Annotated in this window: 93 protein-coding genes, 2 tRNA genes, 1 pseudogene and 1 riboswitch (2 of these 97 running past the window's edge); of the genes and pseudogenes, 58 read left to right on the forward strand and 38 right to left on the reverse strand. The window is 62.6% G+C overall.

Annotation, left to right across the window (positions count from 1 at the left end; all coding sequences use genetic code 11):
- The 3 genes in view from ACIPHN_RS07950 to ACIPHN_RS07960 are tightly spaced (at most 28 nt apart) and all read right to left on the reverse strand, a layout consistent with a single transcriptional unit that may run on beyond the window.
- Window positions 1-31, reverse strand: partial view of a TIGR02285 family protein gene (locus ACIPHN_RS07950; protein WP_400434976.1) — the start only. The gene continues 806 nt to the left of window position 1, outside the view; the window shows 31 of its 837 coding nt (coding positions 1-31); the start codon lies at window positions 29-31; its stop codon lies beyond the left edge, outside the window.
- A gap of 28 nt (window positions 32-59) precedes the next feature.
- Window positions 60-1,451: a diguanylate cyclase gene (locus ACIPHN_RS07955; RefSeq protein ID WP_400434978.1), complete on the reverse strand. Its 1,392-nt coding sequence runs from the start codon at window positions 1,449-1,451 to the stop codon at window positions 60-62.
- A gap of 13 nt (window positions 1,452-1,464) precedes the next feature.
- Window positions 1,465-2,781: an FAD-binding oxidoreductase gene (locus ACIPHN_RS07960; RefSeq protein WP_400434980.1), complete on the reverse strand. Its 1,317-nt coding sequence runs from the start codon at window positions 2,779-2,781 to the stop codon at window positions 1,465-1,467.
- A 46-nt stretch (window positions 2,782-2,827) separates the two neighbouring features.
- Here ACIPHN_RS07960 and ACIPHN_RS07965 point away from each other — a divergent pair, with 46 nt between their 5' ends.
- A complete protein-coding gene (locus ACIPHN_RS07965) occupies window positions 2,828-3,136 on the forward strand; it encodes a hypothetical protein (protein ID WP_400434982.1) in 309 nt (102 codons plus the stop codon).
- Here ACIPHN_RS07965 and gcvA (ACIPHN_RS07970) read toward each other — a convergent pair whose 3' ends face one another.
- On the reverse strand, window positions 3,137-4,081 hold the full coding sequence (gcvA, locus tag ACIPHN_RS07970; RefSeq protein WP_400434984.1) for a transcriptional regulator GcvA: 945 nt from the start codon (window positions 4,079-4,081) through the stop codon (window positions 3,137-3,139).
- 10 nt (window positions 4,082-4,091) lie between these two features.
- Between gcvA (ACIPHN_RS07970) and ACIPHN_RS07975 the strand changes: the two genes are divergently transcribed.
- The 9 genes and pseudogenes from ACIPHN_RS07975 (at window position 4,092) to ACIPHN_RS08015 (ending at window position 12,429) form a co-directional block, all read left to right on the forward strand.
- Window positions 4,092-4,226, forward strand: a complete 135-nt coding sequence (locus ACIPHN_RS07975) for a hypothetical protein (RefSeq protein ID WP_400434986.1) — start codon at window positions 4,092-4,094, stop codon at window positions 4,224-4,226.
- Between the two features lie 26 nt (window positions 4,227-4,252).
- The gene (locus tag ACIPHN_RS07980) at window positions 4,253-4,717 is read left to right on the forward strand and encodes a RidA family protein (protein ID WP_400434988.1); all 465 of its coding nucleotides are present in this window, start codon (window positions 4,253-4,255) and stop codon (window positions 4,715-4,717) included.
- Between the two features lie 215 nt (window positions 4,718-4,932).
- Entirely contained in the window at window positions 4,933-5,154 is a 222-nt protein-coding gene (locus ACIPHN_RS07985) for a hypothetical protein (RefSeq protein WP_400434990.1), read from the forward strand.
- Between the two features lie 109 nt (window positions 5,155-5,263).
- Window positions 5,264-5,602 (forward strand): annotated as a pseudogene (locus ACIPHN_RS07990) (XdhC family protein); the annotation flags it as partial.
- Between the two features lie 109 nt (window positions 5,603-5,711).
- Window positions 5,712-6,833 carry an AAA family ATPase gene (locus ACIPHN_RS07995; RefSeq protein WP_400434992.1) on the forward strand — a complete coding sequence of 374 codons (1,122 nt, stop codon included), beginning with the start codon at window positions 5,712-5,714 and terminating at the stop codon, window positions 6,831-6,833.
- Window positions 6,833-7,249, forward strand: coding sequence for a hypothetical protein (locus ACIPHN_RS08000; protein ID WP_400434994.1), 417 nt, complete (start codon window positions 6,833-6,835; stop codon window positions 7,247-7,249). The genes ACIPHN_RS07995 and ACIPHN_RS08000 overlap by 1 nt, the downstream gene beginning before the upstream one ends.
- Window positions 7,246-9,054: a hypothetical protein gene (locus ACIPHN_RS08005; RefSeq protein ID WP_400434996.1), complete on the forward strand. Its 1,809-nt coding sequence runs from the start codon at window positions 7,246-7,248 to the stop codon at window positions 9,052-9,054. Before ACIPHN_RS08000 ends, ACIPHN_RS08005 begins: the two co-directional genes overlap by 4 nt.
- Window positions 9,044-11,752 (forward strand): bpX6 domain-containing protein, encoded by a 2,709-nt coding sequence (locus ACIPHN_RS08010; RefSeq protein ID WP_400434997.1) that lies wholly within the window; start codon window positions 9,044-9,046, stop codon window positions 11,750-11,752. Before ACIPHN_RS08005 ends, ACIPHN_RS08010 begins: the two co-directional genes overlap by 11 nt.
- Before the next feature lie 98 nt (window positions 11,753-11,850).
- On the forward strand, window positions 11,851-12,429 hold the full coding sequence (locus ACIPHN_RS08015; protein WP_400434999.1) for an RNA 2'-phosphotransferase: 579 nt from the start codon (window positions 11,851-11,853) through the stop codon (window positions 12,427-12,429).
- Window positions 12,430-12,665: 236 nt separating this feature from the next.
- Here the strand turns inward: ACIPHN_RS08015 and ACIPHN_RS08020 are convergent.
- From ACIPHN_RS08020 to ACIPHN_RS08045, 6 genes are all read right to left on the reverse strand, one after another.
- Window positions 12,666-12,742: transfer RNA gene (locus ACIPHN_RS08020), tRNA-Met, on the reverse strand.
- A gap of 67 nt (window positions 12,743-12,809) precedes the next feature.
- Window positions 12,810-13,769, reverse strand: coding sequence for a tRNA (adenosine(37)-N6)-dimethylallyltransferase MiaA (gene miaA / locus ACIPHN_RS08025; protein WP_400435001.1), 960 nt, complete (start codon window positions 13,767-13,769; stop codon window positions 12,810-12,812).
- Between the two features lie 4 nt (window positions 13,770-13,773).
- Window positions 13,774-15,732, reverse strand: a complete 1,959-nt coding sequence (mutL, locus tag ACIPHN_RS08030) for a DNA mismatch repair endonuclease MutL (protein ID WP_400435003.1) — start codon at window positions 15,730-15,732, stop codon at window positions 13,774-13,776.
- 99 nt (window positions 15,733-15,831) lie between these two features.
- Complete coding sequence (locus ACIPHN_RS08035) at window positions 15,832-17,814, reverse strand: Cache 3/Cache 2 fusion domain-containing protein (RefSeq protein ID WP_400435005.1); 1,983 nt, start codon at window positions 17,812-17,814, stop codon at window positions 15,832-15,834.
- A gap of 352 nt (window positions 17,815-18,166) precedes the next feature.
- Window positions 18,167-21,163: an EAL domain-containing protein gene (locus tag ACIPHN_RS08040; protein WP_400435007.1), complete on the reverse strand. Its 2,997-nt coding sequence runs from the start codon at window positions 21,161-21,163 to the stop codon at window positions 18,167-18,169.
- A 143-nt stretch (window positions 21,164-21,306) separates the two neighbouring features.
- Window positions 21,307-22,914 (reverse strand): methyl-accepting chemotaxis protein, encoded by a 1,608-nt coding sequence (locus ACIPHN_RS08045; RefSeq protein WP_400435009.1) that lies wholly within the window; start codon window positions 22,912-22,914, stop codon window positions 21,307-21,309.
- Window positions 22,915-23,191: 277 nt separating this feature from the next.
- Between ACIPHN_RS08045 and ACIPHN_RS08050 the strand changes: the two genes are divergently transcribed.
- Window positions 23,192-23,854, forward strand: a complete 663-nt coding sequence (locus ACIPHN_RS08050; RefSeq protein ID WP_400435011.1) for a VTT domain-containing protein — start codon at window positions 23,192-23,194, stop codon at window positions 23,852-23,854.
- A 78-nt stretch (window positions 23,855-23,932) separates the two neighbouring features.
- Here ACIPHN_RS08050 and ACIPHN_RS08055 read toward each other — a convergent pair whose 3' ends face one another.
- Window positions 23,933-25,306 (reverse strand): N-acetylmuramoyl-L-alanine amidase, encoded by a 1,374-nt coding sequence (locus ACIPHN_RS08055; protein WP_400435013.1) that lies wholly within the window; start codon window positions 25,304-25,306, stop codon window positions 23,933-23,935.
- Entirely contained in the window at window positions 25,270-25,755 is a 486-nt protein-coding gene (gene tsaE / locus ACIPHN_RS08060; RefSeq protein WP_400435213.1) for a tRNA (adenosine(37)-N6)-threonylcarbamoyltransferase complex ATPase subunit type 1 TsaE, read from the reverse strand. The genes ACIPHN_RS08055 and tsaE overlap by 37 nt, the downstream gene beginning before the upstream one ends.
- Window positions 25,756-25,795: 40 nt before the next feature.
- Here tsaE and queG point away from each other — a divergent pair, with 40 nt between their 5' ends.
- The gene (gene queG / locus ACIPHN_RS08065; RefSeq protein ID WP_400435015.1) at window positions 25,796-26,929 is read left to right on the forward strand and encodes a tRNA epoxyqueuosine(34) reductase QueG; all 1,134 of its coding nucleotides are present in this window, start codon (window positions 25,796-25,798) and stop codon (window positions 26,927-26,929) included.
- Window positions 26,930-26,959: 30 nt separating this feature from the next.
- Complete coding sequence (locus tag ACIPHN_RS08070; RefSeq protein WP_400435017.1) at window positions 26,960-29,395, forward strand: penicillin acylase family protein; 2,436 nt, start codon at window positions 26,960-26,962, stop codon at window positions 29,393-29,395.
- 28 nt (window positions 29,396-29,423) lie between these two features.
- On the opposite strand, the gene ACIPHN_RS08075 is transcribed toward ACIPHN_RS08070, so the two are convergent.
- The 3 genes from ACIPHN_RS08075 to ACIPHN_RS08085 form a co-directional block, all read right to left on the reverse strand.
- Complete coding sequence (locus ACIPHN_RS08075) at window positions 29,424-30,314, reverse strand: AEC family transporter (RefSeq protein ID WP_400435019.1); 891 nt, start codon at window positions 30,312-30,314, stop codon at window positions 29,424-29,426.
- Between the two features lie 6 nt (window positions 30,315-30,320).
- Window positions 30,321-30,911: a response regulator transcription factor gene (locus ACIPHN_RS08080; protein WP_400435021.1), complete on the reverse strand. Its 591-nt coding sequence runs from the start codon at window positions 30,909-30,911 to the stop codon at window positions 30,321-30,323.
- Window positions 30,912-30,998: 87 nt separating this feature from the next.
- Window positions 30,999-33,023, reverse strand: a complete 2,025-nt coding sequence (locus tag ACIPHN_RS08085; protein ID WP_400435023.1) for a nitrogen regulation protein NR(II) — start codon at window positions 33,021-33,023, stop codon at window positions 30,999-31,001.
- A gap of 201 nt (window positions 33,024-33,224) precedes the next feature.
- Between ACIPHN_RS08085 and ACIPHN_RS08090 the strand changes: the two genes are divergently transcribed.
- The 3 genes from ACIPHN_RS08090 (at window position 33,225) to ACIPHN_RS08100 (ending at window position 36,233) form a co-directional block, all read left to right on the forward strand.
- On the forward strand, window positions 33,225-34,238 hold the full coding sequence (locus ACIPHN_RS08090) for a TRAP transporter substrate-binding protein (RefSeq protein WP_400435025.1): 1,014 nt from the start codon (window positions 33,225-33,227) through the stop codon (window positions 34,236-34,238).
- Window positions 34,239-34,395: 157 nt separating this feature from the next.
- Entirely contained in the window at window positions 34,396-34,956 is a 561-nt protein-coding gene (locus ACIPHN_RS08095) for a TRAP transporter small permease (protein ID WP_400435027.1), read from the forward strand.
- The gene (locus tag ACIPHN_RS08100) at window positions 34,953-36,233 is read left to right on the forward strand and encodes a TRAP transporter large permease (protein WP_400435029.1); all 1,281 of its coding nucleotides are present in this window, start codon (window positions 34,953-34,955) and stop codon (window positions 36,231-36,233) included. Before ACIPHN_RS08095 ends, ACIPHN_RS08100 begins: the two co-directional genes overlap by 4 nt.
- 484 nt (window positions 36,234-36,717) lie before the next feature.
- Here ACIPHN_RS08100 and ACIPHN_RS08105 read toward each other — a convergent pair whose 3' ends face one another.
- On the reverse strand, window positions 36,718-37,368 hold the full coding sequence (locus ACIPHN_RS08105) for a VOC family protein (RefSeq protein ID WP_400435031.1): 651 nt from the start codon (window positions 37,366-37,368) through the stop codon (window positions 36,718-36,720).
- Between the two features lie 98 nt (window positions 37,369-37,466).
- Between ACIPHN_RS08105 and ACIPHN_RS08110 the strand changes: the two genes are divergently transcribed.
- The 4 genes from ACIPHN_RS08110 to plsY all read left to right on the forward strand — a co-directional run bounded on the left by ACIPHN_RS08110 (window position 37,467) and on the right by plsY (window position 40,152).
- Window positions 37,467-37,991, forward strand: a complete 525-nt coding sequence (locus tag ACIPHN_RS08110; RefSeq protein ID WP_400435033.1) for a methylated-DNA--[protein]-cysteine S-methyltransferase — start codon at window positions 37,467-37,469, stop codon at window positions 37,989-37,991.
- Between the two features lie 5 nt (window positions 37,992-37,996).
- Window positions 37,997-38,920: a site-specific tyrosine recombinase XerD gene (xerD, locus tag ACIPHN_RS08115; protein WP_400435034.1), complete on the forward strand. Its 924-nt coding sequence runs from the start codon at window positions 37,997-37,999 to the stop codon at window positions 38,918-38,920.
- Between the two features lie 81 nt (window positions 38,921-39,001).
- On the forward strand, window positions 39,002-39,502 hold the full coding sequence (locus tag ACIPHN_RS08120) for an aminoacyl-tRNA deacylase (protein WP_400435036.1): 501 nt from the start codon (window positions 39,002-39,004) through the stop codon (window positions 39,500-39,502).
- Window positions 39,503-39,534: 32 nt separating this feature from the next.
- Complete coding sequence (plsY, locus tag ACIPHN_RS08125) at window positions 39,535-40,152, forward strand: glycerol-3-phosphate 1-O-acyltransferase PlsY (RefSeq protein WP_400435038.1); 618 nt, start codon at window positions 39,535-39,537, stop codon at window positions 40,150-40,152.
- A gap of 79 nt (window positions 40,153-40,231) precedes the next feature.
- Here the strand turns inward: plsY and tsaD are convergent, their stop codons facing one another.
- On the reverse strand, window positions 40,232-41,290 hold the full coding sequence (gene tsaD / locus ACIPHN_RS08130) for a tRNA (adenosine(37)-N6)-threonylcarbamoyltransferase complex transferase subunit TsaD (protein WP_400435040.1): 1,059 nt from the start codon (window positions 41,288-41,290) through the stop codon (window positions 40,232-40,234).
- Between the two features lie 132 nt (window positions 41,291-41,422).
- On the opposite strand from tsaD, the gene ybiB reads away from it, so the two are divergent.
- Window positions 41,423-42,436 (forward strand): DNA-binding protein YbiB, encoded by a 1,014-nt coding sequence (gene ybiB / locus ACIPHN_RS08135; RefSeq protein ID WP_400435042.1) that lies wholly within the window; start codon window positions 41,423-41,425, stop codon window positions 42,434-42,436.
- A 210-nt stretch (window positions 42,437-42,646) separates the two neighbouring features.
- Here the strand turns inward: ybiB and ACIPHN_RS08140 are convergent, their stop codons facing one another.
- The gene (locus ACIPHN_RS08140; RefSeq protein WP_400435044.1) at window positions 42,647-43,099 is read right to left on the reverse strand and encodes an XRE family transcriptional regulator; all 453 of its coding nucleotides are present in this window, start codon (window positions 43,097-43,099) and stop codon (window positions 42,647-42,649) included.
- A 1,047-nt stretch (window positions 43,100-44,146) separates the two neighbouring features.
- Here ACIPHN_RS08140 and ACIPHN_RS08145 point away from each other — a divergent pair.
- Window positions 44,147-46,246 carry a putative bifunctional diguanylate cyclase/phosphodiesterase gene (locus ACIPHN_RS08145; RefSeq protein ID WP_400435046.1) on the forward strand — a complete coding sequence of 700 codons (2,100 nt, stop codon included), beginning with the start codon at window positions 44,147-44,149 and terminating at the stop codon, window positions 46,244-46,246.
- Here the strand turns inward: ACIPHN_RS08145 and ACIPHN_RS08150 are convergent.
- The 5 genes from ACIPHN_RS08150 to trxA form a co-directional block, all read right to left on the reverse strand.
- Window positions 46,236-47,624, reverse strand: a complete 1,389-nt coding sequence (locus tag ACIPHN_RS08150) for an MATE family efflux transporter (RefSeq protein ID WP_400435048.1) — start codon at window positions 47,622-47,624, stop codon at window positions 46,236-46,238. The two genes, ACIPHN_RS08145 and ACIPHN_RS08150, sit on opposite strands and share 11 nt — an antisense overlap.
- 32 nt (window positions 47,625-47,656) lie before the next feature.
- Window positions 47,657-49,381: an ArnT family glycosyltransferase gene (locus tag ACIPHN_RS08155; RefSeq protein ID WP_400435050.1), complete on the reverse strand. Its 1,725-nt coding sequence runs from the start codon at window positions 49,379-49,381 to the stop codon at window positions 47,657-47,659.
- A 261-nt stretch (window positions 49,382-49,642) separates the two neighbouring features.
- Window positions 49,643-49,912, reverse strand: coding sequence for a type B 50S ribosomal protein L31 (locus tag ACIPHN_RS08160; RefSeq protein WP_008325780.1), 270 nt, complete (start codon window positions 49,910-49,912; stop codon window positions 49,643-49,645).
- 264 nt (window positions 49,913-50,176) lie between these two features.
- Entirely contained in the window at window positions 50,177-51,439 is a 1,263-nt protein-coding gene (gene rho, locus ACIPHN_RS08165) for a transcription termination factor Rho (protein WP_400435053.1), read from the reverse strand.
- A 128-nt stretch (window positions 51,440-51,567) separates the two neighbouring features.
- Window positions 51,568-51,894 (reverse strand): thioredoxin TrxA, encoded by a 327-nt coding sequence (gene trxA, locus ACIPHN_RS08170; RefSeq protein ID WP_198983021.1) that lies wholly within the window; start codon window positions 51,892-51,894, stop codon window positions 51,568-51,570.
- Window positions 51,895-52,377: 483 nt separating this feature from the next.
- Here trxA and ACIPHN_RS08175 point away from each other — a divergent pair, with 483 nt between their 5' ends.
- The 7 genes from ACIPHN_RS08175 (at window position 52,378) to dnaG (ending at window position 65,789) form a co-directional block, all read left to right on the forward strand.
- The gene (locus ACIPHN_RS08175) at window positions 52,378-55,146 is read left to right on the forward strand and encodes a PD-(D/E)XK nuclease family protein (protein WP_400435055.1); all 2,769 of its coding nucleotides are present in this window, start codon (window positions 52,378-52,380) and stop codon (window positions 55,144-55,146) included.
- The gene (locus ACIPHN_RS08180) at window positions 55,095-58,628 is read left to right on the forward strand and encodes a UvrD-helicase domain-containing protein (protein WP_400435057.1); all 3,534 of its coding nucleotides are present in this window, start codon (window positions 55,095-55,097) and stop codon (window positions 58,626-58,628) included. Before ACIPHN_RS08175 ends, ACIPHN_RS08180 begins: the two co-directional genes overlap by 52 nt.
- A 300-nt stretch (window positions 58,629-58,928) precedes the next feature.
- On the forward strand, window positions 58,929-60,137 hold the full coding sequence (locus tag ACIPHN_RS08185) for a cation:proton antiporter (protein ID WP_400435059.1): 1,209 nt from the start codon (window positions 58,929-58,931) through the stop codon (window positions 60,135-60,137).
- The gene (locus ACIPHN_RS08190; RefSeq protein ID WP_400435061.1) at window positions 60,134-61,372 is read left to right on the forward strand and encodes a YbdK family carboxylate-amine ligase; all 1,239 of its coding nucleotides are present in this window, start codon (window positions 60,134-60,136) and stop codon (window positions 61,370-61,372) included. Before ACIPHN_RS08185 ends, ACIPHN_RS08190 begins: the two co-directional genes overlap by 4 nt.
- Before the next feature lie 231 nt (window positions 61,373-61,603).
- On the forward strand, window positions 61,604-62,809 hold the full coding sequence (locus tag ACIPHN_RS08195; RefSeq protein ID WP_400435063.1) for an NAD(P)/FAD-dependent oxidoreductase: 1,206 nt from the start codon (window positions 61,604-61,606) through the stop codon (window positions 62,807-62,809).
- A 699-nt stretch (window positions 62,810-63,508) separates the two neighbouring features.
- On the forward strand, window positions 63,509-63,955 hold the full coding sequence (locus tag ACIPHN_RS08200; RefSeq protein WP_400435065.1) for a GatB/YqeY domain-containing protein: 447 nt from the start codon (window positions 63,509-63,511) through the stop codon (window positions 63,953-63,955).
- A gap of 40 nt (window positions 63,956-63,995) precedes the next feature.
- Window positions 63,996-65,789 (forward strand): DNA primase, encoded by a 1,794-nt coding sequence (dnaG, locus tag ACIPHN_RS08205; protein WP_400435067.1) that lies wholly within the window; start codon window positions 63,996-63,998, stop codon window positions 65,787-65,789.
- Between the two features lie 487 nt (window positions 65,790-66,276).
- Here the strand turns inward: dnaG and ACIPHN_RS08210 are convergent, their stop codons facing one another.
- Window positions 66,277-66,606: a hypothetical protein gene (locus tag ACIPHN_RS08210; protein ID WP_400435069.1), complete on the reverse strand. Its 330-nt coding sequence runs from the start codon at window positions 66,604-66,606 to the stop codon at window positions 66,277-66,279.
- Here ACIPHN_RS08210 and rpoD point away from each other — a divergent pair.
- The 3 genes from rpoD (at window position 66,596) to ACIPHN_RS08225 (ending at window position 70,973) form a co-directional block, all read left to right on the forward strand.
- The gene (rpoD, locus tag ACIPHN_RS08215) at window positions 66,596-68,821 is read left to right on the forward strand and encodes an RNA polymerase sigma factor RpoD (RefSeq protein ID WP_400435071.1); all 2,226 of its coding nucleotides are present in this window, start codon (window positions 66,596-66,598) and stop codon (window positions 68,819-68,821) included. The two genes, ACIPHN_RS08210 and rpoD, sit on opposite strands and share 11 nt — an antisense overlap.
- Window positions 68,822-68,875: 54 nt before the next feature.
- Window positions 68,876-68,954, forward strand: a tRNA-Ile gene (locus ACIPHN_RS08220).
- A 501-nt stretch (window positions 68,955-69,455) separates the two neighbouring features.
- Window positions 69,456-70,973, forward strand: a complete 1,518-nt coding sequence (locus tag ACIPHN_RS08225) for a sensor domain-containing diguanylate cyclase (RefSeq protein WP_400435073.1) — start codon at window positions 69,456-69,458, stop codon at window positions 70,971-70,973.
- Window positions 70,974-71,070: 97 nt separating this feature from the next.
- Here the strand turns inward: ACIPHN_RS08225 and ACIPHN_RS08230 are convergent, their stop codons facing one another.
- Both ACIPHN_RS08230 and ACIPHN_RS08235 read right to left on the reverse strand, forming a co-directional pair.
- Window positions 71,071-71,409 (reverse strand): hypothetical protein, encoded by a 339-nt coding sequence (locus ACIPHN_RS08230; RefSeq protein WP_400435075.1) that lies wholly within the window; start codon window positions 71,407-71,409, stop codon window positions 71,071-71,073.
- Between the two features lie 106 nt (window positions 71,410-71,515).
- On the reverse strand, window positions 71,516-72,133 hold the full coding sequence (locus tag ACIPHN_RS08235; protein WP_400435077.1) for a LysE family translocator: 618 nt from the start codon (window positions 72,131-72,133) through the stop codon (window positions 71,516-71,518).
- A 66-nt stretch (window positions 72,134-72,199) separates the two neighbouring features.
- Between ACIPHN_RS08235 and ACIPHN_RS08240 the strand changes: the two genes are divergently transcribed.
- Entirely contained in the window at window positions 72,200-73,120 is a 921-nt protein-coding gene (locus ACIPHN_RS08240; protein WP_400435079.1) for a LysR family transcriptional regulator, read from the forward strand.
- 106 nt (window positions 73,121-73,226) lie between these two features.
- Here ACIPHN_RS08240 and ACIPHN_RS08245 read toward each other — a convergent pair whose 3' ends face one another.
- The 4 genes from ACIPHN_RS08245 to ACIPHN_RS08260 all read right to left on the reverse strand — a co-directional run bounded on the left by ACIPHN_RS08245 (window position 73,227) and on the right by ACIPHN_RS08260 (window position 76,250).
- Entirely contained in the window at window positions 73,227-73,847 is a 621-nt protein-coding gene (locus ACIPHN_RS08245; protein WP_400435081.1) for a hypothetical protein, read from the reverse strand.
- Window positions 73,848-73,969: 122 nt separating this feature from the next.
- Window positions 73,970-74,512, reverse strand: a complete 543-nt coding sequence (locus ACIPHN_RS08250; RefSeq protein ID WP_400435083.1) for an AAA family ATPase — start codon at window positions 74,510-74,512, stop codon at window positions 73,970-73,972.
- Between the two features lie 104 nt (window positions 74,513-74,616).
- A complete protein-coding gene (locus tag ACIPHN_RS08255; RefSeq protein WP_400435085.1) occupies window positions 74,617-74,964 on the reverse strand; it encodes an antibiotic biosynthesis monooxygenase family protein in 348 nt (115 codons plus the stop codon).
- A gap of 167 nt (window positions 74,965-75,131) precedes the next feature.
- Window positions 75,132-76,250, reverse strand: coding sequence for an acyltransferase family protein (locus tag ACIPHN_RS08260; RefSeq protein WP_400435087.1), 1,119 nt, complete (start codon window positions 76,248-76,250; stop codon window positions 75,132-75,134).
- 139 nt (window positions 76,251-76,389) lie between these two features.
- Here ACIPHN_RS08260 and ACIPHN_RS08265 point away from each other — a divergent pair, with 139 nt between their 5' ends.
- From ACIPHN_RS08265 to ACIPHN_RS08285, 5 genes are all read left to right on the forward strand, one after another.
- On the forward strand, window positions 76,390-76,773 hold the full coding sequence (locus tag ACIPHN_RS08265) for a BlaI/MecI/CopY family transcriptional regulator (RefSeq protein ID WP_400435089.1): 384 nt from the start codon (window positions 76,390-76,392) through the stop codon (window positions 76,771-76,773).
- Complete coding sequence (locus tag ACIPHN_RS08270; protein WP_400435091.1) at window positions 76,770-78,608, forward strand: M56 family metallopeptidase; 1,839 nt, start codon at window positions 76,770-76,772, stop codon at window positions 78,606-78,608. Before ACIPHN_RS08265 ends, ACIPHN_RS08270 begins: the two co-directional genes overlap by 4 nt.
- A gap of 102 nt (window positions 78,609-78,710) precedes the next feature.
- On the forward strand, window positions 78,711-79,586 hold the full coding sequence (bla, locus tag ACIPHN_RS08275) for a class A beta-lactamase (protein ID WP_400435093.1): 876 nt from the start codon (window positions 78,711-78,713) through the stop codon (window positions 79,584-79,586).
- Window positions 79,587-79,662: 76 nt separating this feature from the next.
- Complete coding sequence (locus ACIPHN_RS08280; protein WP_400435215.1) at window positions 79,663-80,112, forward strand: acetyltransferase; 450 nt, start codon at window positions 79,663-79,665, stop codon at window positions 80,110-80,112.
- Window positions 80,113-80,142: 30 nt separating this feature from the next.
- Window positions 80,143-80,715 carry a GNAT family N-acetyltransferase gene (locus ACIPHN_RS08285; protein ID WP_400435095.1) on the forward strand — a complete coding sequence of 191 codons (573 nt, stop codon included), beginning with the start codon at window positions 80,143-80,145 and terminating at the stop codon, window positions 80,713-80,715.
- Window positions 80,716-80,798: 83 nt separating this feature from the next.
- Here ACIPHN_RS08285 and ACIPHN_RS08290 read toward each other — a convergent pair whose 3' ends face one another.
- Window positions 80,799-81,089, reverse strand: a complete 291-nt coding sequence (locus ACIPHN_RS08290; RefSeq protein ID WP_400435097.1) for a hypothetical protein — start codon at window positions 81,087-81,089, stop codon at window positions 80,799-80,801.
- A gap of 314 nt (window positions 81,090-81,403) precedes the next feature.
- On the reverse strand, window positions 81,404-82,171 hold the full coding sequence (locus ACIPHN_RS08295) for a hypothetical protein (RefSeq protein WP_400435099.1): 768 nt from the start codon (window positions 82,169-82,171) through the stop codon (window positions 81,404-81,406).
- Between the two features lie 293 nt (window positions 82,172-82,464).
- On the opposite strand from ACIPHN_RS08295, the gene ACIPHN_RS08300 reads away from it, so the two are divergent.
- Complete coding sequence (locus ACIPHN_RS08300; RefSeq protein ID WP_400435217.1) at window positions 82,465-83,397, forward strand: LysR family transcriptional regulator; 933 nt, start codon at window positions 82,465-82,467, stop codon at window positions 83,395-83,397.
- A gap of 12 nt (window positions 83,398-83,409) precedes the next feature.
- Here the strand turns inward: ACIPHN_RS08300 and ACIPHN_RS08305 are convergent, their stop codons facing one another.
- Window positions 83,410-84,627, reverse strand: a complete 1,218-nt coding sequence (locus ACIPHN_RS08305; RefSeq protein ID WP_400435101.1) for an HD-GYP domain-containing protein — start codon at window positions 84,625-84,627, stop codon at window positions 83,410-83,412.
- Window positions 84,628-85,274: 647 nt separating this feature from the next.
- Between ACIPHN_RS08305 and ACIPHN_RS08310 the strand changes: the two genes are divergently transcribed.
- From ACIPHN_RS08310 to ACIPHN_RS08330, 5 genes are all read left to right on the forward strand, one after another.
- Window positions 85,275-86,339 (forward strand): DUF1338 domain-containing protein, encoded by a 1,065-nt coding sequence (locus ACIPHN_RS08310; RefSeq protein ID WP_400435103.1) that lies wholly within the window; start codon window positions 85,275-85,277, stop codon window positions 86,337-86,339.
- A 161-nt stretch (window positions 86,340-86,500) separates the two neighbouring features.
- Window positions 86,501-87,385: a transcriptional regulator GcvA gene (gene gcvA, locus ACIPHN_RS08315; protein ID WP_400435105.1), complete on the forward strand. Its 885-nt coding sequence runs from the start codon at window positions 86,501-86,503 to the stop codon at window positions 87,383-87,385.
- A 336-nt stretch (window positions 87,386-87,721) separates the two neighbouring features.
- A complete protein-coding gene (locus tag ACIPHN_RS08320) occupies window positions 87,722-89,233 on the forward strand; it encodes an aldehyde dehydrogenase family protein (RefSeq protein ID WP_400435107.1) in 1,512 nt (503 codons plus the stop codon).
- Window positions 89,234-89,363: 130 nt separating this feature from the next.
- On the forward strand, window positions 89,364-90,410 hold the full coding sequence (locus ACIPHN_RS08325) for an ABC transporter substrate-binding protein (protein ID WP_400435109.1): 1,047 nt from the start codon (window positions 89,364-89,366) through the stop codon (window positions 90,408-90,410).
- Window positions 90,411-90,544: 134 nt separating this feature from the next.
- Window positions 90,545-91,762, forward strand: a complete 1,218-nt coding sequence (locus ACIPHN_RS08330; RefSeq protein ID WP_400435111.1) for a PLP-dependent aminotransferase family protein — start codon at window positions 90,545-90,547, stop codon at window positions 91,760-91,762.
- A 78-nt stretch (window positions 91,763-91,840) separates the two neighbouring features.
- Here the strand turns inward: ACIPHN_RS08330 and ACIPHN_RS08335 are convergent, their stop codons facing one another.
- On the reverse strand, window positions 91,841-93,961 hold the full coding sequence (locus tag ACIPHN_RS08335; protein ID WP_400435113.1) for a TonB-dependent siderophore receptor: 2,121 nt from the start codon (window positions 93,959-93,961) through the stop codon (window positions 91,841-91,843).
- A gap of 315 nt (window positions 93,962-94,276) precedes the next feature.
- Here ACIPHN_RS08335 and ACIPHN_RS08340 point away from each other — a divergent pair, with 315 nt between their 5' ends.
- The 3 genes from ACIPHN_RS08340 to ACIPHN_RS08350 all read left to right on the forward strand — a co-directional run bounded on the left by ACIPHN_RS08340 (window position 94,277) and on the right by ACIPHN_RS08350 (window position 96,469).
- Window positions 94,277-95,782: a DASS family sodium-coupled anion symporter gene (locus tag ACIPHN_RS08340; RefSeq protein ID WP_400435114.1), complete on the forward strand. Its 1,506-nt coding sequence runs from the start codon at window positions 94,277-94,279 to the stop codon at window positions 95,780-95,782.
- Window positions 95,783-95,862: 80 nt separating this feature from the next.
- Window positions 95,863-96,144 carry a type II toxin-antitoxin system RelE/ParE family toxin gene (locus ACIPHN_RS08345; RefSeq protein ID WP_400435116.1) on the forward strand — a complete coding sequence of 94 codons (282 nt, stop codon included), beginning with the start codon at window positions 95,863-95,865 and terminating at the stop codon, window positions 96,142-96,144.
- 13 nt (window positions 96,145-96,157) lie between these two features.
- Window positions 96,158-96,469 carry a HigA family addiction module antitoxin gene (locus ACIPHN_RS08350; protein ID WP_400435118.1) on the forward strand — a complete coding sequence of 104 codons (312 nt, stop codon included), beginning with the start codon at window positions 96,158-96,160 and terminating at the stop codon, window positions 96,467-96,469.
- Window positions 96,470-96,540: 71 nt separating this feature from the next.
- Here the strand turns inward: ACIPHN_RS08350 and adhP are convergent, their stop codons facing one another.
- Together adhP and ACIPHN_RS08360 are read right to left on the reverse strand one after the other, a co-directional pair.
- Window positions 96,541-97,566, reverse strand: coding sequence for an alcohol dehydrogenase AdhP (adhP, locus tag ACIPHN_RS08355; protein ID WP_400435120.1), 1,026 nt, complete (start codon window positions 97,564-97,566; stop codon window positions 96,541-96,543).
- Window positions 97,567-97,815: 249 nt separating this feature from the next.
- Window positions 97,816-98,574 (reverse strand): DeoR/GlpR family DNA-binding transcription regulator, encoded by a 759-nt coding sequence (locus ACIPHN_RS08360; RefSeq protein ID WP_400435122.1) that lies wholly within the window; start codon window positions 98,572-98,574, stop codon window positions 97,816-97,818.
- 181 nt (window positions 98,575-98,755) lie between these two features.
- Here ACIPHN_RS08360 and glpD point away from each other — a divergent pair, with 181 nt between their 5' ends.
- The 8 genes from glpD to glpK all read left to right on the forward strand — a co-directional run bounded on the left by glpD (window position 98,756) and on the right by glpK (window position 108,149).
- A complete protein-coding gene (gene glpD, locus ACIPHN_RS08365; RefSeq protein WP_400435124.1) occupies window positions 98,756-100,294 on the forward strand; it encodes a glycerol-3-phosphate dehydrogenase in 1,539 nt (512 codons plus the stop codon).
- A 49-nt stretch (window positions 100,295-100,343) separates the two neighbouring features.
- Window positions 100,344-101,444: an ABC transporter ATP-binding protein gene (locus ACIPHN_RS08370; protein ID WP_400435126.1), complete on the forward strand. Its 1,101-nt coding sequence runs from the start codon at window positions 100,344-100,346 to the stop codon at window positions 101,442-101,444.
- Window position 101,445: 1 nt separating this feature from the next.
- Window positions 101,446-102,534, forward strand: a complete 1,089-nt coding sequence (locus ACIPHN_RS08375) for an ABC transporter ATP-binding protein (RefSeq protein WP_400435128.1) — start codon at window positions 101,446-101,448, stop codon at window positions 102,532-102,534.
- 4 nt (window positions 102,535-102,538) lie between these two features.
- Window positions 102,539-103,432 carry a carbohydrate ABC transporter permease gene (locus ACIPHN_RS08380; protein ID WP_400435130.1) on the forward strand — a complete coding sequence of 298 codons (894 nt, stop codon included), beginning with the start codon at window positions 102,539-102,541 and terminating at the stop codon, window positions 103,430-103,432.
- Window positions 103,425-104,243 (forward strand): carbohydrate ABC transporter permease, encoded by an 819-nt coding sequence (locus ACIPHN_RS08385; protein ID WP_400435132.1) that lies wholly within the window; start codon window positions 103,425-103,427, stop codon window positions 104,241-104,243. Before ACIPHN_RS08380 ends, ACIPHN_RS08385 begins: the two co-directional genes overlap by 8 nt.
- A 2-nt stretch (window positions 104,244-104,245) precedes the next feature.
- On the forward strand, window positions 104,246-104,530 hold the full coding sequence (locus ACIPHN_RS08390) for a DUF2160 domain-containing protein (RefSeq protein ID WP_400435134.1): 285 nt from the start codon (window positions 104,246-104,248) through the stop codon (window positions 104,528-104,530).
- Window positions 104,531-104,782: 252 nt separating this feature from the next.
- A complete protein-coding gene (locus ACIPHN_RS08395; protein ID WP_400435136.1) occupies window positions 104,783-106,519 on the forward strand; it encodes an ABC transporter substrate-binding protein in 1,737 nt (578 codons plus the stop codon).
- Window positions 106,520-106,661: 142 nt separating this feature from the next.
- Window positions 106,662-108,149, forward strand: coding sequence for a glycerol kinase GlpK (gene glpK / locus ACIPHN_RS08400; protein ID WP_400435138.1), 1,488 nt, complete (start codon window positions 106,662-106,664; stop codon window positions 108,147-108,149).
- On the opposite strand, the gene ACIPHN_RS08405 is transcribed toward glpK, so the two are convergent.
- Window positions 108,146-109,384 (reverse strand): HD-GYP domain-containing protein, encoded by a 1,239-nt coding sequence (locus tag ACIPHN_RS08405; protein ID WP_400435140.1) that lies wholly within the window; start codon window positions 109,382-109,384, stop codon window positions 108,146-108,148. The genes glpK and ACIPHN_RS08405 overlap by 4 nt on opposite strands.
- Window positions 109,385-109,545: 161 nt before the next feature.
- A riboswitch (Fluoride riboswitch) is annotated at window positions 109,546-109,618 on the forward strand.
- A gap of 98 nt (window positions 109,619-109,716) precedes the next feature.
- Here ACIPHN_RS08405 and ACIPHN_RS08410 point away from each other — a divergent pair.
- From ACIPHN_RS08410 to ACIPHN_RS08420, 3 genes are all read left to right on the forward strand, one after another.
- Complete coding sequence (locus ACIPHN_RS08410) at window positions 109,717-110,967, forward strand: voltage-gated chloride channel family protein (protein ID WP_400435142.1); 1,251 nt, start codon at window positions 109,717-109,719, stop codon at window positions 110,965-110,967.
- 499 nt (window positions 110,968-111,466) lie between these two features.
- On the forward strand, window positions 111,467-113,287 hold the full coding sequence (locus ACIPHN_RS08415; RefSeq protein WP_400435144.1) for a methyl-accepting chemotaxis protein: 1,821 nt from the start codon (window positions 111,467-111,469) through the stop codon (window positions 113,285-113,287).
- Between the two features lie 127 nt (window positions 113,288-113,414).
- Window positions 113,415-114,062, forward strand: coding sequence for a PEP-CTERM sorting domain-containing protein (locus ACIPHN_RS08420; RefSeq protein ID WP_400435146.1), 648 nt, complete (start codon window positions 113,415-113,417; stop codon window positions 114,060-114,062).
- A gap of 69 nt (window positions 114,063-114,131) precedes the next feature.
- Here ACIPHN_RS08420 and ACIPHN_RS08425 read toward each other — a convergent pair whose 3' ends face one another.
- Window positions 114,132-115,343: the 3' portion of an MFS transporter gene (locus tag ACIPHN_RS08425; RefSeq protein ID WP_400435148.1), read on the reverse strand. 63 nt of this gene lie beyond the right edge of the window; only the last 1,212 of its 1,275 coding nucleotides appear in the window; its start codon lies off the right edge, out of view; its stop codon occupies window positions 114,132-114,134.

A 115,343-nucleotide genomic window follows, 5' to 3' on the forward strand; every position in this document is an offset into this window, starting at 1 on the left:
CCAGGAACTGACGTAATGCACGATGCAACATGGCCGGCTTTCTTCGATAGACAGTCAGACTAGGCGCGCAGGTCGGCCACCAGGGTCTGGTTGCGCCCCAATACCTTGGCGCGATAGAGCGCGGCATCGGCCGTCTGCAGCAAGCTGCGGAATTCGCCTTCCTGATGCTGGGGCACGCAGCTGGCCACGCCGACGCTGATGGTGATGCGACCGAATTCGGACATCCCGTGCGGGATGGCCAGGGCATAGATGGCTTCGCACATCTTGTGGGCGATGCCGTTGCCGGAGTCGGCATCGGTATCGGCGGCGATCAGGGCGAACTCTTCGCCGCCATAGCGCGCCACCGTGTCGCCCGGGCGGCCCACGGTCTGCTGCAGCGCCTGGGCAACCTGGCGCAGCACGGCGTCGCCGGCGACGTGGCCGTAATGATCGTTGTAGTGCTTGAACCAGTCCACATCGATGATGGCCACCGTCAGGGGGCTGCCGGCGCGGGCGCAGCGGCGCCATTCCTGCACCAGCGTCTCGTCGAAGCAGCGCCGGTTGGCGATGCCGGTGAGGCCATCGGTGAGGCTGAGCATCTTCAGCTGGTCGTTGGCTTGCGCCAGGTCGCGGGTACGCTCGGCGATGCGCAACTCCAGCGAGCGGTTCAGGGCGCGCAGGGATTGCTTCTCCTGTTCCAGCTGGTCGTAGAGCCGCTGGTTCTGCACCGTATGCTTGCGCAAGCTGGCCAGCATGGCATTGATGGCATCGGCCAGGAAATGCAGCTCATGCTGCTTCCGGCCAGGCAAGACGATGCTGTTCTGGTCGTTGGGCTGGTTCAGGTCCTGTTCCCGCACGAAGCTGCTGAGCTTGGTGATGGGCTTGCCCAGCCAGCGCTGGAACACATAGAGGAAGATGAACCACAGCACCAGGGTCTTGATGATGGAATTGATGAGGATCAGCGTAAAGCCGTAGGCCACCTTCTTGATGACCACATGGCGGCTGGAATACACCGTCCAGGAACCGATGTCATGACTGACATTGTGTTCGTCGCGATACAGGATGGGGAAGCGATGGCTGGTGGAGGCATTGAGGAAATCGGCCGCCACCATGCTGCGCACGCCATCGGCATCGACGTGGAGTTGGCGGCCCTCGCCATCGAAGACATTGCCGCGCGCCATCACCAGCCGCCCCTGGGGATCCTCGATCTTCACGCCCGTCACCACCGGCAGGTTGCTGATACCCGCCAGGGTGGCGCGTTGCACGTCACCCTGGAAGCGCCAGGTGGAGCTGGCCAGGCTGGCACCGAAGGTCCTGTCCATGGCCACCAGCTCGCTGTCGATGCCGGCCTTGGTGTGCTGGTAATCTGCGGTGAGCTGTACGCAGGTCACGATGAGCGTGACCACGAAATAACTACCGAAGATGATGCGCAACAGATGGACGGCCAGGGAATTCTTGGAGAGCAAATTCATATTCGTACGCACGCTAGGCTATCGGTATGCTTTGCTCGAAGTTGAACAGGTTATGGGGATCGTACTTCCTTTTCACCCGCATGAGCTGTGTCAGGTTGTCGCCATAGTAGGCCTTGGCCCAGTGCGGCAGCTCCCGGCTGGGGAAGTTGACGTAGGACTGGGGCAGCATGAAGCGCTGCATGGCGGCGAAGTATTCTGTCAGCCAGGCCTGCTGCCGGCGTACCACATCGGGTTTGTCGATGGGCGCCCAGGCGCTTTCCATTTCAAAGATGTAGTTGGCATTGCGATGCACGTAGGCCGTGGCGTCGGTGGCGACTTCCCGGACCTTGCCACCGATGGCGAAGAGGATGCCCATGTTCTCGGGCAGCAGCGAGCCGCCTGGCCATTTCATCATCCAGCGCAGCATGGTCTCCAGCGCCTCCGGCGGCAGCGACTCGGCCACGTAGGAAGAGCGCAGGTCGTACATGCCGTTGGGATCGTCGGTGATGAGGTAGTCGCGCGCCTGCCAGTAACTCATCTGGCGGATATCCTGCTTCAGCGGCTTGACCAGCTTGAGCGCCGGCGCCAGCGCTTCCAGCGCTTTCTCGCGCGGTCCGAAGAACTGGCCCAGGGTCGTCACCAGCAACTGCTCGCGACGCGGGAAGGCGCCGGGCGCATCGGGATAGGCCTTGGTGCGGGTGGAGATCTGCTGGGCGTGGTTGTTCTGGATCTCCTGGAGCGCGGTGAGCAGTTCGATCTGCTTTTCGCCGGGCCAGACGATGTTGAAGATGGTCACGTCATCCTTGACCTCGTGCAGCTCGAAGCTGAAGGCGGTATTGATACCGAAGTTGCCGCCGCCACCGCCACGCAGTGCCCAGAACAGGTCGCGATGCTCGCCCTGGGCATCGGCGCTGACGTGCTCCCCGTTGGCCAGGGCCACGTAGGTCTGCGCCAGGCTGTCGCAGGTCAGGCCGGCGTGGGTGGCGGAAAAGCCCCAGCCGCCGCCCAGCACCAGGCCGCTGGCACCCACCGTGGGGCAGCGGCCGGAGGGAATGGCGAAGGTCGAGCCACTGAAGGCATCGGCCATGTTCTGGTTGCTGGCTCCGGCCAGGATATAGCCGCGGTTCTTGTCGATATCGAACCAGACCTTGTTCATGGCCTTGACGTCGATGAGCAGGCCGCGTGTGGTCGAGAAGCCGGCGTAGTTGTGGCCGCCGGAACGCACCGCGAACTTCTCGCGGTGATCGGCCGCCCAGCGCAGGCAGAGCTGGACGTCGTGGGCATCGGCGCACATCGCCACGGCACGCGGCAGGATGTCGGCATAGCGGGCATTGTTGGGGGCCGCTGCCATTGCATATCCCATTTCACCCGGCAGGATCAGCCGGCCATGCAGGCTGGTGCGCAAGGCCCGCAGGTTCTTCGGCGTATGCAATGCCGCAGAGGTGGTTTTGGCGGGCGCGGCTTGCAAGGCCGCCGGAATACTGCTTGCGTACAACAACGCGGCGCCGGCTTGCAGGAAGTTGCGCCGTGGCATGGCCCTGGAATCACCCATATTTTCCCCTGATGAAGTTGTTCTCGCCGCGCCGATGGATTCGGTGCTGTTGGTCAGAACATTCTATCGCTTGGTTTTGCTGTCTTGCGCAGGGAAATTGATTCTTTCACTCATCTTTTTTTGTAATTACGTGATTCTTGGTGATTATCTGTGACTATCTGGAGTGTAACCAAGCAACACGGCCAGGCCAGGCCTCAGCATGCCACTGGCGGTCAGCCGCAAAGCACTGGAGCAGCCAGGCACGGAAAGCGGCAAGCGGGGCGGGCAGGCTGCCAGGTTGCCCTTCCGGATGGACCAGCCAATACGCAGCGTCTTGCGGATCGCCCGGCAGCCAGGGCGCAACCAGCATGCCCTGGCGCAATGCCAGCGACACCAGCGACCAGCGCGCCAGCGTCATCCCCTGGCCTGCGATGGCGGCATCGATGGCCGCACTCTCGTGATTGAAGACGATGCCGGGCGAGGTCGCCATATCGGGACCGGCGACGCCGTGCCGGGAGCACCAGCCGGACCAGGCCTGGCGATCATGGACATGCAGCAGGGTGAGCGCGGCCAGCTTGCGCGGGTCGGTGCTGTCGGCCAGGGTCTGCGCACAGACCGGCAGCAGGTATTCCTCGCTCAGACGCGTGCAGGACAGGCCGGGCCAGGGGCCGACGCCATAGCGGATGGCGGCATCGATATCTTCACGCAGGAAGTTGACGTGTTGCTCGCTCTGCGTCAGGCGCAATTCGAGTTGCGGATGCTGGCGGGCGAAGTCGCCAAGGCGCGGCACCAGCCACTTCGATGAGAAATTGGGCGAGCAGGACAGGGACAGGCGCGCCGGGAGGTCGCGCAACGCCAGCGCGGCGGTGGCCCGTTCGATGTGGTCCAGCGCCAGGCCGATGGCCTGCAGGTAATCCGTGCCGGCCGCCGTGAGGCGCAACTGGTTGGGCAGGCGCTCGAAGAGCGGACGGCCGAGTTCTTCTTCCAGTGCCTTGATCTGGTGGCTGACCGCACCCTGGGTCACGCACAGCTCCTGCGCCGCCAGCGTGAAGCTGCAATGACGTGCGGCAGCCTCGAAGGCGCGCAGGGCATGCAGGGAGGGAAGTTTGCGAGCGGCCATGGACATAGGCATGAAATGGATTGGGGCTAGCCTGAAAAAAGATGCTTTGCGGCACACCGACGCTGAAAAATATCATGGATGCCATGTCATTGCAGCCCTGCTCGCCACGGCATCGATGGCCGTTTTTCCTGTCCAAGCTCATTAACCTCATCAACCTCATCGGGAGTCTTCATGAATCTGCAGCAACGTCTTGACCAGCTTTCTCTTGCCTTGCCCGCCTCGTCCGCCCCGGGCGCACGCTATGCCAGCGGCGTCCTGCACCAGGGTCTGGCATGGATCAGCGGCCAGTTGCCGCGCGAGGGCGACCGTGTGCTGGTGGCTGGCAAGCTGGGCCGTGAGGTCTCGATCGCCTCCGGCCAGGAAGGCGCACGTGCGGCGCTGCTGCGCGCGCTGGCCGCCTTGCGCGATACCGTGGGAGATCTGGAGCGCATCGAGCGCATCCTGAGGCTCAATGTCTATGTCAACAGCACCGACGATTTCAGTCAGCAAAGCGCGGTGGCCGATGGCGCTTCGGCGCTGATCTACGAGCTCTTCGGCCCGGAGCTGGGTGCGCATGCGCGTACCAGCGTGGGCGTGGTGCAATTGCCGCGCAATGCCTGCGTGGAACTGGATATCGTGGTGGCGCTGGAGGCCTGAGCGCGACTTGCGGCCGGCGTTGAGGGGCATCCTTGATTCCCGACAAATCTCGTGGTGGATGAGCGCGCATAATGGGGGTGTTGGGTGCGTGGAGACGGGATCACCCGCTCCGGGATCGTTCACAGGATGAGGTTGCAATGGATACGCGGGATTATTTTGGAGTTCCTCTGGCCAACGTGGAGGCAGCACAGGCGCATCATCATTACGCGAAGCACATGCGCCTCAATACGCGCGTGCCGACCCGCAAGGAAGTGGCCTCACTTCCCGCGGACGAGTTGCATCCGCTGCTGCTGGACTGGATGACGCGCAGCGCCACCGAGATCATCCCCAGTCGGGTACAGATCAATGAGGTCCTTGGGGTATTGCGCACGCGCGGGGACTGGGCGTCGCTGGATGCGGTGGTGGAGATGTGTGTCAATTATCTCCAGCAGGATTAGGTGCAAGCCGAGGCGCAAACCTGGAAGAAAGCGCAGCCAAAAAAAAAGCCCGTTGTCTCTTGCGAGAAAGAAATGATGGCAAGTTTGCACAGAAATTCGTACACGTCCTCTCGTCATCGAGATGCGCCCTGATGCTTGCACTGCCGTGGTAGCGCTCACACATGATCCTAAGCTCGATGACCTGGCCCTGATGGAAGCTTTGCGTTCGCCGGCCTTCTATGTCGGCGCTATCGGTTCGCGCGACAACAATGCGCGCCGCCGCGAACGGCTGGCTTTATTCGACCTCACTGCGGAGGATATCGCGCGTTTGCACGGCCCGGCCGGCTTGCATATAGGCAGCAAGACGCCGGCCGAAATTGCCGTTTCGGTGATTGCCGAAATGACTGCCGTGCGTCATTGGGTTGTTATTCCGTCTGCATTGAAAATAGGGGCGCATCCATCACAGTAATGCTGCGTATCTTGATTTTGTCGACGTGTCAGCGACAGTTTCCGTGGCGCACTATTGTTATTTTTTTGTTAAGATGCCGGACCATGTCCTGACATTGATCCGAGTACCTATGACCTTGACTGTGAACCAAGCCGCCGGAAGTCTGCGCGTCGCCATTCGCGAAGCTACAGCCGGGCTGGTTGATCGCGAACAGCTGGCTGAACTGATGATTCTCGCTGCAGTCGCGCAAGAACATCTTCTGGTGGTGGGGCCTCCAGGCACAGCGAAAAGCGCTGTGGTGCGGCGGGTGGCGCAAAGTCTGGGTGGACAGTATTTTGAGTATTTGCTGGGTCGCTTTACCGAACCGTCAGAGCTGTTCGGCCCAGTCAATCTTGGCAAGTTGCGCGAAGGCCTGGTTGAAACGGATGTTGCCGGCATGTTGCCGGAGGCGGAGATCGCGTTTCTCGATGAGGTGTTCCTCGGTTCGACCGCTATTCTCAATACCTTGCTGGGCTTGTTGAACGAACGTCAATTCCGCCGTGGCCACACACGCATTTCTTGCCCGTTGCGAGTTTGCGTCGGCGCCGCCAACAGCCTGCCGGAAGACGAAGGTCTGGCCGCGTTTGCCGATCGTTTTTTGCTGCACGTCTTTGTCGAACCGGTAGCCGACCATCGTTTGGAGGATCTGCTGGCTGGCGGCTGGGCGGCAGGCCAAAGCAAGGTGATGGCCGCTGCTGAATTGTCCAGTCTCGACGTACTTAATCGCGCGGTGCCAAAAGTCGATTTGGAGGGCGTGCGTATGCCGTTGGCACAGGCGATCCGGCTATTGCGTCAGGCCCATATCCCCTTATCGGACCGGCGCATTGTCAAAGCGCAGCAACTGATCGCAGCAGCGACCGTGTTGGCAGGGCGTGAGACTGCCGGCCGTGCCGACCTGTGGCCGCTGTTATATGTGATCCCAACGGCTGCCGGCCAACATAGCGCACGAGAAGTTTTGCGTGAACTGCTTGCCGAAGCCAGTCATTCCTTGCTGCATGCGGTGGTAGAACAAGTGGCCCAACAACCATTGGCGCGGCTGTCACGTCTGACGGAAAGCGCGGATCTGCTGCTGGCCGATGACATCTCTGCAGATACACGTCTCAAGCTCGAAGCCTTGTTGCGCGAGATCGATGCCAACTTTGACCCGGAACAAATACCAGTAGAACTGGGCGAACGCCGCAAGCGCCTGGTTGCCGCCGTGAGTGGCGTCTGATGCAAGTGGTGGCATGGCAAGCGCGTACAAATGCACTGACGCCGGCCGGACTGGTGGCGGACGTTGCGTTGCTGCCGGCGCTATTGGCGCAGTTGCGACGACGCAGCGACGAGCAACTGCAAGTATTGTCGGTGGTTGCTACACGCGATTTGCTTGTCGTACTGGGCGTCAATGACGCGTTGCCTTGGGTTGATGGGGCGCGCTACTGCGCGCCTTCACCGCAGGCGCCGAACTTGTGGATGCCAACTCATCTTGAACCTCTGTTGCCGGTCGATCTGCTGCAATCGAATTTGATCGAGCGTGCCGGCAGCAGCCCGGTGCTGTTATGGCATGCGCCAGAACAAATACTCTCGCTTGCGGTCGCGCAAACACTGACGGCCCAGTTGCTTGACTGGCTGGCAGGGCAGCTGGCATGACCCGGCTACCGGCACCACTGGAGCCATGGGCAGCCTGGCTGACCCTGTTTGCGCCAGACTTGATCCCTGCTGTCGGCGAGCTCTTGCTGCGGCTGCAGCCTTTGATCGGCAAGCTCAGCACCGCCACTCCGGTACGCGGCATTGAACCGGCCGGCATCGGCAATATTGTCCGGCGCGGCAATTATGAGCGTCTGTTGATGACCGAGTGGGTCTATGCGGATGCCGAACCGGATGAATTTATTCGTCGCGCCGGTAGTGGCGAACTATTGTTCAACGGTCCGGAACCGGCGCTGAATCAGCGCTCCTTGCGCAGCGTCGCGTTATTCGACGCCGGGCTGGCACAGCTGGGTGAGCCGCGCCTGGCACAGATGGCCTTGTTTATCCTGCTGGCGCGCCGTGCAGAACAAGCTGGTGCGCAATTCAGTTGGGGCATTCTGCAGCAACCGGGAATACTGCATGACGATGCCGGTTTGGCAGGCATCCGTAAATTGCTGAAGTCACGTAGCTTGCTGGCGCCGCCGGCCGATGCGCGCGAACAATGGCAAGCAGTGTTCGATGCGGAACAGACTGATTGCTGGTTTGTCGGTGGTGGTGAGGCGTCGCTGCCAATCGTCAACCGGGTCATTATCCGCCGCGCCTTGAGCGGCAACTTTCTGCAAGTCAACTTGCAGCAGCGACGCGATCACCGCACGCTGCAGCTGGAGCTGCCCGACACGCCAACGGCGGTGCGTCTGCTGCGGGCGCCGTTCACACCGGCCGCGCCACTGGGTGTTTTTCATCATCGCGGCAGCCGGCCTTCGCGGGCCCAGGCGCCGCGGTTTTCCAGTGGCGGCAACTGGCTCTGCGTGGCGCAAGTCGGCGGCGGTGCGATCGTCTACAACGTACCGCAATCGGCACACTCCAAACCGGGCAAGCATCGCATCCAGGCCGCGCCGACCAGTGGCGCTATCCTTGCCGCAGGCGTCTTCAAACCGAATTTGTCTTTCATCACGGCGGTGGACGGCAAGCTGGAATTTCACGGCTTTCCAGGGCCGCTGTTCTCAGGTCAGCGGACCATGTGCGAGCGGCCGCCGCTGGATGATTTTCATGCGCCGCCGGGCATGGCGCGCTGGCTGCCGACGTTTTATCTGCTCTCACGCGACCACGCTCATCCGAGCGAAGATGTAGTCGTACTCGATACCAAAAAACGGCTGGTGTGCTGGCGTGCAGATAAACGTATGAGAAATCAGGCCAATTCTGAGCCGCAATTTCTCCACATCGCCAACGATGTGATCGGTATACAGCAGCTCAACAACAATTTATTTTTTGCCTCGGCCGACGGCGATGGCATCCATCTATATGCCTGGAGCAGTCAACATGTCGTACCGCTTAAGCAAGGGCGACTTGAGCAAGCCGGACGGCAATTGCTATATGGCGGAAGTAGAGAGCGGCATCGAAATTACAACGTCGGCCTGATGGCAATACAACGAAGCGCCACCAGTTGGTCACTGGGTAAGTCCGGTGCTGGTGAAACGATAGAAATCGAAGAGGGCGCGACCGTGCTCGGCGTTGTTTTGAGCAAGAAACATGCACAAGCCGGGTTGGTGGTTCTGCATTCCGGAAAGCGGCGGATAGAGTTGCGCGTCGGCCAAGCGCGCCATGACCTGGCTGTTACGGCCGAGCCCATCCAGCATGCCTGCATGGACGTTGCCAGCAGCCGGATTGCGTGGCTTACAGCAAAAACCAGCACTGTCGTCGTGCGTGCCATTGACGACGATCAGCCGCTGCTGCAAATTTCCCACGATGGAGGTCCGGATGAGTCATAAAATTCGGCGCCCACTGTATGAGGGCATGCAGATGGTGCATGCGCTGTGGTTTGACCTGGCCCTTATCGGTGAGGCCGAGGCACAGCATCGTGTGTTGAAACATTGGGCACCGGGCGCGCGGCTGCATCTGGTGCAAGACGGTTATTTGCTGATGCTGGCGGCACCCCGCTACGGCCATTGTGCGATGTTGGACGGCCTGCCTTTGTGTGAGCAGTCAGGTATTCTCAGCAGCGCGCCACTTGCGCCGGATGAACGCGCCGCGACGCCCATCGCCAGTATTTGGCTGGTACGTGCGGCACAAGTACAACTGATCAGTCTGGTTGCAGCACCACGTATCAATCCCGCAGCCTGGTTGGATCTCAGCGCGATTGCCTTGCATGTGCCGCTGCTGCCGCCACGAGGCGAGGCGGTTGGTGTGGAGCCGCTGACGGCGACGCCGGTGCGCAGTATCTTCGCTGGCGCGATCCCTCCGCCCAGTGCTCAGCGCGAGGATTTTTTTAAACACGTGGAGCAGGTGCAACGCAAGGGACTCAACAGAATGCCAGGGACCGCCGTGGCGCAAGCTACGATTGGGCTGGCGGCCATGCTGCTGGGAGGTATCCCGTTGATCCTGCGCAAGCTAGTCGGTGGCGGCGCCAAACAGGCTGTGCGACAGGCGCAAACATCACCGCGCTCCATGAACGCGCCAGGGACTTCGACACTGGCGCAGCATCTGCGCGCTATGGCGGAAAAACTGGCGATCATCACGCGTGCCTCAAAAGTTATTGGCTGGCGTCAGACAGCCTATCTGCGCAAGATGATGGAATTGCTGGAAAAGGGCGATATGCAGGAAGCTCTGCGCTATGCCATTCCGCTCGATACGCTGTCGAAAGTCAGTCGGCCCGCCTTCGGTACGCCGCGTCCGCGTGCAGGCCTGGATATCACCGGCCCGCAGTCTGTGAGTAACGCCATCGGTCTGGGCGCCGAGCTGGAAGATTATTTGCGCAGTAAATACCGCAGCACATTCGAGCGCCTGGACCGGGAAGGCAATATCGACGAAGCCACCTTCGTGTTAGCTGAATTGCTTAAATGTGGTGTCGAAGCGGTCGATTATCTTGAGCGCAAAGGTCGCATCAAACAAGCGGCACAGCTGGCCGAAACGATGGAGCTGGCGCCTGAGATTGCGGTACGACTGTGGTGCCTGGAAGGCAGCATCGAGCGGGCGCTGCAACTGGCTCAACTCGGGCAGGCATTTGCTGCCGCAGTGCAGTTGCTGGAGCGCCGCCAGAGTCCGCAGGCAGCGACGCTGCGGCTGCTATGGGCGCAGGATCTTGCCTTGCGCGCTCACCTGAGCGAAGCCGCTGAAGTTATCTGGCCGCTTGCCGACCATCGTGACCAGGCATTGGCTTGGTTGCTGGAGGCGGAGCGCGCTGGCGGCACGCTGGGCTTGCGAGCACTGGTTAAAAAACTCACATTGTTGCCGGACAGCTTGGCCAGCAGTGAGGGCAGCATCCTGCAGTTGCTCGACGATGAGAGTGAGCAGGGCGCACAGCAGCGCGCCCGCTTGGGAAGGGAATTGAAGACCATGGCGCAGCATTCGTTTGCTACCAAACGTCTGACCGCAGAACTGCTGCGGCCCTTGCTGGCGGACCGGATGATGGGGCGTAATAGCTTCGACCAAAAGGTGTTCGCGCAACTGTTGAAACTATCCGAAGACCATTTGTTGAAGGCGGATTTGCCGCCGCTCAGCATCTCCAATACCGAGCCGCCACAAATGCTGAGGGCGCGCAGACAGACATTGCTGGTGCATGTGGCCGAACAAGGTTTGCTACCGATACACGATGCCCGTTGCTTGCCAGATAGCCACTACCTGCTTGCACTGGGCGAGGCAGGCGTTGTTCGCATCGACAGGTATGGTCGCCAACTGATGCAATTTCCCGTCCCGGCAACACGCCTGGTCATGGCCACAGGAGGGCAACGCGCGCTGGCCCTGGCGCCCCGTGACCGCATGTGGCGAGTCAGTCGGATTGATCTGCTGGCAGGCAAGGTAGCGGATTGGATCGTGCAGCCACTGCGTTTCTGGGCAGATGACTATGATGGCTTGATCTGGAATGCGGTGATCGACAACCGGCTCGTCGCCGTTGACACCAGCAAGGAGCAATTGGCGGTGAGTTGGCAAGTCGCCGACCTGCCGGGACAGATTATTGCCTTTCAAGAAGAGTCGGGCATGCAAACACTGCTGCTATCCGGCGCTGACGAAATACAGCAATGGCGTTATCAATTGCCTTCACGCCGACTCCTGCAACGTGACAGCTTCCCTCGTCCGGGCGAGCAGGTTTGGCAATTGCTACCGAACGGCACCCGCGACACGCCGACTGTGCTTAGACTTTCGTCGAATGCGCCTTTTTCGTCGTTGTTGGTGCACAGCCGTGATATCTCCGCTTCGGTAGAGATAGCACTGGAAAGTGCGCGAGACAAACCAGAAGTCAGCCTAGCTCAAGGATTGCTCCTGGTACGCAGCCATTCCGATGACGCTAGCTTGCGATGCGTGGTGGCGGACGTATGGACGGGAATGGCCTTTGCAGAGTTGTCGTTGGCGGCTGGCGAATCAGCCCACGTTCGTCTCGACAACAATCATATCCTGCTGTTCGACCAGGCCGGTCGGCTGATCGATATAGGCTGTGACGACAGCCAGGTGCATACATTGATACTGGTGTAGGTGATCGATGGGAGGGCAGTCCATTGTTGACTGTGCCTGATCACTTAGCTGGCAATTGCAGTGGCAATCTATTCATTGATACCCGTGCGGAACTCGGCGTGATCAATACTATTTACGAACCTGTTTTTAACAACGATATGAATACTACGTTAGTAGAACTGAGCAAATTTCTCAGCTTGGTGCTCCGTCATAAACCGGATGTTTTAGGTTTGGTTTTGGATCCTCAAGGATGGATACCTGTTGCTGATCTGCTGGCATCGGCCAACAAGCACGGAAAAAACATTGACCAGGCTCTATTGGAAGAGCTTGTTTTTACGAGTGATAAAAAGCGATTTTCTTTCAGTCCGGACGGCCAGAAGATAAGAGCAAATCAAGGGCACTCTGTGGATGTGGATTTGCAATTCGTTGCGCAGGAACCTCCCGATATTCTCTATCACGGCACCGCAACACGTTTTTTGACAGCAATCCGAAGCGAGGGGCTAAATAAAATGCAGCGCTTGCATGTTCACCTTTCCGCGAATGTCGATACAGCAACAAGAGTTGGCGCAAGACATGGAGCCCCCGTCGTGCTCAGAGTCGATGCCAAACAAATGTCGCAAGATGGAATGCATTTCTTTCTATCTGCGAACGGAGTTTGGTTGACCGAGAATGTGCCTTCGTCTTATATCAAGGAATAGGGGATGCGGTCGCTGCTGTCTTCCGGATACGGATGAATAGCACGTCGTGGAGCAGCGAGAAATTGGCATTAATGGTGCAGGCCTAACTTGGGTTGAGTAAGGTGTGGAGGGATATCTCCGCCGGGATGTGCCAAAAATGTAGCGCCAAAACAAAAAGCCCGTTGTCTCTTGCGAGAACAACGGGCTTTTCGGACGACGCCGCATACACATGAGATGTCCATGCAGCGACGGGTATCTGGTGGTGATAGGTGGACTTGAACCACCGACCCCAGCATTATGAGTGCTGTGCTCTAACCAACTGAGCTATATCACCAGAGGAAAGCTCGCTACTATAGTGTCCGAGGAAGGCTCTGTCAACACTTTTTTGATCTTCCCCGCTTTTATTTATCCACAGCCTCATCCCGCAAGGCCTGCTCCACCCGGGAGTACACCTCCGCCGTCGCGTCTGTCCGGTTGCAATCGATGCTGATGCGATCCGGCATGGAGCGCAGCCAGGTCAATTGCCGCTTGGCCAACTGGCGGGTGGCGGCGATGCCTTTCTCGCGCATGGTGGCGGCATCGATGCTGCCATCCAGGTATTCCCACATCTGCCGGTAGCCCACGCAACGCATCGAGGGCAGGCCCAGATGCAGGTCGCCCCGCGCACGCAGGGCCTGCACCTCGCGCTCCAGTGCGCCGTCCCGCAGCATCAGGTCGAAGCGCAGGGCGATGCGTTCGTGCAGCACCGCGCGATCGGAGGGCTCCAGCGCCAGCGGCAGCAGTGTGAACGGCAGCGGCTCGGCCGGTTTTTGCGACAGCAACGAGGACATCGGCTGCCCGGTCAGCAGCGTGATCTCCAGCGCCCGCTGGATGCGCTGGCTGTCATTGGGCTTGAGGCGGGCGGCGGTGACCGGGTCCAGTGTCGCCAGCTTCGCATGCATGGCGGGCATGCCTACTTGCGCGGCTTCTTCGTCGAGTTGCGCACGCAGCGCCGGATCGGCTTGCGGCAGTTCGTCCAGGCCGTCGCGCAATACCTTGAAGTACAGCATGGTGCCGCCCACCAGCAGCGGCAGCTTGCCGCGCGCGGCGATTTCCATGGACAGGCGCAGCGCATCCTGGCGGAACTGCATGGCCGAGTAGGCCTCGGTGGGGTCGATGATGTCGATCAGGTGGTGCGGGACCTCGGCCAGCTCAGCGGGCGTGGGTTTGGCGGTGCCGATGTCCATCTCGCGATAGACCAGGGCGGAATCGACGGAAATGATTTCGCTGGGAATGCGGCGGGCGATTTCCAGCGCGGCGGCGGTCTTGCCGGAGGCCGTCGGGCCCATGATGGCCACGGCCAGGGGAGTGCGTGCGCTCATGGTCTTACTGGCCGCGCAGGAACAGCTTGTCCAGGTCGGAGAGGGCCATCTGGGTCCAGGTGGGACGGCCGTGGTTGCACTGGTCGGAACGTTCGGTGGCTTCCATCTGGCGCAACAGTGCGTTCATCTCGGGCAGGGTCAGGCTGCGATTGGCGCGCACGGCGGTGTGGCAGGCCAGCGTGCCCAGCAGTTCATTGCGACGCTCCAGCAGTACCCGCGAGCCGCCGTATTCGCGCACATCGCGCAGCACGTCGCGCGCCAGGGTCTGGGCGTCGGCATTCTTGAGCAGCGCCGGCACGGCGCGTACGGCTAGCGTGGTGGGCGACATCACGGCGATATCGAAACCCAGTGCCGAGAGCGTGTCCTGGTGTTCCTCGACCGTACCCACTTCGACCGGATCGGCGTAGAAGGTGACCGGGATCAGCAGCGGTTGCACGAACATCTCGTTGCCATCCAGCGCCGTCTTCAATTGCTCGTAGAGGATGCGCTCGTGGGCGGCATGCATGTCCACCACGACCAGGCCGGCGCTGTTCTGGGCCAGCACGTAGATGCCGTGCAGTTGCGCCAGCGCGAAGCCCAGCGGGAAATCGCCAGCCGGCAATTCCGCCATGGCCTGGGACGGTGCTGCGCCGAAGGAGGGCATACCGGCAGAGGCGGGGGGCATGCCGCTGCCCGCCTCGCTGCGCGCATTGCCACGCTCGTCGCGGAACATGGCGCCATAGGCCTGGGGATTCTGGCGCACGCCAAAACCGCTGTTGCCGCCGAAGGAGAACGGGCGCGGCTGCTCGGCGAATTGCGCCGAGAAGGTTTGCTGTTGCTGTTCGCGCATCCACGGTAGCGGCGCGTTGGCGCCACCCGCAGCCGGCTGGGCCGATGGTGCGGCCGCAGCCATTTCACCGCCGGGTTGCTGCGGCAGATTGCCGAAGGAGGCCGCCGAGGTCTGCGCCAGTGCACGCGAGACGGCATGGAAGACGAACTGGTGCACGGCGCGGCCGTCGCGGAAGCGCACCTCGATCTTGGAGGGGTGCACGTTCACATCCACCAGCGCCGGGTCCAGGTCCAGCGAGAGCGCGTAGGAGGGATAGCGGTCGCCATGCAGCACGTCCTGGTAGGCGGCGCGCACGGCGTGGGTGAGCAGCTTGTCACGCACGAAGCGACCGTTGACGTAGAAGTACTGGCCGTCGGCGCGGGCCTTGGAGGCGGTGGGCAAGCCGACGAAGCCATGCAGGCGCAAGGGGCCGGCGTTCTCGTCCAGCGGCAGGCGGGCATTGGCGAATTCGTCGCCGAGGATGTGGGCGCTGCGGCGGGCGAATTCGCCCACGTTCCAGTGATCCACGGTCTTGCCGTTGTGCGACAACGAGAAGCTCACGTCCGGACGCGCCAGTGCAATGCGGCGCACGATCTCGGCGCAGTGGCCGTATTCGGTCTGCTCAGACTTGAGGAACTTGCGTCGCGCCGGGGTGTTGAAGTACAGGTCCTGCACGTCGATGGTAGTGCCTTGCGCGCCCGAGGCCGGAGCCACGGTACCAAACTGGGAGCCGGTGATTTCCCAGGCATGGGCGGCATCGGCGGTGCGGCTGGTGACGGTCAGTTGCGCCACCGAGGCGATGGAGGCCAGCGCTTCGCCGCGAAAGCCCAGCGTGGAGACATTCTCCAGGTCGGTCAGAGAGGCGATCTTGGAGGTGGCATGGCGCGCCAGTGCCAGCGGCAATTGCTCGGGAGGAATGCCGCGACCGTTGTCGGTGATGGCGATGCGCTTGACGCCGCCCTGTTCGAGACGCACGGTGATCTGGGTGGAGCCGGCGTCGAGCGCGTTCTCCAGCAATTCCTTGACCACTGCCGAAGGACGTTCGATGACCTCGCCAGCGGCGATCTGCGAGATCAGCTGATCGGGCAGGGCCTGGATGGGGCGATGGGCGGCTTGGGACGCGGTAGCGGACGGGGAGGAGTGCGGTGCATTCATGCTGCGATTATAACGTCACCGCGCCGCCGCCAGGCCCGGACCTGGCGCGACAAAGCCGCCCGCAGGCGGCTTTGTCAGGGGGCACTGCGCGACGATGGCTCAGATGCGGAAGCGGCTCACCGCGGCGGCCAGGTGCTCGGCCTGTTGCTGCAGCGATTGCGCAGCGGCGGCAGCCTGTTCCACCAGGGCGGCGTTTTGCTGGGTGCTCTCATCCATCTGGGCGATGGCACGGTTGATCTGGTCGATGCCTTCGCTCTGCTCGCGGCTGGCGGTGGTGATCTCGCTGATGACGGTGGAGACGCGGCGCACGCTGTCGACCACGTCGCTCATGGTGCTGCCGGCCTTGTTGACCAGATGGCCACCGGCTGCCACGGTCTGTACCGAGGCATCGATCAAGCTCTTGATCTCGCGCGCGGCACTGGCGCTGCGCTGGGCCAGGGTGCGCACTTCGGTGGCGACCACGGCGAAGCCGCGTCCCTGTTCACCGGCACGCGCTGCCTCCACGGCGGCGTTCAGGGCCAGGATATTGGTCTGGAAGGCGATGCCATCGATGACGCTGATGATGTCCACGATGCGTTGCGAGGAGCTGTTGATGGCTTCCATGGTCTGCACCACCTGGCCGACCACTTCACCGCCGTGGCTGGCCACGTCCGAGGCCGAATCCGACAGCGTATCGGCCTGCACCGCGTTGGCGGCGTTCTGCTTGACGGTCGAGGTCAGCTCTTCCATGGCCGAGGCGGTTTCTTCCAGGGCGCCGGCCTGCTGCTCGGTGCGCGACGAGAGATTGAGGTTGCCGGCGGCGATCTCGCTGGCGGCGGTGTTGATTTCATCGGTACCGGCGCGCACGCTGGAGACCACTTCCGAGAGGCCCATGCTGATGCCGTTGAAGGCGCCCATGAGACGACCGATCTCGTCGCTGCTGTGGACATGCAGGCGCGTGGTCAGGTCGCCGCCGGCGATGCGGTCGGCCGCCTGGCAGACCGCGTCCAGCGGACGGGTGACCATGCGATTGACCATCACCGTCAGGATCGCCGCCAGCACCACCAGGAACAGCAGGCCCAGGCCGATGTAGAGCTTGCGCATGGCACGCACTTCCTGGGTGATCTCGTCGACCGAGGCTTCGCCGGCGATGACCCAGTTCCAGGCCGGATAGTGGGTGAAGGCGATGATCTTGCGGCGGCCATCGGTGGCGGTGTATTGCAGCGTGCCTTGCTTTTGCTGCAGCACGGTTTTGATGTAGGTGTCGCCGGACGCATCCTTGAGCTCGAGCAGGCTGGCGCCTTCTTCCTTGCCTTCGCGCGCGGCGCCGGCGATCAGCACGCCCAGTTCCTTGCCTTCACGGGCATTGAGGGCGTAGAAGTTGCCGGTCTCGCCGATGCGCAGGGCCTTGATCTGGTCCTTGAGCGCCTTGACGTCGGGCGAGATGTCGATGCCGACGTAGAGTGCGGCGATGATCTGGCCGGCGCCGTTCTTCACCGGCACGTATTTGGTGATGTATTGCTTGCCGAACAGCGTGGCCAGGCCGCTGTAGGACTTGTCGGACTTCAGTGCCGCATAGCCGGGATGGGCGCGGTCGAGCAGGGTGCCGATGGCGCGTTCGCCGTTTTCCTTCTTCAGCGAGGTGGAGATGCGCACGAAGTCGTCGCCGGTCTTGGCGAAGATGGTCGCGGTCACGCCGGTCTCGGCGGTGAAGCGGTCGGGGATGCTGAAGTCCAGGTTCAGGTCGTGGCCGTCGTTTTGCAGCACCGGCGTGGCGCGATCGCCGATCTGCACCGTGCGGCCTTCATCGAGGCTGAATTTGCCCGAGAACTCATTGCCGAACATGGTGGAGAAGCGGTCGACCTGGCTGTTGACCGAATGATCGAACATCCCGACCATGTTGGCCACGCTGCGCGCGTCGTTGCTCATCTGCTCGACCGAGCGCTGCTCGATCATCTGCGAGGCCGAGGTGGTGATCAGCCACAGGGCGATCACGAAGACGATGCCGACCAGGGCCACCATCATGGCGGTCAGCTTGGCACCGACCGATCGGTGCAACAGGGATGGGGATGCGCGGCGCGCACCAGACATAACGATAGCCATGGCTGTTCTTGTTCTTGAGTAAAAGCGTCACTTGGAAAGGCAGATACCGAACGAAACGGTTGTGGCCACCTGTGGTGGCCATGCCGGCAACCCGCGCTACGGGATGCCGCAACAACATTGCCCGCTTGTTGCCGTCATTGCTGAATCGGCATGGTTGCGGGGCGTACAAGACCCTGGCATCCAGATTCGTTGACCTGGTACCTGGGAATGAAAATCAGTACCTGCTAGGGAAGAGGTCAGTATATCGTCAGGATTTGCGCTGGATCAAAATACTTCGAATGTTTGCGCCCACATCTACCTAAGCTGTTGTTTTTCCATGCGGAAAGTGCCTTTTTTGCATGACACATGAGTATCAAGTCCCGGAGGCTGGTTCCCGCCCCCACACGCAGGCCTGGCCGACGCGGTAGTCGCGCACCCAGTGTTCCAGGTCGTCGGCCGACATCGGCCGGGAAAAGTAATAGCCCTGTGCGACATCGCAACCTTGTTCGATCAGCAATTCGTATTGCTCGGCATCTTCCACGCCTTCCGCCACCACGATCAGCTTGAGGCTTTCGCCGATACGGATGACCGCATTGGTCAGGGCGCGCACGGCCTCATCCCGGGCCATGTCGCGCACGAAGCTCTGGTCCAGTTTCAGCTCCGACACCGGCAGCTTGCGCAGATAGCCCAGGCTGGAATAGCCGGTGCCGAAATCGTCCATGGCCAGCGGGATGCCCAGCGCATGCACGGCGGCGATGGTCTGGTTGGTGCTGGGATTGGTATCCATGAGCACGGTTTCGGTGATTTCCAGGGTCAGGTCGGTGGGGGCCAGGCTATAGCGGCGCAGCAGGCCCGTCACGAACTGCGGCAATTCCAGGTCGTGGAAGTTGGTGGCCGACAGGTTCACCGAGATCGACGGCACCCGGATGCCACGCCGGCGCCAGTCGGAGAGCTGGAAGCAGGCTTCCTCCAGCGCCCATTTGCCCAGTTCGCCGACCAGGCCGCACTCCTCGGCGATCGGGATGAAGCGTCCCGGCGAGATGTTGCCCAGTTGCGGATGGAACCAGCGGGCTAGCGCTTCCACGCCATGCAGGCTGTGGTCATGCAGGTTGACCTGGGGCTGGTAGTGCAGCTCGAAGTCGCCACCGCGCAAGGCATCGCGCAGGGCGCTTTCCAGGGCCAGGCGCTCCTGCGCCATGCTGTTCATTTCTTCACTGAAGAAGCTAAAGCGCCCGCGATTGATCGACTTGGCCTGGTACATGGCGATGTCGGCCCGGTGCAGCAGGGTTTCGATGTCATTGCCGTTGTCGGGGAAGATCGCCACGCCGATGCTGGCCGACGGGTTCAGCAGCGTGCCGTTGATATGGCAGGGCATGGCCAGGCGTTCCTGGATGCGCTTGACCACCTCGGTGAGGTGCTGGGTATCGTACTGGGTCAGCACCACCACGAATTCGTCACCGGAGAGGCGGCCGACGATATCGGAGCGTCGCGCCTGCGATTGCAGCCGCGTGGCTACCGTGCGCAGCAATTCGTCGCCGGCTTGGTGGCCCAGCGAATCGTTGACCTGCTTGAAGCGATCCAGGTCGATGAACATCACGGCCACTGTGCTGTGATTGCGTTGCGCGCTGGCGATGGCCTGGCCGGCCTGTACCAGCAACAGGCTGCGGTTGGGCAGGCCGGTGAGCGAGTCGTAGAAGGCCAACTGGTGGATGCGCGCGCGCGAGGCTTCGCGTTCGATGGCCAGCGCGCACAGGTGCAGGCCGGCATCGACCAGCAGGTGGTGGAAGGCACTGGGCTGGCGCGGCTGGCGATAATAGAAGGCGAAGGTGCCGATCACCTTGCCGTCGGACGATTTGATCGGCGTGGACCAGCAGGCGTGCAGGCCGTGGCTCAGGGCCAGCACCTTGTAGTCGGTCCAGTGCGGGTCGTGTTCGATATCCTCGACGATGACGGTCTGGCCGGTGAAGGCCGCGGTGCCGCAGGAGCCCACCAGCGGCCCCATCTGCACGCCATCGATGGCGCGGGAGTAGGCCTCCGGCAGGCTGGGCCCGGCCAGGGTGTGCAGGCGGCCCTGCTCATCCACCCGCAGGATAGAGGCGATCACCTCGGGCGCCACCCGTTCCACCTCTTCGCACAGCAGGTTCATCTGCTCGGCCAGCGAGCTGTCGCGCGCCATGGCGTTGAGCACCCGGTACTGCAGCACCTCATGCACCTTGGTATTGGTGATGTCGGTCATGACGCAGACCGTATTGATGAGCCGGCCGGTGGCGTCCAGGATGGGGTTGACCACGGCCGACATCCACAGCGGTTGCTCGTGCAGGTCGTGGATCAGGTCCTCGGTGTGGAAGCTGCGCCCCTCCAGCATTTCCCCGTGGCAGCGCTCGATGGACTTGATCACCGCCGGGTGGCCGGCAAACAGTTCCGAGGGAAGCTTGCCCAGCACCTGCTGGCTCTCGAAGCCGAGCATGCGGGTGAAGCCGGTGTTGTGGAAGACGATGCGATTCTGGTCGTCGGTGATGATGACCGCGTTGTCGGTCTCGTTGATCCCCAGCGAGAGCAGGTGCAGGTACTCGCGGTCGCTCTGTTCGCGGGTGACCCGGTAGGTGACATCGTTGCCGATGCAGATCACCCGCTCGGTCTGGCCTTGGGCATCGAGCAGGGGCGAGTAGGTGGCTTCCCACCAGATCGTGCGGCCATTGCGGGTGCGGCGCGGGAAGCGGCCGGAGAAGAAGCGCCCACGGGAGACGTCATGCCAGAAGGCGGCATATTGTTCGCTGGCCGCATAGTCGGATGTGCACAGGATGCTGTGCGGCTGGCCGATGAGGTCATCGGCCAGGTATTCCATGGTCTTGAGATAGTTGTGGTTGGCCGCCAGGATGCGACCTTCGCTGGAGAGTTCGACCACGCCCAGCGAACGGTTCAGGGCGCTCAGGACGCTATTGCTGTGACGCGAATCGTCGATGTGCGAGCTGATATCGGCGGCCACCGAGATCACCTTGGCGAGCTGGCCCTGTGCATCGAGGATGGGACTGCAGAGCGATTCCAGCCAGACGGTGGTGCCGTCGACATGACGTCGCTGCAGCGTGCCGGCGATGATCTCGCCCTGGCGCAGGCGTTGCCAGAACTGCTGGTAGTCGGCCGTGCCGGCATAGGTCGGATCGCACAGCATGCGGTGGTGTTGTCCCACCACGTCGTCGCGGCGATAGCCCAGCATGGCGAGGAAGTTGTCATTGGCATCCAGGATGGTGCCATCGGCGCTGAATTCGAGAATGGCCATGGAGCGCCACAATGCCGCCAGCAGCGCATCCCGTTCTTCGCCGGGCAGGCGCTGGTGCTCGTGTTCGCCGATGAGCGGCTCCTGGCTCCCCATATAAACCCCCTCTGTCAACCGGTAACGGCGCCTCCCCGGCGCCCTGCCATCACGCAGTCTGGAGATTCAGATTCCTTCTTGTCCAGATGAAGGAAATCCGACTTGATCATATGCCAAAACGCCAGGTCTGTGCGTGGCGTCCCTCATGGCACGGGACTAGAACTGCTCCCAGTCGCCTTCCGGTTCCTGTCCTGCATGCCGTCGACGCGGAATACACCGACCACGCTGCTGAGCGTGCGGGCCTGTTCCTGCAGGGCTTGCGCGGCGGCGGCGGCCTGTTCCACCAGGGCGGCATTCTGCTGGGTGTTCTGGTCCATCTGGGTCACGGCGTGGTTGACCTGGGCGATGCCGTCGCTCTGCTCGCTGCTGGCGGCGGTGATCTCGGCCATCACATCGGTGACGCGCTGCACGCTGGCCACCACTTCGGACATGGTGGCGCCGGCCTGCTGCACCAGGCGGCTGCCGTTGCCGACCTTGTCCACCGAGTCGGCGATGAGGGACTTGATCTCCTTGGCCGCGCTGGCCGAACGCTGGGCCAGCGAACGCACCTCCGACGCCACCACCGCGAAACCGCGCCCCTGTTCGCCGGCGCGGGCCGCTTCCACGGCGGCGTTCAGGGCCAGGATATTGGTCTGGAAGGCAATGCCGTCGATGACACCGATGATGTCGACGATTTTCTGTGAGGATTGATTGATCGATTCCATGGTCTGGACCACATCGCCCACCACGGTACCGCCGCGTTGCGCCACGTCGCTGGCCGAACTGGCCAGCTGGTTGGCCTGGCGGGCGTTGTCGGCATTCTGCTTGACGGTGGAGGTCAGCTCTTCCATGGCCGAGGCGGTTTCCTCCAGCGCACTGGCCTGCTCCTCGGTGCGCGAGGACAGGTCCAGGTTGCCGGTGGCGATCTCGCCGGAGGCGGTGTTGATGGTCTCGGTCGCCTGGTGGACCTGGGTCACGATGTCCTTGAGCTTGTCGTTCATGGTCCGCAAGGCCGCCAGCAGCTGGCCGGTCTCATCGCGGCTGTCGACCTCGATACGGCTGGTCAGGTCGCCATTGGCCACCGTATGGGCCACCTGCACGGCGCGCCGCAGCGGGCGGGTGATCCCCACGCTCAGATAGCTGGCCAGTGCGACGGCCAGCAATACCGCTGCCACGATGGCGCCCAGCGTCAGGTTGCGTGCCTGCTGGTATTGCGCATGTACGCTGGCGGCCGCGTCGCGCATGACCTGGTCCTGGAAGCTGACCAGCTCGCCGACCTTGTCCAGGTAGCGTTGCCGCAGGGTCTGTTCGGCCGGGGAATACATGGCCGCGATGGCTTCGTCGCGCCGGCCTTGGCGGATCAGCCCCAGCACCATTTCACTGCTGGCGATGTACTGGGTACGGTTCTTCTGGATCTGCTCGAACAGCTCGCGCCCGCGCGGCCGGTTGATGGAATGGTCCAGCGCCTGGATGGCCGTGCCGATCTTCTTGATGGCGCCATCGATGATCTCGTCCTGTTGCTTGATGCGCTGGGCATCGGTAATGAGCAGCAGGTTGCGGATGGAGCGCAGGATCAGGTTTTCCTGCAGGATGATGTCGTTGGCCAGCACCGTCTTGGGATAGGCATCCTCGGTCACGCTCGTCATCTGGTCATCCAGCTCGGCCATGCGCGAGACCCCCAGCAGGCCGATCCCGACCAGCAACAGGACCATGATGGCGAAGCCGATGGACAGGCGGATGCCGATGCGTGCGTTCTTTAGTGTGATGCTCAAATGTCCCCCGGGGCGGTTGCTGGAAAGAAAATATTCCTCTGGTATCGGCTTAGACTCATTTTTTCTTTATAGTTGTCATACTGCTTGGTCTGCATTGATACGGGAGGCTTTCCTGGTCAAGGCATGTCCGATTGCCCGGCGGGGGAGGGAAGCGGATGGTGTATGATGCCCCGGCGGGTTGGAGAGATCGCTATCCCGACATGTTTCCGTGGTGAAACATGCGGCCGGATGGCGATGGGGCGCCCCCGGCATCAATGATTCACAGACGATTGGGCTTATGGATTATCTGCAGTTGCTGGACGTGCTGGTGCACGTGGACAAATACCTGGGTGTCCTCATCGAGCAGTACGGCACCCTTATCTATGCGGTGCTGTTCCTGATCGTCTTCTGCGAGACCGGCCTGGTGGTGTTGCCCTTCCTGCCGGGCGATTCGCTGCTGTTCATCGCCGGCACCTTCTGCGCCACCGGCGCCATGGATATCTGGGTCCTGATGGCCCTGCTGATCGTGGCCGCGGTGGCTGGCAATACCCTCAATTACTGGATCGGCGGCTGGGTCGGACACCGGATCTACACCCACAACTACCGCTGGCTGAACCCCGAAGCCCTGCAAAAGACCCATGCCTTCTATGAAAAGCATGGCGGCAAGACCATCGTCATCGCCCGCTTCACCCCCATCGTGCGCAGCTTCGCCCCCTTCATCGCCGGCGCCTCGGCCATGAGTTTCGGCCGCTTCCAGCTCTTCAATGTGCTGGGCGCCTTCCTGTGGGTGGTGGGCCTGGTGGTGCTGGGTTGTCTATTTGGCAATATCCCGGTGGTGCAGCAAAACCTGAATTGCCTGGTGATCGTCGGCCTGATCGGTGCTGTCATTCCCATCTTTGCCGGGGCGCTGTGGCAGGTCTGGCGCAAGCTGCGCGGCAAGCGCAAGGTCAGCAACGCCTGAGGGCGATCCGTTTTCCCATGAAAAAACCGGCGCTGGTGACAGCGCCGGTTTTTTTTCGCCCGTTCCCGAGAAGAGGCCTCAGGTCAGCCGGTTCTTGGCCAGCGGCGGATTCTTGGCGAAGTAGTTGCGGATACCGGTGAGGATGGCATCGGCCATCTGTTCCTGGTAGCGCTCGTCGGTGAGCTTGGCTTCTTCTTCGGGATTGGAGATGAAGGCCGTCTCGATCAGGATGCTGGGGATGTCGGGGGCCTTGAGCACGGCGAAGCCGGCCTGTTCCACCGCACCCTTGTGTAGCTTGTTGATGCCGCCGATTTCCTTCAGAACCGCATTGCCCACGCGCAGGCTGTCATTGATCTGGGCGGTGGTGGACAGGTCCAGCAGGACGCTGGCCAGCTGGCGGTCATGGGTCTTGATGTTGACGCCGCCGATCAGGTCGGCCGAGTTTTCCTTGTTGGCCAGCCAGCGGGCGGCCGTCGAGCTGGCCCCCTTTTCGGACAGCGCGAACACCGAGGAGCCGCGTGCGGTGGGCTGCACGAAGGCATCGGCATGGATCGACACGAACAGGTCGGCCTGCACCTTGCGCGCCTTGACCACGCGCTGGCCCAGCGGCACGAAGAAGTCGGCGTCACGGGTGAGCATGACGCGCATGTTGGGGTATTGCTCGATCTTGCGCTTCAAGCGCTTGGCGATGGACAGCACCACGTCCTTCTCGCGGTTGCCGCGCGCACCGGTGGCGCCGGGGTCCTCGCCGCCGTGGCCGGGGTCCAGCGCGATGGTGATCATGCGGTTCATCTGCATGCGCGGCTCGTCGGCGGCCACCTTGGGATTGCGCTCGGTCTTGTCCTCCGGCTGCGGCTTGGCCTCGGCCAGCGGGGCCGGATCCGGCTGCTTGGCCGGGGCCTGTGCAGGCGCCTGAGCCAGCGGCGGGTTGGGGCTGGCCGGTGCTTCCTTGAGCCAGTCGCCCTTCTGGATGAGGGCGGCGATCGGGTCCTGCGGATTGGACGGGTACAGGTCGATGACGAAGCGGTACTTGTATTCGCCCACCGGCGCCAGGGTGAAGACCTGCGGCTTGATTTCTTCCTTCAGGTCGAACACCAGGCGCACCACGTTGGGCTGGTTCTGCCCCACGCGCACCTGCTTGACATAGGGGTCGTTGGGCTGGATCTTGGCTACCAGGTCCTTCAGGGTGTTATTGAGGGCGATGCCCTCGATATCCACCACCAGGCGGTCCGGGTTCTTGACCACGAAATGGGTGACCTTGAGGTCGCTGTCATTTTCCAGCGTGACGCGGGTGTAGTCGTCAGACGGCCAGACGCGCACGGCCAGGATCTGCGAGGCCATGGCGGGCAACGGAGTGACGACGGAGACGAACAGCACGCCACCGGCTTTGAGGATGGTGCGGCGGCTTTTGGACTTCACAGATTGGGAGCGAATTTCAGTCGAGCGAGGCATTGATGACCCTTGTCGGACAACGCACGCAATTCTACATCACGACCGTGCTCTGCAAGTGTCAGGCTGACGTGAATGTCCGGTGGCGGCAACACCGGTTCGCCCTTTTCGGGCCATTCGACGATACAGACGGAATTTTCGTTGAAATGTTCACGGAAACCGGCATCGAGGAACTCCTCCGGGCTGGCCATCCGGTACAGGTCGAAGTGGATGACTGTTACCATGCGCTCTGCGAGCTTCACCTCGTAGGGTTCGGCCAGGGTGTAGGTCGGGCTCTTGACCCGCCCCTGATGGCCGGCCGCATGCAGCAGCGCGCGCGTGAGCGCGGTCTTGCCGGCGCCCAGGTCGCCGTGCAGATAGAGCGCCAGGCCCGGGGTGAGCACGTGCGCCAGGTCGGCGCCCAGGCGGGCGGTCGCGGCTTCATCGGGCAGGTGGAGGTGGAGTCGCTGCATACTGATCTTGGTAATCTTCGTTTTTTCGTCACACTGGTTCATGACCGCTCTAGACCCTTCTGCCGGCCTTGCCGCCGCCACTGATCTCGCCGACCTCGCTGCCGCCATCAAGACCTGGGGCCGCGAGCTGGGGTTTGCCGAGGTGCGCATCGCCGATGTCGACCTGTCGCACCGCGAGGCGGGCTTCCAGGCCTGGCTGGACAAGGGCTATCACGGTGAAATGGATTATATGGCAAGCCACGGCCTGAAACGCGCCCGTCCGGCCGAACTGGTGCCGGGCACGGTGCGCGTGGTCAGCGTGCGCATGCCCTACCTGCCGCCCCCGTCGGACCCGGAGCAGGCCGACTGGCGCGCGCGCGAAGAGGCCCGCAGCGCCGATCCCGGTGCCGCCCAGGTGTCGATCTATGCGCGCGGCCGCGACTACCACAAGGTCCTGCGTGCCCGCCTGCAGCAGCTGGCCACCCGCATCGAGGGGCGCATCGGCGCCTTCGGCTACCGCGTCTTCACCGATTCAGCCCCGGTCATGGAGGTGGCCCTGGCCGAGAAGGCCGGACTGGGCTGGCGCGGCAAGCACACCCTGCTGCTGCACCGGGAGGCCGGCTCGATGTTCTTCCTGGGCGAGATGCTGACCGACCTGCCGCTGCCGGTGGACGACCCCGTCACGCCTCATTGCGGCCAGTGCAGCGCCTGCATCACGGCCTGCCCGACCGGCGCTATCGTCGCCCCCTATGAGCTCGATGCCCGGCGCTGCATCTCCTATCTCACCATCGAATTGAAGGGCAGCATCCCGGAAGAGCTGCGGCCGTTGATCGGCAACCGCATCTACGGCTGCGACGACTGCCAGCTCTACTGCCCCTGGAACAAGTTCGCCCAGCGCGCCAGCCTGCCCGACTTCAACCCGCGCCACGGGCTGGAGAGCGCCAGCCTGGTGGAACTGTTCGGCTGGAGCGAGGAGCAGTTCCTCAAGAACACCGAGGGCAGTGCGATCCGTCGCATCGGCCACGAGCGCTGGCTGCGCAACCTGGCCGTGGGCCTGGGCAATGCCGCGGCCACGCCCTCGCATCGCGGCGATGCGGCCATCGTGGCAGCCTTGCAGGCGCGTCTGGGACATGAGGCGCCGCTGGTGCTCGAGCATGTCCGCTGGGCGCTGGAGCAGCACGGGTACATGGAGTAAAGTGAGCCTCCCACAAGAGGAGGAGAACCCATGACACGAATGAAACCCCTGGCCGCGCTGCTGGGCGCTAGCCTGGCGCTGATGGCGGCCGCTCAGGCTGCCCATGCTGCCAGCCCACAGGAAACCCTCACCGTCCCCGGTCTGAACAAGCGCGCCGAGATCCTGGTGGATCGCTGGGGCGTGCCCCACATCTACGCCGCCAGCGAGCGCGATGCCTTCTTCATGCAGGGCTTCAATGCCGCCCGCGACCGCCTGTTCCAGATCGACCTGTGGCGTCGGCGCGGGCTGGGCCAGCTCTCCGAGGTCTTCGGCCCGGCCTATCTGGCCCAGGATCGCGCCACCCGGCTGTTCCTCTATCGCGGCGACATGAAGCGCGAATGGGCTTCCTACGGCCCGGGTTCTGAAGATGTGGCGCAGGCCTTCGTGGAAGGCATCAATGCCTATATCGATTACGTTTCGCTGCATCAGGACAAGCTGCCCTACGAATTCCGCCAGCTCGGCTACCTGCCGGCGCGCTGGCAGGCCGAGGACGTGGTGCGCATCCGCAGCCACGGCCTCACGCGCAACCTGCAAAGCGAGGTCGCGCGCGCCCGCGTGGCGTGTGCGGCCGATCTCAAGTCCGACGAGGTACGCTCCGGCCTGACCCCGCCCTGGACCGCCCAGATGCCCGAGGGCCTCGATCCCTGCCTGCCCAAGGACTTGCTGCAGGTCTTTACGCTGGCCACGCAGGGCGTGCGCATCACCCGCGAGAGCCTGTCGGCCGCCGCCACCGCGCGCGACAGCCAGCTGGTGCGGCTGGAGCCGGATCCGCTGGCCAATCCCGAAGAAACCATGGAAGGCAGCAACAACTGGGTGGTGGCGCCGGCCAAGTCGGCCACCGGTCGCGCCATCATGGCCAACGATCCGCACCGCGCCTATTCGGCCCCTTCGCTGCGTTACATCGCCCATATCAGCGCACCCGGGCTGGATGTGATCGGGGCCGGCGAACCGGCGCTGCCGGGCATTTCCATCGGCCACAACGGCACCATCGCCTTCGGCCTGACCATCTTCAACATCGACCAGGAAGACCTCTACGTCTACCAGTTGAACCCGGATCATCCCGACCAGTACCTCTACCAGGGCAAATGGGAGTCCATGCGCGTGCTGCACGAACCGGTGCGCATCAAGAATGGCGCGCCGGCCGTGGCCGACCTGATGTTCACCCGCCATGGCCCGGTGATCTACGTGGACCGGGCCAAGCACCGCGCCTATGCCGTGCGCTCGGGCTGGCTGGAGCCGGGCATGTCGCCTTACTTCGGCAGCATCGCCTACATGCGCGCCCGCGACTTCAAGCACTTCAAGGCCTCGATGCTGAACTGGGGCGCGCCTACCGAGAACCAGGTCTATGCCGACGTGAAGGGCAATATCGGCTGGGTGCCGGGTGGCCTGGCCCCCAAGCGGCCCAACTGGGATGGCCTGATGCCGGTGCCCGGGGATGGTCGCTATGAATGGGCCGGCTTCTGGCGCGGCGACCAACTGCCCTCGACCTACAACCCGAAGAAGGGCTGGTTCGCCTCGGCCAACCAGATGAACCTGCCGCCGGATTACCCCTACCGCGAGCGCAAGCTGGGCTTCGAATGGACCAATAATTCGCGCTTCACCCGTATCAGCGAAGTGCTGGCCAGCCTGCCCAAGGTGTCGCTGCAGGATTCGATGCGCCTGCAGAATGACGACCTGGCCATTCCCGCGCGGCGCCTGGCGGCCTTGCTGAAACCCCTGTCCTCGGAGGATGCCAATACCCGCGCCGCCCTGGCCATCCTGGGCCATTGGGATTACGTGGAGCGTGCCGATGCCGCGCAGCCGGCGCTCTATGAAGTCTGGCTGTCGCGCCACCTGGGCCGGGCCTTCAAGAATGCCGTGCTGTCCAAGGCCGCCGCCGACGCCATGGGCGCGCCCGATACCGCCGTGCTGCTCGATACGCTGGAGCAGCCCAACCCGGCCTTCGGCGCCGATCCTGCCCAGGCCCGCGCCAGGCGCGACCAGGTGCTGCTGGAGAGCCTGGGCGAAGCCTATGCGGAAATGGTCAAGCTGCAGGGTGCCGATGCCAGCCAATGGCAATGGGGCAAGCTGCACCACAACCTGATGGCGCACCCGCTGGCCGACGTGGTCGACGAGGCCACGCGCAAGAAGTTGAATGTGGGCCCCCTGCCCAAGCATGGCGGCGCCTATTCGCCCAACCAGTCCACCTATCGGGTCAATGACTTCCGCCAGACCAATGGGCCGTCCTTCCGGGTGGTGGTCGATGTGGGCCGCTGGGATAATTCCTGGGCGGTCAACTCACCGGGCCAGTCGGGGGACCCCGACAGCCCGCATTACCGCGACCTGGCTGACAAGTGGTTGAACGGCGAGTACTTCCCGCTGCTGTATTCGCGTGCGGCCATCGAGAAGGTCACCGAGCGGCGCATCGTGCTGCAACCCGCGAAGTAAGGCAGGGCCTGCCCCGGCTGGCGCCGGCTCACTGCACCAGCGCCAGCCAGAAGGGAATGGTCACGGCCGACACCAGCGTGCCGAAGGAAATCAGGAAGGCCGTGAACGGCCCGTTGCCACCCATGCGCGCCGCCAGGATGTAACAGCTGGAGGCCGTGGGCAGGCAGCAGAACAGCACCACGATCTTCAACTGCAGCGGCGGCAGTTGCAGATGACGTCCGATCAGATAGGCCGCTGCCGGCACCGCCACCAGCTTGATGGCGGTGAGCCAGGCCACCACCGCGCGACTCTCCCTGAGACCCGACAGGCGCAGGCCGGCGCCCACCATCAGCAAGCCCAGCGCAATCGAGGCCCCGCCCAGACGTGAGAGCACCACCCCGGCCACTTCCGGCAAGTGCAGGCCCAGTGCCGAAAACGTCAGGCCGCTTGCGGTCGCCAGCACGAGCGGATTTTTGGCCAGCTCGCGCAGCAGGCTGCCATTCTTCGCCGCCAGCGCGTGCACGGCGGCGATATTGCACAGCGGGACGCCGAAGCCCAGCAGGATCGCCATCAGCCCCGCACCTTCCTCCCCGGCCATGCGGGTGGCCAGTGCCAGCGCGATATAGGAATTGAAACGATAGGCGGTCTGCATGCCGGACTCGTAGGTCATGGGCGTAGCGCGCAGGAAGGCCTTGCCCAGCCAGGTCAGTGCGATCCCGCACAACAGCGCCAGCATGCCGGTCTGCACCAGGCCGCCGGTGACGGCGAGATTGACCTGCAGCCGTGCCGTGGAATGGAACAGCAGGGCCGGGAAGAGCAGGAAGTAGACCAGTTTTTCCAGACCGGCCCAGAATTCATCGCCCCAGTGGGTGATGCGATAGACCAGCACGCCCAGCGCGATGAGGCTGAAATCGGGTAGCAGGAGCTGGAGGATTTCCACGCCGGCTTACTTGAGCAGGCGCGCCAGTTCGACGGCGGTCTTGACGTTCATCTTGTCGAAGATATGGGCGCGGTGGACCTCGACGGTACGCATGCTGATGCCCAGTTCATCGGCGATGACCTTGTTCATCTTGCCGGCCAGGATCAGGTCCAGCACCTCGCGCTCGCGCACCGACAGGGCCGCCAGCCGGCCTTGCACGGCATCCTCGGCGCCGCCGGCGCGGGAGCTGGCCAGGGCTTCCAGCACGCGATCCATCAACTGGTTGTCGTTGAAGGGTTTTTCGAAGAAATCGAAGGCGCCATTCTTGAGCATGTCCACCGCCATGGGGACATCGCCATGGCCGGTGAGGAAGATCACCGGGCGGCGATGCAGCAGGCCCTTGGTCTTGAGCTCGTTGAACAGCGCCACGCCGCTGCTGCCGGGCATGCGCACATCGAGCAGCAGGCATTCGCCCTCGGCATCGATGCCGGTGGCGCCGGTGAGCGCCGCCAGCAGGGCCTGGCCACCATCGTAGGCACTGGCCGCGATATTGCGCGAGCGTGCCAGCCAGGCCAGGGAATCGCGGATGATCTCTTCGTCGTCAACTATGTGCAGCATCGGTGTGCGGGTCAGCAGGTCAGCAGGTCAGCGGGTCAGCGGGTCTCGGGGACGGGCCGCAGGCAGGCCTCGGCGGTCTCTGTTGTTTTAGGAGGTCCCGCTTTGCGCGGGTAGTGAAAACCGGAAGATTGTACCGCCAGCCGGGTGATTGGTGTAGGTGAGCGTGCCGCCGTGGAATTCGATGGTGGTGCGGCAGATGTTCAGGCCCATGCCCATGCCCTCGGCCTTGGTCGAGAAGAAGGGCGAGAACAGGCGCGCGGCCACGTCCTCGCTGATGCCGTGGCCCTGGTCGATGACCGAGACGGTGACCGATTCGGCACCATCGTCGTTGCGGGTGAGTTCGGCGGTCACGCGCAGGATGCGGCGCGCCGAGGGCACGGCCGTCATGGCCTGGATGCCGTTGCGGGTCAGGTTCAGGATCACCTGCTCCAGCAGCACCTGGTCACCCAGCACCGGCGGCAGGGAGGTCGGCACCTGCAGTTGCAGCACCACGAAGAATTGCTGGGCCTGCAGTTCGATCAGCGGGGCGATGTTGTCGATCAGCTGGCGCATCAGCAGGCGCTGGCGCGCCGGCTCGCGCTTCTTGACGAACTGGTGCACGGAGCGGATGACGTGGCCGGCGCGCTGCGCCTGGGCGTGGATCTTTTCCAGCGCCGGCTGCAGGGCCTGCGGATCGGCATGGCCCTGCTGCATCAGGTTCAGGGCCCCGGTGGTGTAGCTGGAAATGGCCGCCAGCGGCTGGTTCAGCTCATGCGCCAGGGTGGAGGCGATCTCGCCCATGCTGGCCAGGCGGGCGCCGGCCTGCAGCTTTTCTTCCTGGGTCCGGTTGAGGTCTTCGGCACGCTTGCGTTCGGAGACGTCCAGGATGGAGCCCATCCAGCCGGTCTGGTTGCCATGCTGGTCCACCAGCGGCGACTCGAAGATCAGCACCGGGAAGCGTTCGCCGTCGTGGCGCTGGAAGATGGTCTCGAACTGCGGTGTCACCCGTCCGGCCAGGACATTGGAGAAGCGCTCCTGGTACTCATCCATGGCTTCGGGCGCCCAGTAGGGCATGGGCGGGACCTTGCCCACCAGTTCTTCGGCGGGGATGCCGACCATCTTGCAGAAGGCCGGATTGACGTAGGTGATGCGCCCCTCCAGGTCACGCGCGCGCATGCCGGTGACCAGCGAATTTTCCATCGCCGCACGGAAGCTGGCTTCGCTCAGCAGGGCTTCCTCGGCCTTGGTGCGGCGGTTGATGTCGCGCCACAGCGCCCACAGGCTCCACAGCAGGCCCAGCGAGAGCACGATCACCGAACCCACCAGCAGGTTGGGCAAGAGCTTGGGCGCACTCTTGGTGCTATTGGTATAGAGCACCAGCGTCAGGCCCGGCAGCTCCAGTTCGCGCCGGTGGGTGTAGACGTTCAGGCCGGGGCCGCCCGAGGCGCGGCGCGCCACCACGTTGTCGTCGGTGTCGGAGAGCGAAATCTCATTGTCCTGGGCAAACCACCAGGGCACCATCTCGTTGAGGATGCGGGCCACCGCATAGCTGGCCACCAGGCTGCCGATATAGTGATTGTCGCGGAACAGCGGTACGTGATAGTCCATCAGCATCGGCTCGGCGATGCCCGGCGGCACCGCCGGTGGACTGTAGAGCGGCCGGTGCATCTGGTGGGCACGCTCGCTGGTCATCACGGAGGATTGCGAGAGATCGGCGCGGGTGATGGGGTAGTCATCGGTGGAGGCCAGCGGCTTGCCCTCGGCATTGAACCAGGTCACCCGGTAGAACTCGCGGTTGTTGCGCAGCAGGGCATTGAGGCGGCTGCGGAAATGGTCCTGGTGCAGGCGTCCGGTGCTGATCTCGCGACCGATGATGCGCATGCTCTCGTCATCGCGGCTCAACTGGAAGCGGATCGCCTGTTCCACCCACAGCGAATCGGCGATCAGTTGTTCCAGCCGTTCGCTGGCTTCCATCTGTTGCGCCTGGCGTGGCAGCCAGATCAGCGTGGCCAGGAACAGGCAGAGCAGCAGGAAGGGGATCAGCCAGCGCATGCGGGTCTTGCGGCCGGAAGCCTGCAGCAGCGAGGCGGCCGTGACTTTGGGGGCGGTGGGCTGGGGTGGGGTGGCTTTCATGACGCCGCCAGTGTAGCTGCGGCCGTGGGCTTGCGCCAGCGTCGCGCCGGGGCCGAGGGGAGAGCGACAGGATTGTGGTTATCCACAGTTGCCCCAATTTGGTGAAGCTATGCAGAATGCCGGGGCAACGTGCGACCCGCGCCAAGGTTCATAACAAAAATCAATAAATCATTTATATATTTATACCCTCGGGGAGACACCATGAAACTGAAGTCCTTGCTGCTGGCCTGTTGCGCATTTCCGGTTGTGGCCATCGTCAGCACCAGCGCCCTGGCGCAGCAACCCATCGTCATCAAGTTCAGCCACGTGGTGGCCAACGACACGCCCAAGGGCAAGGCCGCCGAGCGTTTCAAGGAACTGGCCGAGAAGGCCACCCACGGTCGCGTGAAGATCGAGGTCTATCCCAACAGCACCCTGTACAAGGACAAGGAAGAACTTGAAGCCCTGCAGCTGGGCGCGGTGCAGATGCTGGCGCCGTCGCTGGCCAAGTTCGGCCCGCTGGGCGTGAAGGAGTTCGAGGTCTTCGACCTGCCGTATATCTTCCCGACCAAGGAAGTGCTGTACCGCGTCACCGAAGGCCCGATCGGTCGTGACCTGTTCAAGAAGCTGGAGCCCAAGGGCATCACCGGCCTGGCCTACTGGGACAATGGCTTCAAGGTGATGTCGGCCAACAAGCCGCTGCATCATCCGGCCGATTTCCGTGGCCTGAAGATGCGCATCCAGTCCTCCAAGGTGCTCGATGCCCAGATGCGTGCGCTGGGTGCCAACCCGCAGGTACTGGCCTTCTCCGAGGTCTACCAGGCGCTGCAGACCGGTGTGGTCGATGGTACCGAGAACCCGCCTTCCAACCTCTATACCCAGAAGATGCACGAAGTGCAGAAGCACGTCACCATCTCCAACCACGGCTATCTGGGCTATGCGGTGATCGTCAACAAGAAGTTCTGGGATGGCCTGCCGGCTGACATCCGCACGGCACTCGAAGGCGCCATGAAGGACGCCACCAAGTACGCCAACGCCATCGCCCAGCAAGAGAACGACGCCGCCCTGGCCGCCGTCGAGAAGACCGGCAAGACCACCGTCTATCGCCTCACCGATGCCGAGAAGGCCGAATGGCGTCGCGCCCTGCTGCCGGTCCAGCAACAGATGGCCAGCCGCATCGGCAAGGACCTCATCGACGCCGTCAACAAGGAATCGGCAGCGCTGGGCCAGAAGTAATCCGTTCCTGTAGCACCTCGTACCTGCAGCGTGCAATACCACGCGCCCGCGCATCCGGCGGGCGCGGGCACTATCCCAATCACAATCGACAATCCGAAAAACCGGAGCCTGGCGGCCGCACGTAGCCCGTGCCGGCCACCGGGCGCAAGGAGACACTATGAAGTTACTCGACCATCTGGAAGAGTGGCTGATCGCGTTCCTCATGGCCGCCGCCACCTTCATCATCTTCGTGGCCGTGGTCCATCGTTACGCGTCTGGCCTCGACATCCCCTGGCTGCAGGATCAGCTCATCCAGATCAACATGAGCTGGGCCCAGGAATTGTGCATCTACATGTTCGTCTGGATGGCCAAGTTCGGTGCCGCCTATGGCGTGCGCACCGGCATCCACGTCGGCGTGGACGTGCTGATCAACCGCCTGAACACCCCCTGGCGCAACAAGTTCGTGATCTTCGGCCTGCTCGCCGGGGCGCTCTTCACGGGCATCGTCGGTAGCTTCGGCGCCGAGTTCGTCTATGACATCGCCCAGCACGAGAGCACCTCCGAGGTGATGGAAGTGCCGATGTGGATCGTCTACCTGGCCGTGCCGCTGGGGTCTTACCTGATGTGCTTCCGTTTCCTCCAGGTCGCGTGGAATTTCCACCGGACCGGCGAATTGCCCAAGCATGACCATTCCCATGTGGAAGGTCTGGACGAAGAAACCAGCGGAGGTAAAGCATGAACGCAGCCATCATTTTCGTCCTGCTGTTTGCCCTGATGCTGACCGGGATGCCGATCTCGATCTCGCTGGGCCTGACGGTGCTGACCTTCCTCTTCACCATGACCGACGTGCCGATCCAGTCGGTGGCGCTGAAGCTCTTCACCGGCATCGAGAAGTTCGAGATCATGGCGATCCCCTTCTTCATCCTGGCCGGCAACTTCCTGACCCACGGCGGGGTGGCGCGACGCATGATCAACTTCGCCACCTCCATGGTGGGACACTGGCATGGCGGCCTGGCACTGGCCGGTGTGATGGCCTGTGCGCTGTTTGCGGCGGTCTCGGGGTCTTCCCCGGCCACGGTGGTGGCCATCGGCTCCATCATCCTGCCGGCCATGGTCAAGCAGGGCTTCCCCAATCGTTTCGGCGCGGGGGTGATCACCACTTCCGGTGCCCTGGGCATCCTGATCCCGCCTTCCATCGTGATGGTGATGTATTCGGTCTCGACCAATACCTCGGTGGGCAAGCTGTTCATGGCCGGCGTGGTGCCGGGTTTGCTGCTGGCCTTCCTGCTGGGATTGACCACATGGTACCTGGCGCGCAAGAACAATTACCCGCGCCTGAAGAAGGCTACCTGGGGCGAGCGCCTGGTGGCCTTGCGCAAGAGCGGCTGGGGCCTGTTCCTGATCATCATCGTCATGGGCGGCATCTATACCGGCGTGTTCACGCCCACCGAGGCGGCGGCGATGGCGGCGGTGTATGCCTTCTTCATCTCGGTGTTCGTCTACAAGGACCTGCGCCTCAAGCAGGTGCCCAAGGTGTTGCTGGACTCGGCCTCGATGTCGGCCATGCTGCTCTACATCATCACCAATGCGGTGCTGTTCTCCTTCCTGGTGACCAGTGAGAATATCCCGCAGGCGATGGCCGCCTGGATCACCGATTCCGGCCTGGGCCCGATCACCTTCCTGCTGGTGGTGAACGTGCTGTTGCTGTTGGCCGGTAACGTCATGGAGCCTTCCTCGATCGTGCTGATCATGGCGCCCATCCTCTTCCCGGTGGCCATGAAGCTGGGCATCGATCCGGTGCACTTCGGCATCCTCATCGTGGTCAACATGGAAGTGGGCATGTGCCATCCGCCGGTGGGCTTGAACCTGTACGTGGCCTCGGGCATTACCAAGATGGGCATCACCGAACTGACCATTGCAGTCATGCCGTGGCTGTTGACCATGCTGGGCTTCCTGGCGCTGGTGACCTACTGGCCGGGGCTGTCCCTGTGGCTGCCCAACCTGGTGTTCAACTGAGCGGAAATGGCCTGGGGAGCCGGCTGTGGCGGTGCGCACCACGCTGGTGCCGGCTCCTCTAGTTGTCAGTCAAGTTGCTAAAAAGTATGTTGGTTTTGCCCCGAAAAAGTGCTTTGAAAGCGGCGCGAGTGCTGTTAAAGTGCGGGCTTTGCTGAAACGGCACTCTTCATTTGCCGGCCCAGCAATCGAATACGGCAGTCTTTGAACAGGTTTTTGGGTTGTTGATGTACGCGTACGGCAGGCGGCCTTTCCGACACCTCGGACAGGCGCAGGCAGGCGGCACCGGATACAAAGCGGGTGGTGCATAACAAACGGTATCGATACCGGGAAACTGAGGAGACGTGCATTCGATTGAAGCTGCCCAAGCAGCCGGGAATGCATCAGAAGTATTTGAAGGCGCATCCGAGGATGCGCCTTTTTTCTTTGCACGGTTCCGTGCGGATTTTCCTTCTATACGATTTATATTATTTGCAACATCGCATCCTCATCCGAGGACGCGCTCGCCGTCCGGCGTGAGGATGACTGCCGCCAGGCGAGGCTGTTCTGCTTCCTGCACGCTCACTTGCTCTGGATTGAGGTAGATGGCCTGCATTACCTGTGTCAGCTCCCGTCCGCGCGGGTGATGCAGTTCCAGCCGGCGCAGGCGGCAACCCCGTTCGGGCAGGATGGCGGCCGGATGCGGCCGGGTCTGCCACTGGATCAGCGAGGGCATCAGGCCATCGCAGGCCATACTGCCATCGGGGGCGACGGTGATGAGCCAGCGCAAGCCGGCGCGGCGCATGTTTTCTACCCGTCCCGGGTCGATCGGGCTGGCCAGCGCGCTGGCTTCGATATCGTTGCTGCGCACGACCCAGTGCGCCAGGCGCGGACTGGTATCGGTGCTCAGACCATCCAGAGCGAACCAGCGTGCGCGCCCCGGTGAGGGTGCTGCCGGATCGATGGCGATGACCTCCAGGTAAGCCCCCGGGCCGAGCGAGAGCAGGGCATTGTGCGTACCCATGCGTATGTGCTTGCCGCCGACGCGGGGCATCATGGAAACGCCCAGGCGTTCGCTCACCCAGGCCATGCCTTCGGCCAGGGTACGGGCGGTGACCACCAGGTGGTCGATCTCAGTCTGTCGCGACTGGGTGTTCATGCAGCGGCTCTCCTTGATGATATGCCCGGCGGCCTGCAGGCCAGGGCGCGGTGACGCAGTTAGAATACGGGTTCCCGATTTCAATGCCATGCCATGCCATGACCGCCGACAGCGCCGTTCCTCGTCCAGCCAGTTCGCCCTTGAGCGATCTGTTTTCCGCCGTGGTGCATACACCCTTCGGCGGCATGGGCATCCGCAGCCAGGCGGGCGTGATCCTGGAGATGGTCTACCTGCCCCGGCACTACGCCGAGAAGGAGGCCACCGATGCCGTGGCGGCGCGCGCGGTCAAGCAGATCCAGCGCTACCTGGCCGATCCCGGCCATCGTCTGCGGCTGCCGTTGGCGGACGTCGGCAGCGCCTTCCAGAAGCGCGTCTGGCAAGCGATTGTAGCCATTCCCAGCGGCCAGGTGCTGACCTATGGTGACGTCGCGCGCCGCATCGGTTCGGCGCCGCGCGCGGTGGGCCAGGCCTGCGGCGCCAACTGGCATCCGCTGGTGGTGCCGTGCCACCGGGTGACCGCCGCCGGCGGCCTGGGCGGCTTTTCGCATCATGACGAGGCCGATGGCTTCTTCCTGGAGGTCAAGCGCTGGCTGTTGCGCCACGAGGGCGTGACGGGATACTGACGGCGATGGGACGCACCACACCGAAGATAGAAGCGCCCGCGCCCAGCCGCGAAGCGATCGACGAATTCTGCGACAGCCTGTGGCTGGAGGATGGCCTGTCCAAGAACACCCTGGAGGCCTACCGCCGCGACATGACGCTCTATGCGCACTGGCTGCACCAGGCGCACGCGCGCTCGCTCTACGAGACCCGGGCCGAGGATCTCAGCGACTACTTCGCGGCCCGCCATGAGCAGAGCAAGCCCAGTTCTTCCAATCGTCGCCTGGCGGTCCTGAAGCGCTTCTTCCAGCTGGCCCTGCGCCAGAATCACATCGCCGCCGATCCCTGCCTGAAGCTGCGCTCGGCGCGTCAGCCGCAGCGCTTCCCCAAGACCTTGTCCGAAGGCCAGATCGAGGCGCTGCTGGCGGCCCCCGATGTCTCCACGCCGCTGGGCCTGCGCGACCGCGCCATGATCGAGCTGATGTATGCCAGCGGCTTGCGGGTGTCCGAGCTGGTGTCGTTGAAGGGGATCGAGGTCGGCATGAACGAGGGGGTACTGCGCGTGACCGGCAAGGGCAACAAGACGCGCCTGCTACCCTTTGGTGAGGAAGCCCTGGCCTGGATGGTGCGTTACCTGGAGCAGGGGCGCGCGCAGATCCTGCAGGGCCAGGTCGACGATGCGCTGTTCGTGACCGCGCGCGGCGGGCCGATGACGCGCCAGATGTTCTGGACCCTGGTCAAGAAGTACGCGCAGCAGGCCGGCATCACCGTGCGCCTGTCGCCGCACACGCTGCGCCATGCCTTTGCCACCCACCTGCTCAACCACGGCGCCGACCTGCGCGTGGTGCAATTGCTGCTGGGTCACGCCGATATCTCCACCACCCAGATCTATACCCACGTGGCACGCGAACGCCTCAAGCAACTGCATGCCGCACATCACCCCCGCGGCTGATCTTGCGGCATAATGTGCGCCCATGGCGGCGCCGGCCCGGCCCGTGCGGCCGGTCAGCACGCTGTCAGGAAGAACCAAGCCATGAGCGCCAAGAAAGAACACATCTCAGAAACCCCCGCCACGCAGTTCCTGCGCAAGCAGGGCGTCGCCTTCACCGAGCACCCGTACGACTACGAGGAGCATGGTGGTACTTCGGTGTCCTCGCGCGAGCTGGGCGTGGCAGAGCATGCGGTGGTCAAGACCCTGGTGATGCAGGACGAGGCCGCCAAGCCGCTGCTGGTGCTCATGCACGGCGACTGCAAGGTCTCCACCAAGAACCTGGCGCGCCAGATCGGCTGCAAGTCGGTCGAGCCCTGCAAGCCGGAGGTGGCCAACCGCCATTCCGGTTTCCTGATCGGCGGCACCTCGCCCTTCGGTACCCGCAAGAGCATGCCGGTCTACGTCGAGGCCAGCATCCTGGAGCTGGACAAGATCTATATCAATGGCGGCCGGCGCGGCTTCCTGGTCGGCATCGACCCCGCTGCCATCCTCAAGGTGTTGCCGGCCAAGCCGGTCAACTGCGCCTTGCATGACCCGGCCTGACAAGAACCCGAGACAAGAGAAAGAACGCATTCATGTACAACATCCTTTTCGCCATCGCCGCCTACCTGATCGGTTCGCTTTCCTTCGCGGTGGTGGTGTCCAAGATCTTCGGCCTGGCCGATCCGCGCACCTATGGCTCCAAGAACCCCGGTGCCACCAATGTGCTGCGCAGCGGCAACAAGAAGGCAGCCGCGCTGACCCTGCTGGGTGACGGCTTCAAGGGCTGGCTGGCGGTGTGGCTGGCGCAGAAGTTCGGTCCGCAATTCGGCGTGGACGACACCGGCATTGCGCTGGTGACGCTGGCGGTGTTCCTGGGCCATCTGTGGCCGGTGTTCTTCCGCTTCGTCGGCGGCAAGGGCGTGGCGACGGCCCTGGGCATCCTGCTGGCGCTGGACGTCTGGCTGGGCCTGGCCACGCTGGCGACCTGGCTGGTGGTGGCCTTTGCCTTCCGCTACTCCTCGCTGGCGGCGCTGGTGGCAGCGCTGTTCGCGCCGTTCTACTACGGCCTGCTGTTCGGCACCACCGATGGCATCCTGCTGGCCGTGGTAGCCATGGCGGCCCTGCTGATCTACCGTCACCGCAAGAACATCGGTAACTTGCTGGCCGGCAAGGAAGGCCGTATCGGCGAGAAGAAGAAGGCGGCCAAGTAAGCGCGGGCCTGCTCCCGATTCCAGCAAAATGGCCGCATCAAGCGGCCATTTTCTTGTCCATCAATATCGTATAAATGATTTATGCCGCGGAGGTGGCGGCCTGCGGCGGTCGCAATTCATCCAGCGGCCAGCGCGGACGCACGCCGAAGCCGTATTCGCGGCGTGCCGCGCCCGGTTCCTCGCGCAGGCGCATGGCACCGGCGAAGGCGATCATGGCGCCATTGTCGGTGCAGAACTGCAGTTCGGGATAGAAGACTTCGTAGCGGCGCTTGGCGGCGGCGGCATTCAGGGCCTCGCGCAGCTGGCGGTTGGCACCCACGCCACCGGCAATGACCAGGCGCTTGAGGTTGGTCTGCTTCAGGGCGGTCATGCACTTGGCCACCAGCACGTCGACGATGGCGTCCACGAAGCCGCGTGCGATGTTGGCCTTGTCCTGTTCGCACAGGTTGCTGTCGAGCTTGCTGTGTTGCTTGACCACGGTGAGCACGGCAGTCTTGAGTCCCGAGAAGCTGAAATCCAGATTCTTGGAGTGCAGCATGGGGCGCGGCAGCTGGTAGGCGTTCGGATCGCCGAACTCGGCCAGGCGCGAGATCGCCGGTCCACCCGGGTAGCCCAGGCCGAGCAGCTTGGCCGACTTGTCGAAGGCTTCGCCGGCGGCGTCATCCAGGGTCTCGCCCAGCAATTCGTAGCGGCCCACGCCATCCACGCGCATCAACTGCGTATGGCCACCCGAGACCAGCAAGGCGATGAAGGGGAAGCGCGGCGGCTTGCTGGCCAACAGCGGCGAGAGCAGGTGACCTTCGAGGTGATGGATGCCCAGCACCGGCTTGTCCAGCGCCAGTCCCAGTCCACAGGCCACCGATGCACCCACCAGCAGGGCACCGGCCAGGCCGGGTCCCTGGGTATAGGCGATGGCGTCGATTTCGTGGGGCGCGGTGCCGGCGTCGGCCAGCGTCTGCTTGAGCAGGGGGATGGCACGACGGATGTGGTCGCGCGAGGCCAGCTCGGGCACCACGCCGCCATATTCCTGGTGCATCGCGATCTGCGAATGCAGGGCATGGGCCAGCAGGCCGCGCTCGGTGTCGTACAGAGCGAGACCGGTTTCGTCACAGGAGGATTCGACGCCGAGAACTAACATGGATGGACTTTAATGAAACAGCCGCCGTGGCCGGATGGCACGCGGCACGCGGGAAAGGCGCTATTGTAATGGAAAGCCCGCCCCCACGCGCCCGGGCTGTGGGTCTGCGGGGTTTTGGTGTACCCTTCGGCCATGTCAAACCAAGTCCCCCATTCCGCTCCGGCCGAGGCCGTCGAGCCTGCCCACGTCGCTACGCCATCGTTTGTCGCCGCCCCCTTCATCAAGGAGATCGGGCGCGGCAAGGACGGCGCGCGCAGCCTCTCGCGCGAGGATGCGCAACGCATGTACGAGGCCATGCTCGATGGTCGCGTCAGCGACCTAGAACTGGGTGCCATCCTGCTGGCCATGCGCATCAAGGGCGAATCGGTACAGGAAATCGGCGGCTTCCTGGAGGCCGCCGAAGCCTCCTTCACGCCCCTGCAGGCGCCGCCCGGCCCTTACGCACCGGTGGTCCTGCCCAGCTACAACGGTGCGCGCAAGATGGCCAACCTGGCGCCGCTGCTGTGCATGCTGCTGGTGCGCCGCGGCGTGCCGGTGCTCATGCATGGCGTGACGCACGATGCGCAACGCGTGACCAGCGCCGAGATCTTCAGTGCGCTGGGCATCGCCCATGCCGCCAGCGGCACCGAGGCCGAGGCCCTGATGGCGTCGGGCCAGCCGGCCTTCATCCCCATCGAGGTACTCTCGCCCAAGCTCGCGCGCCTGCTGGGCATGCGCGCGCGCCTGGGGGTGCGCAACTCCACCCATACGCTGGTGAAGATCGCGCAACCGTTTGCGCAGCCCGCGCTGCGTCTGACGTCCTACACCCACCCCGAGTACCTGGCCATGCTCAGCGATTACTTTGCCCATGCGGCACCGCATGCCCGCGGCGATATCTTCCTGATGCGCGGGACCGAGGGTGAGACGGTGGCCAATGCGCGCCGCGCCCAGCGCATCGACTGGTTCAGCTTTGGTCAGAAAACCGTGCTGGTGGAAAAGCAGAGCGTGGCCGAGGACTTGCCGGACCTGCCGGAAGGGCGCGATGCCGCCACCACCGCAGCCTGGATCGCGGAGGTGCTGGACGGCCGGCGTCCGGTACCCGAATCCATCGTCGAGCAGGTCGACCATTGCGTCGATGTCGCTGGCCGCATTGCGCAGCGTGCGTGAAATTGTTGCGGGCGTGGACGAATTGCGACAGTCCCTCTTGTACGGCGGGAAGCTGACAGGCTGACAGGATCGCGTGCTGCGGGAAGGCGGTAAAAAAAGGAAAAAAACGCCGGCTATGCGGCCACGAGGCGGGGAGAAGAAGTCAGGATCCCGGAGGGGGAGGGATCACCAATCGGAGGGACGGGGAAGACGCGCCGGGAGACCTTGCGGTCAGTTTCGGGTGCGGCGCCGGGTTCCCGTTTTTGCCGACGCCGCCGATTTCTCCGGCGCGCTGGCGACCACCTGTGAAAACGCGAAGATCACTTCCTTGACGATCTTGCGCTGCGGCGCAGGCAGGTTGATGAAGGCTTCGAAGGCCTCGCGCTCGCGGTAGCCGATCGCCTCTTCCCAGCGGGCGCGGCGCTTGTCGATGCGCTTGCCGATCTCTTCGCCGAAGCGCAGATGCTGGGGCGTGACGATCAGCCATTCGGCCAGCGTCTCCAGCTTGTCCTGCTTGGGCATCGATTCGCCCAGCAGCCAGCGACGCACGCCGTGCAGGGTCATCGGCTTGCCCCAGTATCTGAGATTGAATTCCCGTTCCAGGACGGCGGGCTTGGGTTCGTATCCTGCTTTTTCCATCGCGGCGCGCAGGCGCTTGGCGAATTTTTGATTGGCGGTTTCCATGTTTCGAAGGTACTTTGACGTAGAGCTTTTCGGGGTACGTTTGCGTTTGAGATGAGTTACGCCGCAAACGTGATTTATAATCACTAGGCTGAAACGGATGATCGTCGTCGCCGTGGGAGTCGGCCGGAAAACCGCGCCAGGCAAGGCTGGTACGCGATTGCGGTGAGCAGTGAGGTGGCCATGCGCAAGTCTCCGATGCGATGGTGGATCAACTGTGCGGGCCGATCAAGCTGGCTCTTGGTGAGGATGGATGTCAGGTCATCAGGCCACTTCAAGTACGTAACGGGCCGTGGACCAAAACGGTGCATCACCGTGAGTCACCCAGTGCATGTCGGACGCAGGTAGAAGGTTGATCTTCTTGCTACATTGTCAGTCTAGTCGCTACGCGCCGGCAGTGATTTATTAATTTTTTTTTAATTTTTGTGTCCCTCGCGAGACAGGCCGAATCATCGCTACAGCTGCATCGCAGAGCGGTTTTTTCATCCCGAAGCGGCTAGAATAGGGGGATGCCGCAGGGGGAGTCGGCGCAGATGGAAATGCAAAACCGATATTTTTCCCATCTGCTGGGGATGTCAATTTGTTAGACAATCCGACATGTTCGCGGGATGTCATTTCCTGTCAGGGTCCCGAGGCAGAGACAAGCTGTGTGAACCAAGACGAATAACCAACGAAGTCAGCAGCATTCTTGTTTTCCCTTTTGGGCTAATAACCATTTAACCATTTAGCCATTTAAGCATTTGGTCTTCTGGTCTTTCGGCCCTTCAGTCTTTTAGTTACGTAACTTTTTGATATCTCCGGAATCGGCAGGCGCATGACGGGGCGGCGTACCATGGTGCGCCGCATTCTTTGCTCTCCCCGGTACCGGATGGAACGCGGCGACCCGTTGCACTGCAGCGGTGGATCGACTGACGCCCTGCAGTGCTGCCATCGACGATGACGACAGCGCAACAGGAGCGGAATGGCCGCGATACCGTGCAGGCGTCATTTCCTGCGGGCTGCCAGCGATGGCCCGTGTGGAGAGGGCGCAATCGAGTCCGGGTTCTAAGCATGTCAGGTTCCTTTCATTTCCTGCTGCTGGCGTTTGCCTTGCTGGTCATCAGCCTGTCGGCCTATGCCGCGCTGGAGATCGCCGAGCGCATCGTGATGCAGGAGGCTCCGCATCGCCGCTTGTGGCTCTCCCTGGGCGCCCTGGTTCTTGGCCTGGGGATCTGGGGCGCGTTGCAGCTGACGGTGGCCGCGCTGCGCCTGCCCATTGCGGTGGGTTTCGAGGTGCGGCTATCGGTGCTGGCGCTGCTGCTATGCCTGGGTAGTGCCTTCTACCTGATGCACCTGACCGGATTGCGGCGACCGCATCCGGCACGCCTGCTCATCGCCGGGCTGTGCATCGGCGCGGCCGTCAACGCCGCCTTCCACATCCTGCTCCAGTCCATGCTGCTGACACCGGGGCTGAAGTACCAGACCTTCCTGCTGGCGCTGGCCCTGGGGGTGACCGAGCTGGTGGCGATCTTCATGGTGGCGCTGTTCTCGGCCAGCAACGGGCGCAAGCCCATGAGTGGCTCGCTCAACTCGCAGCAGGCGCGTCGCGTGCTGGCGGCATCGCTGGTCGGTGTGGCCCTGGTGGCCAGCGCCGCGGCCGGCCTGCGCGCACTGACCATCGATGCGCAGGCGATGAGCATGGGCGTGCACAGCCTCTCGCGCGAGCACATGGTCAATGGCATCGTGTTCCTGGCCTTCCTGGGCATGGCGCTGGCCCTGGTCATCAGCGGCGCGCAACGCAACGATGTGCTCAAGAAGATCGTGGGCCGCACCAATGACAAGCTGCTGCATTTCGCGACCCACGACGTGCTCACGGGCCTGCCCAACCGCGCCCTGCTGTCGGATCGCATCCATCATGCGGTGCAGGTGGCGCGTCGCAATGGCAAGCCGTTTGCGGTGCTGTTCATGGACCTGGACGGATTCAAGGGCATCAATGACACGCTCGGCCACGCGGTCGGCGATGGCTTGCTGGTGGCGGTGGCGCAGCGCATCCGTGACTGCATCCGCGGGGAAGACATGGTGGCGCGTATCGGCGGCGACGAGTTCGTGGTGGTGGTCAGCAACCTGGCTTCGCCGGAAGTGGTGGAGCATCTCTCGGAAAACATCCTGGCCGCGCTGCGCCAGGATTTCCAGATCGAGGAGGCTACCTTGCGGGTGACCTCCAGCATCGGCATCGCGGTCTATCCCAACAGCGGTGATACGGTCGACGCGCTGATGAAGAACGCCGATGCCGCCATGTACGAGGCCAAGCAGAGCGGACGCAATACCTATCGCTTCTTCGAGCCGGCCATGCATGCCAGCGCCATGCGCCACCTGCAGATACGCCATGCCCTGCAGGAGGCCATCGAGCAACAGCAGTTCCGCCTGCACTTCCAGCCCAAGTACCGTGGCGCCAGCAAGGAACTGACCGGACTGGAAGCCCTGTTGCGCTGGACCCATCCCGCGCTGGGCGAGATGGCGCCGACAGAATTCATCCCCATCGCCGAGCGTTCCGGCCAGATCCTGCCGATCGGCGACTGGGTGCTCAATGCGGTCTGCACGCAGATCGCGCACTGGGATGCGGCCGGGGTCAAGCCGGTCAAGGTGGCGCTGAACCTGTCACCGCTGCAGATGCGCAGTGACCTGCTGGACCGGATCATCAGCGTGGTCGGCAAGACCGGCATCGCGCCGCAGCGGCTGATGTTCGAGATCACGGAAACGGCGGCGATGAAGGATGTGGAGCGCAGCACGCGCGTCATTGGCGAACTGCAGGCGCTGGGTTTCGACATTGCCATCGACGACTTCGGCACCGGCTATTCCAGCCTGGCCTATCTGGCGCAGTTCCACTGCCGGCAGGTCAAGATCGATCGTTTCTTTACCTCGCGCCTGGACCTGGAGGACCATTCCGGCCGCGCCATCGTGGCGGCTATCATTGCCCTGGCGCATGCCTTGCAGATGGAAGTGGTGGCCGAAGGCGTGGAGACGGAAGGGCAGCTGCGCGAACTGCAGTTGCTGCATTGCGACCAGGTGCAGGGCTTCCTGCTGGGGCGTCCGGCCGAGGCGCCGACCGTGCCGGGGCTACTGGCGGCCAGCAATGACGATCTCTTTGCGGGCAGTGCGGTCAGGCCGTAGCGGCGTGGATGGCGCGACGCTGGATCAGGCGCAGATAGGCCAGCAGGCCCATGCCCACCAGCCCCAGGCTGGCACTATTGGCCAGCCAGAAGCCGGAAGGTCCGCGCAATGCCGCCGGCGTCCATCCCAGTGGATCCAGCCCCAGCAGATAACCGCCACCCAGGCCCACGCCCCATAGCGTGACGGCATAGATCACGGTCGGCACCACGGCCACCTTGTAGGCGCGCAGTACGAAAGCGGTGGTCACCTGCAGCGAATCGAAGAGCTGGTAGAACGCGATGTAGAGGAACAGCGGCAGCGCCGCGCCGACGATGAGCGGGTCGGGCGTATAGGCGCGGATGATGTGGTCGCGGGTGAACCAGACGATGATCCCGATCAACACCGACAGCGACATCGACAGGCGGATGCCGGCGTTGCCGATCTTCCTGGCCACCTGCATGTTGCCGCCACCGATGGCTTGTGCCACCAGTGTGCTGGTGGCACTGGCGATGGACAGCGGCAGCATGTAGAGCACCGTACCGACATTGGCGGTGATCTGGTGTCCTGCCACCGGCACCGCGCCCAGGCGCGAGATGAAGACCGCCATGAGGGTGAAGGCGGTCACTTCGATGAAATAGGACAGGCCGATGGGAATGCCCAGCCACAAGAGGGTGCGCAGGATCTTCCAGGACGGCGCCACGAAGCCGCTGCCAAACAGCTTCAGCGGGCGGTAGGCCGGCAGTCGCGCCACCAGCAGCCAGGCCACCATCATCATGAGCCAGGCGATCACCGTGGTGGCGATGGCGCAGCCGGGGCCGCCAAAGGCCGGCAGGCCCAGGCCGCCGAAGATCAGCAGGGCATTCAGGGGCAGCTTCAGCAGCAGGCCGCTGACCTGGATGGCCATCACCATCTTGGGCCGCGCCATGGCCGTATTGAGTGCCGAATAGACGCGGAAGAACAGCGTCGCCGGCAGGGCCAGCGCTTCGATGCGCAGGTAGAGCGTGGCTTTCTCGACCAGCTCCGGCGGCGCCTTGGCAAAGGACAGGAAGAGCGGGGAGAACAGCAGCACCAGGCCGCCTACGATGGAGAGCAGCAGCGCCAGCCACAGGCCCTGCTTGACCTCGCGCCCGATCTCGCCCAGCCGGCCGGCACCGAAGAGCTGGCCGATGGTGGGTTGCAAGGCCTGCAGCACGCCGGAGAGGCCGACGAACACGCTCACATAGATCGATACCCCCAGGGCCAGCGCCGCCAGGTCCAGCGCCGAGAAGCGCGACACCATCACGGTATCGATCACGCCATTGGCGATCAGCGCCAGCTGGCCGACCAGCAGCGGCCAGGCCAGCCGAGCGATGCGGCCGACATGGTGGCGGGAGGAGAGGGCGGGCAGTTCGGTGGTCACGCGATCAGGTGCGGCAGGCGGGCGAGCAGGGCTCAGCCACCGGCGCGGCGATAGAGCCGGAAGCGCTCGTCACGGTCGGATGGCCGGCGGCCCTCCCAGACCATGCGCCAGGCGCCGGGGTACTGGCGCAGCATGATCGAGGCATCCTGGTTGCTGATGTCATCCTGCAGCAGCAGGTAATCGCAGGTCTGGTCGCGTTCGTCGGCAAAGCGCACATCGCCGAAGTAGGCGAAGGAGGCGCGTTGCGCCGGGCCGACATTGCTTTGCACGCATTGCTTGACCGAGCTCAGTTTCGATTCGATCTGCTCGGCCACGCCCGCGTAGCTCTTGCCATAGTTGACCCAGGGCAGCCACAGGGTCATCAGCAGTACCCAGCACAGGATCACGCCGCCCGAGGACAGTACCACCGCGCGCCACAATACCGAGGGACGGCGCGAGATGCGCCAGTGCACCACCACGATCCAGGCGGCAGTGGCGGCAATGGCGATGGCCAGCGAGATCCAGGCAAAGCCGGGCTTGAATCCCGGTGCCAGCTTGTAGGCGTTGCGCGCGATCTGGCTGGGCCAGCCGGTTTCCTTGGCGATCCAGCCGATCCAGATGAAGGCCGCCGAGGTGGTCAGCGTCATCACCGAGAACCAGTCCACGGCATTGATGGCGCCACGCTTCATGGTGGGCAGGCCGAAGGCGGCCAGGATGGCCAGCGCCGGCAACATCGGCAGCAGCATGCCTTCTTCGGTGTGGACATTGATCAGCACCAGCAGCGTTACCGGCACCAGGAAGGCCAGCGGCAAGGCGATGTGCAGCGAACGCAACTGGCGACGCCAGGCATACAGCGCCCAGCCGGCGAAGGGCCAGGCCGGCCAGGCGAACCAGACGCCATACTTGCCCAGGAAAGCCAGCGTGGCCAGCGTGGGGCGGTTCAGCTGGTAAATGTTCCAGCTCATCCAGAGATCGAACTGGCCGGCGGCCTCTTGCGGGATCAGGGTGTGCAGCGCCATCACCCAGGCCGCGCACAGCAGCGCCGCCAGCGGCAGCGCCACGACCAGTACCAGCAGGGCCGCGCGGCCATCCTTGCGCACCGCCGCCAGTACCAGCAGGCTCACCAGCACGGCCGCCGGCAATACCCAGCCATAGGTCAGCACCAGCATGCCCAGCGCCAGGCCCAGCCATAGCGCATGGCGTGCGCGATGCTTGTCGAACACGCGCGCGGCGCCATACATGGCATAGGCCACCAGGGCGATCTGCAGGGTCTTGGGGCTGGTCTCGTGGCTATGCAGCAGCAGGCCGAGGAAGCCGAGATAGATCAGGAAGGCGCCATCGGCCAGCGTACGGCCGAAATCCTTGGGTTCGGGCTGGCCGCCGAAGGCCAGCTTCAGGGGCTGGGCTTCGGTGCGGCGGCCCAGCAGGTAGGTGGTGTACCAGATCGAGAGCGAGCCGACCAGGAAGCAGCCGACGGTGGATACGCGTGCGGCCAGGGGATCGCCGAGCAGCCAGCCGAAGAGCTTGATGCAGATGGCCCCGAACCAGTAGGCCAGCGGACTTTCCGCCGGCAGCGGCAGGCCCGCCACATTGGGCGTGAGCCAGTCCGACAGCGTGCCATGGGCCATGGTCCACATGATGCCGAAGCTGGTGGCGTCCTCGTTCTTCCACGGGTCGCGGCCGATCAGACCCGGCAGGATATAGAGGAGGGCGAGCGCAAGCAGGGCCATGCGCGGGAGCGCGTTGGTCGCTGCGGCGGGAAGACGGACTGGCTTCATCAAGATCTTGTTGCTCTTGTTCTGTGCTGAGGGGTTGTGGTCGTCGAGCTGGCCGACATGGCTGGCAGCGAGGTAGACGCTGGCGTCGGCGGTTTATTTTTTTGCAGGCCTTATTGTGCAGGAATTCGTCGTAAATAGTTGTTTCTGACTGCTACAGCCAGATGATCTACGACAAGCCAGTCGCCCGGTATTGTCGAGGCAGAACAAAAAGGCAAACAAAAAAAGGCAGCCGGAGCTGCCTTTTTCTGAGGGAAGTACTGATTACGCCTTCGAGACAGCAGTCTTCGAACCGACGGAACCGAACTTCTGACGGAACTTCTCGACGCGGCCAGCGGTGTCGACGATCTTGTGCTTGCCGGTGTAGAACGGGTGCGATTCGGAGGAAACTTCGATCTTCACCAGGGGGTATTGCTTGCCTTCGAACTCAGCGGTTTCGCGAGTGCCGATGGTGGAGCGGGTGATGAACTTGAAGTCGTTCGACATGTCGTGGAACAGGACTTCGCGGTAATCCGGGTGGATGCCTTCTTTCATGATTGCCTCAAGAGTAGTTTGGTAGCCAATCGCCACTTCGTCGGTCGCCCTGCTTCTTGACCCGATTGATGATCACTTGCCGGTTTGGAAAAGTCCGAAATTATACAATCAAATCAGGGGCTTGGGTCAAGGTGTACGCTGCCCTGGGCGGTCCCGGCGTGGTTTTTCGGGATCATTGGCGAGGATTGTATTGCTCGCGAGACAATGAAAAACGGCATGTCTGCGAGCAGGCATGCCGTTTCAGCGGGTATGGCAGTGATGCGCTTAGTTGCCGCGACGCATCATGTCGAAGAACTCGGCGTTGTTCTTGGTGGACTTCATCTTGTCGAGGATGAATTCCATCGCCTCGATTTCATCCATGTCGTACATCAGCTTGCGCAGCACCCAGATCTTCTGCAGCTGGTCGGGCTTGATCAGCAGTTCTTCACGGCGGGTGCCGGACTTGGAGAGGTTGATGGCCGGGTAGACGCGCTTCTCGGCCAGGCGACGCTCCAGGTGCACTTCCATGTTGCCGGTGCCCTTGAATTCTTCAAAGATCACGTCATCCATGCGCGAGCCGGTTTCGATCAGGGCGGTGGCGATGATGGTCAGCGAGCCGCCTTCTTCCACGTTACGCGCCGCGCCGAAGAAGCGCTTGGGACGTTGCAGGGCGTTGGCGTCCACACCACCGGTGAGCACCTTGCCGGAGGCCGGGATGACGGTGTTGTAGGCACGGGCCAGACGGGTGATCGAGTCCAGCAGGATGACCACATCCTTCTTCATTTCGACCAGGCGCTTGGCCTTTTCCAGCACCATTTCGGCGACCTGGACGTGACGGGTAGCCGGTTCGTCGAAGGTGGAGGCCACCACTTCGCCGCGCACCGAGCGTTGCATTTCGGTCACTTCTTCAGGACGTTCGTCGATCAGCAGCACGATCATCACGGTGTCCGGATGATTGGTGGTGATGGCGTGGGCGATGTGTTGCAGCATCACCGACTTACCCGACTTGGGCGAGGCCACCAGCAGGCCGCGCTGGCCGCGACCCACGGGTGCGATCAGGTCGATGATGCGGCCGGTGATGTTCTCTTCGCCGCGCATGTCACGCTCCAGCTGCATGAGCTTGTTGGGGTGCAGGGGCGTCAGGTTTTCGAACAGGATGCGGTGCTTGGAGGCTTCCGGCGGTTCGCCGTTGACCTTGTCGACCTTGACCAGGGCGAAATAGCGCTCGCCATCCTTGGGCGTGCGCACTTCACCTTCGATGGAGTCACCGGTATGCAGGTTGAAGCGGCGGATCTGCGACGGCGAGATATAGATGTCGTCGGTGGACGCCATGTAGCTGGCGTCGGGCGAGCGCAGGAAGCCGAAGCCGTCAGGCAGCACTTCGAGGGCGCCATCGCCAAAGATCTGTTCTCCTGATTTCGCGCGCTTCTTCAGGATGGCAAACATGAGTTCCTGTTTGCGCAGGCGCGCAGCGTTCTCGATGTCCAGGCTGATTGCCATTTCCAGCAAGGCAGAGACGTGCATCGCTTTTAGTTCTGATAAGTGCATATGAGTGTCCCGGGACGGGAAAAATTAAGGTGGGGGAGGGAGTTGCGTGGTGTGGTTCTGGGAACAAGCCCGGCGCTGCGGGCGCCGGGCAGATGGCAGCGCGAGCGCGCCGCCATCGGATGCTTGATTTAGATGTTGCTGTCGATGAACGAGGTCAGCTGGCCCTTGGCCAGTGCGCCCACCTTCTGGGCAGCGGCTGCGCCGTTCTTGAACAGGATCAGGGTCGGGATGCCGCGGATGCCGAACTTGGCCGGGACGGCCTGGTTGGAGTCCACGTCCAGCTTGGCGATTTGCAGCTTGCCGTCGTATTCCTTGGCGACTTCTTCCAGGATGGGGGCGATCGCCTTGCAGGGGCCGCACCATTCCGCCCAGAAATCGACCAGCACGGGCTTGTCGGACTTCAGCACGTCGGCTTCGAAGGAGGCGTCGGTAATATGTTTGATGTTTTCGCTCATGGCAGATCCTCGGATGGAGGCAATGTAGTAAGTAGTCAAATAGCGCCGGTGGACACATACCATTGAGCCTGGCGTGAGCCATCAACGCTTCCGGAGTTGCTTGGTGTACGTGGAGTCGTTGCGCGCCGATTCAAGTTGTATTTGAAGCGCGGCAGAGGTAAGCGGCGGGATACAGAGGCAATCATAACCCATTTTGGGCGAAAGTGTAGACGGCCGTCAGGAGGTTGTTGTCTGCCATCCTCACCGCCCCGATGGGCGTGCGGACGAGGCCGGTAGCGGCTTTGCCGCCGGCGCTGCGGGAAAATTGCATTCGCCGGCCTGCTGGCCTGGCATACAATGCGCTGCAGTCGCCCTTGCCGGTGATTGAAAAAAACTGTCAGGCCGAGAGAAAAATACAATGGCCGTGCTCTCGCCGCCGACCCTTTCTGACACGTTGCGCGCGGCCAGGACCTGTCCCGGCCGCGCCTGAGCCCCCCAGACCGCATGCTGCTAGCGACCGTACCGATCCCGCCTTCTCCCGATTTCTGGCAACAGGCCGTGCGTCTGCTGCTGCGTCCCGGCCAGCCATTGGGCCAGGCCTTGCAGGAGCAGGGCGGCAGTTCGCTGGATTTCTCGGGCGTGCAACTGATGGTGCCGGCCTTTTCCCACGCGCAGAATTTCAAGGCGGCACTGGCGCGCGAGCTGCGGCGGCCCTATATCGCGCCGCGCATCAATACCCTGTCGGGCTTGCTGGCCATGCAGCCGCCGGGCGAGCAGGCGCCGCCTTCCGAGAGCGAGCGCCTCATGCAGCTGTATGCGCAGCTGCGCGAGCATGCCTGGCTGAAGAAGATGTTTTCCGCCCGGCGCAATGCCGACCTGTTGCCGCTGGCGCATACGCTCCTGGCCTTGTCGGACGAGCTGACGCTGGCGCTGCTGCCGGAGATCCGCGCCGGTGCAAAGGATGTAGCGGGCGCGGACGCCGCCGCCGGTCGCTGGACGCAGGCCCTGGCACAGTTGCTGGAGCCGCTGGCGCCATCGGCGCATGGCATGCTCTCCGACGAAGCCGCGCTGGTCTGGCAGGTCTGGAAGAGCCAGCTCGATGCCGGCGACCGCATCGTCCAGCGCTTCGATGCCATGCTGGCCCTGGCCGAACGCGCCAGCCTGCCGCTGGTGTGGGTCAGCCCGACCGAACCGGAACCGCTGGATGCCGCCTTCCTGGACGCCTACGCCTGCCACCAGCCGGTGCGCATCGTCACGCTGGACTGGAACCGGCAAGCCATCGCGCCCCTGCACCCACTCTATCTGTCGGCCTGGAGCGAGCTGGTGCGCGAGGATGATGGCGCCGCGCCGGACGGTGACGCAGCGGAGCATGCCCCACCCTCACGGCCGGCGATGCCTATCCTGTGCCCGGCCACCGACCTGGAAAACGCCGCCGTGCAAAGCGCACAGATCGTGTTGCGCTGGCTGGCCCAGGGCAAGAACGAGATCGCCATCGTCGCGCAGGACCGTGTCACCGCCCGTCGCCTGCGCGCCCTGCTGGAGCGTGCCGAGGTGGCGGTGGCCGACGAGACCGGCTGGAAGCTCTCCACCACCCGCGCCGCCGCCGCGCTGGCGGCCTGGAACGACCTGGTCTCGGCACGCGGCGAGACCAATGCCCTGCTGGACCTGTTGAAGTCACCCTTCGTCTTCCCCGCCGAGGAGGGCAAGGCTGATCGCGTCATGCGCATCGAGGCCCGCCTGCGCCGCGCCAACATCGCCGGTGACTGGCAAGCCCTGCAAGCGGCGTTCGCCGAGGCAAGCGATCCGCAGGACCTGCAATGGATCATCACGCTGGCCAAGCAGGCCGCGCGCTTCGGTGGTCGCAAGACGCTGGCGCAATGGTGTGACACCCAGCGCGCGCTGTGCCAGGCACTGGGCATGGAAGCCGCGCTGCGCGAAGACGGCGCCGGCGAGCAATGCCTCTTGATGCTCGACGAGATCGCCGCCGAGCAGGGCGGATTGCAGGACAGTTTCTCCTTCGCCGAGTGGCGTGCGCTACTGAACCTGCGCCTGGATGCGACCTCTTACATGCCGCCCATCAGCGACCGCCGCGTGGTGATGCTGCCGCTCAACGGCGCGCGCCTGCGTTGCTTCGATGCGGTGCTGGTGATCGGCGCCGATGCTGCCCACCTGCCTTCGCCGCCGCAGGAGACGCTGTTCTTTTCCAATGCCGTGCGGCGCGAGCTGAACCTGGCCACGCGCGCTACGCGCCAGCGCCAGCAATTGCGTGATTTGACCGAATTGCTATGCGTGAACGAGGAAGTCGTGCTGTGCTGGCAGACCCTGCAGGATGGCGAACCCAATCCGGTCAGCCCCTGGCTGCAGCGGCTGGAACTGAAGCTGGCCCAGCATGGGCAGCCGCCACTGCAGAGCGTTAACCTGCCGCCGCCTCCGCGCAAGCTCACCGCGCAATCCTCGCAGATGCCCGCGCCGAGTGCACCGGCGCTGCTGCCGGAAAAACTCTCGGCCAGCGGCTTCGGCACCTTCCTGGCTTGCCCCTATCAATTCTTCGCGGCGCGCATGTTGCGCGTGGCCGTGATGGACGAACTCTCGGACATGCCCGAGAAGCGTGACTACGGCAGCTGGCTGCACGAGATCCTGAACCGCTATCACGAACACCTGCGCGACCACGTCACGCCACTGGCGGCACGCACGGCGCTGCTGGCGGGCATCTCCGAGGAAGTGTTCCAGCGCGAGATGCAGCAGCATCCCGCCGCACTGGCCTTCCATGCGCGCTGGCAGAAGGTGATGCCGGCCTACCTCCTGTGGGCCAATGAACGCGAAGCCGAAGGCTGGCATTTCGCCTTTGGCGAGCAGGCCCAGTCGCAGCGGCTGGCGTGGACAGGGGGAGGCATCGAACTGCACGGCCGCCTGGACCGCGTGGACCAGAACGACAACGGCGAACGCGCGCTGCTGGATTACAAGACCCGCAGCGCCGCCAGCCTGAAGCAGAAGGTCAGGGACGAAGACGACCACCAGCTGGCTTTCTACGGATTGCTGGCCGGCGGCAAGATGGAGCACGCGCACTACGTGGCGCTGGAACTGGGCGCCGACAAGAAGACCGGCGATGCCGCCGCGCCCGATTTTGAACGGAAACAGCAGATGCTCAAGCAGCAGATCAGCACCACCATGCAGCAGGTGGGAGAGGGCGCCCCCTTGCCCGCCAACGGCATCGAGTCGATATGCCAGTATTGCGACATGCGCGGCCTGTGCCGCAAGGGAGCCTGGCTGTGAGCGCGCACGAGGAATCGGGCGCGAAGCAAGCGGCCGCTTACGAGGTCGATGGCAGGGTCGTCGAGGCCGCCGTATTTACGCAGGAAGCGTGCAATCCACATCGCTCGGTCGTGGTGGAAGCCTGCGCCGGCAGCGGCAAGACCTGGCTGCTGGTGGCGCGCATGTTGCGCCTGCTGCTGGCCGGCGCGCAAGCCCCCGAACTGCTGGCCATCACCTTCACCCGCAAGGCCGCGCAGGAAATGCGCGAGCGCCTGATGGAACTGCTGCATGAACTGGCACTGGCCGACGAGGATGGCGCTGCCGCGCTGCTGCGCGAGCGTGGCGTGGCCCAGGGTGACATGGCGCGCCTGCTGCCGCTGGCGCGTGGCCTGTACGAGCGCATCCTGTCCTCCGAGCAGAGCCTGTCCATCGATACCTTCCACAGCTGGTTTGCGCGCCTGCTGCAGATCGCGCCCCTGGCCTCGGGGGTGCCGCACGGCTATACGCTGACCGAAAAGAATGGCGAACTGCTGGACGAAGCCTATCGCCGCTTCATGCAGAAGCTGGCCCAGCCCGAGGGCGCGCGCATCAAGGCGGCATTGCTGGCGCTGTATGAGCTGGCGGGCGACTTCAATGCGCGCCAGTTGCTCGATGCCTTCATCGACAAGCGCGCCGAATGGTGGGCCGCGACCCAGCATGATGCCGCCGCAGGCGATGAGGACGGCCAATCCGATACCCCCACGCCACTGCTGTGGCTGGAACAGATGTGCGGCGACGATGCACGTCGCGATGCGCGGCTCTCCTTGTGGGAAGAGCGGGCACTGTGCGCCCGCGCCGGCCAGCTGGCCATCCTGCTGGGGCAGGGTGGCGCGGCCAACAAGACGCGGGCGGTCGCCATCGAGAGCGCATTGAGCGCCGAGGCGTCGCTGGAGCATTTCGATAGTCTCTACAGCCAGTTCGTCGACGACAAGGACAAGCCGCGCAAGAATGGCAAGGTCAAGACCTTCGTGGCGGCCCTGGTGCAGCATTTCGGCGTGGCCGACGAGGCTGCACTGGAGGCCTTCGAGGAAGAATTCAATGCCATCGGCGATGCCCTGCGCCAATTGCAGGGACGCAGCAAGGAAAAGCTGGTGATGCAGCTCAACAGCGCCGTCTTCACCGCCGGTCGCGCCTATCTGGACTGCTATCAGGAGGTCAAGTCCGAGCAGCGCGTGCTCGACTTCGCCGATCTCGAATGGCAAGCCTACCGGCTGCTCAACGACGAGGCCAGTGCCGCCTACCTGCAGACCCGCCTGGATGCGCGTTACAAGCACATCCTGCTGGACGAGTTCCAGGATACCAATCCGCTGCAATGGAGCATCGTGCGCTCCTGGCTGCGCGCCTATGGCGGCGATGCGGCCCAGCCCAGCGTGTTCGTGGTGGGCGATCCCAAGCAGTCGATCTATCGTTTCCGTCGTGCCGAGCCACGCGTGTTCGTGGCCGCGCGCGACCTGTTGCGCGCCCAGGGTGCTGCCATCCTGCGCGCCAACCAGACGCGCCGCAATGCCAGTGCCGTGGTCCAGGTGCTCAATGACGCCTTCGTCATCGGCGGCAATCCGCTGTTCGCACGCCAGACCACGCTGGGGCTGGATGGCGGCGAAGTGTGGCGACTGCCGCTGGTCAAGCAAGACGATGGTGTAGAAAACGTCAATGCCGAAGAGGCCGTCGAAGAGGCCGCGGAGCCTGGCGAGGAAGACGTCATTGCCTGGCGCAATCCGCTGACCACGCCGCGTGGTGAAGAGGAAGATGCGCGCCGCCTGCTGGAAGGCCAGGCACTGGCGCAAGCGTTGCTGAAGGCGTATCGCGAGGTGCCGGTGGCCGATGGCCGGGGCACGCGCGCCATGCGCTGGAGCGATATCATGCTGCTGGTGCGCAAGCGTACCCACCTGGCCGCCTATGAGAATGCCTTGCGCGCGGCTGGCATCCCCTTCATCTCGGACAAGCGTGGTGGCTTGCTCGAATCACTGGAGATCGCCGACCTGATCGCGCTGCTAACCTTCCTGATCACCCCCAATGACACGCGCGCCCTGGCCCACGTGCTCAAGAGCCCCATCATCGGTGCGGCCGATGACGACCTGGTGCAGATCGCACGTCGCGCCGCGCAGGACGATGGTGGTCACTGGTGGTCGCGCATGCTGGCCATGCAGGACGAAGGCGTGGCCTCGGCCGCGCTGGTGCGTGCCGTGCATCTGCTGCAGCGCTGGCTGGGCGCGGCACCGCACCTGCCGGTGCATGACCTGCTGGACATGATCCTGCACCAGGGTGATTTGGTGGCCCGCTATGCGCAGGATGCCTCGCCGCTCACGCGCAGCCAGATGCTGGGCAATATCGCCGCCTTCGTCGAACTGTCGCTGAACATGGATGCCGGCCGCTATCCCAGCCTGCCCAAGTTCATCGATGCACTGCGCGTACTGCAACGCAGTGCCGGCGGCGATGCACCCGACGAGGCCAGCGTGGATGCCAGCGCCGAGGCCGTGCGCATCCTCACCGTGCACAGCGCCAAGGGGCTGGAGGCGCCCGTAGTGGCCATCCTCGATACCAATCACAGCGAGTCGGTGGAAGACAATCTGGGCATCCTCTGCGAATGGCCGCAGGACCAGGATGCGCCCACCCACCTGTCGGCATTCGGTCGCCGCAGCGAGCGCGGCATGGCGCGCGAAAAACTCTTCGTGGAGGAAGACGAGCTGCGCAAGCAGGAAGACTGGAACCTGCTCTACGTGGCCGTCACCCGTGCCAAGCAATTGCTGCTGGTGTCCGGTGTGGCCGGCACGCGCGGCGCGGGCGAGGGCGGGGTGGTAGAGGGCAGCTGGTACCAGCGCCTGTTTGCCAGCGATGCGCCGGTGCGCGAGATCGCCCAGGAGAATATCGATGGCGCCGAGGCCGCGGCCATCGAGGAACATTTCGCCTTGCCCCTGTTCGATCCGCGGCCCATGCCGCCCTCCCTGTTCGGCATGGACGGGGGCGACCAGGAGGATGCCACGCCACGCGCCGTCACCGAGGATGGCCAGCTGGCTGGCAGCGATGCCATTGACGAGGGCGTGGCCCTGCACGCACTGCTCGAACGCATGACCCATGGGAATGCGTGGCCGCTGCAATTGCCCGCCGCCTCCGCGCTGGTGCGCTGGCTGGGCGTATCGGCCGAGATGGCGCAGGTGGTGCATGCGCAGGCGCGCGTGGTGCTGGCACAGCCGCAGCTGGAACGCTTCTTCAATCCGGCCCTGCACCGCTGGGCGCGCAACGAGATGGAGATCGTCGCCGGTGGCGGTGTGATGCGACTGGACCGCGTGGTCATGTTCGAGGACGAAGTCTGGGTGCTTGACTACAAGCGGCGCCTGCTGGAGAGCGAACGCAGCGATTATGCGGCGCAGCTGGCCCGTTATCGCGGCGCGCTCGTGTCGGTCTTTTCTGACAAGCGAATCAGGTCTGCGCTGATTACCGCTGATGGCGCGCTGCTGGAACATTGAGACTGTCTCAACTTCCCATGAGATTCCCATCAACTACTCCATGCGCTGCGGATAGGTTCCCTAAATTCAAAAAATATCAGATCAGGTAATTCAGTTATTCCGTTGTACTATAAAAAAGATCATCGCGACGAGTGGCATCATCAGCTCACCGGATGACCGGCAATTCTCAACTTGCCGGCATGGTGGTGACGACATCTCCAGGCAGGCTTGCGTACGCATCGCCGGACGACCTGCCGCCGCTCTCGCGATCCGCGCAAAGGTTCGCGCGGTTCCACGAAACTAATCGTTACAGGAGGAGATATGGAGTGGGCTCTTCCGTCTTTCACCCTCGCACAGACGCTGCAATGGAATGCCTTGCTGGTATTCGGCGGTCTGCTGCTCTTCGGGCTGATCGCGGGCTACATCGTTTCCAAGTCCCCATGGGTGCCACGCATCACGGGTTATCTGCTGGTAGGTTTCCTGCTCGGCGCGGGCGGGTTCAACCTGCTCTCCGGCGAGGTCCTCAAAGTCACCAATATCTTCGCTGACATCGCGGTGGCGCTGGTGGTCTACCAGCTGGGTCGCTACGTCGATATCGGCTGGCTGCGCCGCGAGAAGTGGCTCACCATCACGGTGGCGGTATCGGCCGTGCTGTGCTTCGGCTTCGTCAGCGTGGCGCTGAGCTGGTTCGGTACCGACTCGGTGATGGCCTTGCTGGGCGGTGTGATGGCCATTGCCACCGCGCCTGCCGTGGTGCTGGTGGTGCTGCGCGATCTCAAGGCCGAAGGCCAGGTCACACGGCGTCTGGCGGCGATGACGGCGCTCAACAATTTCGTCGCGGTGCTGGCGGCCTATGCGCTGCTGCCGGTGATTGCGCACGAGGCCGGCACGCCCGTCTGGACACTGATCCAGCACACCCTGTATTCGCTGGTGGGCTCGGCCATTCTGGCCTATCTCACTTACTGGCTGATGATGCCGCTGGCACGCCTGCTGGGCCGCGAGAGCAGTTCGCAGTTCGTGCTGGTGATCTCGGTGATCGCACTGGCCATCGGCGTGGCGCATGCGCTGCACCTGCCGGTGATGCTGTCGATGCTGATCTTCGCCATCCTCTCCAAGAACCTGGATCGCCAGTTCGATCTCATGGAGCTGGAGTTCGGCGTGGCCAATGAACTGTTCGTGGTGATGCTCTTCGTCACCGTGGGCGCGTCGATGCGCCTGTCGGACCTGGGGCTGCTGGGCTTCTCGGTAGTGATCCTGATCGCCGCGCGTTTCCTGGCGATGGGACTGGGCATCTTCCTGTTTGCCCGCTTTGCGCGCATGAACTGGCGCCAGGCCGGCTTGCTGACACTGGGTACCCTGCCCATGACCGAAGTCGGCGTGGGCCTGATGCAGACCGTGTCCTCGCTGTATCCGCACACGACGGCCAATGTGCTGCCGCTGCTGGCGGGCAGCATGGTGGTCCTGGAATTCCTGGGGCCGGTGGCCACGCAGTTTGCGCTGATCAAATCTGGAGAGAGTGGACGCGAATGAATACCGACACACTGATCCGCAATGCCAACGAAACCTCCGACGCCGCTGCGCACCCGTCCCATGTGGCCGGTCCGCAAGGCAGCGCCGGCATCCTGCCGTTCGGCTCCTCGACGCCCTACACCATGGGCATAGAGCTGGAGCTGCAACTGGTCAATCGCCGCAACTACAACCTGGCCAGCGATGCCGTCGACCTGCTGAACTGGATCGAACCGCGCGACCTGCAAAAGCAGATCAAGCTGGAAATGACGCAGGGAATGATCGAGCTCAACTCGGGCATCCATACCCGCGTCGACGAGCTGATCGAAGAGCTGAAGGGCTTGCGCAGTGCGCTCAACAATGGCGCGCACTATCTCAATATCGACGTCTCCGGCGGCGGCGCGCATCCCTTCCAGCACTGGAACGAGCAGCGCATCACGCCCAGCGAGCGCTTCCACTACCTGCACGAGAAATACGGCTACCTGGCCAAGACCTTTACGGTCTTCGGGCAGCACATCCATATCGGCGTGGCCAATGGCGACGATGCGCTCTATCTCACGCACGCCTTCTCGCGCTACGTGCCGCATTTCATCGCCCTGTCGGCGGCGTCGCCCTTCTACCAGGGCGCCGATACCAAGTTCGACTCCTCGCGCAGCAACGTGGTGCGCGCCTTCCCGCTGTCGGGTACGGCGCCGGTCCACACCCGGTGGGCGGAGTTCGAGACCTACTACGATGAGCTGCTGCAGATGGGCATCATCGGCAGCATGAAGGACTTCTACTGGGATATCCGTCCCAAGCCGGAATATGGCACGGTGGAAATCCGCGTCTGCGATACGCCGCTGACCATCGAGCACGCTGCGCACCTGGGTGCGTATGCACAGTTGCTGGCGCGCTGGATACTGACCGAGCGACCCTTCGTGATGAGCGATGATTTCTACCTGCTGTACCAGTTCAACCGCTTCGAGGCCAGCCGCTTCGGCCTCAATGGCATGCTGGCGCTGCATGGCGCGACGCCGGCGCAATCGCGCAAGCTGCCTATCTATGAGCATCTGCTGCAGCAACTGCAGCTGCTGGAGCCGTATGTGCAGAACGATGCCGAGCGCCAGACCATCCAGCGCCTGCGTCGTATCGCGCATGACCGTCTGTCCGATGCCGGCTGGCTGCGCCAGATGTTTGCCCAGCGCGGCTCGCTCAACGACATGATGCGCCTGTCGTCCGAATTGTGGATGGGGGTGGAGCCGCCGCCGTATTTCCAGTAACGGTAAAGGTATAAATCATTTAATTATTTGCTGGTGTTGAGGTGTTTCCATCCTCCCGGGCGATTGCAGAGCGCAAGGGAGGATGGGTGGCAAGAGGGCCGGGGGCCGGTGTCGCGAGATGCCGGTCCCTTGTCTTTTGTGGACTCCGACTTGTCTTGAAGGGCCAGGATCGCCGACAATCATGCTTTTTAAGCGAACTCGGGCTGCACCGAGGTGCGTGCCGGAGCCTGCATGAGTCATTCCCCCAACCACTTTGATGTCGCCGTGATCGGCGCCGGCGCGGCCGGCATGATGTGTGCCGCGGTCGCCGGCCAGCGCGGCCGTCGCGTGGTGCTGATCGATCACGCCGGCAAGCTGGCCGAGAAGATCCGCATCTCCGGCGGTGGCCGCTGCAACTTCACCAATGTCGGTGCCGGCCCACAGAACTACCTGTCGCAGAATCCGCATTTCTGCCGCAGCGCGCTGTCGCGCTATACGCCGCAGGACTTCATCGGACTGGTCAAGCGTTATCGCATCGGCTTCCACGAGAAGCACAAGGGCCAGCTGTTCTGCGACGACTCGGCCGAAGACATCATCGCCATGCTCAAGGCCGAGTGCGACCTGGGCAATGTCAGCTGGCGCATGCCCTGCTCGGTGCAGGAGGTGGGCAAGAGCGGTGAACTGTTCCGCATTGCCACCAGTGCCGGCGAGATCCGGGCATCCAGCCTGGTGATTGCCACCGGTGGGCTATCCATCCCCAAGATCGGCGCGACCGATTTCGCCTATCGCATCGCCCGGCAGTTCGACCTCAAGCTCATTGAGCCACGTCCCGGCCTGGTGCCGCTGACCTTCGATGGCAAGGGCTGGCAATCGCTGGTGGAACTGGCTGGCATCGCCCTGGAGGTGGAAGTGGAGACCGGCGTGAAGAAGGAGCGCGGCTATTTCCTGGAAGACCTCCTGTTTACCCATCGTGGCCTTTCGGGGCCGGCCATCCTGCAGATTTCCAGCTTCTGGAAGCCGGGCGCGCCCCTGACCCTGAATCTGCTGCCCCAGCTGGACGTGACCAAGACCCTGATCGAGGGTAAGGGCACGATCAAGAAGAACCTGGGCAATATCCTGGCGCAGTGGCTGCCCAATCGCCTGGCCGAAGGCTGGCTCAAGATCAACGGCTTCGATGCCGGCGCGCGCATCGCCGACATGCCCGACAAGTCCCTGAAGAAGCTGGGCGATTCGCTGAACCGCTGGGTCATCGTTCCCAGTGGTTCGGAGGGCTATCGCAAGGCCGAGGTGACCCTGGGCGGGGTGGATACGCGCGAACTGTCGCAGCAGAGCATGATGGTCAACAAGGTGCCGGGCCTGCACTTCATCGGCGAGGCCATGGATGTCACCGGCTGGCTGGGCGGCTACAACTTCCAGTGGGCCTGGGCCTCAGGCGTGGCGGCCGGTTCGGCGGTGTGAGCGGGTTTTTCTTGTGCGTCACCCTTGACTTCAGGCATAGCATCAGCTTGACTGTGATAAGTGACTGATTCTTATCCCTTTTTTACGGAAGGGGTGGAAAAAATGCCACGTTTGGCCTTCCAATCGGATGCCAGTGCTGCTACAATCGCTTTCTTTGCTAATCCAACCTAACCTTTTTGGTTTGAATTTACATGACCACTAATCGCGTTAAAGAGAACCAGCAGTTCTAAATTTAAATTCGTCGCTTAAATAGAACAATAGATAATACCTGTCTTATTACCGAAATGAGCGAACTATAATTCTAATAAAAGCCGACCGCTGAGCGCAAGCGCAAGCTGGCTGCTGCCGTGAAGCGTCATTACAAGCGCATCCGCAGCCAACAACTGCCGAAGAAGCTGTACTAAGAATTTCTCGCCGCGCGCTCGTGCGGCCGATGTGTAAACCCGCTCCGGTGTTGGTCCGCAGCGGGTTTTCGCATTTATCACCCGATTGTTGTCTGATGCTTGCCGGAGCCGGTGCCGGCCTGGTTTTTCCTCCCTGGCACCCCAAATAGGAAGGCAATGCAGCATTTCGGGCTGGCGATAAGCCCATCCATGTTCTACGATCCTAAGACGGGCCGCCAAGTTGCCGCCCGGAATACTGGATGCGGGATGGCGCCAGATTGCACAATACTCATCCACCTCATCTTCGGAGTACCTAATGGGTTTGAAAGAGCAGATCACGGAAGACATGAAGGCCGCCATGCGCGCCAAGGACATGGGCAAGCTGGGCACCATCCGCCTCTTGACCGCCGCGATGAAGCAGAAGGAAGTCGATGAGCGCATCGAGTTGACCGACACCATCGTGCTGGCCATCATCGACAAGATGGTCAAGCAGCGCAAGGATTCCATCAGCCAGTTCGAAGCCGGTGGTCGCCAGGATCTGGCCGACATCGAGAAGGCCGAACTGGTCGTGCTGGCCGCCTACATGCCGGCCAGCCTGTCCGACGACGAGATCAAGGCTGAGGTGCAGGCTGCCGTGGCGGCAACCGGTGCCGCCGGTCCCCAGGACATGGGCAAGGTCATGGGCGTGTTGAAGCCCAAGCTGGCCGGTCGTGCCGACATGACCGCCGTCTCCGCGCTGGTCAAGGCCGCACTGGCGGGCTGAGCGGCGTTTCCATCCGAGTGCGCGTAGCCGTCCCGACCAGGTGATTCCTCAGTCATTCATCCAGGACCTGCTCAACCGCGTCGATATCGTCGACGTGGTGGGGCGTTACGTGCAATTGAAGAAGGGCGGCGCCAATTTCATGGGCCTGTGCCCCTTCCACAACGAGAAATCCCCCAGCTTCACCGTCAGTCCGACCAAGCAGTTCTATCACTGCTTCGGCTGCGGTGCGCACGGTACCGCGATCAGCTTCCTGATCGAGTATTCCGGCATGGGCTTCGTGGAGGCGGTCAAGGACCTGGCCCAGAACGTGGGCATGGTGGTGCCCGAGCGCGAAGACAGCATCCCCCTGGCCCAGCGCCAGGAAAAGCAGGCCAAGAGCATGGCGCTGTCGGATGTGATGTCGCGCGCCAATGATTTCTATCGTCACCAGTTGCGCGCCGCGCAGCCGGCCATCGCCTACCTCAAGGGGCGAGGCCTGACCGGCGAGATCGCCGCGCGCTTCGGCCTGGGCTATTCGCCCGACGAGTGGGATAGCCTGCGCCAGGTCTTCCCCGAGTACGACAACGAGGCCCTGGTCGAATCGGGTCTGGTGATCGACAAGAGCGAAGAGGGTGGCGGCCACCGCAAGCGCTACGACCGCTTCCGGGGACGCGTGATGTTTCCCATCCGCAATACCAAGGGCCAGGTGATCGGCTTTGGTGGCCGCGTGATGGATGGTGGCGAGCCCAAGTACTTGAACTCGCCCGAAACGCCGTTATTTCAGAAGGGTAGCGAGCTCTACGGTCTCTTCGAAGCGCGCCAGGCCATCCGCGAGGCGGGCTACGCGCTGGTGACCGAAGGCTACATGGATGTGGTGGCGCTGGCGCAGCTGGGTTTCCCGCAGGCGGTGGCGACGCTGGGCACGGCGTGTACGCCGGTGCATGTGCAAAAACTGTTGCGCCAGACCGATCAGGTGATCTTCAGCTTCGACGGCGACAATGCCGGCCGCCGTGCCGCGCGCCGCGCGCTGGAAGCCTGCCTGCCGCACGCCTCGGACAACAAGACCATCAAGTTCCTGTTCCTGCCCAAGGAGCATGATCCTGATAGTTACGTGCGCGAGATGGGGGCGCCGGCCTTCGAGGAGCAGATCCGCGAAGCCTTGCCGCTGTCGCAGTTCCTGCTGCGCGAAATCATTGGCGACAATGACCTGCGCACGCCCGAGGGCCGCGCCCACGCCCAGTTTGCGGCCAAGCCGATGTTGCAGGCGTTGCCGGCATCGTCGCTGCGCCTGCAGATCGTGCGCAGCATTGCCCAGGCGACGCAGTCAACGCCTTCCGAGCTTGAAACATTGTTTGAACTGGAGAAGCCGGTCGCCCGCGTGCGCAGCGCACCGCCGCGCACCAAGCGTACCGCACCGGTAGGGCTGGAGCGGCAGATCATGCGCCTGCTGGTGGCGCATCCGCAGCTCTCGGCCGACCTGGATGCGGGGGCGCTGGAAGCGATCTCCCGTATCGCGCCTGACCAGGCCGAGATGTTGATCCACCTGGTCGGCGTCGCCCAGGGGATGGGCGAGCAAGCCAATTTCGCCGCCCTGGTCGAGCATTTGCGCGAGGGCGGCCCGGAGTTCGACTCGATGATCGCGGAAATCGCCGCCGAGACCGAATCCGAATTTGATGTGGTGCGGGCCGAAATGGGCGGTGCCATCCGCCAGGTCCGCATCCGTGCGCTGGATGAAGAGATGCAGGCGTTGGTGACCTCGAACCTGCGTACCGAGGAAGATCGCAACCGCTATCGCGAGCTGATGCAGCGCAAGGAGTGGCTCAAGCGCCAGGCTGCCGGTACGGCAGCGGCATGATGAGACTGGCGTGTTCCGACCGGGAGCGCGCCGAAAGAAGGGTGTGACCGGCAGTTTGCGCAGGCCAGGCAGCTACCGGTGACAGGGAGGGTGTGCAGGAGAGTCGAACGGGGTGGTCGGTGCGGGTGTGGACAACGGTAAAGCAGTGCAAATTGCCGTGACTTAAAGCCCGATCGCTGGCGTTTCGCCGCTTGATCCCAAGGAAAAGGGCCCCATCTGTGCTATAATAGAGGGCTTTAGTTCCGCCGGATGGCTCTTTTTGCATCCTCACCCTGCGGCAACATGGATCGCCCTCCGGCGCATCGGGGAGTGGTCCCGGCAAGCAGCCTGATCGCTTGCCGGATCTGGATCGGCATGACTGCCTGCCCTCCATGATTGGTGTACCGCAAGCTTAAAAGGAACGTTGCGCGTGCAGCCGGAGTCTACCGGGAAACCGGAGCCGGAGTTGCATCATTAGCATGACTTGATTGGCGCAATGAGTGAATTCTCAATTGGCAGTTGATTCTATGGCAAATGCAATGAAGAAACCCGCGAAAACTCCGGTAGCGGCAGTAAAATCGGCCGCCGCTGTCAAGCCTAGCAAGGCGGTCGCCGCCAAATCGCCAGTCAAGGGGACGGCGACGGCAACCAGCACCGTTAAACCCACGGCAAAGACTGCAGCAGCAGCGACGCCTAAGAAAGCGGCAGTCCAGACAACTGCCGCCAAGCCGGTCCGCGCCGCAGCACCCAAGGTGACTGCAACGCCGGCCAACAAGTTATCCCAAGCCGCCGAACAAGCGGTTTCTGTGAAATCGACGAAGACCTCCGTGACCACCAAGAAACCCGAAACCAAGACCGCCAAGACCACCAAAGCAGCACAGGTCGAGGGCAAAGACGTCAGCGCGACTGCCGCGTCGAGCGTAAGCCAAACCACTGATGCTGCTGCCCTGGCAGCCATCGACACGTCCGGCTATGTGCTGCCGAGCGTCAAGGTGCCGGGCCGTCGTGGCCGCAAGCCCAAGGAGTTCCAGCCCGAGAGCGACGAAGTCGCCGCGCTCAATACCATCGAGCGTACCGAGCTGAAGGCTGCCGACAAGGCCAAGGCCAAGGATCGCAAAGCCAAGGAAAAGGCCCTGTTGAAGGATGCCTTCTCCTCTGACACCGAAGCCAGCGAAGAAGAGCTGGAACGTCGTCGCCAGAAGCTCAAGACCCTGATCAAGCTGGGCAAGGAGCGTGGTTTCCTGACCTTCTCGGAAATCAACGACCACCTGCCCGAGAACATCGTCGATCCGGAAGCCATCGAAGGCATCATCGGCACCTTCAGCGACATGGGCATCTCGGTCTACGAGCACGCCCCTGACGCCGAAACCCTGCTGCTGTCGGACAACGTGGCCAACGTCGCCAGCGATGACGACGCCGAAGCCGCCGCTGAAGCCGCGCTGTCGACGGTGGATTCCGATTTCGGCCGTACCACCGACCCGGTGCGCATGTACATGCGTGAAATGGGTTCGGTCGAGCTGCTGACCCGCGAAGGCGAAATCGAGATCGCCAAGCGCATCGAAGATGGCTTGAAGGACATGATCCAGGCCATCTCCGCCTGCCCGACCACGATCGCCGAGATCCTGGCCGCGGCCGAGCGCATCACCAAGGAAGAGATCAAGGTCGACGAGATCGTCGATGGTCTGGTCGATCCGAACGAAAGCGAACAGCAGGTCGAGGCCGCCGCTTCCGACTCCGACGAGGATGACGAAGAAGAGGAAGAAGACGAGGAAGAAGACGAAGAAGAGGAAGGCGAGAGCAGTGGCTCTGGCGCCGCCGGCTTCTCCGCCGAACAGCTGGAACAGTTGAAGCGCGACGCGCTGGGCAAGTTCGCCGTGATCGGCACCCAGTTCGAGAACATGCGCAAGGCCTTCGAGAAGGAAGGCTACAACTCCAAGCCCTACCTCAAGGCGCAGGAACACATTTCCAACGAGCTGCTGGGCATCCGCTTCACCGCCAAGATCGTCGAGAAGCTGTGCGACACCCTGCGTGCGCAGGTGGACGAAGTGCGCACCGTCGAGCGCCAGATCCTGGATGTGGCCGTCAACAAGTGCAACATGCCGCGTACCCACTTCATCAAGGTCTTCCCGGGCAATGAAGTGAACCTGGACTGGGTGGACGGCGAAGTGGCCGCCAACCATGACTACAGCACCGTGCTGAGCCGCAACGTGCCGGCCATCAAGGAACTGCAGCAGAAGCTGATCGACTTGCAGGCCCGCGTGGTACTGCCGCTGCCGGACCTGCGCGCCATCAACAAGAAGATGGGCGCCGGCGAGAAGAAGGCGCGCATGGCCAAGCGTGAAATGACCGAGGCCAACCTGCGTCTGGTGATCTCGATCGCCAAGAAGTACACCAACCGTGGCCTGCAGTTCCTGGATCTGATCCAGGAAGGCAACATCGGTCTGATGAAGGCAGTGGACAAGTTCGAATACCGTCGCGGCTACAAGTTCTCGACCTATGCGACCTGGTGGATCCGTCAGGCCATCACCCGCTCCATCGCCGACCAGGCGCGCACCATCCGTATTCCGGTGCACATGATCGAGACGATCAACAAGATGAACCGCATCTCGCGTCAGATCCTGCAGGAAACCGGTGCCGAGCCGGATCCCGCGACCCTGGCGATCAAGATGGAAATGCCGGAAGACAAGATCCGCAAGATCATGAAGATCGCCAAGGAACCGATCTCCATGGAAACGCCGATCGGTGACGACGACGATTCGCATCTGGGCGACTTCATCGAAGACAACAACACGCTGGCTCCGGCCGACGCGGCGTTGCATGCGTCGATGCGCAACGTGGTCAAGGACATCCTGGATTCCCTGACCCCGCGCGAAGCGAAGGTGCTGCGCATGCGTTTCGGCATCGAGATGTCCACCGACCATACGCTGGAAGAAGTGGGCAAGCAGTTCGACGTGACCCGTGAGCGTATCCGCCAGATCGAAGCCAAGGCGCTGCGCAAGCTGCGTCACCCGTCCCGCTCGGACAAGCTGAAGAGCTTCCTGGAAGGGAACTGATAGCAGGGTGTCAGGATTGGCCGGCGGGATGTTAAAATCGCCGGCTGATTTTTTGGCCCCCTAGCTCATGCTTGGTTAGAGCAGCGGACTCATAATCCGTTGGTGCCGTGTTCGACTCACGGGGGGGCTACCAGTACAGAAGCGGCTTGGCACTTGATTGTGCCAAGCCGCTTTTTCTTTTGCTGGGGATTTTCTGCCTATCTGGATAAAGCCTGTTTCCTGCTGATACGGTCCACTGCATTTTTCAACGAGCACGTTAAGTCGTGTGGCCACGCCCACCACCACGCCGAAGACCTCCGGCACCTCGCACATGCGCCAGCCGACTGGTGCGGGATAGGTGAGGCGTGAGATGTTGATGAGGTGCAACTGCGATCAGTCATGAATACTGTATATGCATGCAGTGTAAATTGTTTCCCTGCCCCTGCGCGCAGTGGGCCGGCAATAGCAGCAACCTGATCAATATGTTCCCGGTCTCCGGAAAATGGTCTTGCGAAGTAGAGAATATGAGTATTATTCGCTCATGGGGTGCGATGTTCTAAGGAGCAATTGCCTGATGTTGCCGCCGACCACCGGTTCATTGGGGTCGGGAATTATTCCATTCTTATGAAGCACACATAACAGGAATCTTGGCTATATGGAGCGCTTCAGAAAACAACATATCTATGCGAGTTTCTTTGTTGTTGCTGTCTGCTCATGTCTAATTCTGGCTGACGCCTGGCGCAGCTGGCAGGCGCGCACGATCCAGCTGGCAGAGACGGAAGTCGCCGTAGAGAATCTGGCCCACGGCCTGGAAATCCAGGTGCGAAATGCCATCAGGGAATTGGACATCGTTCTGGCTCAGACCGTAGAACGCGTTGAGCACGATGGTACGAGCCCGCAAGCCCTGTCCTATCTGAATAGCATCCTGGCCGCGAGCAAAGCAGATCTTCCGCAAGCATTTACGCTGTTCGTCTACGACCAGAACGGCACGCGGATTGCGACATCCGAATCAGTGTTGCCACCCAACCTGAACAACTCGTACAGAGATTACTACGACTACCATCGGACTCACGAAGACAGGAGCTTGCATGTTGATCATCCTGTCCGCAGTCGCATGAGCGGGGGCTGGATCATCCCGGTCTCACGACGGATCAACCATAAAGATGGAAGCTTTGCGGGCATCGCAGTCGCTACGCTGGAAATCAACTATTTCCTAAGTTTTTTCAATAGTCTGAATATCGGCAAAGCCGGAGCCGTTGCGGTTATTTCTACCGAAGGTTTCATGATTGCGCGGCGCCCGTTCACTGACGATCTGGTCGGCAAGAGCATGCTGGGCACCGGGATCTATCGAGCCTATCTTGCGAAGCATTCTGGTGGACTGTCAGTGGTCAAATCCGCGCAGGATGGCGTAACTCGCATCAATAGCTATCGATCCGTCGCTGGCTATCCCTTGTTCGTCACGGCGGCCTTGTCCATTGATGAAGTGTTGGCGGCATGGTGGAAAGATACCCTGATCCACAGCATCGGCATTCTGAGCCTCGTCATCATTCTTGGGCTGTTGGGTTGGCATCTCGTCCAAAAACTGGAGGAAAGAAACCAGATTGACCAGGAGATCCGGCAATCCCGTACGGAACTGGAGAGACTGAATGCAACCCTGGCCAACCAGGCCATGCAGGATGGGCTTACCGGCCTGGCGAATCGACGGCATCTGGATATGACGCTGGGTAACGAGTATCGCCGGGCGATGCGGCATGCATCTAGCATTGCATTGATCATGATCGACGTTGATCTCTTCAAGAAATTCAACGATACCTATGGTCATGCCGCAGGGGATGAATGCCTGAAGTCCATCTGCCAGGCGATTCAGAAAGTCTCGTCACGCCGCTCGACCGATCTGGCTGCGAGGTATGGCGGAGAGGAAATTGCCGTGATCCTTCCCGATGCCGACGTGAAGGGCGCGACCATCGTTGCGGAAGCCATACGTCAAGCGGTAGCCGAACTGAAAATCCCGCATGTGCATAATATCGGCGGATATGTCACCGTCAGTGCGGGCATAGCGGCATTCTCTCCTCAGCCTGATACCGATGGGCCAACGCTGCTCATCAAGGCGGCAGATAAAGCCTTGTACAAAGCGAAGGCCGGGGGCCGCAATACCGTTTCATCCGAGAGTTAGGGGAGCACCCACCGAAGCTAGGGCCCATCTTGCGGGCATCGAAGTGGGGCAGGATCCAGGTCGCCAGGGGCGTCACGTTCAAGGACCGACAGAGCGTTTAGCCCATTGCAGCTGGGTTTAGCGCCATCTCCTTGATCTGCTCGCGGACTTTCTCCACCAGCTTCTGTTTGTCCTCGGCCGACATCTGATCGTATTGCTCCTTCGATACACCCATGGAGTTCAGCACCATATAGAACAGCCGCTGATCCGGCGTCATCGCAGCCCACTCCTGCAGTTCCCGCACCGGATCGGACTTCACCGAGCTCGACAGCGAGCCACCGGCCTTGGCCAGCTGCAGCTGGCTCTCGAAGGAGGATGCCGCCGCATTTCCGCCGCCTTGCGTCGACGTCGCGCCCGGATAGAACGTTCTGTTATCCAGCGAATCGATGTTGTTCATGATGATCTTGTGATCTCCAATGAAATTTCATGCTACCTGCGGCGGAGCGTACGCTTGCCTGGCCACCGACAAATGGCAGCAAAAGAATTGTGTCGGGAGGCGATGCTTACGACATTCCACGCGTCGCCACCAGCAGCACTCCAAAGCCGATCAGCATACCGCCAAAGAGTCGATCAATCCAATGGCGCAACGCCAGCAGGCGACTGCGCAGGGCTTGCGTCGACAGGCACAGCGCGACCAGACTGAACCAGACCATATGCACCACGGAGATGAACAGGCCATATCCGATCTGCACCGGTAGCGGTGTTTCGGGCCGGACTACCTGCATAAACAGGCTGACGATAAATATAGTGGTCTTCGGATTGAGTGCGTTGGTGAGAAAGCCGGTACGGAGGGCTGCCAGGTGTGACAATGGAAGCACCCCCGCGTCTGTTGGCTGCTCGCCTGGCTTGGCACGTAGCATCTTCACGCCCAGATAAACCAGATAGGCGGCGCCCGCCAGCTTGATGGTATTGAGCAACCAGAGCGAGCGCTGAATCAGCAGGCCGATGCCCACTAGCGTATATGTCACATGCACCAGCACGCCCAGACCGATACCCAGTGCCGTCATCAAGCCTGCCCGGCGGGAGACGACCAGACTATTGCGTGTGACCATCGCAAAGTCGGGGCCGGGGCTGATCACGGCAAACAAGGTAATGGTGATTACTGCTAGCAGTTCCGTCATGGCGTATCCTGTCAGAAATTCCTTAATGGCCCAGATCATAGAGGCCCAATCGCTTGAGGACTAACGATGTTTTCTGACAAGGATGGTGATCCAGGCTCACCATTAAACGATACGCGTCTGCCTTCCTTGATGGCGCTGCGCTGCTTCGAAGCAGCGGCACGCCGAGAGAATTTCAGCCAGGCCGCCGCCGAATTGCATTTGACCCACGGCGCGGTCAGCCGTGCAGTGCGCTTGCTTGAAGATGAACTGGGTGTGGCCTTGTTCGAGCGCCGCAGTCGGCGCGTATTTTTGACCGACAGCGGTCGCATCTTGGCGCGGGCAGTCGCTGGCGGTCTGGATCTTATCCGGCAAGCGGTCGAGGAAATACGCCTGCGTGCCGGCCAGGATCGGCCTTTGGTTCTGTCATGCGAGCCGACGCTGTTGATGCGATGGCTGATTCCACGCTGGCCGGATTTTCAGGCGCAGCATCCAGAGATTGAGATGCATCTCATCGCAGGTGGTGGCGAGTTTTCCTTCGCCAAGGGTATCGACCTGGCGATCCGTCGCAACGACTTTCCCTGGCCTGAGAGTTATCACGCCGAGACGCTGTTCACAGAAAAAGTAGGGCCGGTTTGTCGTCCAGACAGGCTGGAATGGTTTGAGATAAAGGAGGGTAGCACTTCGCTTAAGCCGGATGCGCCGCAATTGCACACCCGTACCCGACCCGATGCATGGCAAGAATGGGCGGTCGCTGCAGGCTATCCGGTCCGCCAGGCATTGGGGCAGGGATTCGAGCACTTTTATTTCAGCTTGCAGGCTGCCGTGGCCGGCTTGGGTGTTGCGATCGGCCCTTGGCACTTGGTACGGGACGATGTGCAGAGTGGCGTTCTGGTTGCGCCGCAAGGCTTTGTCGAAGATGGTTCACAGTACTGTTTGCTGTCACCGGCACCATTGTCGTCCGATGGCGCAGGATCCAAGCTGCTGGCGTGGCTGAGGTCGATGAGCTAACAGCCTATGTTTTCCTGATTGCTTCTGGTCTTTTTCTAAAAAAGGGAGGCTCGTTATTGGCCGATGGCGGACGTGCGGCCCCCGAATGCAACTTCGAAGCAATCGTTCATGCCCATCGTTTGAAATCTAAACCGAAAACTGTTCGCAGATTCGCTAACCAATGTGTGCCAATCGCTCCCGAGTTATCTCGGTCGATCGTGCGGGCCTCTTGTACGATGGCTGCCACTGGATAGATTTGCAGGCTTGTCACGTCATGCTCTGCAGCGAAAATTGCTGCCAGAGGGACGAGCGACTTGAAATAGGTTGAGTCGTCAGCCAACAGATGAAGTGCCTTCACCGAAAAGCTTGAATCCACATAAGCGGCAGTGGCAACCAACTGGGGGGACGTCCAACTTCCATCATGGATGCATTTCCACAGTGCCTCAAGGGAGCTATCAGTAACGAAACCAGCGGCTATAGCAGCGCAGGCGATGTTGTGGTTGCGCCAGTTCCTCGAAGTCAGCAGGCAGATAACGTCTCGCTCAAGCACCTCGGGCAGGTGCTCGGCAAACATCGCCCGAAGCTTGTTCACTTCGCCTTCCACCTCCGTCCCTCGCATCGATAAGAATGCGAGATAGTTCGCGCGACTCGTTCGTACTGGTCGTCCTTCAAATTCTGCATCGGTGAAGAAGACTGTCTGAGATGCGGCCATCTCAGCCTGTCGATCAATCGGAGGAAATTCACGCATGCTGGGTTCGGTTTGATTGGGCAGCTAGGTTCTTCACGGACGCAGTACAAGTGTGTGGCAAAACTCAGCCAGTGACAGCGTCCGCTTCTGGCCGAAAATGGCCATCCCGTCATGAAGAGATCTCAGTTAATCAATGTCTTCAGCTGGCTGAGAACGAAATCAGCACGCTGGGATACGGTCAGCATCGGGACAAGTTGAATATCGTACCCATATGCCGGATAAGCCTTCAGAAGCCGCTCATACTCTGATAACGCCTGGCTTAAGTCATGACGTCGTTCATTGTCCTGCGCGTAGATTTCGGGCCAAGGAGGGAGCATGAACACCTGTCGATGATATTGGTGCGCCTCTTGCATCAATGTCTCGTCTGGCATTTCTCCCGTGGTAGCAGCTAACGCAGACAAGGCATCGACCAGCCCTCTGTCGAAAAATACCGGACTTGAGGCCGCCTTGGCTGAGCGGAGATCGTTTAGTGCCAAGTCAATGGCGCGGGAAAGGAAAGCGCGCATATCAATCCATGGCAGCGCTGCTCCACCGTTCTTCAGCTCCGCCGTAACTACACGACGCCCCGGCTCCTCCATCACCGAATATCCGCGCCGCTTGAGTTCGGCCAGCAAGGTCGATTTGCCGCCTCCCGAGCATCCTGAAATTACATAGCACGGATTCATTCCTCGTGTTCTTTCCTGGGAGCGCGGCGCCGAAATTCAGACCGGAATTGAAGACGGCATCCGCGATTTTTACAAATGGCGCCTGTTGGCTCACCTGTTATTAATTAGGCCTGTGCACGGCCGATGCGAATGCTGCGACCTGCCAAGGGATGATCGATCCGTCCATCGCCACGCGCTTCGATCACCTGGGCGACAACGATCTGGTAGCCGGCCAGCCACTTTGCCTGATCGCGCTTTGCTTGCCGGTGGATGGGGTGAGACATCAGAGTCTGCAGGGATTCCAAGGTATCCCAGTAATAGACATTGGAGATCAGGCCGGTGGAAGCATTCTCCCAGGCCTCCTCGCCGAGATAGCCAGGAATGGCGCGCGCTACGGCTGCAATGGCGTCATCCAAGGCATGGAACTCGGCATCATAGACGCCCTTGGCGAAAGTAAAAGTCGCGGTATACATGGTTGGCTTCTTTTGGAGTGGTGCTCAAAAGTTGGTAGAGAAAAAAGCGCATATTCTGTTTTCCTGCAGGAATGACGTACAGGGCCAATCCGTACAATCCCCGGCGGGCCAGTATTGCAAGCAAGCCGATACAGAACCAATGAAATCGGCAATCAGTTTCAAATAATTCAATGCACGCAGTTCGGGCGAGTGACTCTCGCACGGATCATCCGATTCATCGGTTCAGAGAATACGCGCGAGATGCCAGCCGCCACCGCGGCCGAAACAAGGAAATAGCCGACCAGGAGTGCAATCTTGCCTTCCGCCGAGACGATTTGCGGCGAGAATACGGTGCGCATCAGACCGAGTACGATCAGGTGGAACAGATAGAGCTCGTAGCTCAAACGCCCGCATGCGGCCAAGACACGAGCTGCAAGCGTGGCGCGGGGCGGCCGCTTGCGCTGCGCGGCGACCAGCAAGAGCGCCGCGCCCGCCGCCATTGCCGTGCAACCCAACACCTTGCTTTGCGCGATCGGCCAGGCCAGGTACAACAACGCCATGGATGCGCCAAGGGCGATGCGTACGCCGCGCCGCTCCAGCCACGTAAACCCGCCGTTTCTGGAGAGGATCGCCGTGCAACAGCCGATCGCGATGCTGTCGAAGCAGGCCCAATAGCCGTACAGAAACTCGCCCTCGTCGTTCGGATGCGCAAAACGATAGAGCGGCCCGATCACGATGACCAGCGCCATCAAAGCCAACAGCCGACGCTCGCTTTTCAGGGCCAGGCAGGCCAGCGGAAACGCCAGGTAGAACACCTCTTCCACGGCAAGCGACCATAGCACGCCGAGCGGATAGTTCACCCATCCATGTCGAGCAATTAGCGCGTTCATGTGGAAGGCCGCAGCGGCCAGATTGACGCGCCACATTGGCAAGCTGCTGCCATCGACGACGCGATTCTGGAAAATGGCCAGCCCCGCCACCGCCAGCAAGTCGACCAGGCATAGCAAGAGCAGGAGGCCGGGCAGGATGCGCGCGATGCGCAGACGGTAGAAGTCGGCCAGGCCGATCTGGCCGATGCCTTGCCAGCGATGGCAGACATTGGAGGTGATCAGGAAGCCCGAGATGGCAAAGAAGATGATGACGCCGTAATTCCCGTTGCGGGCCACGGCGCGCACCGCCGGCCATCCGAAGGCAGCGGCCAGCCACGTCCCTTCGAGCCGGTAGGCGATGTTGAAATGGTGGAACAGCACCAGCAGGATCGCGATGCCTCTGAGGGCATCGATCCGGGGATTGCGCATGGTCGGCATGGAGACGTGGTGATCGGTTGAGACATAGGACGTACGCTGGCATGTCAGGTAGACCCGTCGATATAGACATTTTATTCTAGACACTTTGTTCTAGAAAGTATATTCTACTTCGCAACGATCCAACATTCCCAAATCCGTCATGGAACAAGCCAAAACCAAGTCCAAACCCACCGCGGCCGAACTGAACCTGCTGCGCGTGCTGTGGCAGCTGGGAGATGCCACCGTCAAGCAAGTGCATGAAGCCATGCTGCCGGAGCGGCCCGATCTCTCATACGCCACCGTATTGCGGCAGATGCAGGTCATGCACGGCAAAGGCTTGCTGACGCGCGATGAAAGCGAGCGTTCCCATGTCTATGCGCCGGCGCAGCGCCAGAAGTCGCTCCAGGCGACCCTGTTGAAGGACCTGATCCAGAAAGCGTTTTCGGGATCGGGCAAGGCGCTCGTGATGGCGGCATTGCGCAATCACGTCACGCAGGAAGAGAAAGACGAGATCAGGAAACTGCTGCACGGAGACGAGCAGTGACTGCGGAATTGTCCGCCGTGGTCCCGGCAGTCGCTTGGGCGCTGCTGAATTTCCTCTGGAAAGGCGCATTGATCGGCGCCGCCTGCGCCGCGCTGCTGCGCCTGCTGCCAGCGACGGCGTGCCGGCAACGCTACCTGATGCTGTGCCTGGCGCAGCTCTCATGCCTGGCGTCGGTGTTGCTGGAGACCGGCTTGTCCATTGCGACGGCAACCGCACCTGCAAGCGCTGGCCACGCTCTGGGCGGCATGATCGGAAGCCGGGCCTCGTCCATTTTCCCCGCCGCGGCAATGCCATGGCTGGTCGCCTGCTGGCTGACCGGCGTGATGGCGATGGGAGCGCGGCTCGTATCGGGGCTGTGCTGGACCAGGAGCCTGGTAGCGCAGGCCAGCGTGGGGCACACGCGCTGGCAGGCTAGCGTCAGTTCGCTGGCGCTACGCTGCGGCATCTGCCGGCCGGTCTTGCTGCGTGTCGCGGATGGACACCATGGACCGCTGACGACGGGATGGTGGCGGCCTGTCATCATCGTTCCGGGCGCGTTTTTGCTGAGCATGCCGCCGCAGATGCTGGAAGCCTTGCTGGCCCATGAGATCGCTCATATCAAGCGCATGGATTACCTGATCAATCTGTTGCAGAACATGATCGAGGCGCTGCTCTTCTTCCATCCGGTGGTGTGGTGGCTCTCCCGGCATATCCGTATCGAGCGAGAATTGATCGCTGACGAACTGGCCGGCGCGCTGACCGGCGAGCCGCGGCAACTGGCGCTCGCGCTGGAACGACTGAGCCATGGCCAGGCAGGGCGCAATGCGGCGGCTGTCCCGTTGAGAGCGGCGGGCGGGGAATTGCTGGAACGCGTGAAACGGCTGGCGCGGCCGGCGACGCGCATCCAGGCAAAGGCCATGACATCGGCGCTTCCCGCGATGATGGCGGCGCTGGCGATGACAGCCGCACTCGCGGCCGGCTCGCGGTTTGCGCCGCTTGCTCCGCCATTGGCCTCAACCACGCCAGCGACATCAAACCATCGAGGCAACACGTTGCCGGACGCCGTTCAGGATGGGGAAGCCTCCATGCTGGGCCGGCTGCTGGAGTCGAACCACGTGGCGGTGCTGGACAGTCGTTCGGGCCGCGTGCTGCTGCAAAAGGACGCGGATGCGGTGGTGCCTATTGCGTCGCTGACCAAGCTGGTCACGGCGATGGTGGTGCTCGATGCCAGGCCCGACCTGGATCGCGTGGTCCGGATTGAGCAGCAGCACGTCAGCGCATTGCGGCAGGTCAGATCCAGCCTGCCTGAGGGATCGCGGGTCAGCTTGCGCTCGCTCATGCAACTGGCGCTGGCTTCCTCTGACAACCGCGCGGCCTATGCGCTCGCCCAGAGTTATCCGGGCGGCTTGTCTGCTTTCAGGCAAGCGGCCGGCGCCAAGATCGCAGCGCTCGGCCTGGCACACACGATGCTGGATGATCCGACCGGCCTGTCGCCGCTCAACACATCGACGGCGTTGGAGCTGGCTGCCATCGCCGGTGCAGCCGCCGGCTATCCGGACATCGCGCGCTATACGACCAACCCGGCGGGTGCGATCAGGATCGCCGGGCAGCGCGTCGCCTACCGCAACACCAACCAGCTGGTCGGAAAAAAAGGATGGGACATCGCGCTATCCAAGACCGGCTTCACGCCGGCGGCGGGTCGCTGCCTCATCATGCGGCTGAAGTCGCCAAGTCAGGACGTCACGCTGGTCTTGCTTGACGGCGCCAGGCCTGACGCCATGGAACGCGACGCGCACAGTATTCGCCGTCTGCTGGCCGCCATCCCTCAGCAGCCGCAACAACAGCAAACCGGCTGACTCATTTTCCGATCAAGAGACTCGTTCCGGCAGCGGCAGCGCCTGCCGGGTCGACTTGCGTCCATTTTTCCATCTCCTTTTGCAAAGATAAGAGAATTTTCAATGACAATTTCCTTTAAACGCCGCCAACTCAGCATCGGTATTCCCCTGGCATGCGGCCTCGGCGGCATCGCCCCTGACCTGCGCGCCGCCACCTCACTGCTAGCCGAACTGGAGCGCCGCCATGGCGGTCGCCTGGGCATGTTCGCAATCGATGCCGGGTCGGGCAAGATGCTGGAGCATCGGGCCGACGAGCGCTTCCTGATGTGCAGCACGTTCAAAGGCATGCTGGCCGCCCAGGTGCTGGCTCGCGTCGATCAGGGCAAGGAAAGTCTTCAGCGCTCGATACGCTATACAAAGAAGGACTTGATCTTCACGTCGCCGACCACGCTTGCCAACGTCGGACGCGGCAGCATGACCGTAGGCGAACTGTGCCAGGCAACCGTCGAACTGAGCGACAACACCGCTGCCATCCTGCTGATGCGCAACGCCGGCGGGCCGGAGGGATTGACCGCTTTCATGCGTAGCCTGGGCGACACCATGACGCGATCCGACCGTTATGAGCCGACCTCCAATCAGTACAGCGGCGAGCTGGATACCACCACGCCGCGCGCCATTGTCGGCGCCGCGCGCAACATCCTGACCGGCGATGTCCTTAGTCCCCATGCGCGCCGGCAACTGGAAGACTGGATGATCGCCTGCCTGCCCGGACGCAATCGCTTGCGCGCGGCCTTACCGGCGGACTGGCAGGCCGGTGACCGGCCGGGCACCAGTGTGGATCGGCAGACCAACGACTACGCGATCGTGCGTCCGCCTCGGCGCGATCCGCTGCTGGTGGCCGCCTATTACGACGCGCCGGCGCTGGACATGCCCGGCCGCGAAGCGGTGCTGAGGGAGGCGGGAGAGATATTCGTGGCGTGGGCCAGGACGTCGGCTTAGCCGGTCGGCGCAGCCCGGAGAGATCCGCCATCAGACGCCAATCCAAACACTGCAGGAAAAAAATATGCCTACGATCATGACCAACATTAGAAAATCGCACGCCGGCGATGGCGACCGGATATTAGAAATCTGGCGCAGTGCCGTGCTGGCCACCCATGCTTTCCTGCTTCGCGCCGATTACGCCGAGATCGAGAAGGAAGTGCGCGATTTCCTCCCTTCCACGCCCTTGCTTTTGGCCGTTGATCGGGAGGACAAGCCATTGGGCTTCATGCTGTTGGACGGCTCCCACATGGAAGCCTTGTTCGTCGATCCCGACTATCACGGGCAAGGAATCGGCCGTCGCCTGGTCAAGCATGCCCTTAGCTTGTCCGCTTCATTGACGACGGATGTGAATGAACAGAATGAACAGGCGTCCGCCTTTTACTTCCACCTGGGCTTCACCGCCACACACCGATCGGCGACAGACGGGCAAGGACGTCCTTACCCATTGCTTCATTTGGAAATTCAACAGCAGCCGAAGATCTGATGCGAGGCTGATTCTCTTTCCATACCCGATATGCATTTATTCGAGCCACTTAGCATGACGACCCGGCGCCTGCGCCTCAGGCCGCTCCGCGAGGATGATTGGCAAGCGCTCTTCGCCATCTGGTCTGATGCCGAGGCGATGCGCTATTTCTCCTTCCCGGCGATTGACAGCGTTGACCAGGCAAGGGATCTGGTCGCAGGTCTCTTGGCGACGTCTGGCGAGGGCAGTGAGCTGGTCTGCGTGCTTGAGCTGCTGGCCACCGGCGAGGCGATCGGCAAGTGCGATTTGTTTCATGCCCACATACAGTGCCGGCGCGCCGAGATTGGCTTTAGCCTGCAACGCAGGTATTGGGGAAACGGATACATGAACGAAGCCGCATCGGCGCTTATCGGATATGCATTCCATACACTAAAGTTGCGCAGACTCGAGGCAGACATCGACCCGCTCAATCTCACATCGGCCCACCTTCTCGAACGGCTGGGATTCATTCGCGAAGGACTGTTACGCGAACGCTGGGTAGTTAGTGACGAGGTTTCGGATAGCGCGCTGTATGGACTTCTTCACAGCGATCATCGGCCGCTCGCAATCAGCGGCCCGGGGTAGGAATGCTCCATTAGTACCAGTAAAAAAGAGAGATGTCCGCTTCTGGCCGTTTGCGGACAGCGTGATGCTAGAAAATTTAGTTATCAACGCAGCTTTTTGACCTGTAAGTTATAGATATCCCACATCGCCAGTTGACCTTTATCTTTCTCGCCGGCCTCGAAGGCTGCAAATGCTTCTAGCAACTTCAAGTCAATGAACGCCGCTTGCTCTATGTCCCGCTTCAACTTTGGGAAGATTTCTGCCCAAAGTTGCCTAATGTCGGCCATATTGGTTTCGTACGTTGCGTACGACCATTCTGGGTAATCATCAGGTGCATTTGTCGCGGCACCACCAACTGCGCCTGCAAAGTCCGCCAATCGCTCCGTCAATGACATCGTCATCCTTTAAGTGTTGTGTTGTCTTTGCAGACTTTCCGCTTCTGGCCGATAACGAACGTTGATGGCCTACCGCGGCTCCGCCGATGAAAATGAACTAGAAGACTTGCTTGCAATATCTTTGACTCGAGACGCTGGCGTCGCCACCTTCGAGTCATGTTGAAGAAGCGGCGCTCTTATACAAGACAGAACGTGCTGAGGCTCCAGATCACGTCTGCCTGTCGTAGACCCGCCTGACTGCTGACTCCCAAGACATGCTTGAGCGCGATTGCTCCGTCAGGTATCGAGGCGCCACGGGACGCGCATACATTGATTTATTTGACCGGCACGATGACGATGGGTTGGACATCGCGGATTATCGGTCCACCACCTTCCCATGTTCCTAGTGGCAGCAGCCTGATTTCCGTGCGGTCGGCAAATTGGGGATACTTCTTTTTGATGATGGGCAAGTCCCGGTCCTGGCGATCCCGGATCTCAGGAGATGCGTCTGCCACTATCCTAAGACCAAGCATGTTTTTTCCCTCGGCGAGGTTCAGGTGCAGATTGCCAATGTATTGGACCTTGCCGGCCGCTACATGAAATTCTAGCGGGACCATCTTCTCTGATGGCGAAAGGATATATCCGGCGCTCCGAACCAGGCGCCATGACGAAATAGTATGTCTGCCAGCGGGTAATGAAATGGCAAGGACCTGCCCATAACTATCCTTGAACTGACTTCCCATGCGAATCGTCACGTGTTCAGGGAGAGCCTCCAGGCGCCTGGCAGGAACAGGTGCGCCGGGGATGTCTTCGTCAAGGTAAAACATGGCCTGAAAATTTCGGGATCCGGCGCGATCAAAGGAAACGGAGGCAATAACGATACCTTGATCCGGATTATTCTCCAGCGAAAAGTCGCGATCCACGTTCGATACGGCACAAGCAGTCAGCAATATGACAAGCAGGCATATAAAGGTGCTTTTGTAAGGCATATTTCTTATTCCCCCTTGGATTTTTGTTGGGGAACTGTAGCAGAAAATTAGTCTGGCCTGATCCAGCTTGCTCATCGTGTGGCCGGTTTCTGGCCGATCGGTGAACGCGCGCATGTATGTGCAATCAGTGGCCCTTGCATCGCCTGACTTTGCGACGCGCTGCACACATGCTCTTTTGGCGCATTCTCCGGTGATGCCGCGTTCGACTCACGGGGGCTAGCAGTACAGTAGCGGCTTGGCACCTGATTGTGCCCAGCCGCTTTTTTGCAGACTTCCACCTCCCAATGAAGTCATGGACGCATCCTGCCAAACGAGAAAAAGCTCTGTTCTCCCGCTTACTTCCTCTGCTCATCTCACCTGTTACCGCGCTATAGTCGATCCAGACCATTCGACCACTTTGCGCCATGATGAAAAACAACGCCATGGATTACCTGCCGCGCATGGTGATCTTTTCCCGCGTCGTCGAGCTGGGTGCCTTTTCCAAGGCGGCTCGCGAGCTGGGACTGACCTCGTCGTCAGTGAGCCAGCACATCAGTGCGCTTGAAACCATGCTCGGCACCACGCTGTTGCACCGGACCACGCGCAAGCTTTGCCTGACCGAAGCCGGGCAGGATTTCTACGCACATTGCGCGCGCATCGTCACGCTGGCCAACGAGGCGCGCCAGAATACCGAGAGCCTGCACAATGAACTGGTCGGTGAACTGCGCATCGCCGCTTCCAGCTTCATGGCCACCGAATACCTGGTGCCGGCGCTGGACGAGTTCATTCGCAGTCATCCCAGGTTGCGTATCAACATCGACGTCAACGACCACAACATCGACTTGATGGACAAGAGCGTGGACCTGGCGCTGCGGGTGGGGAAGGGGCCCGGTGCGACCGATATTGTGCTGGCGCAACTGGATGCGGTGCTGTGCGCCGCGCCGGCGTATCTGCACTCGCACGCACCGATACACCGGCCCGAGGATCTGCAGCAGCAGGACTTCCTGTTCTTCACGCCCCATGGCGCCACGGTTGAACTGAGTCTGCGTGATCGCGACGGTCAGCGCGTGCAGTTGCGGCTTACACCCCGCCTCACGGCCAACCATGCGCGTTCGCTGCGCCAGCTGGCCTTGCAGGGCCACGGTGTGGCGCGTCTCCTGAAAAGCAAGGTACAGGAGGATCTGGATGCCGGACGACTGGTGCAGGTCTTGCCGGACTGGTCACTGGATGCGTACAGTGCCTTCCTCACCACCCAGTACCGCGACGTGATGCCGGCCAAGATACTGGCCTGCATCGGGCATATCCAGGCTTATTTCAACTGCCGCCATCCAGGCACAGGCGAGGCTGCCCGGCCCGCTTGAGCCGGCCTGCCGTCAGCATCTCAGCCCCTGGCTCTTGATCCAGTCCTCGCCGCTGCGCTCGGCGATGGCATCGGTCTGGCCGTCGGCCGCAAGGTCGACGATTTCATTTTCCAGGGCCTCCATCGAGGCAGTATTGCTGAAGGCCTTCACCACCGGGCGCGTCAGATCCTTGCGGTTCTGGCAGATGACCAGCGCAGTGCGTCCCGAGCGTAGCGTGACGATGGAGCCCAGCGGATAGATGCCCAGCGTCTTGACGAAGGCCAGGAAGATGGTGCGGTCGAAATGCCCCTGCCAGGACGCCATGCGCGAGAGCGAATCGGCTGGATCCCAGGCGGCCTTGTAGACGCGATGCGAGGTGACCGCGTCATAGACGTCGCATACCGCCGCCATGCGCGCATACAGGCTGATCTGCTGTCCCTGCTGGCGCATGGGGTAGCCGGTTCCATCCATCTTTTCGTGATGATGCAGGCACACTTCCAGTACGTAATCGGGCACGCCGGCCAGGCCTTGCAGATAGGCATGGCCCAGGGCTGGATGGCGCTGGATGATGCGATATTCCTGGTCGGTCAGCCGGTCGGGTTTGTTGAGCAGTTCCAGCGGGATGAAGGCCTTGCCGACGTCGTGCAGGAATCCGGCCAGGCCCGCCTGCTGGCACGCCTTGTCGTCCAGTCCCAGCGTGCGTCCCAGCGCGACCATCATGGTGCAGACCGCAATCGAATGCAGGTAGGTGTATTCGTCGGCACGCTTGATGCGGATGATGCTCAGGAGGGCGTCGGCATTGTGCGCCACCGAGGCGGCAATCTGCTCCACCAGTTCCTTGCATTTGCGCACATCCAGCGACCTGCCCAGGCGCGCCTGGCTGAATACTTCCTGCGTGGTTTGCCTGGCCATCTCGTAGAGATGGAGGGCGTCGCTGAGGTCGAGATCCAGCGCGCCGGCCGGATCCAGTGCGGCGGCACTGACAGACGGTACGGGTGGTACGGGTGGTGCGGGTGGCGCGGCACTCGCGTCCTGGGACGGCGCTGCGCTGTCACTGTCCGGTGCAAGGCCCTTGTGGACGTCGATCCAGCAGTAGGCATGATCGGTCTGCTGGGCCTGCCGTATTTCATTCTCGGTGCGGATCATGAAACTGGCGCGCCAGAACGGCGAGGCGATCCAGGCGCCATTGAAGCCCGAGAAGTACATGCCTATCCTGAGTTGGCTGACAGGGATTTTTCTCAACTGCGTCATGTGCCTCGGTGACAGGGTGGAAGAGCGGATCGGAGCGACCAGTCGCGCAGGCGCTCGGTCGCTCTGGATACGCTGCATGCACGCTGGTCTGGTGTCGCCGCAATGTATTACATTCCCGCTCGATTGATTAGAGCCTTGCCGTTAAAGAGTCCGGTAAATATTTTTAAGTAATTGCGCAATCTGCGGGCCTTGCCTTGCATTGTTAAGCTGGATTAACGAGTTAGTTCGCCACACGGCAGCTAATCAAAGTGCGCCGCTTGTAATACAGTAGCGCCTGCCGGACCCAGCCGGAAATGTGTCGGGGGACACTGCGGGTACAAGCCCGCGCCGGCGCCGCGCCACCCAGGAGGGGGATTCCGGTGGTGCGCACTGAGGAGGGAGGCGGGCGATGCCGACAATCGCAGGATGCATCCGACTTTCCTTTCAGAAACGGCCGTCAATGGACAGATCAGGCATCTGCTCGGCATCGTGATCGACATTGGCATGCAAGGGCAGCGCAAGGCCCCGGCGGCTCCGTGGGCTCCATGCTCGCCCGTGGGCTTGCATGAGTAAAAGGCATTGAAGCCTCAGAAATAATCGTTTTATCCCGACCCCGCGCTGCCCTTACCATGAGGCCATCTCATAGTCACCCGGTCAAAGGCACGCCCATGACGATTTCCGCGAACAACAGCAATCTCCATCAACTCCTGCTTTCCCACTATGGGGATGACGCCCTGGTGCAGCGCCAGTTTGTACGTCTGGAGGTGCCGGCATCGACGTTGCGCCCCGCCGGGCAGGACGTCTCCCGCCTTGAGCTGGCCCAGGCCCTGAACATGCTGCTCTTCGAGCAACTGCTGCAGCAGGTCGCTACCGGCCGCGATTACGTGGCCGATGCCGAGCGCGCGGGCGTGAAGATCTGTTTCGACCATGGCGCCGTGCGCACTGTGCGTCTGGGCCGCGATACCGGTTTCCCCGATGGCGAGGCACTGTTCACCCGCGTGCTGCTGCCGCTGGGCTACCAGCAGACCGGCACCTATCCGCTGGCGCGCATCAAGATGACCGGCCGCGTCTATACCCATGCCGACGATGCCGAGAACATCGCCCAGTTCTTCGTCAGCGAACTGCATCCCGAGCAGTTCTCGCCGCAGTTCCAGCAGACCGTCGATGCCGTGCTGGCCTCGTCGCGCAATCCCCTCAGTGACGAGGTGCAGGCACTGCTGGCCACGTTGTCGGCGCGGGGCAGCCTGCCGCTGGCCGACGCCAAGCGCCTGCTGCCGGCCATGCTCAACTGCTTCGCGCGTCATCATGACCTGCCTACGGTGGCGCAGTACGAAACCCTCAAGGCCGAGTCGGCCGAGATGGCCTGGATCTCCACCGAAGGCAATGCCTTCAACCATGCCACCGACCGTGTGGTCGACGTCGTCGCCACGGCCGAGCGCCAGCGTGAGCTGGGCCGTCCCATCAAGGATCAGGTGGAGGTGTCGCGCAATGGCCGCGTGCGCCAGACGGCCTTCCGCGCCGTCAAGGTCGACTACCAGCTGCAGGGCGATGCCGGCCAGCCGGTGGCGGTAACCGTGCCGGGTTCCTTCTACGAATTCATCAGCCGTGACTACTACGTCGATGAGGCCGGCCAGCAAAAGCTGGATCTCACCTTCGACAGCGGCAATGCCCAGGGCATCTTCAAGATGACCGAGGCGGGCGCACCCGCTGCAGAATCGGCCAGTGCCTGCTGAGGGACTGTCGGTGTGGCCCGGTGCGGTGAGCGATCGTTGCGCCGGATGACATCGTCACAGCCGTACCAGGAATCGATGCCATGAGCCGCCTGCATTCTGATGCAGGGGGCGGCATCGATTTTGCTATAGTGCGGGGTCATTGTCCCAGCGGATTTCGCCCCATGCGCCGTTTCATCCCGTCCACGTCCTGCCTGATCGCCTTCGATACCTCGGCGCGTCACATGTCGTTTACCAAGGCGGCCAATGAATTGCACATGACCCAGGGCGCGGTGAGCAGGCAGGTGGCGATCCTGGAGGAATACCTCAACGTCAAGCTGTTCGAGCGCATCAACCGCCGCCTGATCCTCACCGAAGCCGGCCGCGACTATGCCGCCCAGGTCTCCACCATCTTGAAGCAGATCGAGATGGCGACCTTCCAGGTGATGACCTACAACAGCCTGGCCAGCGTGCTGAACCTGGCGATCCTGCCGACCTTCGGCGTGAAGTGGCTGATCCCGCGCCTGGCCAAGTTCTCGGCGGCCTATCCCGATGTGCTGCTGAACCTGAGCACCGAAGTGCTGCCCTTCGATTTCAATACACGCCAGGTCGACGCCGCCATCCATTTCGGCGAGCCCGACTGGCCCGATACCGTGATGGTGCGCCTGATGGGCGAGGAGGTGGTGCCGGTCTGCAGCAAGGCCTTGAATGACCGCATCGGCGCCATCGAAGACCTCGGCAACGTCACCCTGCTGCAGCACACCACCCGCCCGCAAGCCTGGCAGGACTGGTTCCGCCATGTCGGTGTGGATTGTCCCAATGCCCTGGCCGGTCCGCGCTTCGAACAACTGGCCATGGTGATCCAGGCCGCCGTGGCGGGCATGGGCGTGGCGCTCATGCCCAAGTTCATGGTCGAGACCGAGATCAGCCTAGGGCAGTTGCATGTGCCTTTCCCCTTCGCGGTCAAGAGCCCGCAATCCTACTACCTGGTCTATCCCGAGAAGAATGCGGGCAAGGCCGCCATCATCAAGTTCCGCGACTGGATATTGAGTGAACTGAAGGCGGGCTGAGCCGGCAGCGTGGCTTGCATTGCCCTGGTGCAATTTGGCTCGCGCATACTAAAACTCATGCCGGGCATTTCACTGCCGTCGTACCCTCCCACCCTGCGCGCCGTTCGCCTGTCTCCCCACGCAGCACGCCATCCCTGACGGATCAAGGCCTGGCGCTGCCTCCGGCGTGATGCATTGCACCATCCTTGCACATCCTGATGAAGTAGCCGGCGCCATCGCGGTGCATTGGAAAAAGTCATGACGTGGTGATATTTTTTGGTTTTAAGAATTGGCCCGCCTGTCCTTATACTCCATCGTTCCAGACCCCTCCCACTCCATTGATAACAAGGGACCTCCATGTCTTCTCCCAGCATTTTCTCCACCCTCGACTTCGACCTGTCGGCCTACGCCGGTAGCGACCTGGTGATCCGCTCGCCGCGTGATGGCCAGATCATCGCGCAGCTCAAGGCGCAGAGCACCGCGCATGCCGAGACCGTGATCGCCGACGCGCATCAGGCCTTCCAGGCCTGGCGCGAAGTGCCGGCGCCGGTCCGCGGCGAGCTGGTGCGCGTGCTGGGCGAAGTGCTGCGCGAGCATCGCGATGCCCTCGGCGCGCTGGTCACCCAGGAAGCCGGCAAGATCCTCTCCGAAGGCCTGGGCGAGGTGCAGGAGATGATCGATATCTGCGACTTCGCCGTGGGCCTGTCGCGCCAGCTGCATGGCCTGACGATCGCCTCCGAGCGCCCCGGCCATCGCATGATGGAAACCTGGCATCCGCTGGGCGTGTGCGGCGTCATCACCGCCTTCAATTTCCCGGTTGCGGTGTGGGCCTGGAATGCCGCGCTGGCACTGATCTGCGGCAATGCCGTGGTGTGGAAGCCGTCCGAGAAGACCCCCGTGACCGCGCTGGCCGTGCATGCACTGTTCGCCCGTGCGGTGGAGCGTTTCTCGGCACAGCGTCCGAACCTGGTGCCTGCCAAGCTGTGCCAGCTCCTCATCGGTGGCGCCGACCTGGGCGAGACCCTGTCGCGTTCGCCGCTGGTGCCGCTGGTGAGCGCCACTGGCAGCGTGCGCATGGGGCGCAAGGTCGCCACCGTGGTGGCCGAGCGCCTGGGCCGCAGCCTGCTGGAACTGGGCGGCAACAACGCCATGATCGTCGCACCCTCGGCCGACCTGAGCTTGGCCCTGCGCGCCATCACCTTCTCGGCGGTGGGCACGGCTGGCCAGCGCTGCACCAGCCTGCGTCGCCTGTTCGTCCATAGCAGCATTCATGACCAGGTGGTGGCACAGATCAAGCGCATCTACGCCAGCGTCAAGGTGGGTGATCCGCTGCAGCCCGATACCCTGGTCGGCCCGCTGATCGATCGCGCCGCCTTCGATGCCATGCAGTCGGCCCTGCAGCAGGCCCGCGCACAAGGCGGTGAAGTCACCGGCGGCGAGCGCGTCGAGGTGATGGGCGATGCCTGGTATGTGCGTCCAGCCCTGGTCACCATGCCCGGCCAGACCGCCATCATGCACCACGAGACCTTCGCGCCCATCCTTTACATCGTCAAGTACGACGAACTGACCGACGCGATTGCCCTCAACAATGCCGTGCCGCAGGGACTGTCCTCGGCCATCTTCACCAACGACATACGCGAAGCCGAGCTGTTCGTCTCGGCCGTGGGCAGCGATTGCGGCCTGGCCAACGTCAACATCGGCACCAGTGGCGCCGAGATCGGCGGCGCCTTCGGTGGCGAGAAGGAAACCGGCGGCGGCCGCGAATCGGGGTCGGATGCCTGGAAGAACTACATGCGCCGCGCCACCAACACCATCAACTACAGCAAGACCTTGCCGCTGGCACAGGGAGTGAAATTCGACATCGACTGACAGGCATTGCACCGGCATCAGCACAAGAAGAACAAGAAGCCAGGTGTTGGGGCCTGGCGGTTTTCACCCTCGTTTCCACACCCCGCCGCAGGCGGGGATCCACATCGGCAAATCGGCAAGGAGTTTAGTGATGAAGATGAAGTACCTGGCAATGACCTGTGCAATTGCAGCGACCATGGGTGTCACCACCGGCGCCCAGGCGCAGACCAAGACCATCTACGTCGGCATGAACGGCGGCACGATGGAAAAGAACTACACGGCGTCGATCTTCCCCGACTTCGAGAAGGCCAACAACGTCAAGGTCGTGGTCGTGCCGGGTACCTCCTCGGACATCATCGCCAAGATGCAAGCCCAGAAGGACAAGCCGCAGATGCACGTGGCCTTCCTCGATGACGGCGTGATGTACCGCGCCATCAACATGAGCCTGTGCGAGAAGGTCAAGGATGCCGCCGTCCTGAAGGACGTCTATCCCTTCGCGCGCCTGGCCAACGACCAGGCCGTGGCCATCGAGATGGGCGTGCTGGGCATCGGCTACAACAAGAAGCTGTTCGCCGAGAAGGGCTGGCCGGCGCCGACCTCGTGGATGGATTTTGCCGATCCCAAGTACAAGCAGAAGGTGGTGTTCCAGTCCATCTCGGCCAGTACCTTTGGCCTGTACGGTTTCATGATGTTCAACCGCCTGGTGGGTGGCACCGACAAGAACGTCGACCCTGGCTTCAAGAAATGGGGCGCCAGTATTGGCCCCAACGTGGTCGAATACCTGTCGAGCTCGGCCAAGATCTCGGAGATGGTGCAGACCAATGAGGCGGCGATCTTCCCGCTGACTGTCACCGGTATCGCCAACCTCAAGGACAAGGGCATCCCGGCCGAGTTCGCCACGCCCAAGGAGGGCGGCGTGCTGCTGATGACCGGCGCCTGTCCGATCAGGGGCAACAGCGAGCCGGACCTGTCCCAGAAGCTGCTCGAATACCTGCTGACCCCGGCGGTCCAGGCCAAGAGCATGGCGCTGGCCAATTCCATCCCGGTCAACCGCAACGTGCCGCTGTCGGAGGCCGCACAGGCCAAGCTGGGCAAGAGCGAAGTGCTGACCAAGAACCTCAATACCGTGGACTGGGATGTGGTCAACGAGAAGCGCTCCGAGTGGAACAACCGCTGGAACCGCATGATCGAGCAGTAACTCACTGGCGCGACGACAGCCGACTGTCGTCGCGCATTCCTCCTGTCGCAGTGTGACTGCAGTGTGATGTGTGCCGCCTTCCAGGCGGCGCAGGGCTGCTGTCGTCCTGATGTTCTTCTTGCCCGCGTACGATCATGACCGCCGCCTACTGTTTCAATCCTGCCTTCCAGTCGCCGCAAGGCTCGCCCATCCGCGAACTGTTCAAGTACACGCAGCAGCCCGGCATGATTTCCTTTGCCGGTGGCTATCCGGCACCGGCGCTGTTCGATGCCGATGCCCTGGCGCGCAGTGCCGCCGCGGTACTGGCGCAATCCCCCGCCGCCTGCCTGCAATATGGCGCCACCGAAGGCACGGCGGTACTGGCCCAGGCCTTGCGCCAGCTCACCCGCGAGCGCATCGGCGGTACCGGCGAGGTGGCCGACCTGATCGTCACGACCGGGTCGCAGCAGGGCTTCGAATTGCTGTTGCGGGTCATGCTCAGTCCGGGGGATGGCGTGGTCATCGAGCGGCCCTGCTATCCGGCCGCGATCCAGGCGCTGCGGCTGGCCGGCGCCGACTTGCTGGAAGTGCCGGGGGATGAGGCGGGCATGGATACCGATGCGCTGGAACGCCTGCTCATCGCCGGTGCCCGTCCCCGGCTGCTGTATGTGGTGCCGACCTTTGCCAATCCTACCGGCGCGACCTTGTCGCTGGCGCGTCGGCGTCACCTGCTGGCGCTGGCGGTGCGTTACCAGTTCCTGGTGATCGAGGATGATCCGTATGGGCAGCTGCGTTTCCATGGCGAAGTGCAGCCGCCCTTGCTGCAGGTGGCACAGGAGATCCCGGGGGCCGCTGACTGGCTGGTGTACCTGTCCAGCCTGTCCAAGGTGGTGGCGCCGGGTTTGCGCATCGGCTGGATGTGCGGCGCGCCCGAGATCCTGCGCCGGGCGGTGATCGCCAAGCAGACCGGCGACCTTTGCACGGCACCGTGGATGCAGATGGCGGCGGCGCGCTATCTCGCCGACGGCTGCCTGGAGGCGCATCTTCCGGCCATCATCGCCACCTATCGCGAGCGCTGCGAGATCATGCTCGATGCCCTGCGGCTCGCCTTCGGTGACGCGCTGTCATTGTTCGCGCCGGAGGGCGGCATGTTCATCTGGGCCAGCTGGAATGATGGAACGGATGCCACCGCGCTCTTGCACGAGGCCGTCGGCCAGAACGTGATGTATGTGCCGGGTGCTGCCTTCTATGCACAGGACGCCGACCCCGCGCGGCTGCGGCTGTCGTTTGCCAACGCCCAGCCGCAGGAGATCATCGAGGGCGTGGCCCGTCTGCAGCAGGCACACCGGCAATGGCGCGCCACGCCGCGTTGAATCCGGTGTCTCTATGAAAAAAAGCGCCCCGTCACCTTGCAGTGACGGGGCGCTGTTGCATGGTGGGTGCGCTGCGGTTCAGAGGTCGATCTTCATGCGCGCCACCACGGTGCGTTCCGTGCCGGGCATCACGTACAGGTTGCCCCACGATCCCACATAGTAGTTGCGGTTGAACAGGTTATGCACGTCCAGTGACAGGCGCACGTTCTTGCTGACCTGCCAGTAGCTGAGCAGCTTGACGGTGGTGTAGGCCGGCAGCGAGTAGGTGTCGGCCGTATTGCCGGAGCGATTGCCCACGTAGTTCACGCCACCGCCCAGGCCGTAGCGGGTGCCATTGGCCAGCGCATCCTCGCGCATGGCCAAGAGGCCGGCGCTGTAGGCCGGGATATTGGTCAGGCGGGTGCCGGCGGCCAGGGTCTTGTCGCGGGTGACGCGGGCATTGTCCCAGGAGAAGTTGGCCGAGAGGCGCCAGTGTGCATCGATCTGTCCAAAGGCATCGGCTTCGAAGCCGGTGCTCTTGACCTCGCCGGCCGCCACCGAGTAACCGGCCACATCGCTGGCGGTGAGCACATTGGTCTTGGTGATGTCGTAGAGCGCGAAGTTGGCGCCCAGGCGCTCATCCGTACTCTGCAGCTTCACGCCGGCCTCGTAGGCGGTCGAATGCTGGGGATCGAAGGCACGACCATTGATGTCCACACCGCTGTTGCCACGGAAGGACTTGCCCGCCGTCAGGTACACCGAGCTCCAGGTCGTGGGCAGGTAGGTGATGCCGGCGCGCGGCGAGACCGCACTCTGCTGCTGCGAGGTGGTGGTGACGCCGCCGACGCGGTTTTCCACACTCTGGTTGTACTGGTCCCAGCGCAGGCCGCCCAGCAGCTTCCATTGCGGCGAGAGACTCAACTGGTCCTGCACGAACAAGGCCTTGACGCGCTGGTTCTCGTCCGAGCTGGAAGTGCGATTGGTCAGCGGCAGCAGGGCGCTGCCATAGACCGGATTGTAGATGTCGATGGGCGTGTTGGCCGAGCGCAGGATCTCGGTATTCATCCACAGCGTCGAGGCTTCGGCGCCCACCAGCAGGGTATGGCCGATGGCGCCCGTAGTGAAGTTGCCCTGCAGTTCGGCCTGGAAGGCGACATCGCGCGAGGGCAGCTGGCGCCAGGTGCGGGTGCGGTTCAGGGTGCGGTTGTCGGCGGCCAGGGCATTGCTCAGCGCGGCTTCGGTGTAGTAGCCGTCGAAGCTGCTTTCCTTGTAGCTGGCACCGAACTTGGCGCGCCACTGTTCGGAGAGCGTGCGCTCCAGGGTCAGCTGATGGGTGTTGCTGCGCATCTGCATGTTGCCATCGGAGGGCTCGCTGAGCACGCGGTCACGCGGCAGCGTGCCCAGCACGCCGCGCACATTGATGATGCCGCGATCCAGCGGCGTGCTAGCCTGCAGGAATTCACCCTCGTAGTTCAGCAGCGTATCGCGGTCGATCACCCAGGCCACCGAGGGCGCCACCAGGGAGCGCCGGTTGTTGAGCAGGCTGGAGCGGCTATCGCCCTCTTCGGTCATGGCGATGAGGCGATAGGCCACGCTCTGGCCCAGCGGACCGGTGCTGTCGACCGAGGCGCGCCTGAGACCGCCGGTGCCGGCACTGAGTTCGGCGCTGTTCTTGCTGGTGAACTGCGGCTTCTTGGTGACGATATTGATGGTGCCGCCCGGCTCGCTGCTGCCGTACAGGGCCGAGGCCGGGCCCTTGAGGAATTCGATGCGTTCGATATTGGCCGTGTCGCGGCGCGGATTGTAGCCGCGCGAGCCGGGGAAGCCATTGATCAGGAAGCCCATGTCGGTGCTGCTGAAACCGCGAATGGCGAAGTTGTCCCAGGTGCCGCCGAAGTCATTGAGGCGGCTGATGCCGCTGACGTAGTCCACGGTATCGGCCAGGCGCACCGCGCCCAGATCCTCGATCTGCTGGGTGGTCATCACGCGCACCGATTGCGGGATCTCCAGCAGGGGCGTGTCGGTACGGGTGGCGCCGCTGGTGGAGGCAGCGTTGTAGCTGGCCGGGTTCTTGTCGGAGACCACGCTGATCTCGGGAAGGGCGCCGCTCTGGCTGCCTGCACTGGCTTCACTGCCTTCGGCCCAGGCCAGCGGGGCCATGGTCATCAGGCTGGCGGCCAGCCAGTGGGCGGGACGAAGGTGTTCTCGCTGAAATCGCATCTTGTTGTGTCTTGGCTTGGTAGGTCGGGATGCGAAATATAAATGATAATCGTTAGCAATTGTTGGGATTTTGTAAGAAATGGTGGCCGATGATGTTGGGGGGAGACAAGTCGCTGTCGGTCGCCAAGGTGGCCGAGGACCTGCGCGATATTGATTTGGGGTAATAAAATCCGGCTTTTGCTAGCGCAGATCAAATCATGGCCAGACTGCCGCCGCGTTCGCCACGCGGCCTCACTATACTGGGGCCGGTTCTATCGACAGCCTCATGAGGGCTGTCCCGACGGACCGCCATTGATTCGTTCCAGGGATGACGCGATGCTCGCCAAACTCAAAGCCACTTTCAACTACTTCAATGACGCAGTGCCGTTCAGGCTGCTGCCGGCCCTGATCACCACGGCCGTGCTGATCCTGCTGCTGCTCACGCCTTGCCCGCCCGGACTGGCACCCAAGGCATGGACGCTGGTGGCCATCTTCCTCACCACCATCGTGGCCATCATCCTGAAGGTCATGCCCATCGGCGTGATGGCGATGATGGCCATCGTCATCGTCTCGCTGTCGCAGGTCACCTCCGATTCCTCCAAGGGCGCCATTGCCGATGCGCTGGCCAGCTTCTCCAATCCGCTGATCTGGCTCATCGTGGTAGCCATCCTGATCTCGCGCGGGCTGAAGAAGACTGGCCTGGGGCGGCGTGTGGGCCTGATGTTCATCGCCCTGCTGGGACGTCGTACCATTGGTATCGGCTACGGCCTGGCCATCTGCGAGCTGGTGCTGGCGCCTTTCACGCCCAGCAATACGGCGCGCGGCGGCGGCATCGTGCATCCCGTCATGAAGTCGATCGCCAATGCCTTCGACTCCGATCCCGCCAAGGGCACGCAGAACAAGGTGGGCAGCTACCTGGCGCTGGTCAACTACCACGCCAATCCGATCACCTCGGCCATGTTCCTCACCGCCACCGCGCCCAATCCGCTGGTGGTGAACTACGTGGCCAAGGCCACCGGCCATGCGCTGCAACTGTCCTGGACCACCTGGGCGCTGTGCATGCTGCTGCCGGGGCTGGTGTGCCTGCTGCTCATGCCACTGGTGATCTACCTGATCTCGCCGCCCGAACTCAAGGCCACGCCCAATGCGGTCGATTTCGCCCGCAGTGAACTGGCGACCATGGGGCCGCTGGGGGCCAGCGAGAAGGTCATGCTGGGGACCTTCGGCCTGTTGCTGCTGCTATGGGCCAATGTACCGGCCATGCTGCTGGGCCAGGCCTTCACGCTCGATCCCACGGTGGTGGCCTTCGTTGGACTGTTCGTGCTGATCATTACCGGCACCATCGACTGGGACGACGTGCTCTCCGAGAAGAGCGCCTGGGATACCCTGGTTTGGTTTGGTGCACTGGTGATGCTGGCCGAGCAATTGAACAAGACCGGCGTGGTGGCCTGGTTCTCCGACGGCATGAAGGCGGCCATCGTCGCCAGCGGCATGGGCTGGTTTGCGGTGGCGGCGGTGCTGTTGCTGGTGTTCGTGCTGTCGCACTATTTCTTTGCCAGCACCACGGCCCACATCAGCGCCATGCTGCTGGCCTTCCTCACGGTGGGGGCGCAACTGCTGCCGCCGCAGTACGTGATGCCCTTCATGCTGATGATGACGGCCGGCTCGGCCATCATGATGACGCTGACGCACTACGCGACCGGTACCTCGCCCATCATCTTCGGTAGCGGCTATGTCTCCATGGGCAAGTGGTGGGGCGTGGGCTTCGTGATGGCTGTGGTGGAGTTGCTGGTGTTTGCGACGGTGGGGAGTGTGTGGTGGAAGGTGTTGGGGTTCTGGTAGGGGCGTAGTATCTGTTCGTATCGTGGGAGTGGTCAGAATAATATCGTTTGACGTTACTATTGTATGGCGTTACTATTCCCATGATTGAAAATTTCAAGTGTTCTGATACCCAGGCCTTGTACGAAGGTCGGCGCGTAAGCCGTTTCGTCAATATCGAGCGCGCCGCCCTGCGCAAGCTGCGACAACTGGAAATTGCAGTGCTGCTGGCCGATTTGAGGATTCCACCTCAGAACCGTCTCGAACTGCTCAAAGGCAGTCGACGCGGGCAATACAGTATCCGGATCAACAATCAATGGCGTCTGTGCTTTGTATGGAAAGAGGGCAGCGCATTCGACATCGAGATCGTCGATTACCATCGTTAGGAGGCAAGTGAGCATGGTTCGTCAAATTGCACCGGTGACACCGGGAGAGTTGCTCCTCGAAGAGTTCCTCCTGCCCATGGGGATCACCCAATATCGCTTGGCGAAGGAAATCGGCGTGTCCCAACTGCGTATCAGCGAAATCGTCAATGGCAAGCGCGCCATCACGGCCGACACTGATCTGCGACTGGCGCGCTTCTTTGGATTGTCCGATGGATACTGGCTGCGTGCCCAGGTGGCCTATGACATGGAGATCGCCCGCGACAAGATGCGCGATGTGCTGGCCGGCATCCGGCAATGGCAACCCAGGGAACAGTCATCGACCTGATTTTCCCGCGCAGATGAAAATGGCGGCTCACTTCCATGAGCCGCCATTTTTCTTGCCCGCGAAGACCGCGCCTACCTCAGATCCAGCACGATACGTCCGTCAATCTTGCCTTCTTCCATGCGCGCGAAGATGGCATTGATGTTCTCCAGCTTGTCCCAATTGAAGGTGGCGGCGACCTTGCCTTCGGCGGCGAAGACCAGCGATTCTTCCAGGTCCTGGCGGGTGCCGACGATGGAGCCGCGCACCGTGATGCGCTTCAAGACCGTATTGAACACCGGCAGGGTGATGTCGCCCGGCGGCAGGCCGACCAGGGCCATGGTGCCGCGCGAACGCAGGAAACCGAACGCCTGTTCCATGGCCTTGGGCGAGACCGCCGTGACCAGCGCGCCGTGGGCGCCGCCGATGATGCGCTGTACCTCGTTGACCGCGTTGATGTTACGACCATCGACGACCAGATCTGCGCCCAGCTTCTTGGCCAGCGCCAGCTTGTCTTCGTGGATGTCGGCGGCGACCACGTGCATGCCCATGGCCTTGGCGTATTGCACGGCCATGTGGCCCAGGCCGCCGATGCCGGAAATCACCACCCATTCACCGGGACGTACCTCGGTTTCCTTCAAGCCCTTGTAGACGGTCACGCCGGCGCACAGCACTGGGGCGGCCGGGCCGAACTCCAGGCCGTCGGGCAGGCGGCCCACATAGTTGGGATCGGCCAGGCCGTACTGGGCAAAGCTGCCATTGACGGAGTAGCCGGTGTTCTGTTGTTCTGCGCACAGGGTTTCCCAGCCGGTGCGGCAGGGCTGGCAGCAGCCGCAGGCAGTGTGCAGCCAGGGCACGCCGATGCGGTCGCCCTCCTTGATGCGCTTGACGCCGGCGCCCAGCGCGGCGACATAGCCGGTACCTTCGTGGCCGGGGATGAAGGGCGGCTGGGGCTTGACCGGCCAGTCACCATGGGCGGCATGCAGATCGGTGTGGCACACGCCACTGGCTTCGAACTTGACCAGGATCTGGCCCGGACCGGGCGTCGGGATGGGGACTTCCTCGATCGACAGGGGCTTGCCGAATTCGCGGACGACGGCGGCTTTCATGGTTTGCGTCATATGCACTCCTTGAGGGGGATCATCAGGATGCGTGCAAGCTGGCGGCGGCTTCGCGACTGCATGAGTCACCTGCCTTGCCTGTGCGCGCATCCCACTATCCCCTCGCCGTGCAGCGACGACAATCGATGAATGCGGATGAATTGATCCATGTCTCCCAGTGCCCGAAAACAGGGAAGGGTGACTCGTAAAACAGCGTAATGACTTAACCGGAAATCAACAAAATGAAATCAGCAACATTGCACCGGATCATCATTTCGCGATCACGACTTCCACCTCGGTCTCGGCCAGTACCTTGGCCAGCTCCGGGGGCGGCGGTGCGTCGGTGAAGAGCACATCGATCTGCGACAGGTGCGCCATCTTCACCAGCGCCTGCCGGCCGAACTTGCTGGCGTCGGCCACCAGCCAGACCTGGCGCGATTGTTCGATGATGGTCTGGGCCACCTTGACCTCGCGCGCGTCGAAGTCACGCAGCACGCCATCCATCTCGATGCTGGAGATGCCGATGATGCCGATGTCGACCTTGAACTGGCGGATGAAATCGATGGTGGCTTCACCCACCACGCCACGGTCACGCGGGCGCACCACGCCGCCGGCGATGATGACTTCCAGTTCGGGATTGCTGCCCAGCGTGGTGGCCACGTTCAGGTTGTTGGTCACCACATGGAGGTTCTTGTGCTGCTGCAGGGACTGCGCCACCTCTTCGGTGGTGGTGCCCAGGTTCAGGATCAGCGAGCAGCCATCCGGCACGCGCGCGGCCACGGTGCGGCCGATGCGGCGCTTGGCCTCGGCATGCATGACCTGGCGCTGCGGATAGGCGATGTTCTCGGTCGAGGACAGCAGGCCGACCCCGCCGTGATAGCGCGCCAGCAGGCTCTCGTCGACCATGGCCTTGACGTCGCGACGCACCGTCTGGGTGGTCACGTTGAGTTGTTGCGCCAGTTCTTCTACCGAGATCGTGCCGTGCTTGCGCACGCACTCCAGCAGGGTTTGTTGCCTGGGATTGAGCATTTTTCTATTGAAAACCGGATAACAATTTTGATCGAATACGAACATTAAAAAACATAAACGAACTTAAAACAACAAATAATTGTTGATTTACTTTCGGGATGTCGCTTATCTTACGGTGCATCGGCAATTCCCGGGAAATGAATGGGCATTGCGCGCAACGAATGAAGCGGAGAAGAGGCGAATGGCGCTCGAATACGATCTGTTGGTGGTAGGCGGTGGCATCAACGGCGCAGGCATTGCCCGCGACGCGGCCGGCCGTGGCTTGCGGGTGTTGCTGTGCGAGCAGCATGACCTGGCCCAGCACACTTCGTCGGCCAGTACCAAGCTGATCCATGGCGGCTTGCGCTATCTCGAATATTACGAATTCAAGCTGGTGCGCAAGGCCCTGCAGGAGCGCGAAGTGCTGCTGCGCTCGGCGCCGCACATCATCTGGCCATTGCGCTTCGTCATGCCGCATGACGCCAACCAGCGCCCGGCCTGGATGATCCGCGCCGGCCTGTTCCTCTACGATTACCTGGCCAAGCGCGAGATCCTGCCGGCCTCCGAAGGCGCCAACTTCAGCCGCCACGTGGCCGGCCAGCCGCTCAAGGGCGATTACCACCGTGGCTTCGTCTATTCCGATGGCTGGGTGGATGATGCACGCCTGGTGGTGCTCAATGCCATGGATGCGCAGGAGCGTGGCGCCCGCGTGCTCACCCGTACCCGCTGTGCCAGCGTGCGTCGCGAAGGCGATCTCTGGCATGCCGTGCTGGAACACCAGCAGGGTGGCGGCGTGCAGCTTGAGGAAGTGCGCGCCCGCGCCATCGTCAATGCCGCCGGTCCCTGGGCCGCGCGCTTTGCGCAATCGGTGCCGCAGGCCAAGGCGGGCCGCAGCCTGCGCCTGATCAAGGGCAGCCACATCGTGGTCAAGCGCCTGTTCGATCACCCGTATGCCTATATCTTCCAGAACCCCGACAAGCGCATCATCTTTGCCATTCCCTACCAGGATGAGTTCACGCTGATCGGCACCACCGATCTCGAATACCACGGCGACGCCGGCAAGGTCGAGATCGATGCGGGCGAGATCGATTACCTGTGCGAGATGGCCAACCGCTATTTCAAGCGCCAGATCTCGCGCGACGACGTGGTCTGGACCTATTCCGGCGTGCGTCCGCTGCTGGACGACAGCGCCGAGAACGCCTCGGCCGTCACCCGCGACTACCTGCTCGAATGCGATGACGCTGGCGCCCCCATGTTGAACGTCTGGGGCGGCAAGATCACCACCTACCGCAAGCTGGCCGAGGAAGCGCTGGCCATGCTGGCGCCCAGCCTGGGGGCGTCCACGCGCTCGTGGACGGCGACCGCACCGCTGCCGGGTGGTGACCTGCAGCAGGCCGGCAAGCTGGTCGGCCGCTACGATTTCGATGCTTTCCTGCGGAGCTTCCAGGCGCGCCATCCATGGCTGCCGGACGCACTGGCGCGTCGTTATGCACGCAGCTATGGCACCCGCGCCGAACACATCATCGGCCAGGCCGACCGCATGGCGGCGCTGGGCGAGGAACTGGCGCCCGGCCTCTACGAGGCCGAGGCGCGTTACATGGTCCAGGCCGAATGGGCGCGCAGCGCCGACGACATCCTGTGGCGCCGCAGCAAGCTGGGGCTGCACTGTCAGCCGCAGCACCGGGAGCGGCTGGAGGCCTGGCTGGCGCAATTGCCGGACCCGGGCTCACCGCCCCGCTAAGCCCAGGTCGCCGCAAGCCATCAATCAAAAATAGCAGTGAGGAGACAGCGTGACCCTGGAACTAAGACAAGTGGCCAAGACGGTCGGTGCCCAAACGCACCTGTACCCGCTTGACCTGAGACTGGCCGCAGGCGGGATCAATGTCCTGCTCGGCCCCACGCAGGCCGGCAAGACCTCGCTCATGCGCATCATCGCCGGCCTCGACAAGCCTACCGCCGGCAACGTGCTGGTCAATGGCCAGGACGTGACCGGCGTCGGTGTACGCGAGCGCAACCTGGCGATGGTCTACCAGCAATTCATCAACTATCCCGGCCTGACGGTGTTCGAGAACATCGCCGCCCCGCTGCGCCTGCAGAAGCAGCCCGCGGCCGAGATCAAGCGCCGCGTCACCGAGATCGCCGAGAAGCTGCACATCGCCCACCTGCTGCAACGCCTGCCGGGCGAGCTCTCCGGCGGCCAGCAGCAGCGCACCGCGCTGGCGCGTGCGCTCATCAAGCGCGCGCCGCTGGTGTTGCTGGACGAGCCGCTGGTCAACCTCGACTACAAGCTGCGCGAGGAATTGCGCAGCGAACTGATTTCGCTCTTCACCAATGGCGACACCACGGTGGTCTATGCCACCACCGAGCCGCAGGAAGCACTGCTGCTGGGCGGCCATACGGCAGTCATGCATGAGGGCCGGCTGCTGCAGTTCGCACCGACCCTGGAGCTGTTCAATTCGCCCGCCTCCACCCAGGTCGCAGCGATCTTCAACGATCCGCCGATGAACCTGCTGGATGCCACCGCCGAGGCTTCCCCCGAGGGTGTGGTGACCCTGAAGATGAATGACGGCTGCGTGCTGGAGATCCGTGGACGCAAGCTGTATCTGGCCCCCGGCCAGCGCTGCAAGCTGGGCGTGCGCTGCAACGACGTGCGCCTGCAAGCGCTGAGCGCACCGGGTGTGCAGCTCGGCTGCAGCGTGTCGCTGGCCGAACTGAGCGGCTCCGAGACCTATCTGCACCTGCGCCACGGCGACATGCCGCTGGTGGCACAACTTTCGGGTGTGCATGACTGCGCCATCGGCAGCACGGTCCAGGTCAGCATCGCCGCTTCGCAAGCATTCCTGTTCGATACCGAGGGCCGCCTGTTGAGCGCCCCGATGGAGATTCACTGACATGGCCCGCATCGAATTCAGAAACCTGGGCCACGCCTATAGTGGCCAGCCTGCCAGTCTCAAGGACTACGCCCTGCAACCCATGAACATGGTGTGGGAAGACGGTGGCGCCTATGCCTTGCTGGGCCCCTCCGGCTGCGGCAAGTCCACGCTGTTGAACATCATCTCGGGGCTGCTGCAGCCCTCCGAAGGGCAGGTGCTGTTCGACGGCGTCGATATGACCCGCATGGCCACCCGCGATCGCAACATCGCCCAGGTGTTCCAGTTCCCGGTGCTCTACGACACCATGAGCGTGTTCGACAACCTGGCCTTCCCGCTGCGCAATCGCAAGATGGCCGAGCGCGAAGTGCAGGCGCGCGTGCACGAGATCGCCGAGATGCTCGATCTCTCGCGTGACCTCAGGCAGCGTGCTGCCGGCCTCTCGGCCGACGCCAAGCAGAAGATCTCGCTGGGACGCGGACTGGTGCGCAAGGACGTGGCGGCCATCCTCTTCGACGAACCGCTGACGGTGATCGACCCGCACATGAAGTGGGAGCTGCGCCAGAAGTTGAAGGAGATCCATCACCAGCTCAAGCTCACCCTGATCTACGTTACCCACGACCAGGTCGAGGCACTGACCTTCGCCGATGAAGTGGTGGTGATGACCGACGGCAAGGTGGTCCAGCAGGGCCAGCCGGAGGCGCTGTTCCTGCGTCCCGACCACACCTTCGTCGGTTATTTCATCGGCAGCCCTGGCATGAATTTCTGCCCGCTCTCCATCGAGGGCGATGCGGTCATGATCGGCCAGCAGCGCGTGCAGGTGGAACCGGCGCAATTGCAGGCGCTCAAGAACGCCAACGGTGAACTGAAGCTGGGCATCCGCCCCGAGTTCGTCGAGCTGGCTGCCGCCGGTAGCCCTGGCGCGGTCAGCGCCGAGATCACCCAGGTCCAGCACCTGGGCACCAGCCAGCTGGTGACAGCCCAGATCGAGGGCATGAGCATCAAGGCCCGCGTGGCGCCCGAGACCCGGGTAGCTACCGGAGCGCAGTGGCTCAGCCTGGCAGGGGCGCAGACGATCTACTTCAGCAACGACCAGAGAATAGGGCGCTAAGCACATGAATAAGCCATATAACAACAAGGCCTGGTTCTTCATCCTCCCGGTCTTCCTGACGGTGGCCTTCTCGGCCATCATCCCGCTGATGACGGTGGTGAATTACTCGGTGCAGGACATCATCAGCCCCGAACAGAAGGTCTTCGTCGGCCTGGAGTGGTTCAAGGACGTGATGCGCGACAGCGAGCTGCATTCGGCCCTGCTGCGCCAGCTGATCTTCTCCTTCTGCGTGCTGCTGGTACAGATCCCGCTGGGTATCGTGCTGGCCCTGGCGATGCCCCACAAGGGCTGGAAATCCTCGGCCACCCTGGTGATCCTGGCCATGCCCCTGCTGATTCCATGGAACGTGGTCGGTACCATCTGGCAGATTTTCGGACGTGGCGACATCGGCCTGGGCGGCTATGTGCTCAACCTGCTGGGCAGCGGCTACAACTACGCCTCCAATCCGCTGGATGCCTGGCTGACCGTGCTGGTGATGGATGTCTGGCACTGGACTCCGCTGGTGGCACTGCTGGCGTTTGCCGGCCTGCGCTCCATCCCCGATGCCTACTACCAGGCGGCGCAGATCGATGGCGCCAGCCGCTGGGCGGTGTTCCGCTACATCCAGCTGCCCAAGATGCGTGGCGTGCTGGTGATCGCGGTGCTGCTGCGCTTCATGGACAGCTTCATGATCTACACCGAGCCCTTCGTGCTGACCGGCGGCGGTCCTGGCAACTCGACCACCTTCCTGAGCCAGTACCTCACGCAAAAGGCGGTAGGCCAGTTCGACCTGGGTCCGGCGGCGGCATTCTCGCTGATCTATTTCCTCATCATCCTGCTGTTGTCCTTCGTGCTCTATAACTGGATGCAGAGTGCCGGCAACGACAGCGCCAACGCCACCGGGGGCCATCATGAATAAGACCCAGGACAATACCGTCACGCGCATGCTGGTGATGGCGATTTACATCGCCTTCACGCTGATCCCGCTGTACTGGTTGCTCAATACCTCGCTCAAGACCAACGAAGAGACGCTGTCGGTCTTCACGCTCTGGCCCAACCAGCCGACGCTGAACAACTTCAAGGTGATCTTCACCGATCCCTCCTGGTACTCGGGCTACATCAACTCCATCATCTACGTGGCCATGAATACCGTCATGTCCCTGCTGGTGGCGTTGCCGGCGGCGTATGCGTTCTCGCGCTACCGCTTCCTGGGTGACAAGCACATGTTCTTCTGGCTGCTGACCAACCGCATGACGCCGCCGGCGGTGTTCCTGCTGCCGTTCTTCCAGCTCTATTCCACCATCGGCCTGTCCGACACCCACATCGCCGTGGCGCTGGCGCACATGCTCTTCAACGTGCCGCTGGCGGTGTGGATCCTGGAAGGCTTCATGTCGGGCGTGCCGCGCGAGATCGACGAGACCGCCTATATCGATGGCTTCTCCTTCCCGCGTTTCTTCGTGCGCATCTTCCTGCCGCTGATCAAGTCGGGGGTGGGCGTGACGGCCTTCTTCTGCTTCATGTTCAGCTGGGTCGAGTTGCTGCTGGCCCGCACGCTGACCTCGGTCAACGCCAAGCCCATCAGCGCCATCATGACCCGCACCGCCTCGGCGGCCGGCATGGACTGGGGCATCCTGGCCGCGGCCGGTGTATTGACGATTGTTCCTGGAGCACTGGTGATCTGGTTCGTGCGCAACCACATCGCCAAGGGCTTCGCGATGGGGAGAGTGTGATCATGGCAAGTGCATTTTCGTGGATGTCCTGGACGGCGCCGGTGGCGATCTTCTTCGCATGCGTGGCACTCATGCTGGTAGGCATGACGATCTGGGAGGTCCGCTCTCCCACCATCGAACGCAAGGGTTTCCTGCCCATGCGCACCACACGCGGCGATCGCCTGTTCATCGGCCTGCTCAGCGCGGCCTATATCAACCTGGCCTGGGTCGGACTGACCGACCTGGACCAATGGTATGCCGCAGTCCTGGGTTTGCTGGCATTACTGGTGATCATGCGAAAGGGTTGATCCGATGACTCCCGTTCGTCCTGAGTAGCGGCGTAGCCGCGTATCGAAGGCGCTTCTGCTTGAGCGCCTTCGATACGGCCCAGGTGGGCCTACTCAGTCCGAACGGATCGTATTCGTTGGGCCACGGTTTTGGGTTTTGTAGCAGCAGGCAACAGGCAGCAGATCTGACACTAGAACGGTCGTCCGGGGATTCTCCTTCCCTACCCGGCACGCCAAATCAGGGGAAGGTGACGAGGAGACATGATGCAGAACATGCGGAAAATCAAATTAACCGTCCTGGCCGGCGCCATGGCCATGGCCGGTATCACCGGTAACGCCTGGGCCGACATGAAGGCGGCCGAGAAGTGGGTGGATGCGGAATTCCAGCCCAGCACGCTGTCGCGCCAGCAGCAGGTCAGCGAAATGCAATGGTTCATCGACGCCGCCGCCAAGCTCAAGGCCAAGGGCGTCAAGGAAATCCACGTGGTCTCCGAGACCCTGGATACCCACGTCTACGAATCCAAGACCCTGGCCAAGGCCTTCGAGGAAATCACCGGCATCAAGGTCATCCACGATGTGATCCAGGAAGGCGACCTGGTCGAAAAGATGCAAACCTCGCTGCAATCGGGCAAGTCCATCTATGACGGCTGGGTCAACGACTCCGACCTGATCGGTACCCACTATCGCAACGGCCAGACGGTCGTGCTGTCGGACTACATGACCGGCACCGGCAAGGAATACACCAACCCCGGCCTGGACCTGAAGGACTTCATCGGCACCAGCTTCACCACCGCGCCCGATGGCAAGCTCTACCAGTTGCCCGACCAGCAGTTCGCCAACCTGTACTGGTTCCGCGCCGACTGGTTCGCACGCAAGGACTTGCAGGAAAAATTCAAGGCCAAGTACGGCTATGACCTGGGTGTGCCGCAGAACTGGTCGGCCTACGAGGATATCGCCGCCTTCTTCACCAACGACGTCAAGGAACTCGATGGCAAGAAGGTCTTCGGTCACATGGACTACGGCAAGAAGGACCCGTCGCTGGGCTGGCGCTTCACCGATGCCTGGCTGTCGATGGCCGGTGCTGCCGACAAGGGCTTGCCCAATGGCTTGCCGGTCGACGAGTGGGGTATCCGCGTCGCCGACGACAAGTGCACTCCGGTAGGCTCGTCGGTGGCCCGTGGTGGTGCTACCAACTCGCCTGCAGCGGTCTATGCCCTGACCAAGTACCTGGACTGGATGAAGAAGTTCGCTCCGCCCGAGGCACTGGGCATGACCTTCTCCGAAGCCGGCCCGGTGCCCGCACAAGGTCACATCGCGCAGCAGGTGTTCTGGTACAGCGCCTTCACGGCCGGCATGACTAAGTCCGGCCTGCCGGTGGTCAATGCCGACGGTTCGCCCAAGTGGCGCATGGCCCCTGGCCCGCACGGTCCGTACTGGAAGGAAGGCATGCAGAACGGCTACCAGGACGTCGGTTCGTGGACCTACCTGAAGAGCACCCCGCCGGACCAGATGGCGGCTGCCTGGCTGTATGGCCAGTTCACCACCTCCAAGACGGTGTCGCTGAAGAAGTCCATCGTCGGCCTGACCTTCATCCGCGATTCCGACATCCACTCGGATTACTTCACCAAGAACGCCGCCAAGTACGGTGGCCTGATCGAGTTCTATCGCAGCCCGGCACGGGTGGCATGGACCCCGACCGGCAACAACGTGCCTGACTATCCGAAGATGGCGCAGCTGTGGTGGAAGAATATCTCCTCGGCCATCTCCGGCGAGAAGACCCCGCAAGGTGCGATGGACAACCTGGCAGACGAGATGGATGGCATCATGGCCCGCCTGCAACGCGCCGGCATGAAGAACTGCGCGCCCAAGCTCAATGCCAAGAAGGACCCGGCCAGCTGGCTGTCCGACAAGGGCGCACCGTGGGCCAAGCTGGCCGACGAAAAGCCCAAGGGTGAAACCATCGCCTACGACAAGCTGTTGCAGGCCTGGAAGGATGGCCGCGTGCGTTAAGATGGCATGAGCTTTGCAGTGCATGTCATCCCGGCCTGGCCGGGATGACATTGTCGTTTTCTTGAGGCTGCTTTCAAGCCGCTTCCAAGCCGCTTTCAAGTCGGTATCAAGTTCGTTTCAAGTCCGTCAGCAAGGAACCACCATGGCCTATCTGCTCGCCCTCGACCAGGGTACCTCCAGCTCGCGCAGCATCATCTTCGATGAGCACGGCGCCATCGTCGCCACCGCCCAGCAGGAATTCCCGCAGATCTTTCCCCAGCCGGGCTGGGTCGAACACGATCCCCTGGACCTGTGGCACAGCCAGTTGCAGACCGCACAGAAGGTGCTGGCGCAAAGCGGCATCAAGGCCGATCAGCTGACCGCACTGGGCATTACCAACCAGCGCGAGACCACCGTGGTGTGGGAGCGCGCCACCGGCAAGCCGGTCTACAACGCCGTGGTGTGGCAGGACCGCCGCGCCGAAGTGGTCTGCGCGGCTCTGCGTGAACGCGGGCTGGGCGAGGCCATCCGCAAGAAGACCGGGCTGGTGCTGGACCCGTATTTCTCCGGCACCAAGCTGCGCTGGATCCTCGACAACGTCCCCGGATTGCGTGCGCGTGCCGAGCGCGGCGAGCTGCTCTTCGGCACCGTCGACAGCTGGCTGGTCTGGAACCTGACCGGTGGCCGCCTGCATGTGACCGATGTGTCCAATGCCTCGCGCACCATGCTGTTCAATATCCACACCGGCGCCTGGGATGCGCAATTGCTGGACTGGCTGGCGATCCCGGCGTCCATGCTGCCGCAGGTGCATGCCTCGTCCCATCTCTATGGCGAGATCGATGCCGCCCACCTGGGCGCGGCGGTGACCATCGGTGGCATCGCCGGCGACCAGCAGTCGGCCCTGTTCGGCCAGGCCTGCGTGCGTCCCGGCATGGCCAAGAATACCTATGGCACCGGTTGCTTCATGCTGCTGCAGACCGGTGACCAATGCGCGACCTCGCACAATGGCCTCATCAGCACGGCCGCCTGCCAGGTCGACGAGAACAAGCAATATGCGCTGGAAGGCAGCGTCTTCATCGGCGGCGCCGTGGTGCAATGGCTGCGCGATGGCTTGAAGGCCATCAAGACCTCCACCGACGTGGAAGGCCTGGCGGCGTCGGTGGAAGATTCGGGGGGCGTGGTGTTCGTGCCGTCCTTCACCGGACTGGGGGCGCCGTACTGGAATCCCTCGGCCAAGGGCGCCATCGTCGGCCTCAGTCGTGGCAGTACGGTGGCGCACATCGCGCGCGCGGCGCTGGAGTCGATCGCCTTCCAGAGCACCGCCCTGCTCAATGCGATGGTGCGTGATGCGGTCTCGCCGATCACCGAGCTACGCGTGGATGGCGGGGCGTCGGCCAACAACCTGCTGCTGCAGTTCCAGGCCGACCTGCTGGGCATCCCGGTGATCCGGCCGCAGGTGACCGAGACCACCGCACTGGGTGCGGCCTATCTGGCGGGTCTGGCGACCGGTGTGTATCGCGATCTGTCGGAGCTGTCGGCGCAGTGGCGCATGGAGCACACCTTCCTGCCCACCATCGGCCGTGACCAGGCCCAGGCGCGTATCCATGCCTGGGAAGCTGCCATCCGTCAGGTCAGTGCCGGCCAGGACTAGGCGCTTGTCACCGGCGGCGCGCCGGTGCTGAGCAACTGCATGGAATCGAGGTGGCTCAGGCGTGCCCATTCCTCGCCGCCGCGGGCGACGATGGTGTCGGCTTCGGGGGTGGCCAGCAGGTCGAGGATTTCGGTGTCGCTGACCTGCATGTCGTCGTTGTAGCGGAACACCTTCAACACCGGCCGGGTCAGGTCCTGGGCGTTCTGGCGGACAACGAAGCCGGAGCGGCCCGACTCCAGCTTGACGATGGAGCCGACCGGATAGATGCCCAGCGTCTTGACGAAGGCCAGGAACATGGCGCGGTCGAAATGGCCGGTCCAGCCGGCCATGGTCGAGATCGCCTCGGCCGGATCCCAGGCGCGCTTGTAGGGACGGTCCGAGGTGAGGGCGTCGTAGACGTCGCAGATGGCCGCCATGCGGGCGTACAAGGTGATGGAACCGCTGCGCAGCGCATCCGGGTAGCCGTTGCCATCGATCTTCTCGTGGTGGTGCAGGCAGACGTCGCGGGCGTATTCGGGGACGTTGGGATCCTGGCTCAGGTATTTGTAGCCCAGCTCGGGGTGTTTCTTGATGAGCGTGAATTCCTCGTCGGTCAGCTTGCCTGGCTTGTTGAGCAGTTCGTGCGGGATGAAAGCCTTGCCCACGTCGTGCAGGAAACCACCCAGGCCGGCTTCGCGGCAGGATTTCTCGTCCAGGCCCAGCGTGCGGCCCAGCGCCACCATCAGGGCGCAGACCGCCACCGAGTGCAGGTAGGTGTATTCGTCGGCCAGCTTCAGGCGCAGCACGCTGAGAATGCCGTTGGGACTTTCCAGGACCGAACCGGCGATTTCTTCCACCACCGAGACGCAGCGCTCCATGTCCAGCACCCGGCCCATGCGGGCTTCGCTGAACATGGCCTTGGTCGCCTTCTTGGCTGTCTCGCGCAGGGCCACGGCATCCAGCAGCGTGGCGTCGATGGCTGGCACCGGGGGCGGTTCGCTGGCGTCGGCCGGTGCTGCGGCGCTGGGCGAGTCGGGGACGGCAGCGGCCTCCTCATCCTCGTCCGCGGCCACGTCCAGGCCCTTGGAAATATCGATCCAGCAATAGGCAATGCCACTGGCATGGGCCTGTTGCAGTTCGGCGTCATTCTTGAGGAGGAACTTGTTCTTCCAGAATGGATGGTCCAGCCATGCGGCTTCGAAACCGCAGAAATACATGCCGAGGACCAGATCCTCCACTTTGATTTTCTTTAACATTTCCTTGTATCTCTACGGCATACCGGGGCAACGAGGGACTGCGGCATCACGGTCAAATCAGGGTTGATCAGGATTGCCGGTTGTTAATCATCTCATATGAATGAGTGGATGTGAACGGTTGAGGTGGGCCGTGATTGTCGCTGCGGCCCAAACTTGCTAAGATGCGACGCGGAGATGGCATTCCTCCCCGAACCGCCGCCGGCCCGCGCCGCGGCTGATGATGCCTACGGAACCTGGATCCCCGGGACTGTAGGCACGCGCATATGGCAGACACGCCTGTGCAGCCATCCGTTCCTGTCGGCCAGGCTGGTAAAACCCACAATTGCTGCCACATGAACCTATCTTCCTTGCCTCACTCCCTGCGTCCGCTGCCCTACGCCTTCAAATGGTGCCTCATCGCTGCCCTGGTGGCCTTGCTGTCCGGCTCGGCCTCGGCTTTTTTCCTGTTTTCGCTGGAGTTGGCCACGCGCACCCGGGAGGTCCACCCCTGGCTGTTGTGGCTACTGCCGCTGGCCGGTTTTGCGGTGGGCTGGATCTACCTGCATGCCGGCCGTTCGGTCGAAGCCGGCAACAACCTGCTGATCGACGAGATCCATGACCCGGCCAAGGTGGTGCCCTTGCGCATGGCACCGCTGGTGCTCATGGGCACGGTGGTGTCGCACCTCTTCGGCGCCTCGGTCGGGCGCGAAGGGACGGCCGTGCAGATGGGCGGGGCGCTGGCCGACCAGTTGACGCATGTGTTCCGGCTGCGTCCGGAGGACCGCCGCATCCTGCTCATGGCCGGCATCAGCGCGGGTTTTTCCTCGGTGTTCGGCACGCCCATGGCCGGCGCCATCTTCGGGCTGGAGGTACTGGCCATCGGGCGCATGCGCTATGACGCCATCTTCCCCTGCTTCGTGGCGGCCATCGTGGCCGACCAGGTCGGCCTGCTGTGGGGCGTGCACCACACCCACTACCTGATGACGGCCAGTGCCCCGGTGACGCCCTGGACGCTGGCGGCGGTGATGCTGGCGGGCGTGGTGTTCGGGCTGGCCGGCATGCTCTTCGCGCGCACCACGCATGCCTTGTCGGCCTTCATGAAGAAGCATGTGGCCTATGCGCCGCTGCGCCCGCTGATCGGCGGCGTGGTGGTGGCGCTGGCGGTGTGGGCCTGCGGCACCCATCGTTATATCGGCCTGGGCATCGATGTCATCGTCGAGGCCTTCCAGCATCCTCTTGCATCCTGGGATTTCCTGGCCAAGGGCGTGTTCACGGTGGCGTCGCTGGGGACGGGCTTCAAGGGCGGGGAGGTGACGCCGCTGTTCTACATCGGCGCGACCCTGGGCAATGCCCTGGCGCCGGTGCTGCAACTGCCTTTCCCGCTGCTGGCGGCGCTGGGCTTCGTGGCGGTGTTCGCGGGGGCAGCCAATACCCCGCTGGCGTCCACGGTCATGGCCATCGAGCTCTTCGGTGCCGGCATCGGGCCCTTTGCGGCACTGGCTTGCGTGGTCAGCTACCTGTTCTCGGGTCATACCGGCATCTACAAGGCGCAGCGCCTGGGGCAGGCCAAGCAGCACGGGCCGCGCCTGCCGCCATCGCACTGACAAAAAAAAGCCCGTCCTTGGGGGACGGGCTGGAAAGATCCGCTGGATGTCGTCGCAGCGGACAAGGGGAAAGAGGAGTCCCGATGTCGCCACTGTAGGCCGCGAAAATTAAGCCAGACTTAAATCATCCCTGAATTTATTGCCATGCAGCAACGTCGCATGCGTGCATCATCCTTCCCTAAATTTGTGAGCCGACGAGAAATTCAGTCGGCCTCGCTGTTACTCTTGAACCCAATCGGATTGCTGCACAACAACGGGGGAGGGATCCGAGCATGGCGACGAGTCAAGGCTGCGTGGGGGCACGCGCCGGCATCTGCCGGTCAGAAAGCCTGTTACTCGACCATTCCTGCGGCCCAGGTAACACCAGGGTCATAACAGCCCATTACATTGCAACCCGCTCCGGCCAGTCCGGGGGCTGGTTGCGCCCGCTTTATCCAGTCGCTCCACCCGACTTATCTCATCCACATCCACTGCCGGTACAGCACCGGTTCAACAGACCATGAAATTCTCTTCCTTGCGCACCCGGCTCATCGTCCTGTGTGGCGGCATCGTCGTGCTGGCGATGCTGGTCATCGTCCTGACCAACTTCCTGACGGCGCGCTCGCGCACGATGTCTGCGCTGGACAGCCAGATGGCGCAGCTGGCGCAGAGCCAGGCTGCCACCATCGCCGAATGGGCCGACTCCAAGAAGCTGGTGGTGCGCTCCATCAAGCAGGCCGCCGAGGCGGCCGATCCCATGCCCTTCGTGAAGGCGGCCGAGACCGCCGGCGGGTTCGACCTGGCCTACCTGGGCTATGCCGACAAGCATGCGGTGTTTTCCCAGCAGCGCAGTCGCGCCGCCGACTACGATCCGACCCAGCGCCCCTGGTACAAGCAGGCCGGCCAGGCCAATGGCCCCATCCTGACCGCGCCCTATACCAGCGCCAGTACCGGCAAGCTGCTGGTGACCTTCGCCGAAGCCGTTGGCAAGGATGGCCAGGTGGCTGCCGTGGCGGCGGCCGACGTGCTGCTCGACACCGTGGTAGCCGACGTGGTGGCCATCAAGCCTACGCCCAACAGCTATGCCTTCCTGGCCGACCTGTCGGGCAAGATCATTGCCCACCCCAATGACAAGCTGCGCCTCAAGCCTCTGTCCGACCTCGATAGCAGCATCACCGCGCAATCGCTGGGCGAGGCCATGAGCGCCAACGGCCACCAGGACGTGGCCTTGGATGGCCGCAAGCAGATGCTCTTCGCCGCTCGCGTGGCCGGTACCGACTGGTTGCTGGTGGTGGCGGTGGACCGCGCCGATGCGCTGGCTTCGCTGTCGGCCATGCTGGCCAGTTCGGGTGTCATGGCGGTGCTGGTGACGGTGCTGGCGGCGCTGGTGCTGGGCGCGCTGATCTCGGCCATCCTGCGCCGTCTCTCGGCGGTGCAGCGCGCGCTGGAAGAAATCGCCGATGGCGATGGCGACCTCACGCGCCGCCTCGATACCCACGACAGCAGCGATGAACTGGCGCGCATCGGCGCGGCCTTCAATCGCTTCGTCGACAAGGTCGAGCACGTGATGCTCGACATCCGCGACGCCAGCCACACCATCCATGCCGCCTCGCGCGACATCGCCAGCGGCAACATGGACCTGTCGCAACGTACCGAATCCCAGGCCAGCTCGCTGGAAGAGACCGCGGCGGCCATGGAGGAACTCACCTCCAGCGTGCGCCACAACGCCGACAACGCCATGCAGGCCAACCAGCTCTCGCAATCGGCCTCGGAGATCGCCGGCCGTGGCGGCGCCATGGTCGACCAGGTGGTGCAGACCATGAGCGCCATCAATGCCTCTTCGCAGAAGATCGTGGACATCATCAGCGTCATCGATGGCATCGCCTTCCAGACCAATATCCTGGCCCTGAACGCCGCCGTGGAAGCGGCGCGCGCCGGCGAGCAGGGACGCGGTTTTGCGGTGGTGGCCTCGGAAGTGCGTTCGCTGGCCCAGCGCTCGGCCACGGCGGCCAAGGAAATCAAGGTGCTCATCACCGACTCGGTGGAACAGGTCAAGGCCGGCGAACAGACCGTCAGCGATGCCGGCACCACCATCCGCAGCGTGGTCGAGAGCGTGCGCCGGGTCAGCGACGTGGTGGCCGAGATCAGCGCGGCCAGCCGCGAGCAGAGCCAGGGCATCAACCAGACCAACGACGCCGTGGCGCACATGGACCAGGCCACCCAGCAGAATGCGGCCCTGGTCGAGGAGGCTGCTGCCGGTGCCCAGTCGCTGCAGGAGCAGGCGGCCAGGCTGGCGGATGTGGTGGCGCTGTTCCGGCTCAGCGATGCGCGCCGGCAATGATTTCCGGGGGGTATCGAGCTGTGGCGGGCGTCAAACAACTCAGGAAAAATCTGAGTGCAAACGATGATTTTTTGACTACAATCAGACCATCGATCAATAATATTTCGACAACATCCTGGGAGGGGTCATGAAAGTCCTGTTCGCAGCCTTGCTGATGGCCCTGAGCACCGCCGTCCTTGCGACGCCGATATCGCCCAGCGCAGCTGACGTGACCCTGTCGGGTTCGCCGGCCGACGCCTTCACCTACACTAGCGGCAACGCCCAGTCGGGCCCCAACGGCGACCCGTCGCTGTTCAACACCAGCTTCACCGGTACCTGGAACCTGCTGGACAAGCTCGGTTCGAACGGCGCCCAGGTGGGCAGCGCCACGACCGTGCTGGGCTCCAATTTCACGCTGACGCTGAACCTGGGCAACAGTGGTAGCGCCGGCACCTGGAGCATCACTTCGACCAAGAACATCACGCTGGATCTGGTATTTGCCATGCATGCGGGCAATGTCACCGGTTCCTTCCTGTTCGACGACGTGAGCCTGCTGGCGGGCCAGACCCAGAACGGCACCTTTGCCATAAAGTGGCTCAACAACGGCGGCCAGATACCGGGGTATTCCAACCTGACCCTGTTCTACACCGATGCCGCACTGACAGTCGTACCGACGGCGACTCCGGTCCCGGAGCCGGCAGGCTACGCCCTGCTGCTGGCCGGCCTGGGCCTGATGGCGGTAATGGCACGACGTCGTCGTAACATGGCGACGGACATGCCTAGTGGCCTGGTCTGATCCCGGCAGACAGCCATAAAAAAACCGCGCTTCTCAGGCGCGGTTTTTTTTCGTGCGGCTGGTCGAGGATCAGCCTTCCTTGAGGTTGGGCAACAGTATCGTCAGCAATCCCGCCAGCGGCAGGAAGGCGCACAGGCCATAGACCCAGGCGATGCCGTAGAGGTCGGCCAGGTGGCCCAAGAGCGCCGCGCCAATGCCGCCGAAGCCGAACATGAGGCCAAAGAACACACCGGCGATCATGCCCACCTTGCCCGGCACCAGTTCCTGCGCATACACCACAATGGCCGAGAAGGCCGAGGAAATCACCAGGCCGATCACCACCGACAGCACCGCCGTCCAGAACAGGTTGGCGTGCGGCAGCATCAGGGCGAAGGGGGCCGCGCCCAGGATCGAGATCCAGATCACCAGCTTGCGGCCGATGCGGTCACCAATGGGGCCGCCGACGAAGGTGCCCACGGCCACCGCACCCAGGAACAGGAACAGGTAGAGCTGCGAGGACGCCACCGACAACTGGAAGCGGTCCATCAGGTAGAAGGTGAAATAGCTGGTGAAGCTGGCCATGTAGAAGTACTTGGAAAACACCAGCAATGCCAGCACCACCAGCGCGCGACGCACCGTGGCGGCGGGCAGCTGGTGGGTCGCACGCGGCTTGGCGCGGCCACGTACGGTCGCCAGGTGGCCGCGATACCAGGCCGATACCCGCGAGAGCACCGTGATGGCCAGCACCGCCAGTACCACGAACCAGGCCACATGGCTCTGGCCGTAAGGCACCACGATGGCCGCCGCCAGCAGCGGGCCGAAGGCCGAGCCGGCATTGCCGCCCACCTGGAAGGTCGATTGCGCCAGGCCGAAGCGACCGCCCGAGGCCATGCGCGCAATGCGCGAGGCTTCCGGGTGGAAGGTGGACGAGCCCACGCCGATCAGCGCCGCCGCCAGCAGGAAGGCGCCAAAGCTGCCCGCCAGCGCCAGCAGGATGATGCCCACCAGGGTGGCGACCGCGCCACTGGGCAGCAGCCAGGGCTGAGGGTGGCGGTCCGTGTACATGCCGATCCAGGGCTGCAGCAGCGACGCCGTGACCTGGAAGGTCAGGGTGATCAGGCCCACCTGCGTGAAGCTGAGGCCATAACCCGACTTGAGCATGGGATAGATCGAGGGCAGGAGGGCCTGGATCATGTCATTGATCATGTGCGCGCCGCCGCAGGCGAGGATGATGCTCATCACCAGCGGTTGCGCGGCCAGGGCCGAGGGCGAGGAAGTGGTGGGCGCGGTGGTCGATGAGGG

Origin of the sequence: Herbaspirillum sp. NPDC087042 (assembly GCF_044745245.1) — a bacterium.
Classification (GTDB): domain Bacteria; phylum Pseudomonadota; class Gammaproteobacteria; order Burkholderiales; family Burkholderiaceae_D; genus Herbaspirillum.

Excerpts from the sequence above, each read along its gene's own strand:
- glpK (WP_400435138.1), top strand. The coding sequence starts at position 106,662 with ATGGCCTATCTGCTCGCCCTCGACCAGGGTACCTCCAGCTCGCGCAGC.
- ACIPHN_RS08305 (WP_400435101.1), bottom strand. The coding sequence starts at position 84,627 with ATGACGCAGTTGAGAAAAATCCCTGTCAGCCAACTCAGGATAGGCATG.
- miaA (WP_400435001.1), bottom strand. The coding sequence starts at position 13,769 with ATGAGCGCACGCACTCCCCTGGCCGTGGCCATCATGGGCCCGACGGCC.
- ACIPHN_RS08325 (WP_400435109.1), top strand. The coding sequence starts at position 89,364 with ATGAAGATGAAGTACCTGGCAATGACCTGTGCAATTGCAGCGACCATG.
- ACIPHN_RS08260 (WP_400435087.1), bottom strand. The coding sequence starts at position 76,250 with ATGCCGACCATGCGCAATCCCCGGATCGATGCCCTCAGAGGCATCGCG.
- ACIPHN_RS08240 (WP_400435079.1), top strand. The coding sequence starts at position 72,200 with ATGTTTTCTGACAAGGATGGTGATCCAGGCTCACCATTAAACGATACG.
- ACIPHN_RS08160 (WP_008325780.1), bottom strand. The coding sequence starts at position 49,912 with ATGAAAGAAGGCATCCACCCGGATTACCGCGAAGTCCTGTTCCACGAC.
- gcvA (WP_400435105.1), top strand. The coding sequence starts at position 86,501 with ATGCGCCGTTTCATCCCGTCCACGTCCTGCCTGATCGCCTTCGATACC.
- ACIPHN_RS08140 (WP_400435044.1), bottom strand. The coding sequence starts at position 43,099 with ATGGAAACCGCCAATCAAAAATTCGCCAAGCGCCTGCGCGCCGCGATG.
- ACIPHN_RS08345 (WP_400435116.1), top strand. The coding sequence starts at position 95,863 with ATGATTGAAAATTTCAAGTGTTCTGATACCCAGGCCTTGTACGAAGGT.
- ACIPHN_RS08090 (WP_400435025.1), top strand. The coding sequence starts at position 33,225 with ATGAAACTGAAGTCCTTGCTGCTGGCCTGTTGCGCATTTCCGGTTGTG.
- ACIPHN_RS08405 (WP_400435140.1), bottom strand. The coding sequence starts at position 109,384 with ATGTTAAAGAAAATCAAAGTGGAGGATCTGGTCCTCGGCATGTATTTC.
- ACIPHN_RS08320 (WP_400435107.1), top strand. The coding sequence starts at position 87,722 with ATGTCTTCTCCCAGCATTTTCTCCACCCTCGACTTCGACCTGTCGGCC.
- mutL (WP_400435003.1), bottom strand. The coding sequence starts at position 15,732 with ATGAATGCACCGCACTCCTCCCCGTCCGCTACCGCGTCCCAAGCCGCC.
- ACIPHN_RS08010 (WP_400434997.1), top strand. The coding sequence starts at position 9,044 with ATGAGTCATAAAATTCGGCGCCCACTGTATGAGGGCATGCAGATGGTG.
- ACIPHN_RS08200 (WP_400435065.1), top strand. The coding sequence starts at position 63,509 with ATGGGTTTGAAAGAGCAGATCACGGAAGACATGAAGGCCGCCATGCGC.
- ACIPHN_RS07955 (WP_400434978.1), bottom strand. The coding sequence starts at position 1,451 with ATGAATTTGCTCTCCAAGAATTCCCTGGCCGTCCATCTGTTGCGCATC.
- ACIPHN_RS07985 (WP_400434990.1), top strand. The coding sequence starts at position 4,933 with ATGCGCCTCAATACGCGCGTGCCGACCCGCAAGGAAGTGGCCTCACTT.
- ACIPHN_RS08070 (WP_400435017.1), top strand. The coding sequence starts at position 26,960 with ATGACACGAATGAAACCCCTGGCCGCGCTGCTGGGCGCTAGCCTGGCG.
- ybiB (WP_400435042.1), top strand. The coding sequence starts at position 41,423 with ATGTCAAACCAAGTCCCCCATTCCGCTCCGGCCGAGGCCGTCGAGCCT.
- tsaE (WP_400435213.1), bottom strand. The coding sequence starts at position 25,755 with ATGCAGCGACTCCACCTCCACCTGCCCGATGAAGCCGCGACCGCCCGC.
- ACIPHN_RS08375 (WP_400435128.1), top strand. The coding sequence starts at position 101,446 with ATGGCCCGCATCGAATTCAGAAACCTGGGCCACGCCTATAGTGGCCAG.
- ACIPHN_RS07980 (WP_400434988.1), top strand. The coding sequence starts at position 4,253 with ATGAATCTGCAGCAACGTCTTGACCAGCTTTCTCTTGCCTTGCCCGCC.
- ACIPHN_RS08085 (WP_400435023.1), bottom strand. The coding sequence starts at position 33,023 with ATGAAAGCCACCCCACCCCAGCCCACCGCCCCCAAAGTCACGGCCGCC.
- ACIPHN_RS08175 (WP_400435055.1), top strand. The coding sequence starts at position 52,378 with ATGCTGCTAGCGACCGTACCGATCCCGCCTTCTCCCGATTTCTGGCAA.
- ACIPHN_RS08080 (WP_400435021.1), bottom strand. The coding sequence starts at position 30,911 with ATGCTGCACATAGTTGACGACGAAGAGATCATCCGCGATTCCCTGGCC.
- ACIPHN_RS08000 (WP_400434994.1), top strand. The coding sequence starts at position 6,833 with ATGCAAGTGGTGGCATGGCAAGCGCGTACAAATGCACTGACGCCGGCC.
- ACIPHN_RS08410 (WP_400435142.1), top strand. The coding sequence starts at position 109,717 with ATGAACCTATCTTCCTTGCCTCACTCCCTGCGTCCGCTGCCCTACGCC.
- ACIPHN_RS08380 (WP_400435130.1), top strand. The coding sequence starts at position 102,539 with ATGAATAAGCCATATAACAACAAGGCCTGGTTCTTCATCCTCCCGGTC.
- ACIPHN_RS08255 (WP_400435085.1), bottom strand. The coding sequence starts at position 74,964 with ATGTATACCGCGACTTTTACTTTCGCCAAGGGCGTCTATGATGCCGAG.
- ACIPHN_RS08040 (WP_400435007.1), bottom strand. The coding sequence starts at position 21,163 with ATGGGGAGCCAGGAGCCGCTCATCGGCGAACACGAGCACCAGCGCCTG.
- ACIPHN_RS08155 (WP_400435050.1), bottom strand. The coding sequence starts at position 49,381 with ATGAAGCCAGTCCGTCTTCCCGCCGCAGCGACCAACGCGCTCCCGCGC.
- ACIPHN_RS07975 (WP_400434986.1), top strand. The coding sequence starts at position 4,092 with ATGAAATGGATTGGGGCTAGCCTGAAAAAAGATGCTTTGCGGCACACC.
- ACIPHN_RS08195 (WP_400435063.1), top strand. The coding sequence starts at position 61,604 with ATGAGTCATTCCCCCAACCACTTTGATGTCGCCGTGATCGGCGCCGGC.
- glpD (WP_400435124.1), top strand. The coding sequence starts at position 98,756 with ATGGCGCTCGAATACGATCTGTTGGTGGTAGGCGGTGGCATCAACGGC.
- ACIPHN_RS08190 (WP_400435061.1), top strand. The coding sequence starts at position 60,134 with ATGAATACCGACACACTGATCCGCAATGCCAACGAAACCTCCGACGCC.
- ACIPHN_RS08185 (WP_400435059.1), top strand. The coding sequence starts at position 58,929 with ATGGAGTGGGCTCTTCCGTCTTTCACCCTCGCACAGACGCTGCAATGG.
- ACIPHN_RS08360 (WP_400435122.1), bottom strand. The coding sequence starts at position 98,574 with ATGCTCAATCCCAGGCAACAAACCCTGCTGGAGTGCGTGCGCAAGCAC.
- queG (WP_400435015.1), top strand. The coding sequence starts at position 25,796 with ATGACCGCTCTAGACCCTTCTGCCGGCCTTGCCGCCGCCACTGATCTC.
- ACIPHN_RS08035 (WP_400435005.1), bottom strand. The coding sequence starts at position 17,814 with ATGGCTATCGTTATGTCTGGTGCGCGCCGCGCATCCCCATCCCTGTTG.
- gcvA (WP_400434984.1), bottom strand. The coding sequence starts at position 4,081 with ATGGCCGCTCGCAAACTTCCCTCCCTGCATGCCCTGCGCGCCTTCGAG.
- ACIPHN_RS08390 (WP_400435134.1), top strand. The coding sequence starts at position 104,246 with ATGGCAAGTGCATTTTCGTGGATGTCCTGGACGGCGCCGGTGGCGATC.
- ACIPHN_RS08235 (WP_400435077.1), bottom strand. The coding sequence starts at position 72,133 with ATGACGGAACTGCTAGCAGTAATCACCATTACCTTGTTTGCCGTGATC.
- adhP (WP_400435120.1), bottom strand. The coding sequence starts at position 97,566 with ATGACGCAAACCATGAAAGCCGCCGTCGTCCGCGAATTCGGCAAGCCC.
- ACIPHN_RS08050 (WP_400435011.1), top strand. The coding sequence starts at position 23,192 with ATGGATTATCTGCAGTTGCTGGACGTGCTGGTGCACGTGGACAAATAC.
- ACIPHN_RS07960 (WP_400434980.1), bottom strand. The coding sequence starts at position 2,781 with ATGGCAGCGGCCCCCAACAATGCCCGCTATGCCGACATCCTGCCGCGT.
- rho (WP_400435053.1), bottom strand. The coding sequence starts at position 51,439 with ATGCACTTATCAGAACTAAAAGCGATGCACGTCTCTGCCTTGCTGGAA.
- ACIPHN_RS08105 (WP_400435031.1), bottom strand. The coding sequence starts at position 37,368 with ATGAACACCCAGTCGCGACAGACTGAGATCGACCACCTGGTGGTCACC.
- ACIPHN_RS08420 (WP_400435146.1), top strand. The coding sequence starts at position 113,415 with ATGAAAGTCCTGTTCGCAGCCTTGCTGATGGCCCTGAGCACCGCCGTC.
- ACIPHN_RS08335 (WP_400435113.1), bottom strand. The coding sequence starts at position 93,961 with ATGCGATTTCAGCGAGAACACCTTCGTCCCGCCCACTGGCTGGCCGCC.
- ACIPHN_RS08225 (WP_400435073.1), top strand. The coding sequence starts at position 69,456 with ATGGAGCGCTTCAGAAAACAACATATCTATGCGAGTTTCTTTGTTGTT.
- ACIPHN_RS08120 (WP_400435036.1), top strand. The coding sequence starts at position 39,002 with ATGAGCGCCAAGAAAGAACACATCTCAGAAACCCCCGCCACGCAGTTC.
- ACIPHN_RS08385 (WP_400435132.1), top strand. The coding sequence starts at position 103,425 with ATGAATAAGACCCAGGACAATACCGTCACGCGCATGCTGGTGATGGCG.
- ACIPHN_RS08055 (WP_400435013.1), bottom strand. The coding sequence starts at position 25,306 with ATGCCTCGCTCGACTGAAATTCGCTCCCAATCTGTGAAGTCCAAAAGC.
- ACIPHN_RS08330 (WP_400435111.1), top strand. The coding sequence starts at position 90,545 with ATGACCGCCGCCTACTGTTTCAATCCTGCCTTCCAGTCGCCGCAAGGC.
- ACIPHN_RS08300 (WP_400435217.1), top strand. The coding sequence starts at position 82,465 with ATGAAAAACAACGCCATGGATTACCTGCCGCGCATGGTGATCTTTTCC.
- ACIPHN_RS08415 (WP_400435144.1), top strand. The coding sequence starts at position 111,467 with ATGAAATTCTCTTCCTTGCGCACCCGGCTCATCGTCCTGTGTGGCGGC.
- ACIPHN_RS08265 (WP_400435089.1), top strand. The coding sequence starts at position 76,390 with ATGGAACAAGCCAAAACCAAGTCCAAACCCACCGCGGCCGAACTGAAC.
- ACIPHN_RS08095 (WP_400435027.1), top strand. The coding sequence starts at position 34,396 with ATGAAGTTACTCGACCATCTGGAAGAGTGGCTGATCGCGTTCCTCATG.
- ACIPHN_RS08280 (WP_400435215.1), top strand. The coding sequence starts at position 79,663 with ATGACCAACATTAGAAAATCGCACGCCGGCGATGGCGACCGGATATTA.
- ACIPHN_RS08180 (WP_400435057.1), top strand. The coding sequence starts at position 55,095 with ATGCCAGTATTGCGACATGCGCGGCCTGTGCCGCAAGGGAGCCTGGCT.
- ACIPHN_RS08100 (WP_400435029.1), top strand. The coding sequence starts at position 34,953 with ATGAACGCAGCCATCATTTTCGTCCTGCTGTTTGCCCTGATGCTGACC.
- ACIPHN_RS08230 (WP_400435075.1), bottom strand. The coding sequence starts at position 71,409 with ATGAACAACATCGATTCGCTGGATAACAGAACGTTCTATCCGGGCGCG.
- ACIPHN_RS08145 (WP_400435046.1), top strand. The coding sequence starts at position 44,147 with ATGTCAGGTTCCTTTCATTTCCTGCTGCTGGCGTTTGCCTTGCTGGTC.
- ACIPHN_RS08110 (WP_400435033.1), top strand. The coding sequence starts at position 37,467 with ATGACCGCCGACAGCGCCGTTCCTCGTCCAGCCAGTTCGCCCTTGAGC.
- ACIPHN_RS08395 (WP_400435136.1), top strand. The coding sequence starts at position 104,783 with ATGCGGAAAATCAAATTAACCGTCCTGGCCGGCGCCATGGCCATGGCC.
- plsY (WP_400435038.1), top strand. The coding sequence starts at position 39,535 with ATGTACAACATCCTTTTCGCCATCGCCGCCTACCTGATCGGTTCGCTT.
- ACIPHN_RS08245 (WP_400435081.1), bottom strand. The coding sequence starts at position 73,847 with ATGCGTGAATTTCCTCCGATTGATCGACAGGCTGAGATGGCCGCATCT.
- ACIPHN_RS08350 (WP_400435118.1), top strand. The coding sequence starts at position 96,158 with ATGGTTCGTCAAATTGCACCGGTGACACCGGGAGAGTTGCTCCTCGAA.
- ACIPHN_RS08310 (WP_400435103.1), top strand. The coding sequence starts at position 85,275 with ATGACGATTTCCGCGAACAACAGCAATCTCCATCAACTCCTGCTTTCC.
- bla (WP_400435093.1), top strand. The coding sequence starts at position 78,711 with ATGACAATTTCCTTTAAACGCCGCCAACTCAGCATCGGTATTCCCCTG.
- ACIPHN_RS07995 (WP_400434992.1), top strand. The coding sequence starts at position 5,712 with ATGACCTTGACTGTGAACCAAGCCGCCGGAAGTCTGCGCGTCGCCATT.
- trxA (WP_198983021.1), bottom strand. The coding sequence starts at position 51,894 with ATGAGCGAAAACATCAAACATATTACCGACGCCTCCTTCGAAGCCGAC.
- ACIPHN_RS08295 (WP_400435099.1), bottom strand. The coding sequence starts at position 82,171 with ATGCGCGCGTTCACCGATCGGCCAGAAACCGGCCACACGATGAGCAAG.
- ACIPHN_RS08250 (WP_400435083.1), bottom strand. The coding sequence starts at position 74,512 with ATGAATCCGTGCTATGTAATTTCAGGATGCTCGGGAGGCGGCAAATCG.
- tsaD (WP_400435040.1), bottom strand. The coding sequence starts at position 41,290 with ATGTTAGTTCTCGGCGTCGAATCCTCCTGTGACGAAACCGGTCTCGCT.
- ACIPHN_RS08285 (WP_400435095.1), top strand. The coding sequence starts at position 80,143 with ATGCATTTATTCGAGCCACTTAGCATGACGACCCGGCGCCTGCGCCTC.
- ACIPHN_RS08290 (WP_400435097.1), bottom strand. The coding sequence starts at position 81,089 with ATGTCATTGACGGAGCGATTGGCGGACTTTGCAGGCGCAGTTGGTGGT.
- xerD (WP_400435034.1), top strand. The coding sequence starts at position 37,997 with ATGGGACGCACCACACCGAAGATAGAAGCGCCCGCGCCCAGCCGCGAA.
- ACIPHN_RS08340 (WP_400435114.1), top strand. The coding sequence starts at position 94,277 with ATGCTCGCCAAACTCAAAGCCACTTTCAACTACTTCAATGACGCAGTG.
- ACIPHN_RS08005 (WP_400434996.1), top strand. The coding sequence starts at position 7,246 with ATGACCCGGCTACCGGCACCACTGGAGCCATGGGCAGCCTGGCTGACC.